We start from the raw sequence: 115,343 nt of genomic DNA, 5'->3' as shown, positions 1-115,343 counted from the left end.
GGCGGCTGATCCTGGGGTGCGGGTCGGTGAGATCGATGTGGTGGGGGAGGTGGAGCGGGGTCGGGTGGTGGAGGAGTGGAATGCCACGGAGGCCGCGCTGTCTGGTGGTTCGGTTGTGGAGCGGTTTGAGGGGTGGGTTGGGGTGGCGCCGGGTGTGGTGGCGGTGCGGTGTGGTGGTGAGTCGGTGTCGTATGGGGAGTTGGATCGGCGGGCGAATCGGTTGGCGCGGTTGTTGAACGCCACCGGTGTCGGTCGGGAGTCGCGGGTTGCGCTGTGTCTGCCACGGTCGGTGGACATGGTGGTGGCGGAGTTGGCGGTGTGGAAGGCCGGTGGTGCGTTCGTTCCGTTGGATCCGGAGTATCCGGCGGATCGGCTGGGGTTTGTGATCGCGGACAGTGGCGCGGAGGTGGTCCTGGGTGCGTCGGAGAGTTTGGCCGAGGTGCCGGTCGGTGGTGCCCGTGTTGTGCGTATGGAGGAGGCGAGCGGCTTCTCCGCTGAGCCGCTGGGGACGGTCATTGTGCCGGGTCAGTTGGCGTATGTGATCTATACGTCGGGTTCGACGGGGCGGCCGAAGGGTGTGGCCGTCGCGCATGGCGGTGTGGTGAATCTGGCGGAGGCGATGCGTCCGGTGTTGGGGATGGACGCGGGTGTGGTGGCGTTGCAGTTCGCGTCGTTCAGTTTCGACGCCGCTGTTCTCGATGTCGTCGTCACCCTTGCGGCCGGCGGAACTCTCGCGGTGGCGAGTGCGGAGGAGCGTAAGGATCCGCGGGCGCTGTCGGAGATGGTCGGTCGGTGTGGGGTGCGGGTGGCGAGTGTGGTGCCGTCGCTGCTGGGGGTGCTGGATCCGGATGCTGTGCCGGGTGTGAGTAATTGGGTGTTGGGTGCGGAGCGGTTGAGTGCGGAGCTGGCTGGTCGGTGGTCGGCGGGTGCGCGGGTGTGGAACACCTACGGTCCGACCGAGGCCACCGTCATCACCACGGCCACCGCCATGCCCCTCGATTCCGGGCTGGGTACGGCACCACCGATAGGCCGCCCTCTGCCCAACAGCAAGGTGTTCGTGCTGGACGCCTTCCTCAGGCCGGTCCCCGTAGGCGTCACGGGCGAGGTCTATATCGCCGGTGCCGGTCTGGCCCGGGGCTATATCGGTCGGCCGGGGCTCTCCGCGGAGCGTTTCGTCGCGTGCCCGTTCGCTGTCCCGGGTGGGCGGATGTATCGCAGTGGTGACCTGGCGAAGTGGACCGCCGAGGGTGATCTGGTCTTCGCGGGGCGGGTCGATGAGCAGGTCAAGGTCCGTGGTTTCCGTGTCGAGCCCGGTGAGATCGAGGCGGTGATAGCCGCCTGTGAGGGTGTGGGGCAGGTTGCGGTGGTGGTCCGCGAGGACGGGCCGGGGGACAAGAAGCTGGTCGCGTACGTGGTCCCCCACGGCGAACTGGACGTGGCGGCCGTGCGGGAGTTCGCCGCTGGGCGGTTGCCGGAGTACATGGTCCCGGCGGTCGTCGTGCTGGACGCGCTGCCGCTGACGGTCAACGGCAAGCTGGACCGTGCCGCGCTCCCCGCCCCCGATGCCACAGCCACCGTGGCGGGCCGGGGTCCGGCCACCCCGACCGAAGAGATCCTCTGTGGGCTCTTCGCCGAGGTGCTCGGCCTCGATGAGGTGAGTGCCGACGCGTCGTTCTTCGAGCTCGGCGGTGACTCGATCATGTCGATGCTGCTGGTGTCGAGGGCGCGTAAGGCCGGTCTGGTGGTGAGCGCCCGGCAGGTGTTCGAGCGACGGACCCCGGCGGACCTCGCAGCGGTGGCCCGTGATGTGGCCACCGCTGATGACCTGGAGGGGAGCGGCGATCCGGGCACCGGCGAGGTGCCGTTGACCCCGGTGATGCATGAGTTGCTGCACCGGGCCGGAGCAGAGCGCATAGCCGGCGTGTTCCAGTCGACCGTGGTGATGGTTCCGGCGGGGATGCGGCTGGAGACGCTGACCGCTGCCGTTCAGGCGGTGGTCGATCACCACGACATTCTGCGGGCCCGACTGGACACCGAGCCCGAGCCCCGCCTCCTCGTCCCCCTGACCGTATCCGTGGCCCCGTGGGTGCACCGGGTCGACGCGAGCGGGGCCGGGGCCGACCTCGCGAGCCTGATCGCCGAGCAGTCGCGGGCGGCAGCGGATCGGCTCGACCCGCAGGCCGGGGTGATGGCGCAGGTGGTCTGGTTCGACCTCGGCCCGGGTACCCCAGGGCGGCTCCTGTTCATCGTCCACCACCTCGCCGTGGACACGCTCTCCCTCCGCGTCCTCATCCCGGACCTCGCCCAGGCATACGCGGACCTGGCCGCCGGCCGTGAGGTCGTGCTGGAGCCCGTGCCCACCTCCTTCCGGCACTGGGCCCGCGCACTGGAGACCGAAGCCACCGGTCAACCGCGGCTCGCCGAACTCCCCGCCTGGACCCGACTGCTGCGCGGCTCCGACGTGCCACTCGGTGAGCGCCCCCTGGACCCGGCCCGTGACGTGGGTGCCACGCTGCGGCGGGTCTCCGTGACGGCCTCGGCGGAGCTCACCGCCACCCTGCTGACGGCGGTCCCGGCGGCCTTCCACGCCGGGATCGACGATGTGCTGCTCACCGCCCTCGCCTCCGCCGTCGCGGAGTGGCGGCGGCATCGCGGGCAGGGCGCGGAGGGCGGGGTCCTCGTGGACGTGGAAGGCCACGGCCGGACGTCCGGAGGTCTCGACCTGGCCCGTACGGTGGGCTGGTTCACCAGCACGTACCCCGTACGGCTCGACCCCGGGACGGTGGACTTCGCCGGGTTGCGCGGCGGCGGGCCGGTGGCGGGACGGGCCGTCAAGCACATCAAGGAACAGCTCCGTGCCGTCCCGGGCGATGGCCTCGGCCACGGCCTGCTCCGCTATCTCAACCCCGCGACCGCGCCCACCCTCGCCGCGCTGCCCACCGCCCAGATCGGCTTCACCTACCTGGGCCGCCTCGCCGACGGGACGGCGGAGCGGACGACTGCCGCCTGGTCCGCCGCCCCCGAAGGCGGTCTCGGCGGCGGAGTGGGCGACGAGGTCCCGCTGGCGCACGCCCTGGAGGCCGTCGGCCTGGTCCGCGACCTGCCGGACGGCCCGCTGCTCACGTTGACACTCGCCTGGCCCCAGCACCTCCACCACACCGACGACATGCGACGACTCGCCGATGGCTGGCTGGCGATGCTCACCGGCCTCGCCACCCACACCACCGGCTCCGGCGGCGGCCACACACCGTCGGACTTCTCACTCATCACGCTCGACCAGAGCCAGATCGACGCGCTCGAAGCGGAACTCGCGGACAAGGGGGGAGCACGATGACTCAGATGCGAGTCCAGGACGTCTGGCCGCTGTCGCCGCTGCAGGAGGGCCTGCTCTTCCACGCGGTGTACGACGAGCGGGGCATTGACGTCTATGTCGAGCAGCTCGTGCTGGACCTGGAGGGCAAGCTGGACCCCGTAGTGCTGCGGGACGCCTGGCTGGCGCTGCTCGACCGGCACGAGAGCCTGCGCGCGGGCTTTCGGCAACTGGCCGGGGTTGCGCAGCCGGTGCAGGTCATCGCCCGGGGCGTGACCCTGCCGTGGCGGGAGGAGGACCTGTCCGGGCTGGACGCGGCAGTGGCCCGGGCGGAGTCGGAGCGGCTGGGGATCGAGGAGCGGGAGCGGCGTTTCGATCTGGCGGTGCCGCCGCTGCTGAAGGTGTTGCTGGTCAGGGTCGGGCCGGATGAGTACCGGATGATGGTGACGCTGCATCACATCCTGTTGGACGGCTGGTCGCTGCCGGTGCTGATGCGGGAGTTGTGGACGTGTTACGAGGCCGGGGGCAGCGCTCGTGGTCTGCCGCCCGTCACCCCGTACCGCGACTACCTCGCCTGGCTCGCCCGCCAGAACAAGGAAGCCGCGCGGGATGCGTGGCGACGGGAGCTGGCGGGCGCGGACGAGCCGACGCTGGTGGCACCGGCCGGACAGCCCACTGTCCCGGTGGCCTCCGGCAAGGCGGCCACCGACGCCGGGGCGGAGCTCGCCGGCCGGCTGCGGGATCTCGCCCGCCGCAACGGCCTGACCCTGAACACCGTGATCCAGGCGGCCTGGGCCGTCGTGCTCGGTCGGCTCACCGGCCGCCGAGATGTGGTGTTCGGAGCGACGGTGGCGGGGCGCCCCGCCGACCTGCCCGGCATGGAGAGCATGCTGGGGCTCTTCATCAACACACTGCCCGTACGCGTGCGCCTGGACCCGGCATGTACGGTCGCCGAGCTGCTCACGGAGGTGCAGGACCGGCAGTCGGCACTGCTGGACCACCAGCATCTGAGCCTCACCGAGATCCAGCGGCAGGCCGGGCCCGGCGCGACCTTCGACACCATCATGGCGTTCGAGAACCACCCCATCGGGGCGCAGGACTCCACGGCGGCGGCCGCTGGGCTGCGGATCACCGGCACGGCCATGCGCGAGTCCACCAACTTCCCGCTGTCGCTGGGCGTCCACCCGACGGAGGAGCTGCGGCTGCGGCTGGACTACCGCCCGGACCTGTTCGACCCCGAGGCCGCTCAGGGGCTCCTGGACCGCTTGGTGCGGGTGCTGGGGCAGATGGCGGCCGATCCGGAGACGCTGGTCGGTCGGCTGGATGTGCTCGGCGAGGCGGAGTGGTCGCGGGTGGTGGCGGAGTGGAATGCCACCGAGACCACACTGCCCGGCGGTTCGATCGTGGAGCGCATCGAGGCGCGGGTTGCGGCGGCGCCGGATGTGATGGCGGTGCGATGCGGCGAACAGGAGGTCTCGTACGGCGAGTTGGACCGACGGGCGAATCGCTTGGCGCGGCTTTTGACCGAAGTCGGCATCGGTCCGGAGTCGCGGGTCGCGCTGTGTCTGCCACGGTCGGTGGACATGGTGGTGGCGGAGCTGGCGGTGTGGAAGGCCGGTGGGGCGTTCGTTCCGCTGGACCCGGAGTACCCGGCCGACCGGTTGGGCTTCGTGATCGCGGACAGTGGCGCCGAAGTGGTCCTCGGTACGGCCGACTGCCTCACCGATATCCCCCTCGGTGACGCCCGCGCCATCCTTTTCGAGGGCGCCGACGCCTTCTCGGCGGAGCCGCTGGGGACGGTCATTGTGCCGGACCAGTTGGCGTATGTGATCTATACGTCGGGTTCGACGGGGCGGCCGAAGGGTGTGGCCGTGGCCCATGGTGGGGTGGTGAATCTGGCTGAGGCGATGCGTCCGGTGCTGGGGATGGACGCGGGTGTGGTGGCGTTGCAGTTCGCGTCGTTCAGCTTCGACGCCGCCGTCCTCGACGTCGCCGTCACCCTCGCCGCCGGTGGCACCCTGGCCGTCGCCACCTCCGCCGAGCGCAACGATCCGCGGGCGCTGGCGGAGATGGTCGGTCGGTGTGGGGTGCGGGTGGCGAGTGTGGTGCCGTCGCTGCTGGGGGTGCTGGATCCGGATGCTGTGCCGGGTGTGAGTAATTGGGTGTTGGGTGCGGAGCGGTTGAGTGCGGAGCTGGCTGGTCGGTGGTCGGCGGGTGCGCGGGTGTGGAACACCTACGGGCCGACCGAGGCCACCGTCATCACCACGGCCACCGCCACTCCGCTGGACGCCACGCTGGAGGAGGCCCCGCCGATCGGCCGTCCCCTCCCCAACGCCCGCGTGTATGTGCTTGACGCGTTCCTCAGGCCGGTGCCTGTGGGTGTCACGGGCGAGGTGTACATCGCCGGTGCCGGTCTGGCCCGGGGCTATATCGGTCGGCCGGGGCTCTCCGCGGAGCGTTTCGTCGCGTGCCCGTTCGCTGCCCCGGGTGGGCGGATGTATCGCAGTGGTGACCTGGCGAAGTGGACGGCCGATGGTGATCTGGTCTTCGCGGGGCGGGTCGATGAGCAGGTCAAGGTCCGTGGTTTCCGTGTCGAGCCCGGCGAGATCGAGGCCGTCCTCAGCGGCCACCCGGCCGTGGCCCAGGCCGCCGTGGTCATCCGCGAGGACCGCCCCGGGGACCGGCGCCTCGTCGCCTATGTGGTGCCCGCCGGTGAGCTCGACCCGGCGGCCCTGCGCCGCCTCGCCGCCGACCGGCTGCCCGAGTACATGATCCCGGCCATCATGCCCCTCGACGCGCTCCCGCTCACCGTCAACGGCAAGCTGGACCGCGCCGCCCTCCCCGCCCCCGACACCGCCGGCACCCCCGAGGGCCGCGCGCCCGCCACCCCCACCGAGGAGATCCTCTGCGGGCTCTTCGCCGAAGTCCTCGGGCTGAACCAGGTGGGCGCCGACACCTCCTTCTTCGAGCTCGGTGGCGACTCCCTCCTCGCCATGCGGCTCATCGCCCGCATCCGCCCCGTCCTCGACAGCGAACTGCGCATCGCCGACCTGTTCGCCACCCCGACCGTCGCCGACACCGCCCGCCGGATCGACGCCGAGCACGGCGACGCGCGGCCACCGCTGGAGCCACAGCCGCGCCCCGAGCACCTGCCGCTGTCGTACGGGCAGCAGCGGATGTGGTTCCTCAACCGGCTCGCGACCACCGGCCAGGGCGCAGGGGACGCCGAAGGCGCCGAGGGGGCAAAGGGCGCCGAGAGGGCAGAGAGGGCAGAGGCCGGTGGGGGCGCCGCGGGCGTCTACAACATGCCCCTCGCGCTACGCCTCTCCGGCCACCTCGACACCGGCGCGCTGGAAGCCGCCCTCGCCGACGTCGCCGACCGCCACGAGAGCCTGCGTACGGTCTTCCCGGAGACCGACGGCGTTCCGCGACAGCGGGTGCTGGACGGCCCCGCGGCGCATCCGCCACTCGTGGTCGTCGACCTCCCCGCGGACCAGGTCGAATCGGAGCTGAGCGCGCACGCCGGCCGCGGCTTCGAGCTCAGCACCGAACTGCCCTGGCGAGCACGGCTGTTGGTCACCGGACCCACCGAGTACGTGCTGCTCATCGTGGCGCATCACATCGCGGCCGACGGCTGGTCGATGGGTGTCCTCGCACGGGACCTCAGCACGGCCTACGCCGCCCGTCGGCAGGGCCGGGCGCCGGTGTGGGAGCCGCTGCCGGTGCGGTACGCCGACTTCGCCCTCTGGCAGCGGCGGCTGCTGGGGGAGCGGGGCGACGCGGACAGCCTGCTGAGCGATCAGCTCACCTACTGGCACGACGCCCTCGCCGACGCGCCGCAGGAGCTGGCGCTTCCGGCCGACCGGCCGCGTCCGGCGGTGTCCTCGTACGCGGGCGGCCTGGTCCCCGTCCGCATCGACGCGGCCACTCACGCCCGTCTGGTCGGGCTCGCGCAGCGTGGCGGGGCCACGGTGTTCATGGTCGTGCACGCCGCGCTGGCGGCGCTCCTCGCCCGGATGGGCGCGGGCACGGACATCCCCATCGGCACGGCCACCGCGGGCCGTGGCGACGCCGCGCTGGACGGGCTGACCGGCTTCTTCGTCAACACGCTCGTGCTGCGCACCGACCTGAGCGGCGACCCCGCCTTCACCGAACTCCTGGCCCGGGTGCGGGAGACCGACCTGGCCGCGTACGCCCACCAGGACGTGCCCTTCGAGCACCTCGTCGAGGACCTCGCGCCGTCGCGCTCGCTGTCCCGCAACCCGCTGTTCCAGGTCATGCTGTCGCTGCGGAACGTCCCGCCCGCGCGGTGGGACCTGCCCGGCCTCCAGGTCCGGCCCACCCCGCCCGGCTCCCTCGCCGCCCGCTTCGACCTGTCCGTCGACCTGTCCGAACACCGCGAGGAGGACGGCAGTCCGGCCGGAATCGGCGGCGACATCTTCTACGCCACCGAGCTGTTCGACGAGGCCACCGTCCAGGCCCTGGCCCGGCGGCTGGCGGCGGTGCTGGAGCAGATCGCCGCCGACCCCACCGTGCCCCTCAGCCGGCTGCGGATCCTCGACCCGGCCGAGCGGCGCACCGTCGTCCAGGACTGGAACCACACGGCCCGGACCGTGCCGGAGGGCACGCTGGCCGAGCTGTTCGAGGCACAGGTGCGGCGGACCCCCGACGCCCTGGCCGTCGTCGGGGCGGAGCACGGCCTGACGTACGCAGAGCTGGAGGAGCGCGGCAACCGGCTGGCACACGAGCTGATCGCTCGTGGCATCGGCCCCGAGGACCTGGTCGGCGTGGCCATGGAGCGGTCCGTCGAGCTGATGGCCGTGCTGCTGGCCGTGGTCAAGGCGGGCGCGGGCTATCTGCCCATAGACCCCCGGTATCCGGCGCGGCGGATCGCGTTCATGCTGGCCGACGCCCGGCCGAAGCTGGTGCTGTGCACGGGAGGGACCGAGGCCGTGCTGGGCGCCGACACGCCGCCCCGCCTGGTCCTCGACGCCCCGGAGGTGACCGCCGCGCTGGCGACACGCCCGGCCACCGCCCCCGGCGACGCCGACCGCGTCCGGCCGCAGCGGCTGGCACACCCCGCGTATGTCATCTACACCTCCGGCTCCACCGGCACCCCGAAGGGCGTCGTGGTCACCCACGGCGGAGTGGGCAGCCTGGCGGCGAGCCACATCGCCCGGTTCGGGTCCGGGCCCGGCGCACGCGTCCTGCAGTTCGCCTCGCCCAGCTTCGACGCCGCGTTCGCCGAGTTCTGCACCGCCCTGCCCGCCGGGGCCACCCTCGTCATGCCGGACCGGGACATGCTGCCGCCGTACGGTTCGCTGGCCGACGTCGCCGCCGAGTTCGGCGTGACACACCTGACCGCGCCGCCGTCCGTGCTCGCCGTCGCCGACGAACTGCCCGCCACCGTGACCACCGTCGCGGCCGCGGGCGAGGTGTGCCCGCCCGCGCTGGTGGCGCGGCTGGCGCCGGGACGGCGGATGCTGAACGCGTACGGCCCCACCGAGGCCACCGTCTGCGTCACCCTGAGCGACCCGCTCACCCCGGCAGCCCACGCCGACGCCCCGGTGCCGATCGGACGGCCGCTCGAGAACGGGCAGACGTATGTCCTGGACGAGTTCCTGCAGCCCGTCCCCGCCGGTGTCACCGGAGAGCTCTACCTCGCCGGCCCCGGCCTGGCCCGCGGCTATCTCGGCCGCTCGGCGCTGACCGCCCAGCGCTTCGTGGCCTGCCCGTTCACCGCCGCCGACGAACCCGGCGCCCCCGGCGGGCGGATGTACCGCACCGGGGACCTGGCCCACTGGACCCCCGACGGCCAACTCGTGGTCGTCGGAAGGGCCGACACCCAGATCAAGATCCGCGGCTTCCGGGTGGAGCCCGGCGAGATCGAGGCAGTCCTCGCCACCCACCCGGCCGTCCGCCGGTCCGCCGTCGTGGTCCGCGAGGACCGCCCCGGGGGCCGCGAAGACCGCCCCGGGGACCGCCGGCTCGTCGCCTACGTCGTCCCCGGCGAGGATGCGGACACGGCCGGACTGCGGGAGTACGTGGCCGAGCGGCTGCCGGACCACATGGTCCCCGCCGCGGTCGTCACCCTGGACGCCCTCCCGGTCACCGTCAACGGCAAGCTGGACCGCGACGCCCTGCCCGCCCCCGACTACGCGGGCCTGACCGGCCGCCGCGCCCCCGCCACCCCCATCGAAGAGGCGCTGTGCGGGCTGTTCGCCGACATCCTCGGCCTCGACCAGGTCGGCGTCGACGCCTCGTTCTTCGCGCTGGGCGGCGACTCCCTGCAGGCCATGCGGCTGATCGCCCGGATCCGCGCCGTCCTGGACGCCGAGCTGAGCATCCGGCAGCTTTTCGCCGAGCCGACCGTTGCCGGAGTCGCCCGGCAGCTCACCGGCGGGGGCGGTGTGCGGCCCCCGCTCACGCCGCGGCCCCGGCCGGACGTCGTACCGCTGTCGTTCGGGCAGCGGCGGATGTGGTTCGTCAACCAGATGGAGGAGGCCCAAGAGGGCGGTGAGGCCGCGTACAACCTGCCGCTGCGCTACCGCGTCTCCGGCGACCTCAGCCTGCCCGCGCTCGAAACCGCCCTGGGCGACCTCGCCGACCGGCACGAGAGCCTGCGCACGGTCTACCCCGCGACGGACGGCGTGCCGCGCCAGCACGTCCTCGAACCCTCGGCCGGACGCCCGCGCATGGTCGTCCTCGACACCCCCGCCGACCGGGTCGAGCAGGTGCTCGCCGAGCAGACCGAGGAGCGCTTCGACCTCAGCGCCGACCTGCCGTGGCGGATCCGGCTGCTGAAGACCGGCCCCGCGGAGTACGTCCTGCTGATCGTGGCACACCACATCGCGGTGGACGGCTGGACGATGGACCTGCTGCTCAAGGACCTGGAAGTGGCGTACGCCGCCCGCCGCCAGGGCCGGGCGCCGGTGTGGGAACCGCTGCCGGTGCAGTACGCCGACTACGCGCTCTGGCAGCGCCGTCTGCTCGGCGACCTGGACACCCCCGACAGCCTGATCTCCGCCCAGTTGGACCACTGGCGGCGGGCCCTGGCCGACGCGCCCCAGGAGCTGACACTTCCGGCCGACCGCTCCCGGCCCGCCGTGTCCTCGCACCGTGGCGGGGCGGCCGGGATACGGATCGACGTGCCCACCCATGCCCGGCTCGTGGAACTCGCCCGACGCGGCGACGCCACGATGTTCATGGTCATACACGCCGCGCTGGCGCTGCTGCTGTCGCGGATGGGCGCGGGGAAGGACCTTCCGATCGGCACGGCGGTCGCGGGGCGTGGCGACGCGGCCCTGGACGGGCTGGCCGGTTTCTTCGTCAACACGCTGGTCCTGCGGACCGATGTGAGCGGTGACCCGACCTTCGCGGAGCTGCTGTCCCGGGTCCGGGAGACCGACCTGACCGCCTACGCCCACCAGGACCTGCCCTTCGAGCACCTCGTCGAGGAACTCAACCCCACCCGCTCACTGGCCCGGCATCCTCTGTTCCAGGTCATGCTCTCCGTGCAGACGATGCCGCCCCAGGAGTGGACACTGCCGGGCGTCCAGGTGCGCCCGATGACACCCGGGGCCGCGGCGGCCCGGGTCGACCTGTCGCTGACCCTGGCGGAACACCGAGACGGCGAGGGCAACCCGGCGGGGATCGACGGCGATCTGCTGTATGCCACGGACCTCTTCGACGAGACCACCGCGCACGCGATGGCGGAGCGGCTGGTGCGGGTGCTGGAGCAGGTCGCCTCGGACCCGGTGGCTCGGGTGAGCGAGGTCGAGGTGCTGGGGTCTGGGGACCGGGCGCGGGTGGTGGAGGAGTGGAACGCCACTGATCGGGTTGTGCCGGTGGGGCCGTTGGGTGAGCTCTTCGACGCGCGGGTGGCTGTCTCTCCGGATGCGGTGGCGGTGGTGGGTGTGGGTGGTGAGGAGTGGTCGTACGCGGAGTTGGGGGAGCGGTCGGATGGGGTGGCGGGTGTGTTGGCCGCGCGGGGTGTGGGGCGGGGTGACGTGGTTGCGGTGGTGTTGGAGCGGTCGGTCGAGGTGGTGGCGGTGTTGTTGGGGGTGGTGAAGGCGGGGGCGGGGTTCGTTCCGGTGGATCCGGCGTATCCGGTGGAGCGGATCGGGTGGATGGTCGGGGATGCGGGGGCGGTGCTGGTGGTGTGCTCGGAGGGGACTCGGGGGTTGGTTCCGGCTGGGGTGGAGTGTGTGGTGTGGGGTTCGTCGGATGTGGTGGCGGAGTGTGTGCCTGGGGTGTCGGTGGGTGTTGATGATGTGGCGTATGTGATTTATACGTCGGGTTCGACGGGGCGTCCGAAGGGTGTGGTGGTGACGCATCGTGGCCTGGGGAATCTGGCGGCTGCGCAGATCGAGCGGTTCGCGGTGGGTGCTGATGCGCGGGTGTTGCAGTTGGCGTCGTTGAGTTTCGACGCGGCGGTGTCCGAGATGTGTATGGCGTTGTTGTCGGGTGCTGCGCTGGTGGTGGTGGGTGCGGACTGGTTGCCGCCGGAGCGGTCGTTGGGTGAGGTGGTGGCGGAGTTCGGCGTTACACACGCGACCGTCCCGCCGTCGGTGTTGGCGGCGGTGGAGGAGTTGCCGGAGAGTCTGGGGACGCTGGTGGTGGCGGGTGAGGTGTGTCCGCCGGGGCTGGTGGAGCGGTGGGCCCCTGGACGGCGGATGATCAATGCGTACGGCCCGACCGAGGTCACCGTATGCGCCACGATGAGCGCGCCGCTGGAGCCGTCCGGCCCGGCGCCGATCGGCCGTCCGATCGCCAACTCCGCTGTCTACGTACTGGACGAGCATCTGCGGCCGGTCCCCGTGGGTGTGCTGGGCGAGCTGTATGTGGCAGGGCCGGGGCTCGCGCGTGGCTATCTCGGCCGTCCCGGGCTGACCGCGGAACGCTTCGTAGCCTGCCCGTTCATGCACGGGCGGATGTATCGCACCGGCGACCTCGCCAAGTGGACCGGAGACGGCCAACTCGTCTTCGGCGGGCGTGCGGACGACCAGGTCAAGGTGCGTGGCTTCCGTGTCGAGCCGGGCGAGATCGAGGCCGTTCTCGCTGGACACCGGAGTGTCGGCCAGGCGGCCGTCGTCGTACGGGAGGACCGCCCCGGCGACAAGCGGCTCGTGGCGTACGTCGTCCCCGACGGGGACGCGGACGTGGACACCGCCGGGCTGCGGGAGTACGTGGCCGAGCGGCTGCCGGACCACATGGTCCCCGCCGCGGTCGTCACCCTGGACGCCCTCCCGGTCACCGTCAACGGCAAGCTGGACCGCGCCGCCCTCCCCGCCCCCGACTTCACGGACGTCGCCGAGGGGCGCGGCCCGGCCACACCCACCGAGGAGATCCTCAGCAGCCTCTACGGCGAGGTCCTCGGCCTGGAGTGGGTCGGCGCCGACGCCTCCTTCTTCGAGCTGGGCGGCGACTCCCTGCTCGCCATGCGGCTCATCGCCCGCATCCGCGCCGTCCTCGACGCAGAGGTCAGCATCGGCGACCTGTTCGCCACACCCACCGTCGCCGGCGTAGCCCAACTGGTGGGCGAACTGGGCGGCGAGTCCCGCGCGCCGCTGACGCCGCGGCCGCGGCCCGAGGCGCTGCCGCTGTCGTTCGAGCAGCAGCGGATGTGGTTCCTCAACCGGCTCGAAACCACCGGCGAGGGGGCCGCGTACAACCTCCCCCTGGCCCTGCGACTCTCCGGCGACCTCGACATCCCCGCGCTGGAAGCCGCCCTCGGCGATGTCGCCGACCGGCACGAGAGCCTGCGCACGGTCTTCCCGGAGACCTCGGGCGTCCCCCGCCAGCAGGTTCTGCACGGTGCGGCGGGCCGACCCTCGCTGACGGTGGTGCACACCGCCGCGGACGAGGTGTCCGGGCAGCTCGCGGCGTACGCGAACCAGCCGTTCGACGTCCGTAGCGAACTCCCTTGGCGGGTACGGCTCTTGGTGACCGGCCCCGCCGAGTACGTCCTCATGGGCGCCGTCCACCACATCGCCGCCGACGGCTGGTCGATGGGCGTCCTCGCGGGCGACATCGGCACCGCCTACGCGGCCCGGCGCGCGGGCCGACTGCCCGGGTGGGAGCCCCTGCCGGTGCAGTACGGGGACTACGCCCTGTGGCAGCGCGAGGTGCTCGGCGACCTCGGCGATCCGCAGAGTGTCATCAGCGGGCAACTGGACTACTGGCGGCGGACGCTCGCCGGTGCGCCGCAGGAGCTGGACCTGCCGACCGACCGGCCCCGACCCGCGGTGTCCTCCTTCACCGGTGGCGAAATGCCGTTCGAGGTGAACGCGGAGACCCACGCTAGGCTGGTGGAGCTCGCCCAACGCGGCCGGGCGACGATGTTCATGGTGATGCACACGGCGCTGGCGGTTGTGCTGTCGCGGATGGGTGCGGGTACGGACATTCCCATCGGCACGGCGACCGCGGGGCGCGGTGACGCGGCGCTGGACGGGCTGGCCGGTTTCTTCATCAACACCCTGGTGCTGCGCACCGACCTGAGCGGCGACCCGTCGGTCACCGAACTGCTGGCCCGGGTGCGGGATACCGATCTGGCCGCGTACGCGCATCAGGATGTGCCGTTCGAGCGGCTGGTCGAAGACCTCAATCCCACCCGGTCGCTGGGCCGGCACCCGCTGTTCCAGGTGTCGCTCACCATGCAGAACCTGCCGCAGGGCCGTCGGCCGTGGGAGCTGGCCGGGCTGGAGGTGAGCGGTCTTCCGGCCGTCTCTCCGGCGGCCCGGTTCGATCTGTCGGCGACGGTGGCCGAGCGCCGCGACGAGGAGGGGGCGCCGACGGGGCTGATGGGCTCGCTGCTCTACGCGACGGATCTGTTTGACGAGGGCACGGTGCGGTTGTTGGCGGGGCGGTTGGTGGGGGTGTTGGAGCAGGTGGCGGCTGATCCTGGGGTGCGGGTCAGTGGGATTGATGTGTTGGGGGAGGGTGAGCGTTCGCGGGTGGTGGGGGAGTGGAATGCCACTGAGCGGTCGGTGCCCGGGGTGTCGCTGGTGGAGTTGTTCGCCGCGCGAGCGGCTGCCTGCCCGGACGCGGTGGCGGTGGTCGGCGCCGGCGGCGAGGAGTGGTCGTACGCGGAACTCGGTGAGTGGTCGGATCGGGTGGCGGGTGCGTTGGTGGGGCGGGGTGTGGGTCGGGGTGATCTGGTGGGTGTGGTGATGGAGCGGTCGGTTGAGTTGGTGGTGGTGTGGCTGGGTGTGGCGAAGGTGGGGGCGGGGTTTGTGCCGGTGGATGTGGGGTGGCCGGTGGCGCGGCGGGGGTTGGTGTTGGGGCAGGTGGGTTTGGTGGTGGCGGATCGGGGGTTGGGTGTGCCGGGTGCGGTGGTGGTGGATGAGTTGTTCGGTGGGTTGGATGGGGCGCCGGGTGTGGTGGTTTCGGCGGAGGACGTGGCGTATGTGATGTTCACGTCGGGTTCGACGGGTGTGCCGAAGGGTGTGGTGGTCAGTCATGGTGCGGTGGCCGCGTTGGTGGGGGATGGGTGTTGGAGTGCGGCGGCGCGGGGTCGGGTGTTGATGCATGCGCCGCATGCGTTTGATGTGGCGGTGTTTGAGGTGTGGGTGCCGTTGGTCAGTGGTGGGCGGGTGGTGGTGGCGCCGCCGGGCCGGCTGGATGCGGCGGTGTTGGCGGGTTTGGTGGAGGCGCATGGGCTGACGGCTGTGCATGTGACGGCTGGGTTGTTCGGTGTGCTGGCGGAGGAGTCGCCGGAGTGTTTGTCGGGGCTGGCGGAGGTGTTGACCGGTGGGGATGTGGTGCCCGCGGGTGCGGTGGCTCAGGTGAAGGCCGCTTGCCCGGGGATCGAGGTCCGGCATTTGTACGGTCCGACCGAGGCCACTTTGTGTGCTACGACGTATGCGGTGGCTCCTGAGGTGGTGGCTCCGGCGGTGTTGCCGATCGGTCGGCCGCGGGACAACACCAAGGCGTTCGTCCTCGACGAGCACCTCAACCCCGTACCCGTCGGGGTGAGGGGCGAGCTCTATCTGGCCGGAGCAGGACTCGCCCGTGGATACCTGGGACACCCTCGCCTCACGGCGGAGCGCTTCGTAGCGTGCCCGTTCACGGGTGGGCGGATGTATCGCACGGGCGACCTGGCGCGGTGGACGGCTGACGGTGAGTTGGTGTTCGCGGGTCGGGTGGATGAGCAGGTGAAGATCCGTGGTTTCCGGGTGGAGCCGGGTGAGATCGAGGCCGTGCTCGCCGCGCACGAGAGTGTGGGTCAGGTCGCGGTCATCGTCCGTGAGGACCGGCAGGGCGACAAGCGCCTCGTGGCCTACGTCGTAGGCAGCGGCGACGGCGAGAGTGATCTGACCGGGCTGCGGGAGTACGTGGCCGAGCGGCTGCCCGAGTACATGGTCCCGGCGGCCGTGATGGCCATGGACACTCTCCCGGTCACCGCCAACGGCAAGCTGGACCGCGCCGCCCTCCCCACCCCCGAGTTCGGTGGCGCCACCGGGCGTGGCCCCGCCACTCCCGTCGAGGAGATCGTCGCCGGGGTCTTCGGCGAGGTGCTCGGGCTGGACCGGGTGGACGCGGAGGCGTCCTTCTTCGAGCTGGGCGGCGACTCCCTGCTCGCCATGCGGCTCATCGCCCGTATCCGCGCCGTCCTCGGGGCGGAGCTCACCATCGGGGAGCTCTTCGCAGCCTCCTCGGCCGCCGGCGTGGCCCGGCTGGTCGACGCGGCAACCGGCCAGACGCACGCTGCGCTGACGTCGCGGCCCCGGCCGGAGGTGCTGCCGCTCTCGTACGAGCAGCAGCGCATGTGGTTCCTCAACCAGCTCGAAGGCGCCGGCGAGGGCGCGGCGTACAACCTCCCCCTGGCCCTGCGGATGTCCGGGGAGCTGGACCTCGCGGCGCTGGAGGCCGCGCTGGGCGACGTCGCCGACCGGCACGAGAGCCTGCGCACGATCTACCCGGCGAGCGAAGGTGTCCCGCGTCAGCAGGTGCTCGAAGGCGCCGCGGGCAGGCCGCCGCTGGTCGTGGTGGACACCACCGAGGACGAGATCGACGACGCCCTCACCACTCACGTGGGCCGCGGCTTCGATGTCAGCGTCGATCTGCCCTGGCGGATCCGGCTACTCAGGACCGGCCCCACGGACTACATCCTGCTGATCGTGGCGCACCACATCGCGGTGGACGGCTGGTCGATGGGCGTCCTCGCGGGCGACATCGGCACCGCCTACGCGGCCCGGCGCGCGGGCCGACTCCCGGGCTGGGAGCCCCTGCCGGTGCAGTACGCGGACTACGCGCTCTGGCAGCGCGAGGTGCTCGGCGACCTCGGCGATCCGCAGAGTGTCATCAGCGGACAGCTTGACCACTGGCGGCGGACGCTCGCCGGCGCACCGGAGGAGCTGGACCTGCCGACCGACCGGCCCCGACCGGCCGCGCCGACGTTCCGCGGACGCACCCTGCCGGTGGAGGTGGACGCGGAGACCCACGCCCGGCTGGTGGAGCTGGCACGGCGTGGCCGGGCGACGATGTTCATGGTCGTACACGCGGCGCTGGGGGTTCTGCTGTCGCGGATGGGTGCGGGTACGGACATTCCCATCGGCACGGCGACCGCGGGCCGTGGTGACGCGGCGCTGGACGGGCTGGCCGGTTTCTTCGTCAACACGCTGGTGCTGCGCACCGATCTGAGCGATGACCCGGGCTTCGATGAGCTGCTGGCCCGGGTGCGGGAGGCCGATCTGGCCGCGTACGCGCATCAGGATGTGCCGTTCGAGCGGCTGGTCGAGGACCTCAACCCGACTCGATCGCTCGCCCGAAACCCGCTGTTCCAGATCATGCTCGTCCTCCAGAACCTGCCCGCCTCCCAGGGCCGGTGGAATCTGCCCGGGTTGCGAGTCGGACCAGTGGAGGCCACCTCGCAGGAGTCCACCGCGAAGTTCGACCTGTCGCTGACCCTGGCCGAACGGCGCGACGGCGAAGGCGATCCGGCCGGGCTCGTGGGTGGGCTGTTGTATGCGACGGATCTGTTTGACGAGGGCACGGTGCGGTTGTTGGCGGGGCGGTTGGTGGGGGTGTTGGAGCAGGTGGCGGCTGATCCTGGGGTGCGGGTCAGTGGGATTGATGTGTTGGGGGAGGGTGAGCGTTCGCGGGTGGTGGGGGAGTGGAATGCCACTGAGGGTTCGGTGTCCGGGGTGTCGTTGGTGGAGTTGTTCGCGGCGCGAGCGGCTGCCTGCCCGGACGCGGTGGCGGTGGTCGGCGCCGGCGGCGAGGAGTGGTCGTACGCGGAACTCGGTGAGTGGTCGGATCGGGTGGCGGGTGCGTTGGTGGGGCGGGGTGTGGGTCGGGGTGATCTGGTGGGTGTGGTGATGGAGCGGTCGGTTGAGTTGGTGGTGGTGTGGCTGGGTGTGGCGAAGGTGGGGGCGGGGTTTGTGCCGGTGGATGTGGGGTGGCCGGTGGCGCGGCGGGGGTTGGTGTTGGGGCAGGTGGGTTTGGTGGTGGCGGATCGGGGGTTGGGTGTGCCGGGTGCGGTGGTGGTGGATGAGTTGTTCGGTGGGTTGGATGGGGCGCCGGGTGTGGTGGTTTCGGCGGAGGACGTGGCGTATGTGATGTTCACGTCGGGTTCGACGGGTGTGCCGAAGGGTGTGGTGGTCAGTCATGGTGCGGTGGCCGCGTTGGTGGTGGATGGGTGTTGGAGTGCGGCGGCTCGGGGTCGGGTGTTGATGCATGCGCCGCATGCGTTTGATGTGGCGGTGTTTGAGGTGTGGGTGCCGTTGGTCAGTGGTGGGCGGGTGGTGGTGGCGCCGCCGGGTCGGCTGGATGCGGCGGTGTTGGCGGGTTTGGTGAGGGTGCATGGGCTGACGGCTGTGCATGTGACGGCTGGTTTGTTCGGTGTGCTGGCGGAGGAGTCGCCGGAGTGTTTGTCGGGGCTGGCGGAGGTGCTGACCGGTGGGGATGTGGTGCCCGCGGGTGCGGTTGCTCAGGTGAAGGCTGCTTGCCCGGGGATCGAGGTCCGGCATTTGTACGGTCCGACCGAGGCCACTTTGTGCGCGACGACGTATGCGGTGGCTCCTGAGGTGGTGGCTCCGGCGGTGTTGCCGATCGGTCGGCCGCGGGACAACACCAAGGCGTTCGTCCTCGACGAGCACCTCAACCCCGTACCCCCGGGCGTCAAGGGCGAGCTCTATCTCGCGGGCTCCGGGCTGGCTCACGGCTACCTCGGTCGGCCGGGGCTGTCGGCGGAGCGCTTCGTAGCGTGCCCGTTCACGGATGGGCGGATGTATCGCACCGGCGACCTGGCGCGGTGGACGGCCGAGGGTGAGTTGGTGTTCGCGGGGCGGGTGGATGAGCAGGTGAAGATCCGTGGTTTCCGGGTGGAGCCGGGTGAGATCGAGGCCGTGCTCGCCGCGCACGAGAGTGTGGGTCAGGTGGCGGTCATCGTCCGTGAGGACCGGCAGGGCGACAAGCGCCTCGTGGCCTACGTCGTAGGCAGCGGCGACGGCGAGAGTGGCCTGACCGGGCTGCGGGAGTACGTGGCCGAGCGGCTGCCCGAGTACATGGTCCCGGCGGCCGTGATGGCCATGGACACTCTCCCGGTCACCGCCAACGGCAAGCTGGACCGCGCCGCCCTCCCCGCTCCCGACTTCGCCACTACCACCTCCGGCCGGGGCCCGGCGACGCCGACCGAGGAGATCCTCTGCGGGCTCTTCGCCGAGGTGCTGGGTCTGGAGCGGGTCGGCGCGGAGGACTCGTTCTTCGCACTCGGCGGCGACTCCCTGCTCGCCATGCGGCTCATCGCCCGCATCCGGTCGGTGTTGGACACCGACCTCGGGATCGGCAAGCTGTTCACGGCGCCGACCGTGGCCGAGGTCGCCCGGTTGCTCGACGCCCGCGCGGACGGCACCGCCCGGACCGCGCTGACGCCGCGGCCGCGCCCGGAGGTGCTGCCGCTCTCGTACGCCCAGCAACGGATGTGGTTCCTCAACCGGCTCGAAGGCGTCGGCGAAGGTGCGGGCTACAACCTCCCCCTGGCGCTGCGAATATCGGGAGACCTGGACATCGCCGCCCTGGAGGCCGCGCTGGGCGACGTCGCCGACCGGCACGAGAGCCTGCGCACGATCTACCCCGAGACGGACGGCGAGCCACGGCAGCAGGTGCTGGAGGGCGCGGCGGGTCGGCCGCCACTGATCGTCGTGGGGACCACACCGGACGAGCTCGGCGCGACACTCGCGGCGCACTCCGGGCGTGGCTTCGAGCTGAGCGCCGATCTGCCGTGGCGCATCCGGCTGTTGGCGACGGGGCCCATGGAGTACGTGCTGCTGATCGTGGCCCATCACATCGCGGTGGACGGCTGGTCGATGGGCGTGCTCGCCCGGGACATCGGCGTGGCGTACGCCGCCCGTCGGGCGGGCGGCGCGCCGGGGTGGGAGCCGCTGCCGGTGCAGTACGCGGACTACGCGCTGTGGCAGCGCGAGGTGCTGGGCGATATCGAGGACCCCGACAGCGTGATCAGCGGCCAGCTGGACTACTGGCGCGCGGCCCTGGCCGACGCACCCCAGGAGCTGACGCTGCCGACCGACCGGCCGCGCCCGCCCGCGTCCTCATTCCGGGGCGGCACGGTGCCCCTGCACGTGGACGCCGAGACCCACGCCCGGCTGGTGGCGGCCGCCCAGCAGGGCAACGCCACCATGTTCATGGTCGCCCAGGCCGCACTGGCCGTGCTGCTGACGCGGCTGGGCGCGGGCACGGACATCCCCATCGGCACCGCGATCGCCGGCCGCGGTGACGAGGCCATGGACGCCCTGGCCGGGTTCTTCGTCAACACGCTGGTCTTGCGGACGGACGTCAGCGCCGACCCGACCTTCAGCGAGGTGCTGGCGCGGGTGCGGGAGACCGATCTGGCCGCGTACGCGCATCAGGACGTGCCGTTCGAGCGGCTGGTGGATGTGCTGAGCCCGGAGCGGTCGCTGGCGCGCAACCCGCTGTTCCAGGTCATGCTGGCGCTGCAGAGCGCCGCGCCGGAGAAGTGGGAGCTGCCCGGCCTGGAGGTCGACACGCTTCCGTCGACCGCGGACCCGGTGGCCCGCTTCGATCTGTCGGTGACGCTGATCGAGCACCGTGATGGTGCGGGGGTGCCGGCGGGGTTGGGTGGGGCGTTGCTGTTTGCGGTGGATTTGTTTGATGAGGGTACGGCGCGGGGGTTGGTGGAGCGGTTGGTGCGGGTGTTGGAGGCGGTGGCGGCGGATCCGGGGGTGCGGGTCAGTGAGATCGATGTGGTGGGGGAGGTGGAGCGGGTTCGGGTGGTGGAGGAGTGGAATGCCACGGAGGCCGCACTGTCTGGTGGTTCGGTTGTGGAGCGGTTTGAGGGGTGGGTTGCGGCGGCGCCGGATGTGGTGGCGGTGCGGTGTGGTGGTGAGGCGTTGTCGTATGGGGAGTTGGATCGGCGGGCGAATCGGTTGGCGCGGCTTCTGGCCGATGTCGGTGTCGGTCGGGAGTCGCGGGTTGCGCTGTGTCTGCCGCGGTCGGTGGACATGGTGGTGGCGGAGTTGGCGGTGTGGAAGGCCGGTGGGGCGTTCGTTCCGTTGGATCCGGAGTATCCGGCGGATCGGCTGGGGTTTGTGATCGCGGACAGTGGCGCCGAGGTGGTCCTGGGTACGGTCGACTGCCTTGATGGCGTCCCGCTCGGCGGTGCGCGCGTGGTCCTTCTCGAGGGTGCCGATGCCTTCTCGGCGGAGCCGCTGGGGACGGTCATTGTGCAGGGTCAGTTGGCGTATGTGATCTATACGTCGGGTTCGACGGGGCGGCCGAAGGGTGTGGCCGTCGCGCATGGCGGTGTGGTGAATCTGGCTGAGGCGATGCGTCCGGTGTTGGGGATGGGCGCGGGTGTGGTGGCGTTGCAGTTCGCGTCGTTCAGTTTCGATGCGGCTGTTCTCGATGTCGTTGTCACGCTCGCGGCTGGTGGGACTTTGGCGGTGGCGAGTGCGGAGGAGCGTAGGGATCCGCGGGCGCTGGCGGAGATGGTTGGTCGGTGTGGGGTGCGGGTGGCGAGTGTGGTGCCGTCGCTGCTGGGGGTGCTGGATCCGGATGCTGTGCCGGGTGTGAGTAATTGGGTGTTGGGTGCGGAGCGGTTGAGTGCGGAGCTGGCTGGTCGGTGGTCGGCGGGTGCGCGGGTGTGGAACACCTACGGTCCGACCGAGGCCACCGTCATCACCACGGCCACCGCCACTCCGCTGGACGCCACGCTGGAGGAGGCCCCGCCGATCGGCCGTCCCCTCCCCAACGCCCGCGTGTATGTGCTTGACGCGTTCCTCAAACCGGTGCCTGTGGGTGTCACGGGCGAGGTCTATATCGCCGGTGCCGGTCTGGCCCGGGGCTATATCGGTCGGCCGGGGCTCTCCGCGGAGCGTTTCGTCGCGTGCCCGTTCGCTGCCCCGGGTGGGCGGATGTATCGCAGTGGTGACCTGGCGAAGTGGACGGCCGATGGTGATCTGGTCTTCGCGGGGCGGGTCGATGAGCAGGTCAAGGTCCGTGGTTTCCGTGTCGAGCCCGGTGAGATCGAGGCGGTGATAGCCGCCTGTGAGGGTGTGGGGCAGGTTGCGGTGGTGGTCCGCGAGGACGGGCCGGGGGACAAGAAGCTGGTCGCGTACGTGGTCCCCCACGGCGAACTGGACGTGGCGGCCGTGCGGGAGTTCGCCGCTGGGCGGCTGCCGGAGTACATGGTCCCGGCGGTCGTCGTGCTGGACGCGCTGCCGCTGACGGTCAACGGCAAGCTGGACCGTGCCGCGCTCCCCGCCCCCGATGCCACAGCCACCGTGGCGGGCCGGGGTCCGGCCACCCCGACCGAAGAGATCCTCTGTGGGCTCTTCGCCGAGGTGCTCGGCCTCGATGAGGTGAGTGCCGACGCGTCGTTCTTCGAGCTCGGCGGTGACTCGATCATGTCGATGCTGCTGGTGTCGAGGGCGCGTAAGGCCGGTCTGGTGGTGAGCGCCCGGCAGGTGTTCGAGCGACGGACCCCGGCAGAGCTGGCGCTCGTGGCCGGTGATGCTTCTGCTCCCGGTGGCCTGGAGGGGAGTGGCGACCCGGGCACGGGTGAGGTGCCGTTGACGCCGGTCATGCATGAGCTGCTGGAGCGGGCCGGAGCAGAGCGTATAGGCGCGGTGTTCCAGTCCACGGTGGTGGTGGCCCCGGCGGGGACGCGGCTGGAGACGCTGACCGCTGCCGTTCAGGCGGTGGTCGATCACCACGACATTCTGCGGGCGCGGCTGGAGACCGAGCCCGCCGCCCGCCTCCTCGTCCCCCCGACCGCGTCCGTGGCACCTTGGGTGCACCGGGTCGATGCGAGTGGGGCGGGGGTTGACCTCGAGCGCCTGATCGCCGAGCAGTCGCGGGCGGCAGCGGATCGGCTCGACCCGCGAGCGGGGGTGATGGCGCAGGTGGTCTGGTTCGACCTCGGCCCGGACACCCCCGGACGGCTGCTGATCCTCCTCAACCACCTCGTGGTGGACGGCGTCTCCTGGCGCGTTCTCGTGCCCGATCTGGCCGAGGCGTACACCGAGCTGGCCGCCGGCCGTGAGGTCGTGCTGGAGCCCGTGCCCACCTCCTTCCGGCACTGGGCCCGCGCACTGGAGACCGAAGCCACGGGCCGGCAACGGCTCGCCGAACTCCCCGCCTGGACCCGGCTACTTGACGGCCACGACCCCCTCCTCACCTCGCGGCCGGTGGACCCGGAGCGGGACCTCGGCGCCACCGTCCGGCAGCTGTCGGTGAAGGTGTCCACGGAGGTCACATCGGCGCTGCTGACCAGCGTGCCGACGGCGTTCCACGCGGGCGTTGACGACGTACTGCTGACCGGCCTGACCGCGGCGTTGGCCGAGTGGCGCCGCGGCCAGGGGCAGGACACGGCCGGGGTCCTGCTGGACCTCGAGGGCCACGGCCGGGCCCCGCTGGCGGAGGGCGTGGACCTGACGCGCACGGTCGGCTGGTTCACCAGCAGCTACCCGGTGCGGCTCGACGTCGGCTTCATCGACGTCATGGAGCTGCGCTCCGGCGGGGCCGCGGCGGGACGGGCCATCAAGCGCGTCAAGGAACAGCTCCGTGCCGTCCCCGCCGATGGGCTCGGCTACGGGATGCTCCGTCATCTCAACCCCGAGACCGCGCCCGCCATTGCCGCGCTGCCCACCGCCCAGATCGGCTTCAACTACCTGGGCAGGTTCCCGGGCCAGCAGAACCAGAGCAAACAGGGTCAGCAGCCCGCCGAGCAACATGCCTGGCAGACCGCCGGCGACGGTGGCCGGGGCGGCGGTGCCAACGACCGGATCCCGGTCATGCACGCCCTGGAGGTCATGGGCGTCGTCCACGACCTGCCCGACGGCCCCCAGCTCACCCTCATCGTGTCCTGGCCGTCCGGGCTGCTGGCGGAGTCGGCCGCCAGGAGCCTGCTGGACGGCTGGGCCGCGATGCTCACCGGACTGGCCACGCACACCACGGATGTCGGAGCCGACACCGGTATCGGTGGCCACACCCCCTCCGACTTCCCGCTGGTGGACATCAGCCAGAGCGAGTTGGACGAGTTCGAAGCGACAGCGCAGCAGATGGACGAAGGAGCTTGAGATGACCGACTCCGCTCTGGTGGGGGTATGGCCGCTGTCGCCGCTGCAGGAGGGCCTGCTGTTCCACGCGGTGTACGACGAGGAGGGCATCGACGTTTACGTCGAGCAGATGATCACCGGCCTGGAGGGCAAGCTGGACCCCGGGGTGCTGCGGGCGTCCTGGCAGGCGCTGCTCGACCGCCACGAGAGCCTGCGCGCGGGATTCCAGCGGCGCGCCTCCGGAGCGCCGGTCCAGCTCATCATGCGCCGGGTGACCCTGCCGTGGCGGGAGGAGGACCTGTCCGGGCTGGACACGGAAGCGGCACGGGCGGAGTCGGAGCGACTGGGGATCGAGGAGCGGGAGCGGCGTTTCGATCTGGCGGTGCCGCCGTTGCTGAAGGTGCTGTTGGTCAGGGTCGGGCCGGATGAGTACCGGATGATGGTGACGCTGCATCACATTCTGTTGGACGGCTGGTCGCTGCCGGTGCTGATGCGGGAGTTGTGGACGTGTTACGAGGCCGGGGGCAGCCCACACGGTCTGCCGCCCGTCACCCCGTACCGCGACTACCTCGCCTGGCTCGCCCGCCAGAACAAGGAAGAAGCCATGGCGGCCTGGCGGAAGACGCTGGCCGGGGCGGATGAGCCGACGCTGGTGGCCCCGGCCGAGTACAACGGGGCGCCGGCGCACTCCGCCATGGTGTCCGGCAGGGCGAGCAAGGAGCTGGACCAGGCGCTGCGCGACCTGACGCGCCGCTTCCACGGCCTCACCCTGAACACCGTCGTGCAGGCTGCCTGGGCTCTCGTCGTCGGCAAGCTGACCGGCCGACGGGATGTGGTGTTCGGCGCCAGCGTGGCCGGACGGCCGCTGGACCTGCCGGGCATGGAGAGCATGCTGGGGCTCTTCATCAACACCGTGCCCGTACGCGTCCGCTTCGACCCGGCGCAGTCGGTGGCTGAGCTGCTGACGGAGCTGCAGGCCGAGCAGGCGGCGCTGGTGGATTACCAGTACCTGAGCCTCAGCGATATTCAGCGGCAGGCCGGGCCCGGAGCGACGTTCGACACCATCATGGCGTTCGAGAGCTTCCCCTCGGGTACGAACGCCCGGAAGTCGTCGGGCGACAAGCCGACGGGCGAGGGGGCAGATCGACGCGGACCAGGTGGGCTGAAGTTCACCGAGCACGGACTCCGGGAGTCGATCAATTACCCGCTCGGCCTGGTGGTCGGCCCGAGCGGTGGCCTGGGCATGCGGCTGAGCTACCGGCCGGACCTGTTCGACGCGGAGACGGCCCAGGGGCTGGTCGATCAGGTGCTCCGGGTGCTGGGGCAGATGGCGGCCGATCCGGAGACGTTGGTCGGTCGGCTGGATGTGGTGGGGGAGGTGGAGCGGGGTCGGGTGGTGGAGGAGTGGAATGCCACGGAGGCCGCGCTGTCTGGTGGTTCGGTTGTGGAGCGGTTTGAGGGGTGGGTTGGGGTGGCGCCGGGTGTGGTGGCGGTGCGGTGTGGTGGTGAGTCGGTGTCGTATGGGGAGTTGGAGGAGCGGGCGAATCGGTTGGCGCGGTTGTTGAACGCCACCGGTGTCGGTCGGGAGTCGCGGGTTGCGCTGTGTCTGCCACGGTCGGTGGACATGGTGGTGGCGGAGTTGGCGGTGTGGAAGGCCGGTGGTGCGTTCGTTCCGCTGGATCCGGAGTACCCGGCGGATCGGTTGGGGTTTGTGATCGCGGACAGTGGCGCCGAGGTGGTCCTGGGTACGTCGGAGAGTTTGGCCGAGGTGCCGGTCGGTGGTGCCCGTGTTGTGCGTATGGAGGAGGTGAGCGGCTTCTCCGCTGAGCCGCTGGGGACGGTCATTGTGCCGGATCAGTTGGCGTATGTGATCTATACGTCGGGTTCGACGGGGCGGCCGAAGGGTGTGGCCGTCGCGCATGGCGGTGTGGTGAATCTGGCTGAGGCGATGCGTCCGGTGTTGGGGATGGACGCGGGTGTGGTGGCGTTGCAGTTCGCGTCGTTCAGTTTCGACGCCGCTGTTCTCGATGTCGTCGTCACCCTTGCGGCCGGCGGAACTCTCGCGGTGGCGAGTGCGGAGGAGCGTAGGGATCCGCGGGCGCTGGCGGAGATGGTTGGTCGGTGTGGGGTGCGGGTGGCGAGTGTGGTGCCGTCGCTGCTGGGGGTGCTGGATCCGGATGCTGTGCCGGGTGTGAGTAATTGGGTGTTGGGTGCGGAGCGGTTGAGTGCGGAGCTGGCTGGTCGGTGGTCGGCGGGTGCGCGGGTGTGGAACACCTACGGGCCGACCGAGGCCACCGTCATCACCACCGCCACCGCGACCGCACTGAAGACCGGGTTGGAGGCGGCGCCCCCTATCGGTCGGCCTCTGCCCAACAGCAAGGTGTTTGTGCTGGATCCGTTCCTTCGGCCGGTGCCTGTGGGCGTGATCGGTGAGGTCTATATCGCCGGTGCCGGTCTGGCTCGGGGCTATATCGGTCGGCCGGGCCTGTCCGGGGAGCGTTTCGTCGCCTGCCCGTTCGCTGCCCCGGGTGGGCGGATGTATCGCAGTGGTGACGTGGCGAAGTGGACCGCCGAGGGTGATCTGGTCTTCGCGGGGCGGGTCGATGAGCAGGTCAAGGTCCGTGGTTTCCGTGTCGAGCCCGGTGAGATCGAGGCGGTGATAGCCGCCTGTGAGGGTGTGGGGCAGGTTGTGGTGGTGGTCCGCGAGGACGGGCCGGGGGACAAGCAACTGGTCGCCTACGTGGTCCCCCACGGGGAACTGGACGTGGCGGCGGTACGCGCGTTCGCCGCTGGGCGGCTGCCGGAGTACATGGTCCCCACCGTCGTCGTGCTGGACGCGCTGCCACTGACGGTCAATGGCAAGCTGGACCGTGCCGCGCTCCCCGCCCCCGATGCCACAGCCACCGTGGCGGGCCGGGGTCCGGCCACCCCGACCGAAGAGATCCTCTGTGGGCTCTTCGCCGAGGTGCTCGGCGTGGAGCGGGTCAGCGCTGATGCCTCGTTCTTCGAGCTCGGCGGTGACTCACTCCTGGCGATGCGGCTCATTGCCAGGGTCCGGGCGGTGCTCGACACCCGGATCACCATCCGTGAGCTCTTCACCGCCACCACGGTCGCCCTCCTCTCCCGCCGTATCGAGGAAGAAGGCAACGCGGACGGCCGGACCCGCCCCGCGCTGGTGCCGTGCCCCCGGCCGGACTCCGTACCCCTGTCGTACGCCCAGCGCCGGATGTGGTTCCTCAACCGCCTCGAGGGCGTGGGGGAAGGCGCGGGCTACAACCTGCCGCTGGCGCTTCGCCTTTCGGGCGAGCTGGACAGGGTTGCTCTGGAGGCGGCGCTCGGGGATGTCGCCGACCGGCACGAGAGTTTGCGTACGGTCTTTCCCGAGACCGATGGCGAACCGCGTCAGCACGTGCTGGCGGGTGGCGCCGGCCGACCGTCGCTCGTGGTCGTGGAAACGACGGAGCAGGAACTGCCGCAGGCCCTGGCGGCGCACTCTGCCCGGGGCTTTGATCTGAGCGTTGATCTGCCGTGGCGGGCGCGGCTGTTGAAGACGGGCGGGTCGGAGTATGTGTTGTTGATCGTGGCGCATCACATCGCGGTTGATGGTTGGTCGATGGGTGTGCTGGGGCGGGAGATCGGGGTGGCGTATGCGGCGCGGCGGGTGGGCCGTGTGCCGGGCTGGGAGCCGTTGCCGGTGCAGTACGCGGACTATGCGCTGTGGCAGCGTGAGGTGCTGGGCGACCTGGAGGACCCGGGCAGTGTGATCAGTGGCCAGCTCGGCTACTGGCGCGAGGCACTGGCCGGTGCGCCGGAGGAGCTCGCCCTGCCCGCCGACCGGCCCCGGCCCGCTGTCTCCTCCTTCCGTGGCCGATCCGTGCCGATCCGGGTGAGCCCGCAGGTCCACGCCCGGCTGGTGGCGCTCGCCCAGCGCGGGCGGGCCACGATGTTCATGGTCGTCCAGGCGGCGCTGGCGCTGCTGCTGTCGCGGATGGGTGCGGGGAAGGACATTCCGGTCGGTACGGCGGTGGCGGGGCGTGGGGATGCGGCCTTGGACGGGCTGGTGGGGTTCTTTGTGAACACGCTGGTGCTGCGGACCGATGTGAGTGGCGACCCGACCTTTGTGGAGTTGCTGTCCCGGGTGCGGGAGGCGGATCTGGACGCGTATGCGCATCAGGATGTGCCGTTCGAGCGGTTGGTGGAGGATCTCAATCCCGCGCGGTCGTTGGGGCGTAATCCGCTGTTCCAGGTGTCGTTGGGGCTTCAGGGGGCGCCTTCGGGTGAGGGGCGGTTGTGGGATCTGCCGCGGTTGCGGGTGCGTCCGTTGGAGTCGGGGACGGAGGCTTCGGCACGGGTGGACCTTGCCCTGGATATGGCCGAGCACCGCGATGACGACGGCAATCCGGGCGGGATTCGTGGCGCGTTCCTCTACGCCACCGACCTCTTTGACGAAGCGACGGTGAAGGTGCTCGCCGAGCGGCTGGTGCGGGTGCTGGAGCAGGTCGCCTCGGATCCTGCGGCTCGGGTGAGTGAGGTCGCCGTGCTGGTCCCGGGTGAGCGGGCGCGGGTGCTGGAGGAGTGGAACGCCACCGAGCGGGAGGTTCCCGTGCGGCCGTTGGGTGAGCTCTTCGACGAGCGCGCGGCCGCCTCCTCGAATGCGGTGGCGGTGGTCGGCGCGGGTGGTGAGGAGTGGTCGTACGCGGAGTTGAGGGATCGGTCGGACCGGGTGGCCGGTGTGCTGGCCGCGCGGGGTGTGGGACGCGGTGACCTGGTCGCTGTGGTGTTGGAGCGGTCGGCGGATGTGGTGGCGGTGCTGCTGGGGATCGCCAAGGCGGGGGCGGGGTTTGTGCCGGTGGATCCGGCGTATCCGGTGGAGCGGATCGGGTGGATGGTCGAGGACTCGGCGCCTGCGCTGGTCCTCTGCTCCGAGGGGACACGGGGGCTGGTTCCGGCCGGAGTGGAGTGCCTGGTCCGGGATCCGTCGGATGGTGTGGTGGCGGAGCCCGCGCCTGCGGTTTCGGTGGATGTCGACGATGTGGCGTATGTGATTTATACGTCGGGCTCGACGGGCCGTCCCAAGGGCGTGGCGGTCACGCATCGCGGCATCGGGAACCTCGCCAGTGCCCAGATCGAGCGGTTCGAGGTGGGCGCTGATGCGCGGGTGTTGCAGTTGGCGTCGCTGAGCTTCGACGCTTCGGTGTGGGAGATGTTCATGGCGCTGCTCTCCGGCGCAGCTCTCGTGATGGCGGACCCGGACACGCTCCCGCCCAACGGTTCGCTGGGCGCGACGGCCACGGCGCTGGGCGTCACGCATGTGACGGTGTCGCCGTCGGTGCTGGCCACGGTGGAGGAGTTGCCCGAGGGCCTGGGCACGGTGGTGGTGGCCAGCGAGGTGTGCCCGCCGGAGCTGGTGGAGCGGTGGGCGCCGGGGCGTCGGATGGTCAACGCGTACGGGCCGACCGAGACGACCGTGTGCGCGACGATGAGCGTGCCTTTGGCGGCGTCCCGCTCGGGCCCGGTGCCCATCGGGCGTCCGATCTCGAATACCGCCGCCTATGTGCTGGATGAGCGTCTCCACCCGGTCCCCGTGGGCGTGCTGGGTGAGCTGTATGTCGCGGGGCCGGGGCTTGCGCGTGGCTACCTCGGTCGCCCCGGCCTGACCGCGGAACGGTTCGTGGCGTGCCCGTTCACGGGCGGGCGGATGTATCGCACGGGCGACCTCGCCAAGTGGACCGCGGACGGCCAACTCGTCTTCGGCGGCCGCGCCGATGACCAGGTCAAGGTGCGTGGCTTCCGGGTCGAGCCCGGTGAGGTCGAGACCGCCCTCGCCGCCCACCCGAGCGTCGGCCAGGTGGCGGTCATCGCCCGGGAGGACCGTGCCGGGGACAAGCGGCTGGTCGCTTACGTCGTGGCGGACGACGGGGTGGATGCGCCCCGATTGCGGAAGTTCCTCGCCGACCGGCTGCCCGACTACATGATCCCGGCCGCGTTCGTGGCGCTTGACGCGCTGCCCATCACGGTGAACGGCAAGCTGGACCGCGCCGCCCTCCCCGCTCCCGACGTCACCGGTGCGGCAACGGCAGGACGCGGTCCGGAGACGCCCACCGAGGAGCGCCTGTGTGCGCTGTTCGCCGAGGTGCTCGGTCTGGAGGAGGTGGGTGCCGAGGCGTCGTTCTTCGAGCTCGGTGGCGACTCGATCCTGGTGATGAAGCTGATCGCCCAGATCCGCGCCGCCTTCGGCTCCGAGGTCAGCATCCGTGCGCTGTTCACCGCTCCGACGGTGGCCGACGTGGCCCGGCTGCTCGACGGTGCGGAGAACGGCACTGCCCAGCAGGCACTGACCGCTCGGCCGCGCCCGGAGCTGCTGCCGCTGTCGTACGCCCAGCAGCGGATGTGGTTCCTCAACCGCCTCGAAGGCGTCGGCGACGGCGCGGTGTACAACCTCCCGCTGGCGCTCCGGCTCTCCGGCGAGTTGGACAGGGTTGCTCTGGAGGCGGCGCTCGGGGATGTCGCCGACCGGCACGAGAGCCTGCGCACGGTCTTTCCCGAGACCGATGGTGAACCGCACCAGCATGTGCTGACGGGCGAGGCGGGTCGGCCGCCGCTGATCGTGGTGGAGACCGCGGCGGAACATCTGCGGGAGGTGCTCGGCGGCTATGCCGCCCGGGGCTTTGATCTGAGCGTTGATCTGCCGTGGCGGGCGCGGCTGTTGAAGACGGGTGCGTCGGAGTATGTGTTGTTGATCGTGGCGCATCACATCGCGGTTGATGGTTGGTCGATGGGTGTGCTGGGGCGGGAGATCGGGGTGGCGTATGCGGCGCGGCGGGTGGGCCGTGTGCCGGGCTGGGAGCCGTTGCCGGTGCAGTACGCGGACTATGCGCTGTGGCAGCGTGAGGTGCTGGGCGACCTGGAGGACCCGGGCAGTGTGATCAGTGGCCAGCTCGGCTACTGGCGCGAGGCACTGGCCGGTGCGCCGGAGGAGCTCGCCCTGCCGACCGACCGGCCCCGCCCGGCGGTGTCGTCCTTCCGCGGTGGCGAAGTGCCGGTCGCCATCACCGCGGAAACCCATGCCCGGCTCACGGAGCTCGCCCAGCGGGGCGGGGCGACGATGTTCATGGTGGTGCACGCCGCCATCTCCGCACTGCTGTCGCGGATGGGCGCCGGGAAGGACATCCCGATCGGTACGGCGGTGGCGGGGCGTGGGGATGCGGCCTTGGACGGGCTGGTGGGGTTCTTCGTGAACATGCTGGTGCTGCGGACCGATGTGAGTGGCGACCCGACCTTTGTGGAGTTGCTGTCCCGGGTGCGGGAGGTGGATCTGGACGCGTATGCGCATCAGGATGTGCCGTTCGAGCGGTTGGTGGAGGATCTCAATCCCGCGCGGTCGTTGGGGCGTAATCCGCTGTTCCAGGTGTCGTTGGGGCTTCAGGGGGCGCCTTCGGGTGAGGGGCGGTTGTGGGATCTGCCGGGGTTGCGGGTGCGTCCGTTGGAGTCGGGGACGGAGGCTTCGGCACGGGTGGACCTTGCCCTGGATATGGCCGAGCACCGCGATGACGACGGCAATCCGGGCGGGATTCGTGGCGCATTCCTCTACGCCACCGACCTCTTTGACGAGTCGACGGTGGAGGCGCTGGCCCAGCGGCTGGTGCGGTTGCTGGATCAGGTGGCGGCCGACCCTTCGGTCAGGATGAGCGAGTTCCAGGTACTCGGCGGCGCGGAACGAGCGCGGGTGCTGGAGGGATGGAACGCCACCGAGCGGGACGTTCCCGTGCGGCCGTTGGCGGAGTTGTTCGACGCACGGGCCGAGCTGTCGCCGAATGCGGTGGCGGTGGTCGGCGCGGGTGGTGAGGAGTGGTCGTACGCGGAGTTGAGGGATCGGTCGGACCGGGTGGCCGGTGTGCTGGCCGCGCGGGGTGTGGGGCGAGGTGATCTCGTCGCTGTGGTGTTGGAGCGGTCGGCGGATGTGGTGGCGGTGCTGCTGGGGATCGCCAAGGCGGGGGCGGGGTTTGTGCCGGTGGATCCGGCGTATCCGGTGGAGCGGATCGGGTGGATGGTCGAGGACTCGGCGCCTGCGCTGGTCCTCTGCTCCGAGGGGACACGGGGGCTGGTTCCGGCCGGGGTGGAGTGCCTGGTGTGGGATCCGTCCGTGGTGGCGGAGGCGCCTCCGGCGCCGGTGGTCTCCGTGAGCGCGGACGACGTGGCGTACGTGATCTACACGTCGGGCTCGACGGGCCGTCCCAAGGGCGTGGCGGTCACGCATCGCGGCATCGGGAACCTCGCCAGTGCGCAGATCGAGCGGTTCGAGGTGGGCGCTGATGCGCGGGTGTTGCAGTTGGCGTCCCTGAGCTTCGACGCTTCGGTGTGGGAGATGTTCATGGCGCTGCTCTCCGGCGCCGCCCTGGTCATGGCGGACCCGGACACGCTCCCGCCCAACGGTTCGCTGGGCGCGACGGCCACGGCGCTGGGCGTCACGCATGTGACGGTGTCGCCGTCGGTGCTGGCCACGGTGGAGGAGTTGCCCGAGAGCCTGGGCACGGTGGTGGTGGCCAGCGAGGTGTGCCCGCCGGAGCTGGTGGAGCGGTGGGCGCCGGGGCGTCGGATGGTCAACGCGTACGGGCCGACCGAGACGACCGTGTGCGCGACGATGAGCGTGCCTTTGGCGGCGTCCCGCTCGGGCCCGGTGCCCATCGGGCGGCCCATCACCAACACCCGGGCATTCGTCCTCGATGAGCGTCTCCATCCGGTCCCCCCAGGTGTGCTGGGTGAGCTGTATGTCGCGGGGCTGGGCCTCGCACGTGGCTACCTCGGCCGCCCCGGCCTGACCGCGGAGCGCTTCGTGGCGTGCCCCTTCACGGGCGGGCGGATGTATCGCACGGGCGACCTCGCCAAGTGGACCGCGGACGGCCAACTCGTCTTCGGCGGCCGCGCGGACGACCAGGTCAAGGTGCGTGGCTTCCGGGTCGAGCCCGGTGAGATCGAGACCGCCCTCGCCGCCCACCCGAGCGTCGGCCAGGTGGCGGTCATCGCCCGGGAGGACCGTGCCGGGGACAAGCGGCTGGTCGCTTACGTCGTGGCGGACGACGGGGTGGATGCGCCCCGATTGCGGAAGTTCCTCGCCGACCGGCTGCCCGACTACATGATCCCGGCCGCGTTCGTGGCGCTTGACGCGCTGCCCATCACGGTGAACGGCAAGCTGGACCGCGCCGCCCTCCCCGCTCCCGACGTCACCGGTGCGGCAACGGCAGGACGCGGTCCGGAGACGCCCACCGAGGAGCGCCTGTGTGCGCTGTTCGCCGAGGTGCTCGGTCTGGAGGAGGTGGGTGCCGAGGCGTCGTTCTTCGAGCTCGGTGGCGACTCGATCCTGGTGATGAAGCTGATCGCCCAGATCCGTGCCGTTCTCGGCGCCGAGGTGAGCATCCGTGCGCTGTTCACCGCTCCGACGGTGGCCGACGTGGCCCGGCTGCTCGACGGCACGGAGGACGACACCGCCCACACCGACTCCGACGACACCGGCCTGTTGCTGCCGCTCCGGACCGAAGGCGACCGGCCGCCCCTGTTCTGCGTCCACCCGAGCACCGGCCTGGGGCGCTGCTACGCGGAACTCACCGACCACCTGCCGCCGGACCACCCGGTCTACGCGTTGCAGGCCCGTGGCTTCGGCACGGATGAGTCACTGCCGCGGACGGTCGAGGAGATGGCCGCGGACTACGTGGCGCGGATCCGGACCGTGCAGCCGGCCGGGCCCTATCACCTCCTCGGCTGGTCGTTCGGTGGCACCGTGGCCCACGCGATGGCGGCGCTGCTGCAGCAGCAGGGCGAAACGGTGGACCTCCTGGTCAGCCTCGATGGCTACCCCGGCGGAGACGAGGCGGAGCCGACCGGCGAGCCCGCCGAAGGGCCCCGCGGCGGGCGGCGCGGGCAGGTGCGGATGCTCTCCGAGATCCAGCGGGTCAACGCGAACAACAACCGACTCCTCCGGCACCACACGCCCGGCGTCTTCCGCGGAGAACTGCTGCTCTTCGTCGCCACGGAGGGCCGTCCCGCGTCGGCCCCCGCGCCGCTGGCTCCGGACGGCTGGGCGCCGTACGTCGACGGGCACGTCGAACCGGTCCGGATTGCCTCCGATCACGACGGGATGCTCACCGGAGAGCCCCTCGAAACGATCGGCCGGCTCATTTCCGCGCAGCTGCTGACGAAGAATTAGGGAAAGGGTGGAGAGAGAGTATGGACGAGAAGGAGAACACGGCCGCGGGTGAGCCGCCCGAGGGCGCGCGCCGACACGGCAGATTAGGCATTCTGCTCGTTTCGCTGGGCGCCGCCCTGGCGATTGCCATGGTGGCGGGCGGATTGGGTTTCGCGCTCGGCTCCGACGATTCCCCGAAGTCCTCCGGCAGCGCCGGGGCGGGGGACAAGAGGGCCAAAAGCATGGCCTTCGTCGAATGCCTCCGGGACAATGGCGTGCCGGACTTTCCCGATCCCGCCGCGGACGGCTCGATCCTGCTCGACCCGAGCAGCGGCATAGACGTCAAGGGCGACGCGTACAAGAAGGCGGAGAAAGCCTGCGAGCGTCTGATGCCCGAAGGGCGCCGGGCCTCACCGCCGCCCGGTGGGATGCCCGATCTGACGAAGTACGTGGACTGCATGCGGAAGAACGGTGTGCCCGACTTCCCCGCCCCGAAGGGCGGCGGCTTCGCCCCCGAGGAGGCCGGGATCGACGTCAAGTCGTCCGAGTTCCGGAACGCCCACAAGGCTTGCCGGCAGCACCTGCCCGCAGGGGCGCCGGGGCCGGCGTAACCCCGCGCGGTGCCCTGCCGGGTGCCGCCGCTGCCCCGGGCCGCCGGACCACCCGTCCGGCGGCCCGGGGCTTCCGCATGCCCGGCGGGCCGGGACCCGCGCGGCTCGGGCCGTAACCCCCACTGAAACCTCGGCGAAACCGCCCCCTCGCTAAAACAGGAGGTACAGGAAATCCCGAAGGAATGGGGACAGTGGCATGGTGGTTATCACGGAGCGGCCGTCGGATGGCAGTGCCGCACCCAAGAAGAGGCTGCGGCGCACCACCGCACTGGCGGCGCTGCTGACCGGGGTCGCCTTGCTCGCCACTGCCTGTGGCGACAACGACGAACCGGACAAGAGCGTGGCCAGCGTGGGCTCCGGGAAGAACTCGCAGTCCAAGAAGCCCGAGGCCGGTACACAAGCGGACGGGCTGAAATTCGCGGAGTGCATGCGGAAGAATGGTCTGCCCGATTTCAAGGACCCGAAGCCCGGCGAGGGCATGGGCGCCGGAATCGACCCGCAGTCGTCGGAGTTCCAGAAGGCCGAGAAAGCCTGCAAGCAGTTCATGCCGGCGCCGCCCCCGCAGGAGGGTGGCGGTGGTCCGGGCGATGTGTGGCCGACCGAGGACAAGCTCAAGTACGCCAAGTGCATGCGGAAGAACGGTGTGCCCAGCTTCCCCGACCCGGACGAGAGCGGCGGCTTCAAGCTGGAGGTCGACCCGACCACTCCGCAGTTCAAGAAGGCGGAGGACGCCTGCAAGCAGTACCAGCCCGAGTCCCTGCGCAACATGGAGCCCAACAAGCCCGGTGGGGGCTCGGCGTGAGTGCGACCCAGACCCCGACCGAGGACGAGGAAGCGAGCCCCCCGGAGCGGCAGAGCGCGCCGCCACCGGAGCGGCGCAAGCGGCGCGGGCTGACCGCGATCGTCGTCGTGGCGATCGTGGTCGCGGCGGGCGCGGGCGTCGTCGTGACCGATCCGTTCAAGAAGTCCGAGAAGGACTCGTCGACCAGGACCAGCGCCCCCACCGGGCTGGCGAAGGTCACCCAGGGCTCCCTGTCGGCCCGTACCCTGGAGAACGGGACGCTCGGCTACGCCGGTTCCTACGACGTCGTCAACAACGCCAAGGGCACCATCACCAAGCTGCCCGCCGTGGGCGATGTGATCAGCCAGGGCAAGGTGCTCTACCGCGTGAACGGCAAACCGGTGGTGATGCTCCAGGGGGCCGCCGAACCGGTGTACCGCGATCTGGCCTACGGCGCCGAGGGCGCCGATGTGCGGCAGCTCAACGCCGCGCTCGTCAGCCTCAAGTACGCCACCAAGGCGCAGATCGACCCCGACTCGGACTTCTTCAGCATGCGGACCTTCTACGCCCTCAAGGAGCTCCAGGAGGACGTCGGCCTGAAGGAGACGGGTGAACTGTCGCTCGGGCAGGCCGTGTTCCTGCCCGCCGAGGAGGTCCGGGTCATCAAGTCCGGGGCCGTACGCGGCGGTCCGGCCGGGCAGGGGCAGAACGTGCTGCAGGTCTCCTCGACCAAGCGGCAGGTCACCGTCGAGCTCAACGCCAGCCAGCAGACCGGAGTGGCGGTCGGCGACAAGGTGACCATCACCCTTCCCAACGGCAAGTCGACCGACGGCGAGGTGTCATCGGTGGGGAAGGTGGCGAAGCAGGTCGACGACAAGACCACCATCGAGGTGCAGATCAAGCCGAAGGACCCGAAGGCCACCGGCGGGCTCGACCAGGCGCCCGTCCAGGTGGCCATCGTCTCCGACACGGTGAAGGACGTGCTGTCGGTGCCCGTGAACGCGCTGCTGGCGCTCGGCGGAGGCGGTTACGCCGTCGAGGTCGTCGACGCGGGCGGCAAGCACAAGCTGATCCCGGTGCGCACCGGGATCTTCGACGACAGCGAGGGCAAAGTGGAAGTCAGCGGCGCCGGGCTCGAGGTCGGCCAGAAGATCGCGGTGCCCGCCTCATGACCGGCGTGGAGACCGAGACGCGGCCGGTCGATGTCCGCACCACCGGCGAGGCGGTGCTGCAACTGGAGGAGGTGACCAAGGTCTACCCGGGCGCCTCCCCGGTCGTGGCGCTGGACGGAGCCGGATTCACCATCCACCGGGGCGATTTGGTGGCCATCGTGGGCCCCTCCGGCTCCGGCAAGTCGACCCTGCTGCAGGTCATGGGCACCTTGGACCGGCCGACCTCCGGCACGGTACGGGTCGTGGGGGAGGACGTGGCCGCGATGTCCGACCGGGCGCTGGCCGGGCTGCGCGCCACCCGGATCGGCTTTGTCTTCCAGCAGTTCTTCCTGGCCGAACACGCCACGGCGCTGGAGAACGTGGCCGACGGGATGCTGTACTCCGGTGTCCGGCGCCCGGCGCGGCTGTCGGCGGCCGCCGTGGCCCTGGACCGGGTCGGTCTCAGCCACCGGATCCACCACCGGCCGTCGCAGCTGTCGGGTGGTGAGCGGCAGCGGGTCGCGATCGCCCGCGCCCTGGCCGGTGACCCGGCGATCGTGCTGGCCGACGAGCCCACCGGCAACCTCGACAGTGTCGCGGGCGCCGCGATCTTCAAGCTGTTCAAGGAGCTCAACGCCGAGGGCACCACCATCGTCATGATCACCCACGATCGGGAGCTGGCCGCCCGGCTGCCACGCCGGATCGAGGTGCTCGACGGCCACATCGTCGCGGACGTCATGTCGGCGGAGGACCCGCTGGACACCGAGAGGCGGCTGCCATGACCTCCACGGCCACCGCCCCCGGCCGGCTCCACCCCGCCGACCTGGGCCGGACCGCCAGCGTGGGACTGCGCACCCGCCGGATGCGGGCCGCGCTGTCGGCGCTGGGCATCGCCATCGGCGTCGCCGCGATGGTGGCGGTGCTCGGGCTGTCGTCCTCCTCGCAGGCCGGGCTGCTCGCCGAGATCGACAAGCTGGGCACCAATCTGCTGAAGGTCACTCCGGGCCAGTCGCTGGGCGGCGGGGACGCCAAACTCCCCATCGAGGCGCCGGGCATGATCTCCCGGATCGGCCCGGTCGAGGCGGTGCAGAGCACCGGCAAGACCGACGCCGAGGCGTACCGCAGCCCGCACATCCCGAGCCTCAACACCAACTCCCTCTCGGTGAACGCCGCCAGCCTGCGCCTCCCGGCCGCGGTGCGCACCTCGATGGCCCAGGGCAGATACCTCAACGCCGCCACCGCGCGGCAACCGGTGGCCGTCCTCGGCTGGGACGCCGCCAGCCGGCTGGGCATCTCCCGGATCCACCCGGGCATGCGCATCTGGGTCGGCGGCCAGTGGTTCTATGTGTCCGGGGTGCTCAAGCCCGCGAAGCTGACACCGGAAATCGACTCGGCGGTGCTGGTGGGCTACGAGGCCGCGAAGAAGTACCTGGACTTCGACGGCCACCCCTCCACGGTGTACGTACGGTCGGACACCGACCAGGTCAAGGAGGTCCGCAACGTCCTGGCCGCCACGGCCAACCCGCAGAACCCCAGCGAGGTCAGCGTCACCCAGCCGTCGGCCGCGCTCGAGGCGCGGGCCGCCGCGCGGTCGGCGCTGGACGGACTCTTCCTCGGGCTGGGCGCGGTGGCCCTGCTCGTCGGGGGCATCGGCGTCGCCAACACCATGGTGATCTCCGTGCTCGAACGCCGCTCGGAGATCGGTCTGCGGCGGGCGCTCGGCGCCACCCGGGGCACCATCCGGCTGCAGTTCCTCTCCGAGGCGATCCTGCTCGCCATGCTCGGTGGCGCGGTCGGGGTGGTGCTGGGCACGCTGGCGACGTTCGTCTACGCGGGCGTCAAGGGCTGGGAGACCGTCGTTCCGGTGCTCGCCTGGGCGGGTGGACTCGGCGCGGCCGTGGCCATCGGCGCCATCGCCGGGCTGCTGCCCGCCCTGCGGGCGGCCCGGATGCCACCCACGGAGGCGCTGCGAACGGTCTGAACCGAGCCGCCCGGCACCGTGGTGAATCCCCCGTCCCGGTGCCGGGCTCCGGGCTGCCCGATACGGGGGGCGGTGGACGCGTACGCACACGGCCGCCGTGGTGGCACGTGGTTGGCGGGCCACCGCGTCCAGGCGTCCAAGTGCGCATTTCCGTACCCGAGTTGGCTCCCCGAGACTGGGCGGAACCGGTGACGGGGGAGGGCCATGGCCATGAGTGGCAGTGCGCTGGAAGAGACCATCCGTGATGTGCTGATCGGCCTCGCCGTGGTCGTACCCGCGGCCGTCGTCTGCGGGCGGATCGCCCAGCGGCTGCGGCAGCCGGCGGTGCTGGGGGAAATCGCCGCGGGCCTGATGCTGGGGCCCAGTCTGCTGGGGCTGCTGCCCGGGAATCCGACCGCGGTCCTGTTCCCCGACCAGGCCCGCCCCTTCCTCCAGCTACTGGCCCAACTGGGCCTGGTGCTCTTCATGTTCGGGGTGGGATACCACCTCGATGTGGCGCAACTGCGCGGCCGGGGACGTCAGGTGGTGTCGGTCTCGCTCAGCTCCGTCGCCCTGCCGTTCGCCCTGGGCACGGGCCTGGCCGTCGCCTTCGCGTCCTGGGGCCTCACCGAGCGAGGGCGGACGGGGCTGCTCGGCCCGGCGCTGTTCCTGGGCGCGGCCATGTCCATCACGGCCTTCCCGGTGCTCGCCCGCATCCTGACCGACCACGGTCTGGCCCGGGAGCGCATCGGCACCATGGCGCTCGCCTGCGCCGCCCTGCAGGACCTGCTGGCGTGGGGCATCCTCGCCGTCGTGGTCGTCGTGGTGAACGCCGACGGCTCCTGGCCGCTCGCCCGGATGGCGCTGCTGTCCGCCCTCTTCATCCTCGGCATGCTGTACGTGGTCAAGCCCGCGCTGCGCCGGCTGCTGGCGCCCGAGCGGCCCTGGAACCGGGACAGCACCCTGGTCCAGGGCGTGGTCTTCAGCGGCCTGCTGCTGTCGGCCTGGGCCACCGACGCGATGGGACTGCACACCGTGTTCGGCGCCTTCGCCTTCGGCGCCGTCGTACCGCGCCGCCGGCTCGACACCCACGCTCCGGAGGTGCCCGCGCGCATCGAGCAGTCGAGCCTGCTGCTGCTCCCGGTCTTCTTCACCGTCACCGGGCTGTCCGTCGACTTCCAGGGACTCGGCGGCCAGGGCCTGGCCATGCTGCTCGCCGTGCTCGTCGTGGCCTGCGCGGGCAAGTTCCTCGGCGCCGCGGCCGCCGCCCGGATCACCGGGGCCACTCCACGGCAGGCCGTCACCCTCGGCGTGCTGATGAACGCGCGCGGGCTCACCGAACTCGTCCTGCTCAACGTGGGCCTGGGCCTCGGCGTCATCGACGGCCGCGTCTTCACCGTGATGGTGGCCATGGCCGTGGTCACCACGATGATGGCCGGCCCGCTGCTGCAGCGCCTGTTGCCGGCGCCCCCGTCGCGCACCGCCTACCGCGGTGGCGAACACGGGGGCGCCGGTGGCGCGGCGGACACTCGGACGGGCCCGCGGCCGCTGCCGCGCGACGCGGCCGGAAGCGGTCAGCCGGATACGGCGCTCAGGGAGCCGTGACGACCGCGCCGCCACCCGCCCCGGCGGTGATCCTGCCGGGGCACAGCCCGCGTGCCGCGAGCCCACTGAGGATCTGCGGCACGGCGCCGACGGTGGTCTGGTACCCGCCGTCGTGCATGAGGATGATGCTGCCCGCCCGCATGGTGGCGGCGGCCTGGACGATGTGCTGCGTGCTGGCCCCGTTCCAGTCCTGGGAGTCCACGCTCCACAGCACCTCGGTCAGCCCGAGACGGGCCTCATCGGCCCTGACCTGCGCGTTGGTCTCCCCGTAGGGCGGCCGGAACAGGGTGGGTGTCTGTCCGGTGATGCGCCGGACGGTGTTCTGGGCGCCCGCGATCTCGTTGTACGCCGCGGGTTCGCCGATCTGGGTGAGATGGGGGTGCGAGGTGGTGTGATTGGCGATCCACATGCCCGCCGCCTGTTCGGCCCTGAGCAGGTCCGGATACTGGTCGGCGTGCTGCCCCCAGATGAAGAAGGTGGCCTTCGCGCCGCCCGCCCGCAGGGCGTTGAGCAGCGCCTGGGTCGACGCCGGATTCGGCCCGTCGTCGTACGTCAGACCCACGTATCCATTGGGGCAGTCGGCCCAGGCCCTCTCGGTGTGCGCCGCGCCGTGCGTGGCCGCGGGGGACGGGGCGGCGGAGAACCCCGCCAGGGCGGCCGTGGCCGCGGCGACGAGTGCGAACCGCCGCGCTCTCCCGGTGCTTCTTGTGCCCAGGCGTCTTGCCGCGGCCTTTCCGCGTCCGGTCATGGTCCCTCCTGAAGTGTGGGTGTGGTCCCCTGCCGGTCGGCTACGGGTGTCCGGCGGACCACACGGCGGAGCCGCATATGGTCCCTCCCCCTAGGAGGCGGTGCACGAGCCGATGGTGGGGGCCGACCAGTCCCCGTTCGCCATGACCGTGAAGCCGAAGCTGGTGGCCGCTGCGGCGCCCAGGTTGCCGTTGCCGCTGGGCCTCATCGTCATGACCTTGCCGCTGCTGTCCCAGCTGGGACTTCCGCTCCAGGCGGTGGAGACGCTCTGCGCGGAACGCACGGTCACCGTCACCGTCCAGTCGCTGATGGCGGAGTCTCCGGCGGTCACCGTCACCTTGCCGTTGAAACGGTCGCCCCACCGCTGCGTCTCGGAGTACGACGCGGTGCACGACTTGCCGCCGCCTCCGCCACCACCGCTGGTGCCGCCCAGCGCGGTGAGCACCGCGGAGTAAGCGGGCTTCTTGGCGTAGTTGTTGTCGAACAGCAGCGGGGTGCCACTGGCGCGCCACGAATACTTGTCGGTGACACCCCATACGGTGATGCCGGTGCAGCGGGACACGGCCAGACACGCCTGGGTGACACGGCGGTAGCTGTCGGCCTGGGCCGAGCCGGAGCCCTCGATGTCCAGCTCGGTGATCTGCACATCGACGCCGAGGTCGGCGAAGCGCTGGAGGTTCTGCTGGTAGTCACCGGGGACCGGGGACTGGCTGTTGAAGTGCGACTGGAAGCCGACGCAGTCGATCGGCACACCGCGCGCCTTGAAGTCCTTCACCATGTTGTAGACGGCGTTGCTCTTCGCGTTCTGACCGTCGGTGTTGTAGTCGTTGTAGCAGAGCTTGGCGCCGGGGTCGGCCGCACGCGCGGTGCGGAACGCCTCCTCGATGAAGCCGTCGCCGAGCTTGTCCTGGAACGGCGAACGGCGCCGCGCACCGCTGTTGCCGTCCTGGAACGCCTCGTTGACCACGTCCCAGGCGTAGATCTTGCCCTGGTAGTGCTGCATCACCTTGGTGATGTGGTTGTTCATCGCCGAGCGCAGCTCGTTGGCGCTCAAACCGCCGACCCAGCCCGGCAGTTGGGAGTGCCATACCAGGGTGTGGCCGCGGATCTTCATGCCCTTGCCCTGGGCGTGGCCGACGATCTGGTCGGCGCTGCCGAAGTTGAACGAGTTCCGGGAGCTTTCGACGGCGTCCCACTTCATCTCGTTCTCGGGTGTGACGGCGTTGAACTCGGTGTCCAGCGTGGTGGCGTACGGGGCTTCGCCGAGGTGGTTGGCGGCCACGGCGGCACCGAAGTAGCGGCCCTTGGCCGCCGCCGCGCCGCCGAGGGTGCTCGCGGCGCTGGCGGGACCGGACAGGGTCAGGACACCGGCCGCGGTGAGGAGGCCGACGACACCGAGGCTGAACGCCCTTCGGACGCGTAACCGAGCATGGCGATTTCCGGACTCCTGACGGGCCTGACGGGAATCGATGACCATTGCTGTCCCTTCTCCGGGGTGCGGGTGGCAGTGGTGTGCCGATGGGCAACGATCGATGCGGAGTATGCTGCGCGGCCGATGCAACGTCAACGCATCTTCCGGAATGATTCCGGTAGAAACTCTCGCCGGTGCTGGTGCCGCTTCTCCCCTGATCTGTGGCTCTTCGGTGCCTGTGCACGGTCATCGACAGCGCAAAGGATCTCGTCCCACCAGTCTCCGAAAAATTTCGGTGCCGTGATGACGTGTTATCGGTCGCGCTGCCCGCCTCAAGGGCTTGACCAGAGGCGAAGTGGCTCCTACATTCCTCCCACCCTCGAGGTAGATCGATTAACCACTCGTTAACCGCCTGGTTGGAGACCCCCGCAGTGCACTCACCGCTGACTCGGCGCGGCTTCCTCGCCGCCGGTTCCGGCCTCGCCGCCGCGACCGTCCTGCCCGGCCTTTCCGCCTGCTCCGCACTCACCGGGGCGGACTCCGATCCCGATACGCTCGTCGTGCACAGTCAGCTGGGCACCACCGCCCCGGGATCGCCCACCTACCTCGCGGCCCTCGACCGGTTCCGCGAGGAGAATCCGGGACTCAAGGTCAAGAACCTCATCAACGGCGACGACCTCGCGCAGGTCTACGAGACCTCGCGGCTGGCCCGCAAGGAGCCGGACGTCGTCATGGTCAACCTCTACGACAAGACGCTGGCCTGGACGGACGTCGGCGCCACGGTCGACGTCAAGGGCTACCTGGACGACTGGGGGCTGCGCCGGCGCGTGCTCCCGCAGGCGCTCGCCGAGTGGACGGACGCCAAGGGCCGGGTGCGCGCCTTCCCCTACTTCGCCACCAACTGGCCGATCGCCTACAACCGGGCCCTGCTGGACCGGGCGGGCGTCGACGCGATACCCACCACGGGCGACGAGCTGATCGCCGCGGCCCGCAAGCTGCGCGCCAAGGGGATAGCGCCCGTGACCGTCGGTGGCAACGACTGGACCGGGCAGAAGCTGCTCGCCCAGATCATCCAGACCTTCCTCACCGAGGACGAGGCCCGGCACGCCTACTCCACGGGGGACTTCGGCGGCAAGGGCGCCCGGGAGGGCATCGAGTACTTCGTGACACTGCGCGACGCGGGTGTCTTCGCCGACAAGGCCCAGGGCCTCACCTCGGACTCGATGACCACGCAGTTCAACACGCAGGCCGCGGCGATCGAGTCGGCGATGTCCTCGGCGCTGGCCAAGGTGCCGCCGAAGGTGGCCCGGCACACCGAGGTCGGCGGGTGGCCGCTGGCGGACGGCGCCGCGCACGACAAGCCCACCATCCTGCGCACCTACACCCTGATCGGGTTCTGGATCAGCCCGAACGGCACCAAGAAGATCGACGCCGTTGAGAAGTTCCTGCGCTTCATGTACCGGCCCGACACCGTCGCCCGGTTCATCAAGGAGAGCGGCCGCGACATGGCGCTGCGCTCCGGCACCGTCAGCACCGATTTCCCGCTGGTCGCCGCGGCCCAGCGGCTGGGCTCGACGGTGAGCCAGGCGCTGCTGCCCGATGTGTATGTCCCGCCCGCCGCCGCCCAGCCGCTGATCACCGCGACCAGCACCTCCTTCACCCGCGGCACCAGCGCCGCGAAGGTCCGCGCCGCGCTCGAGACCGCGTACCGCTCCGCGTGAACCGCCCGCCCGTTCGCTCATATCCCGAGCCCGACTCCACGGGAGCCACCTCATGACGACGCTGACGTCGCCCCCGGGCGGGGCCGCGATCCGCCACCCCGCACCGCCCGCCACCCCAGGCCGCTCGCGCACACCCCGGCAGGGCGGCACGATCCTCGCCGTCCCGGCGCTGGTCTGGTACGCGGTCTTCATGATCGGCCCGGTGATCGCCATCTTCGTGATCGCCGCCCTGCACTGGCCGGGCATGCTCCAGCCGGTGTCGTTCGCCGGGCTCGGCAACGTCCGTACGGTCCTGGACGACCCCGTCTTCTGGGACGCGGTGCGCAACACCGCCGTCCAGCTTGCGGTCGCGCTGCCGATCATGATCGTGTGCGCCTACATGCTGGGCTACTACGTGGCGCAGAAGCCACCCGGACACCGGGTGATCCGCTATCTGCTGTTCATCCCCGGCCTGATCTCGACGCCCGCCAAGGCCATGGTGTTCTACGCGGCGCTGTCCCCGGACGGGCTGGCCAACGGCGCGCTCCAGTCGGTGGGGCTCGGTTCGCTCACCGACGCCTGGCTCGCCTCGCCGTCCACGGCGCTGGCCTGTCTCATCGCCCTGGACGTGTGGAGCGGGATCGGCTTCACCGCCGTGCTGTTCGCCGCCCGCCTCGACAGCGTCCCCGACGACCTCGGCGAGGCGGCGCAACTGGACGGGGCCGGGCACTGGCGGACCATGTGGCGCATCCACTTCCCGGTGATCCGCGACTATGTCGGCGTCGTCACCATGCTGCAGTTCCTGTGGACCCTCTTCGGCTCGGCGCAGCACGTGCTGCTGCTCACCCAGGGCGGTCCCGGCAGCTCGTCCACGACGCTGTCGTTCCTCGTCTACCAGAAGGCGTTCATCGCGGCCGACCTGGGCTACAGCCAGACCGTCGGCGTCATCCTCTTCCTGGCCGGGCTCGTCGGGCTGCTCGCCATCCGCCGCGCGTTCCGCCAGAACTACTGATCGTAAGGCGGCTCACCATGAAACTAGGCAAGCGCTGGCTGCCCGCACACATCCTGGTGTGGACCTACGCGGTACTGCTGATCGTGCCGCTCTACTACTTCCTCGCCTCCGCGTTCAAGAGCAACGAGGAGATCTTCGCCCATCCCTTCGCGCTGCCCGAGTCGTTCGGCTTCGGCAACTTCCGCACCGCCTACGACAGCGCCGACCTGGGCACGGCCGTCGTCAACTCCGCCCTGGTGACGGTCCTCGCCCTGGCGCTGACCCTGCTGCTGGCGCTGCCCGCGGCGTTCGCGCTCGCCCGCTCCACGGGACGGCTCGCCTCGGCGATGGAGAAGGTCTTCTCGCTGGGCTTCCTGGTCCCCACGTTCGCGGCGCTCTTCCCCACCTTCCTGCTCGCCGCCGCCACCGGGCTGTTCCACACCCGGCTGTTCATGGTCTTCTTCCTGCCCGCGACGGCGATGCCGCTGTCGGTGGTGATCCTGGTGCAGTTCATGCGGACCATCCCCCGGGAGATGGAGGAGGCCGCCCGGATGGACGGGGCGTCCACCTACACGGTGCTGCGCCACATCTACATACCGATGTGCCTGCCCGGTATCGCCACCGTGCTCCTGCTGAACTTCCTCACCTTCTGGAACGAGTACCTGTACTCGCTGGTCATCATCGGCCCCGACCCCGAACAGCGCACCGTGCAGGTGGCCCTGCCCACCCTCAAGGCGATCACCGGCACCGACTACGGTGTCCTCACCGCCGGTACCGTCCTGACCCTGATCCCCGTCTGGGTCGTCTACACGGTGCTCCAGAAGCGCATGCAGCAGGCGCTCATCAACGGGGCGGTCAAGGCGTGAGCACGACCGCCGGTGAAGATATGAGTACGACCGCCGGTCAAGGCGTGAGCACGACCACCGCGAAGCCGGGACGGCGCCCCACCATCAAACAGGTGGCGGCCGCCGCCGGGGTGTCCACCGCGGCCGTGTCCCAGGCGTTCAACGACAAGGGCCGGCTGTCGGAGGCCACCCGGCGGCGCATCCTGGACACCGCGACGGAGCTCGGCTGGTCGCCGAGCGCGTCCGCCGCCGCCCTGCGCAGCGCCCGCACCCGCACCCTCGCGCTCGTCGTGCGGCGTCCCACCGATGTGCTCGGCGCGGACCCGCACTTCAGCGAGCTGATCACCGGCATCGAGGGCGAACTGGCGCCCCGCGGCTACGGTCTGCTGCTGCACCTGGTGGCCGGGGCCCAGGAGGAGAACGCCCTCTACAAGCGGCTCGCGGCCGAGGGCCGCGTCGACGGCGCCGTCCTGACCGACGCCCGCACCGACGACCCGCGCCCCGCCCTGCTGGCCCGCCTCGGCCTGCCCGCCGTGCTGCTCGGTCCCCCCGACCGGGCCGCCACCGTGCCACGCGTCGGCCTCGGCCACCAGGACGCCGCCGTCGAGGAGGTCGTCCGCCACCTGCTCGGGCTCGGACACCGGCGGATCGCCTATGTGGCGGGCCCCGCCGACCTGAAGCACACCCGGCTGCGCGGCGGTGTCTTCGAAACCGCCCTCCGGCAGGCGGGGCTGCGGCCCTACGCGGTGCTGCACACCGATTTCACCGAAGTGTCCGCCGTCGCCGCCACCCAGGCCCTGCTGGACGCCGCCGACCGTGCCACCGCGATCGTTTACGCCAACGACTCGATGGCCATGTGCGGTATCGGCGCGGCCCAGCGCGCCGGGCTGCGCGTCCCCGACGATCTGTCGGTCGTCGGCTACGACAACCTGCCGCTCGGCCGCTGGCTGCACCCCCGGCTGACCACGGTCGACCAGCAGGTGCAGCGGGTCGGCGCGGCCGCCGCCCGGCTGCTCCTCGCGCGCTGCGGCGAGGACGTCGAGGAGACGGCCCTCGACGACCGGCCGCGGCTGGTCGTCCGCGAGTCCACCGGACCCGCCCCCGGCTGACGGCCCGAACCCCGGCCCGACGACCTCGGCCGACACCCGAACCCCGGCCCCGACCCCGGCCCCGCGCCGGGCCACCCCCCACCCCGTACCACCGACATCCGAGAAGGACCATGCGACGCCACAGCGCCCAGCTCACCCACCACCCCGCCGTCCTGCCCTGGCTCGGCGCCAACTTCTGGTCCCGCACCGGCGGGCCCCTGATGTGGCGCGACTACGACCCGACGACGGTCCGCGCGGAACTGCGGGTGCTGCGCGAGCACGGCCTGACGATGACCCGGTCGTTCTTCTACTGGCCCGACTTCCACCCGCAGCCCCACCGCGTCGACGAGACGCTGTGCGAACGCTTCCGCGACTTCCTCGACGCCCACACCGAGACGGGCATGGGCACGGTGCCCACCTTCATCGTCGGCCACATGTCGGGCGAGAACTGGGACCCCGCCTGGCGCGGCGGCCGCGACCTCTACGAGGACGTGTGGATGGTCGGCCGCCAGGCGTGGTTCGTGTCCCAGATGACCCGCCGCTTCAAGGACCACCCGGCGGTCACCGGCTGGCTCATCACCAATGAGATGCCCGGCTACGGCCGCGTCTACCAGGTGGATCCGCCCTCCTCCGATGTGGTGACCGCCTGGGCGCAGGCCATGTGCAACGCCGTACGGGCGGCCGGCGGCACCCAGCCCGTCTCCCTCGGCGACGGTGCGTGGGGCATCGAGGTCACCGGCCGCGACAACGGCTTCTCGCTGCGCGAGACCGCCGAGTACGTGGACTTCGTGGGACCGCACGTCTACCGCTCGGACACCGACCGGCCGCGTCAGCACCTGCGCGCCGCCTTCGAGTGCGAACTGGCGTCGGTCACCGGACAGCCCGTCGTCCTGGAGGAGTTCGGCCTCTCCACGGACACCGTGTCCGAGGAGAACGCGGCGGTCTACTACCGGCAGACCCTGCACAACTCGCTGCTCGGCGGGGCCACGGGCTGGATCGCCTGGAACAACACCGACTACGACGACCTGTGGGACCGCTCGCCGTACGACCACCACCCCTTCGAGATGCACTTCGGCATCACCGACCACACCGGCGCCCCCAAGGCCCCGCTGCGCGAACTCGCGGCGTTCGCCGAGGTGTTGGAGGCCGTGGACTTCGCACACTGCCGACGCGCCGACGCGGACGCGGCCCTGGTCGTGCCCGCCTTCCTGGAGCGCGGCTACCCCTACAGCAGGCCCGCCGACCGGCCGCTGATCTTCACATCCCTGCACCAGAGCTATGTGGCCACCCGCGCCGCCGACCTGCCGGTGGGCTTCACCCGCGAGGCCGACGGCCTGCCCGGCGACGCGGCCCTGTATCTGCTCCCCGCCACCCGCCAGCTCACCACGCGCACCCGGCGTGAGCTCGAACGCCGCGCCCACGCGGGCGCCACCGTCTACCTCTCGTTCTGCTCCGGTGAGCACCCCGGGACCCGCGGCCCGTGGTTCGACGACCTGGACGGGCTGTTCGGCGTCGAACTGCAGCTCTCCTACGGCGTGGCCGAGCCCATCGAGGACGACGTCCTGGAGATGACGTTCACCGAGGACTTCGGCGGGCTGACGGCCGGGACCTCGCTGCGCTTCCCGGTCGCGGGCAACGAGGACAGCCGGGCGTATCTGCCGGTCGTTCCGCGTGACGCCCGGGTGGTGGCCGTCGACGCCCACGGTCGGCCCGCCCTCCTGGTGCGCGACACCGGGCGCGGCCGCACCGTCCTGGCCACCTACCCCCTGGAGCACATGGCCGCCCGCACCGCCCGCGCCAACCCCGAGGAGACCCACCGGCTGTACGCGGCGCTCGCCGACGTCGCCGGGGTCCACCGCCCGGTGACGGTCGACAGCCCCCACGTCGGCGCGGACCTCCTCGTCCACGACGACGGGCGCCGCTTCGTATGGCTGGTCAGCCAGAGCCCCGAGGAGGTCACCGTCCGCCCCGCCGCCGAGGGCACCCTGCACCACCTGGCGGGCGCGGCGACGGCGGATGTGACACTCGGCCCGTACGGTGTGCGCGTCCTGGAGCTGACGTGACCGACCAGCTCTACCGCGACCCGACCGCGCCCGTGGCGGAGCGGGTCCGCGATCTGCTGGGGCGCATGACGCTCACCGAGAAGGTCGGCCAGGTCAACCAGCGCATGTACGGCTGGCACGCCTACGAGCGCACCGACAGCGGCCACCGGCTCACCGACGCCTTCCGCGCCGAGGTCGCCGCGTACGACGGGATGGGAGCCCTGTACGGGCTGCAGCGGGCCGACGCCTGGTCCGGCGTCGGCTTCGCCGACGGCATCACGGCGGCGGACGGGGCGCGGGTCGCCGATGCCGTACAGCGGCACGTCGTGGAGAACACCCGTCTTGGCATACCCGTGCTGCTCGTCGAGGAGGTTCCACACGGCCACCAGGCCCTGGACGGAACCGTGCTGCCCGTCAACCTCGCCGTGGGCGCCACCTGGGACCCCGGGCTCTACGAGGCCGCGGCGGCCGCGGTCGGCGCGGAGGTGCGGGCACGCGGTGGCCATGTGGCGCTGGTCTCCGCCCTCGACCTGGTGCGCGACCCGCGCTGGGGCCGCGCGGAGGAGTGCTTCGGCGAGGACCCGTATCTGGCGGCCCGGCTCACCGAGGCGCTGGTGCGGGGGATGCGCACGGCCGACGTGGCCGTGGTGCTCAAGCACTTCGCCGGACAGGGGGCCACCGTCGGCGGACGCAACAGCGCGGCCACCGACCTGGGCGCCCGCGAACTGCACGAGATCCATCTGGCGGCGGCCCGGGCCGGGATACGCGCCGGTGCGGCCGGGGTGATGGCGGCCTACAACGAATTCGACGGCATGCCCTGCGTCGCCAGCCGGCCGCTGCTGACCGAACTCCTCCGGGAGCGGCTGGAGTTCGACGGCATCGTGATGGCGGACGGTGGCGCCATCGACCGTCTGGTCCGGCTCACGGGCGACCCGGTGGCCGCGGGCGCCCTGGCCCTCAACGCCGGATGCGACCTCAGCCTCTGGGACGCCTGCTTTCCGCGGCTCGCCGAGGCGGTGGCCCAGGGGCTCGTCGCGGAGCGGACCCTGGACACCGCCGTGGCCCGGGTGCTGGCGCTGAAGTTCCGCCTGGGGCTCTTCGAGCAGCCCTACGCGCCTGCCGTGGAACAGCCCTCTGAGCCTCGGCCCTCCGGCCCCGGCGAGCTGAGCGAACGCATCGCCCGCGCGTCCATCACCCTGCTCGCCCACGACGGGGGAGTCCTGCCGCTGGCCCCCTCGACCCGCCGGATCGCCGTCCTCGGCCCGAACGCCGACTCCATCGCCCAGCAGATCGGCGACTACACCGCGCCACAGCGCCCCGGCCCCCACCACGTCACGGTCCTGGACGGCATCCGCTCGGCCGCCCCGCCGGACACCGAGGTCACCTATGCGCCCGGGTGCGAGCTGGTCGGCGGCGACCTCTCCGGTGTCCCGGAGGCGGTCGCGCCGGCGGCAGCGGCGGACATCGCGGTGCTCGTCCTGGGCGGGTCCAGCGCCCGGTCCGGCGACACCACCTTCGACACCAACGGCGCGGCCGTCGTGACCTCCGCCAACCCCGCCGGTATGACCTGCGGTGAAGGCGTGGACCTGGCAGAACTGCGCCTGCCAGACGGGCAGTTGGCGCTCCTGGACGCGGTGGCGGCCACGGGTGTGCCGGTCGTCGTGGTCCTCGTCCAGGGCCGTCCGCACGCCCTGCCCGACCTCTCCGGCACGGCCGCGGCGGTGCTGAGCGCCTGGTACCCGGGTCCGTGGGGTGGACGGGCCGTCGCCGACGTACTGTTCGGCGCGGCCGAGCCCGAGGGGCGGCTGCCGGTGTCCATCCCCAGGTCGGCCGCGCAGCTGCCGGTGTTCTACAACGCCAAGGACCACCGGTACCGCGGCTATGTGGACCAGCCCGCCACCGCCCGCTACGCCTTCGGCCACGGACTGTCGTACACCACGGTCGCCTACGCGCCGCCACGACTCTCGCGTGCCCGTGTGACCCCGGACGACCCCACGCTCATCTGCCGGGTCACCGTGCGCAACACGGGTGAGCGGCCGGTGCGCGAGACGGTGCAGCTCTACGTGCGCCGGCTGTCGGGAGGCTCCTCGTGGCCCCGCATACGCGAACTCCGCGGCTTCGCCCGCCTCGACCTGCGCCCGGGGGAGGAGAGGGACGCCGTGTTCGCGATCGACGCCGACACCCTCGCCTCCGTCACCCGGGACCTCGGCCTCGCCGTCGAACCGGGCGAACTCCTGCTGGAGACCGGGCCCTCCGCCACCGAAACCCAGGGCGCACGGCTGGTGGTCGAGCCGCCGGGCTGATCGCACGCTGTCTGGACGGTGATGTGAGGGGCCGTCAGTATGGTGCCCGGGGCGCGCCGGGTCCGGCGGAGCCGCGTTCGGGCACCATTCGCTCATCCACGGGAAGGCCGCATGCCGACCAGGAGAACACTCGGGTACCTGACGGGAATCGCGTCGATCCTCGCCCTGCTGGCCACGGCGCCGGGACCGGTCGCCACCGCACAACAGCCCGCCGCGCCGGCGGCCCCCGCCACCTCCGACACGGCCACCTCCGACACGGCCACCTCCGTCACGGCCACCTCCGACACGGCCACCTCCGTCACGGCCACCTCCGCCACCGCGCCCACGGCCGACACCTGGCAGCCGCCGCTGTCGACCCGCGGCCGGTACATCGTGGACGCCAAGGGCGACCGCTTCCGGCTCAAGTCGGCCAACTGGGATGGCGCGCAGGGCTCGTGGACGGGGAGCGGCGGTGTCGACGACCCCGCCAACCACCACTCCGGCCAGAACTCCTCCGGCATCCCCCTCGGCCTGGACCGGGTCCCCCTGCCGACGCTGCTCGCCGACTTCCATCGGCTCGGCATCAACAGCATCCGGCTGCCGTTCTCCAACGAGATGATCCACGGCACTGCGCCCGTCCCGGACAGGGCGGTAGCCGCCAACGCCCAGCTGCGCGGAAAGACACCGCTGCAGATCTTCGACGCCGTGGTGTCCGCTCTCAGCCGGGACGGGTTCGCCGTCATCCTCAACAACCACACCAACACCACCCGGTGGTGCTGCGGCATCGACGGCAACGAGCGGTGGAACAGCGGCCAGTCCACGCGAGCGTGGATCGACGACTGGGTCTTCATGGCCCGCCGTTACGCCGACGAACCACGCGTGGTGGGCGCCGACCTCTACAACGAGGTGCGCCGCGATGTCCTGGACGACCCCAACTGGGGCCTCGGCGACGAGCACGACTGGTACACCGCCGCGCAGCGCGCCGCCGACCGCATCCTCACCGAGGCCGACCCCGACCTCCTCATCGTGATCGAGGGCATCAACTGGACCGGGATTCCGGTGGACGGGCTGCCCCACGAGCGCCCCACCCTGGCCCCCGCGCGCACCCTCTCGCATACCCTCGTCAATGCCCACAAGCTGGTGTACTCCGCCCACTTCTACGGATACACCGGTCCTCGCCACAGCGGTGCCACCGGCGTCGGCGAGACACATGACCCCCGGTACCAGGACCTCAGCCGCGATGAGCTGTATCGAACCCTCACCGACCAGGCGTTCTTCGTCGCAGAGGACAGCGGGAAGCACTACACGGCACCTGTGTGGGTCAGCGAGTTCGGCATCGGATCGGCCGAGACGGGCGCCGCGCCGCGCGCCTGGTTCACGAACATCACCGACTACTTCGCCGACCGTGACGCCGACTTCGCCTACTGGCCACTCGTGGGATGGGAAGGCCACGACGACTGGGCGCTGCTGCGCTACGACTCCGCGGGCCGCGGATACGGAATCCTCGACCAGGGCGACTGGCGCGGTACGGCGTGGCAGCGGCTGATGAGCGCGCCCGAACGCACCGGCCCCGTCGACCGCGTCCCGACCTGGCCCATGCTCGTCACCGACCACGGCGACCATGTGCAGTCGCTGATCGAGCGGGGCCGGGGCGACTGGGATCCGGGCGCCTACAAGGCAGCCTGCCCCGATGGGCTGCGGCTGATCGGCCTCAGCCACACCTCCGGGCGCGGGCTGTGCACCGACACCGGCGCCGACGACCCGCGCGCCCCCGGCACCGCCCATACGGTCGTCACGGACGAACGGTACGTACCCGCCGGTGGCGACTGGGCCTCCGGCTACACCAAGTTCCAGTGCCCCTCGGACCAGTTCCTCATCGGCTACAGCCGCCGTGGCGGCCGGGTGTCCGCCGCGCTGTGCGCCCCGGCCCGCGCCCCGTTGGGCACCACGGGACGTACGGTCTGGTTCGACCGGTCCGACAACCGGCCCGCCGACGCCGCCGGTGGCGATTTCGCCCACGGCGCCTACAAGGGCCAGTGCGCGGACGGCGAGTACGCCGCCGGTATCGCCTTCACCACGCGGGTGGGCAGCTCCGGCAGCCCGGACGCGCTGCTGTGTCGCCGCCTGTCCTGAGCGGTCGTCCGTCCTGAGCCGTCGCTGCCCCCGAGTTGCCAGTCCCGCCGCCACCCTTGCCCGAATCTGACGCCCCGTCATATCGTAAAGCGGTGCGCGCAGCCGTTGTCGCACGACACCCGCTCGACCGGATCAGGAGTTACGGGGTGGAGCCGCACACCACACCCGGGGCCGCGCCGAAAATACGTGCCCGCGCGGTGACCCGCACCTTCGGGCACGGCACCCGGCAGGTGCACGCCCTCGGACCACTCGATATGGACATTCGGCACGGGGAGTTCTGCTGCATCGTCGGCCCGTCCGGCTGCGGCAAGTCCACGTTCCTGCGCATCGTCGCCGGACTCGTCCGCCCCAGCGGTGGCGAGGTCGAGATCCGCGCGCGTCGCCGGCACCCGGCCGCGATGATCCCGCAGGACTACGGCATCTACGACTGGAAGACCGTACTGGCCAATGTCCGCTTCGGGCTCGATGTGTGGCGTGTGCCGCGCAAGGCCGCCGACGCGCGGGCCAGGGACTGGCTGCACCGGCTCGGTCTCTCCGACTTCGCCGACGCCTACCCGGCCACCTTGTCGGGCGGGATGCGGCAGCGGGTGGCGATCGCCCGCGCGCTAGCGGTGGAGCCGGAGGTGCTGCTCCTGGACGAACCGTTCGCCGCGCTCGACGCCCAGTTGCGCACCATCCTCCAGGACGAGCTGCTCGCGGTGTGCCAGGCGACCCGCACCACCGCGCTGTTCGTCACTCACAGCCTGGAGGAGGCGATCGTGCTCGGGGACCGGGTGGTGGTGATGTCGGCCAGACCCGGCAGGGTGATCGCCGAACGGCGTCCGCCGTTCGAACGCCCGCGCACCGGGGCGATGCGCCGCACTCCGCAGTTCGCCGCGTTGCGGTCCGAGCTGTGGGAACTCCTGCGCGACGAGGTCCAGCGGGCCGGTGCCGCCGCCCCGGCGGACACGGTGGGGAGTCCCTCATGAAGAGCGAGAACACGGCGGCCTCGGTCCCGGCCGCGCGGTCCGGTGAACACCCCGGTGGAGGTGAACAGGACGGCGGGTCCGCTGAGACGACGCTGCTGGTGCGGCGCCCCGGACCGGGGGAGCGCGATCCGGTCCGCGCCCACCGGCGCCGCCGCGCCCTCGAACTCTCCCTCGCCCTCGCCGTGCCCGCAGCGCTGATCCTGCTGTGGCAGCTCGCCGCGGATCAGCGCTGGATCGACTCGCGTATCTACCCCGCGCCGTCCACGATCGCGGCGGACGGCTGGCAGCGCGCCGCCGATGGCAAGCTGTGGCCGGACGTATGGGCCACGCTCAAGCGGGTGCTCGCCGGTTACGCGCTCGGCACCGCCGCGGGCTATCTCTTCGGGCTGCTGATGGGCGCGCTGCGGATGGTCCGCGCGGCGCTGGAACCGTTACTCGACGCCCTGTACGTCGTGCCCAAGCTCGCGCTGCTCCCCGTGTTCCTCAACATGTTCGGCCTCGGCGAGGGACCCCAGATCGCGCTCGTCGCGACCACCGTCTTCTTCTTCGTGTGGATCTCCACGATGGCCGCCGTGATGGGCGTCGCCGAGGGCCACCGGGAGGCCGGACAGGTTTTCGGTGCCGGTCCCTGGCAGATGTTCCGCCATGTCCTGCTGCCCGCCTCGCTGCCACAGGTCCTCGTCGGCATGCGGGTCGCGGCCGGAGTGGCGGTCCTGGTCATCGTCGCCTCCGAGCAGATCGCCGCGAACGACGGCCTCGGCCACCTGATCTTCGACTCGCGGACGCTGTTCCAGAACGACGTGATGTTCGTCGGCATCGTCTGCGTGGCCGTGCTCGGCGTGGTCTTCTCCGAACTCGTCCGGTTCATCGGCCGCCGGCTCACCCCCTGGGCGCCGCGGGACCGCGGCCGGCCCCAGTCCTGACCCCCACCTCGGCTCCGACCCCCGGCCCCCGGAAGGCGGCACCCATGGCACGGACACCCTCCCTCGCCCGCGCCCTGCTCACGGGCGTGACCCTGCTGGGCGTCCTCGGCTCCCTCGCCGCCTGCGACGCGCGGACCTCGGACTCGGCGCGCCCGGGCACGCGGGACAAGCCCCGTCCGATCACCCCCGTCGCGGGCTGCGCCAAGGGCTGGACCGACCCCTCCGACCTGTCCGCCGCCCGCAGGCCCGCCCGTTGCGCGCCCGGCGCGCCCGCGCCCAAGCCGCTGAAGAAGAAGACGAAGATCGTCGTCTCCGCGTCCACGCTGACCGCCGAGTATCTGGCGCCCCTGCGGATCGGCGTGGCGAAAGGCGAATTCAGCAAGGAGAAGCTCGATGTCGACGTGAAGCTGCTGCCCACCCCGGACGCGCTTCCGCTGCTCGCCAAGGGCGATATCGACGTCCAGTACGCGGCGCCGGAGGCCGCCGTGCTCAACGGCATCCGGCAGGGGTTCGACATCCGCTGGGTCGCCGGCAACTTCACGCCCGCGCCCGGCTCCAGGAGTGGATTCTGGGCCAGGCTGCGGCCGGGGGAGACGGCGGGCGGGGTCAGCCTCAAGGACCGTACGGTCGGCACCCTCATCGGCAAGGGCTCGGTCATCACGTACCCGATGGAGAAGGTGCTCTCCGCGCACAAGGCCGATGTGGACAGCGTCCGCTTCCAGCAGCTCGGCCCGGCCGAGGTCCTCGCCTCGCTGAAGAACGGCGGAGTCGACGCGGCCTGGCTGCTCGACCCGGTGTGGCGGCAGGTGGACGGCGACGAGGGCTACGCCTTCCTCGGCGGTCAGCCGCGCGGCGAACCGCTCGGCGGGCTCCTGTTCGGACCCGATCTGCTGACCGAGGACCCGGACGCGGGGGTGGCGTTCCTGCGCGCCTACATCCGCACCGTCAACACCTACTTCGCCGGGGACTACAAGAAGGACAAGGCATCCCTGGACGACCTCGGCGATGTGCTCAAGACCGAGCCGGACACGCTGGCCGCCGTGCCGTCGCTGCGCATGGACTGGGAGATCCGCGCGGGCACCGTGGACCGCCTGCAGAAGGCGTACGCCACCGCCGGGGTGGTCGAGGGCGACCCTCTGCCCGAGGACCGGGTCGTGGACCGCTCCTTCTACGCGGAGGCGGTCGGCCACAAGCCCTAGGGTCCTTCTGACGGACCTGACGCCTGTGGCGGGCTGCTCCCCTCCCGGCAGCGCGCCACATGCTCTGGATCACGGCGCTGTTCAGCCCGCCGAACGGCCGCTAATGTGGCCTGCGCCGTAGCGGGCCGACTCTCGCTCCGTGCCGCGCGTCAGATGCCGTGTGGCTTCCCCCACACGGACCTCGCGGCCCGGTCGGAATGGCCCAGCTGTCGACTTGAGGACTTCGATCATGCACTTCCCCCCTTCCGAGCCGTCCGAGCTGGCGTCCCTGGCGGTCGAGCCGCTGATGACACGGGACTTCGAGACCCGGCCCGCCTCGGTCTACGCACGCCTGCGGGCCCGGTACGGGCCGGTGGCGCCCGTCGATCTGCACGGGGTCCCGGTCTGGCTGGTGCTCGGCTACCGCGAGGTGCGGGAGGTGCTGCGCGACGAGAGCACATGGAAGAAGGACGTCCAGCACTGGCGGTGGCTGCGCGAGGGCCGGGTGCCGTCCGACTGGCCACATCTGCCCGGCTACCAGGTCAGCCATCTGCTGGTCCAGGACGACCAGCGGCACAAGGCGACACGCGCCGCCGTGGAGGAGGCGCTCGCCCCCTTCCAGGACACCGACGCGCCCCAGTCCTGGGAGCTGGCGAACGCCGTCTCCCGGCACGCCGACGAGCTGATCACCTTCTTCGCCGACGGCAGCGACAGCGGATGGGTCGACCTCGGCGCGCAGTTCGCCCGCGCGCTGCCGCTGATGGCCGTCAACCGGCTGTTCGGCTTCCCGGTCGACCAGGGCGACGACGTGTTCATGGACTCGTGGCGCATGGTGGACGGCGGCCCGGACGCCGCCGCGGCCGTGGGCCGGCTGGTGGCCGCGACCACCGAACTCGCGGCGTACAAGAGGCAGAACCCCGGTGACGACCTGACCACCCGGCTGCTCGCCGTCGAGCCCCCGCTGACGGTGGAGCAGATCGGCCTGGAGCTGTACGCGATCATCGTCATCATGTCGGAGCTGGTCAGCCACGCCATCACCAACAGCGTGCTGGAGGTGCTGGCCGGGGAGGCCGGGACGCGGGCCGGACTGATGGCGGGGCCGGTCGAGGAGCTGGTCAACCGCGTGCACATCGCCTCGCCGCCGTGGGTCAACCTCACCTTCCGCTTCCCCGCGGTCGACACCGACCTGGGGGACTTCCGGCTCGCCGCGGGCGATGTGGTGGTGCCCTCGATCGCCGCCGCGCACGGCGACCCGATGTTCGCCACGCCCGGCAGCCAGGACGCGTCGGTGAGTTCGCGCGCCCATCTGGCCTGGGGCGCGGGGCCGCACCAGTGCCCGGGCCGGGGGCTGGCCGACATGATCGTCACCACGGCGGTGGGCAAGCTGTTCGAACGGTGCGACTTCGAACTGGGCCTGCCCGTCGACCAGTTGCCCTGGCGCTCGTCCACGCATGTACGCGGTCTGAAGTCCTTCCCGGTCCGGTACCGGATGCGGACGCGGCAGGCCCCGATGCCCCCGGCCGCCGGAACCGCGGCGCCCGCCCCGCTGCCGGAGCCCACGGCGCCCGCCCCCGCCGAGCCGGAACGGCCCCGGTCCGCGCTCTGGCGCTTCCTGGCGAGCCTGCGCCGAGGCTAGGGGTGTCCGCCGACGGACCGTGACGCCTGCGGCGGCTGTTCCCCTCCCCGCCCCTTCCCGCAACCGGGGCTCCGCCCCAGCCCCCGCAACCGGGGCTCCGTCTCAGCCCCCGGCCCGGGGCTCCGTCTCAGGCCCCGGGCTGGGGTTCCGCCCCAGATCCGGGGCTGGGGTTCTGCTTCAGGCCCCGGGCTGGGGTTCCGTCTCAGACTCCGGGCTGGGGTTCCGTCTCAGACTCCGGGCCGGGGTTCCGCCTCAGACTCCGGGCCGGGGCTTTGCCCCAGACCCGGGGTCCCGGGGCGGAGCCCTTGGTATCGGGAAGGGGCGGGGAGGGGACAAATCCGCCGGACACCCCCGTAGACGTCTAGGACCCGTTCTGAGTTCTGATCATGTGACTGTTCGGAGGCAGCGGATGCAGATGATGGCGCCCCGTAAGCGCAGTCCGGCTTGGTAGCTTTCGGGGCGACCGATCTTGCGGTGGCCGTCTCGGGTCCCGCCGCCAGCGAGGCACTCCCATTGGCGCGTCAGGCACCGAAGGCGGCCCGCACGACCGTCTCATCGCCTTCAATGTCGACGATCCCACGGACATCTTCGAGGGCGAGTACGCCAGCCGCCAGGCCGAGAATGATCGCGGCGTCAGCGCGGAGGACTGCGTCGAGCTCTCGGCCATCATGCGGGCTGACCTCTACGCCCGAGCTTGTCGCCCGCACTTGAAACAGCCGGCCGTCGACTCCAACCCCCATTGTCGATGACGAGTCTGCGGCCATCCTGTTGCCGAGCAGGGCGGGGAGGGCGACGACGAACCACTCGGTGCGGAAACTGTCACCGCCGGGCCCACGCACCATGAGCGGCGTGGACCAACGGATAAGCCCCTCGATTGGCTCCCGCAGTTCGGCGCCCCAGTGGGTGAGGGCGTACACAACGACATTGCCCTTCTCGGCCAACCGCCGCTCGACCACGCCGGCGGCCTCAAGATCGCGGAGCCGGTCGGAGAGCAGGTTGGTGGCCACGCCGGGAAGCCCGTCCAGCAGCTCGCGGTAGCGGGCGGGAGCCGTGAGGAGCTGGCGCACGATGAGCAGATTCCAACGGTCGCCCACGACATCGAGCGCTCGGGCAAGGCCGCAGTACTGGCCGTAGCTTCGACTCATCTCACCTACTTGACTTTCTCAAGTGTGCCTGACTAAATCAAGTCGAGTCTAGCCGTCGGATTGAGGTGTAGTCATGGCTGTCGCGGAAAGACCTGCCTGGATCGACGACGGACTGTTCCCGTTCGAGAGCCGCTTCGTCGCCATCGACGGGCACACCATCCACTATGTCGACGAAGGCTCGGGCCCCACGCTGCTGTTGCTGCACGGCAACCCAACCTGGTCATTCGTGTATCGCGACGTCATTCGCGCCCTGCGAGACGAGTTCCGCTGCATCGCGCTCGACTATCCCGGCTTCGGGCTGTCATCGGCCCGCCCGGGCTACCGGTATCTGCCCGAGGAACACGCCCAGGTCGTCACCGCTTTCGTCGACGCCCTGGGCTTGAGCGGGGTCACCCTCGTGGCCCACGACTGGGGTGGCCCCATCGGCCTCGCCACCGCGGAACAGCGGCCCGCCGCCTTCGAGGCGCTGGTGCTGACCAACACCTGGGGCTGGCCGATCACCGGCGCGCCCCACGTCGACATCGCTTCCCACCTGATGGGTGGGCCTCTGGGGCGCTTGCTGATCCGGCAGTTCAACCTCTTCGTCAATGCGATGATCCCTGCCGGGCACCGGCTGCAGAAGCCGACCGCCGACGAGATGGCCCACTACCGGAACGCTCTCGCCACCCACGACCGGCGTGAGGCAACGGCTGTCCTCCCTCGGCGTATCACCGCCGGCCGCGCCTTCCTCGCGGATGTGGAAGCCGGACTCCCCGACCTCGCGTCGCTCCCGACGCTCATCATCTGGGGCGACGCCGACTTGGCCTTCCGCAGCAAAGAGCGACAGCGGTGGGAGCAAACCTTCGCCGATCACCACACCGTGATTCTCGAAGGCGCCGGCCATTTCGTGCAGTCCGACGCGCCAGACCGGTTCGCGGCAGCGATCCGAGACTGGCGCACGCCCCCAACGACCCGTGGCGCCCGGCGCGCAGTGCCAACAGAGCCCTAGGGTCTGTGCGGGATCGGATCACTGGATCGGTGATTCCCGCTCCGGGAGGGTGTCGGCTGCGGTAGATCGGGCGCGTGACGCGTGGCGATCTCCAGGCGCTCATGGAGGCGGTGATCGCCGAGGCGGCGGCCTGCGGTGATGCCGATCTCGGCCTGGTCAGCGTGGATTCCACAGTCGCCCGCGCGCATCACCACGCGGCCGGGATGGTGGTCGACGCGGAGCTCCTCGACGAGTTGGAGAGGGCCCTGGCGGGGGAAAAGGGGCTCCACCAAAGGGGGCAAAACGACCTGGTAGGTGAGGTCTTCGACAAGCCGGCGGAAGCCGAGCGGGAACGGCGTCGTGCCCTGCGTCGACGCCACATTGCACGACTGCGGGCTGCCGCACTGGGCCGCTCCCGGGGCGGGCTGACCAGTAAGGTCCACCTCGCCGCCGACCGACACTGCCGCCCGCTGTCCATCATCCTCACCCCCGCACAGTCCCTAGGCCCGAGCTCGGCGCGTAAGCCCCTTGCGCCGGGCCGTCGGCCTGTAGTCCGCTGACCCCCATGAGGAGCATGAGGGCCATGAGCGCCATGAGGAAGCCGAGCCTTGCCACGCTGGTCGCCGCCCTGGTGGTGGGCTCCCTCTGCGCGGGCGCACCACAACCGCGGGCCGAGGCCGCCGAAGCGGCCGGCGGCACTCCGCCGACGTCGGCCGCTTCCCCCGCTGGGCTCGGCGTCGATCTCGACACGGTGACGATCCCGGAACTCCAGGCGCGGATGGCGAACGGTTCACTGACCTCCTCGGCCCTGACCGCCGCCTATCTGCGGCGGATCAAGGCCATCGATCCCACGATCCACGCGGTGCTGCGCACCGACCCCACCGCCCTGCGGCAGTCGGCCGCCAGCGACGCCAGGCACCGCCACGGCCACACCCGTGGCCCGCTCGACGGCATCCCCGTCCTCCTCAAGGACAACGTGAACACCCGCGACCTGCCCACGACGGCCGGGTCGCTGGCCCTGGCCGGAAGCCCGCCGGACACGGACGCCGCCCTGGTGACACGGCTGCGCGACGCGGGGGCGGTGATCCTCGGCAAGACCAACCTCTCCGAGTGGGCCAACTTCCGGGCCGCGAAGCCGACGTCGGGGTGGTCGGCGGTCGGCGGGCAGACCAACAACCCCTACGTACTGGACCGCAATCCCTGCGGGTCATCCGCCGGTTCGGGCGCAGCGCTCGCCGCGTCGCTGGCGCAGGTGGCGATCGGCACCGAGACCGACGGCTCCATCGTGTGCCCGGCCGGGATGAACGGGGTGGTCGGCCACAAGCCCAGCCTCGGCCTCGTCAGCCAGTCCGGAGTGGTCCCGATCTCCGCCGAGCAGGACACCGCGGGTCCCATGGCGCGCAATGTGATCGACACCGCGCTCACCTTCTCGGTGCTCAGCGACACCGCACTCCCCGGCGATCCCGCCGCCCTCCCGAAGGCACCCGGTCTGCGCGGCAAGCGCATCGGCCTGTGGCGGCTGCCCTCGCTCGGGCCCGAGGTGGACGCCGTGATGACCCGTACCGCGAAGCGACTGCGCACCGCGGGGGCCGAGGTCGTCGAGGTGACACCGCCGTACCAGGACCGGCTGGCCGAGCTCGAATTCCCCGCGCTGCTGAGCGAGTTCCACCGGGACATCGACGCCTACCTGGCCACCCGCAAGGGCCCACGCGACCTCGCCGGGCTGATCGAATTCAACCGTGCCCACCCGGCGGAGCGGACCTGCTTCGAAGGCCAGGAGCTGTTCGAGCGGGCGCTTGCCGCACCTCCCACCACCGACCCCGCATACCGGGCCATGCGCGCCGAGTTGAAGGACCTCTCGCGGCGTTCCCTCGACGAGACCATGGCCGCCCACCACCTGGACGCGATCGCCTCGCCGACGAACCCGCCCGCCTGGACCACCGACTGCGCACGCGGCGACAACGATGTGATCCCGTCCTCGACCCCCGCGGCCGTGGCCGGGTATCCGTCCTTGTCGGTGCCCGCCGGGTTCGTGGACGGGCTGCCCGTGGGCGTGCTCCTGATGGCAGGTGACCACGAGGACACCGAACTGCTGTCGCTGGGCGCCGCGGTGGAGCGCCGGCTGCACGCCTGGCGAGCGCCGCGCTACCTGCCGTCCACGGGAACCGACGCCTCCCGGTGAACGGCCCATCGGAACGTCTGGCTCAAAAGCCACAGATACTCGCGCTAGTGTGCGCGCGTGAACCTTCATGTCGTTATAGGATTCGGGCCCGCGGGGGCGGCCACTGCTCGGCTGCTCGCCGAAAGGGGCCATACGGTACGCGTCATCACCAGGTCGGGGCGCAGCCCGGAGCCGGGTATCGAGCACCTCGCGCTGGACGCGACGGACAGCGAGCGACTGACCGAGGCCGTGCGGGGCGCGGCCGCCCTCTACAGCTGTGGCGCACCGCCCTACCACCGCTGGGCGAGTGAATGGCCGCCCCTGGCCTCGTCGCTCCGCGCGACCGCCGAGGCCACCGGGGCGGTCCTGGTCATGCTGGGCAACCTCTACGGGTACGGCCCGGTGGACGGCCCCATGACCGAGGAGCTGCCGCTCGCCGCCACCGGCCCCAAGGGGCGGGTGCGCGCCGCCGGGTGGGAGCAGGCGCGCGACCTCCATGAGCAGGGCCGTATCAAGGCGGTCGAGGTGCGGGCGTCGGACTTCTTCGGGCCCGGCGTGACCGACGGCGGGCACCTGGCCGCGCGGGTCATGCCACGTGTGCTGCGCGGCAAGCCGGTCTCCTCGCTCGGGGACCCGGACACCCCGCACAGCTGGAGCTACATCCCCGACGTGGCCGCCGCCCTGGCCGAGGTGGCGGGCGAGGAGCGGGCCTGGGGGCGCGCCTGGCACGTACCGACGGCGCCCGCGCTGTCCACCCGCGAGATGGTCGACCGCCTCGCCACCGAGGCGGAGACCGGGCCGGTCGCGGTGCGCAGGCTGCCCTCGGCCGTGCTGGGACTCGCGTCGCTGGTCTCCCCGCTGCTCCGCGAGCTGAAGGAGGTCCGGTACCAGTTCGACCGGCCCTTCGTCATGGATGCGAGCGCCTACGAAGCCCAGTTCGCGGTGCGCGCCACCCCCGTCGACGAGCAGGTCAAGGCGACGGTGGCGTGGTGGCGCGAGCGACTGGCCACCGCCGGGTGACGGCCGTGACAGCGAAGGAATCCACAGTGGGCGCAAGCGGAACGCGGCGCGATGACGTCGCGATCGTGGGCATGGCCTGCCGGTTCCCGGGGGCGCGGAACGTCAACCAGTACTGGCGGCTCCTCAACGAACCGCGGGCGCAGTTCACCACCGTCCCGGACTCGAGATGGCGCACCGCCACCTTCCTCAGCGACAACTTACGCGACACATCCTCGACCTATACGGACACCATGGCGCTGCTGCCGGACGTGGGCCACTTCGACGCGGCGCACTACGGCATCCCGCCACGCCGGGCCAGATCGATGGATCCGCAAGGGCGGCTGCTGATCGACCTGACCCGTGAGGCCATCCAGGACGCCGGATGGGAGGCCGAGGGCTTCGACCGCGAGGAGACCTCGGTGATCACGGCGCTCACCGAGAGCGGCTATCGCGAGATCACCACCATGCGCATCCGGATGCGCCAGCTGACCGGCGGTGAGTTCGGGGCGCGGGCCACCGATCCCGGGTGGCCGGAGACGGTCCGCGCGGTGGACGGGCTGCACGGCTCGTCCGTGGCCGGGCTGCTGCTCAACATGGGACCGAACACCATCAGTTCGGTCTTCGATCTGCACGGCGAGAGCTATGCACTGGACTCGGCGTGCTCCGGTGGCCTCATGGCCGTGGCCAACGCCGTGTTCGCCCTGCGCGCGGGCCGCTGCCGGATCGCCCTCGCGGGCGGCGCCCAGCTGATCCTCGCCCCCGACCTGCTGGTGGGGCTGTGCCGGATCGGCGCCATCTCGCGCAGCGGCAGATGCCTGCCGTTCGGCGCGGAGGCCGATGGCTTCGTCCTGGGGGAGGGCGCCGGGGTCCTGGTGCTGCGCCCCCTGGCCGACGCGCTGGCCGCGGGCGACCGGGTCTACGCGGTGATACGGGGCGTGGGAACGGCCAACGACGGGACCGTACAGGGCGGAATGCACCCCCAGGCGGCCGGTCAGCTCAGGGCCCTGCGCCGGGCCTACCGCGACGCCGATCTCACCCCGGACACGGTGGGCTACCTCGAGGCGCACGGCACCGGGACCACCGTCGGCGATCCGGTCGAGGTCGGTGTCCTGCGCGAACTGCGGGGCGAGCGGGGCGCGCCCGCCTTCCTCGGCGCGGTGAAGGCGGTGGTCGGGCACGCGCTCAACGCCGCGGGGATCGCCGGGCTCGTCAAGACCGTCCTGGCCGTGCACCGGGGAGTGATACCGCCACAGCCGGAGTTCGACCTCGCCGACCGCTCCGGGCTCGACGCCGCGCGGCTGATCGTCCCGACCAAGCCCACCGTATGGCCGGGGTCCGGGCAGCCGCGCCGGGCCGGGGTGAGCGCCTTCGGCTTCGGCGGCACCGGTGTCCATCTGGTGGTCGAGGAGTGCGCCACCGCACCGGCCCGTCCCGCACCGGACGAGGGGCCGCGGCTGCTGGTGGTCAGCGCCCGCGACCGGGCCGGGCTGGTCCGCTACGCCCGGGAGCTGGCCGACACCCTCGCCGAGGACCGGCCGCCGCTGGCCGGGGTGGCGGACACCCTGGCCCGCCGGGCTCCGCTCGCCGAACGCCTCGCCCTGGTGGCCGAGGACACCGCCGACGCCGTCACCAAACTGACCGCCGCCGCCGAGGCCGTGGCGGCCGGCCGCACCGGGCGGCTCGGGCCGGGGCAGATGGCCGGTACGGTGCCACCCGGTGCGGAGCCGGAGGCCGCCGTGCCCGCGCCCGGCTCGCTGTCCGCCGAGGAACGCTCGGCCGCGCTGGCCGGGCTCGCCGAGCGGGCGGTCACCGGCGCGGGGCTCCGCCCCGCGCTGGAGCACATACCCCCCTGCACCCTGCCACCGAGCCCGCTCGCCCCGCGCCACCACTGGGCGGTGGACGCCTCGGCGCGCGCCCCCGAGGAGGCTCCGCCCGCCCTCGCGGCAGCGGGGGAGGGCCGGACCGGGCCGGTGGACGCGCGGGCCGGGGGAGGTTCCGCCGCGTCCATCGTGCTCGAAGAGCTGTCGCGGACCGGAGTCTTTCCGCTCGCCGATCTGACCGAGCGGATGGAGCTGGTGGCCGACCTCGGCTTCGACTCCCTGATGCTCCAGGAACTGGAGGTCAACATCGGCAAGCGGATACCGGGATTCCGCACCGAGGAGATCTTCTCGCCCGACCTCACCGTGGAACGGCTGGTCGGGCTGGTCGATCCGCATCTCACCGGGGAGCCCGCCCTCGGTGGGGCACCGCCCCGGGAGACACGGGCGGACGCGGACTGGGACGCGGCGACCGCGTGCGCCGATGACTTCCCCGAGGTGCGTCAGTTCGAGGAGCGCCTGAGCACGATCACGGGCAGCGGCGCGGACTTCCCGTACTTCCGCGTCCACCAGGGCACCATCCGCGATACGACCATGATCGACGACAGGCCGTACCTGTCCTTCGGCAGTTACAACTACCTGGGGCTCTCCGGCCATCCGGCGGTCAACGAGGCCGTGCACCAGGCGGTGGACCGGTACGGGACCTCGGTCTCCGCGAGCCGGGTGCTCTCCGGCGAACGGGACCTGACCGTACGGCTGGAGCGGGCGCTCGCCGACTTCCTCGGCGTCGCGGACTGCCTGGCGCTGGTGAGCGGCCACGCCACCAACGTCACCGCGATCGGGCACCTCGTCGGCGCGCGGGACCTCGTGGTGCACGACGCGCTCGCCCACGACAGCATCCTCCAGGGCTGCGCCCTGTCCGGGGCGGCGCGGCGCCCGTTCGCCCACAACGACATCGGCGCGCTGGAGGACACACTGCGGCGCAACCGGTCCCGGTTCCGCCGGGTGCTGATCGTCGTGGAGGGCGCCTACAGCATGGACGGCGACCTGGTGGACCTGCCCGCCGTGATCGAGCTGAAGCGGGCTTACGGCGCCCTGCTGATGGTCGACGAGGCGCACAGCATCGGCACCGTGGGCGCACGCGGCCGTGGCGTCGGCGAGTTCTTCGGCGTCGACCGGACCGACGTGGACCTGTGGATGGGCACCCTGTCCAAGACGTTCGCGAGCTGCGGGGGCTATCTCGGCGGCTCGGCCCGGATGGTGCGGTGGCTGCGGCATACGCTGCCGGGCTTCGTCTACAGCGTCGGCCTGACCCCGGCCAACGCGGCCGCGGCGCTGGCCGCCACCGAGCTGATCGTCGCCGAACCCCACCGGGTGCGCGCCCTGCGGCGCAACGCGGAGCTCTTCCTCGGCCTGGCCACCTCGGCCGGTCTGGCGACGGGCACCAGCGCCCACACCCCGATCGTGCCGTGTCTCCTCGGCGACTCGGCGAGGACCCTGCACATCGCGGACCGGCTGTTCGACCGCGGTGTCATCGCCGATCCGATCTTCCACCCCGCCGTGGAGGAGGGGCTCGCCAGGCTGCGGTTCTTCGTCACCAGCGAGCACCGTGAGGACGACATCCGGCGCACCGTGGCGATCCTGGCCGAGGAGGTGGCGGCCACCGGGGGATGAGTGAGGCACCGTCGGATCAACCTCAGATCAGGGTGCGTTCGATCCGGCTGAGCATGGCGTCCTTCCCGGATGCCCCGGCGTCCCCGGCCGTGGGCGCGCCATGCCGCTCCTCGGTGCCGCCCACCCGCTGGGAGAGCAGATAGGCGATGATCTCCGCTTCCTGCTCCTGGACGTCGTCGTAGGTCGCGCGCAGGAGCATGTCACGCACGAGGTCGGGGTCGAGGTTGGGGAAGAGGAGGCGGGCGCTCGCCTCGTCCAGCCAACCCGCCCCGCGATGGCAGCAGATGATGTGGCCCAGCTCGTGCAAGATGATGTGCTCCTGATGCGCGCTGGTCGTGTTGGCGTCGTAGAAGATGAGGTCCTCGTCGCGGGCGGCGACCCACATGCCGCAGGGGTGCGTCGCCGGCATCGGCATCGGGACCAGCGTGATCGGACGGCCGCGGACCTCGCCGAGATGGCGGCAGAGCTCGGCCACATCGGCCACCTCCGGCAGGTCGAGGTCGGCGATCCGCCGCGCACCGGCCTTCCGGAGCTTCTTGAGCTGACTGCGGCGGTCGTGATCGGCCGGCCGTCCCCTGTTGGCGCCCCTCACCCAGCCGCACCCTTCATTCCGAGTCCGAGGGGTCGGTGACCGGCGGAAGACCCTGGAGCTGCCGGTACTGATCCATGATGGTCGTGATGGCCTCGAGGTTCTCCTTCCGCATCCCCGCCGCGCGCATCGCCACGGCACGGACCCCGGCCTGGCGCAGCGCCTCGATGGCGGCGATCTCACTGAGCACCGACTCGGCGACCTGGTCGTCGAAGAAGTAGGCCACCGACACGCCGAAGAAGCGTGCCAGGGCGGCCAGCAGGTCCGGTGAGGGATTGGAGCGCTTGCCCGTCCGCAACTGCGACAGATACACACCCCCGACCTTCAATTCGGGGTTGGCCCGCTTGAGTTCCTCCGCCACCTCGGCGTTGGTCCAGTGCTTGCCCTTGGGACGAACCGTCTTGAAGAGGTTGTCCAGACGCACTGCCAGCATGGGCCGGTCATCAGTATCGGACATGCGAATCTCCCTCCCTCACCTCCTCGGCTTTGCCCCCGGCTAATCGTCAGTTTCGCAGATTAGCCGTCAGTTGACAATCGGGCGCAACTCCGCCACCGTGGACCTCGTCGATAGCTGCCAGCTAACTCCGCTCACGGGGGTGGCCGAGTTGGTTGCCAGCCCTATCGGCCTGGTTCGGCCCGGCCTTCCGGGCCGGGCCCGGGCCGGACCGAGTGGGGCCACCCACTCGGCTCGGAAGAAGGAAACGGGGGACACGGGGGAAACGGGGGAAGTCCCGCTCGGCCTGACGGGGGCAGACCGGGCGGGATCCTCCCTTGGTGCGAGCGCGCCCGCGGTCCCTCAGCGCGCCTTGCCGAGCCGCCGGTAGGCGGAGGCCACCTTGGTGAGCCAGACGACCTCGGCGGTGAAGTTGTCCGTGTCGCGGTCCTCGAAGTCGCCGGTGTCCGCGTTGTCGTCGGGAATGGTGCCGGTGCGCTTGGCGTGCAGGGCCTGTCTGATCTGCGCCGCCTCGGCGAACGCCTGCCGGGACTCCTCGCTCGCCCTGGGGCCCGGCCCGCCGTCGCCGTTCGCGGTGCGGTCGATGTAGGGGCGCAACTCCCGCCATCCGTCCCGTATTTCGATGACCCGCCGGTGCAGCCGGTAGTTGAGGTCGGAGACCGCGGCCCCGGGCGGCTCCAGGACGATGTCCGGCGAGGACTCGTACAGATCCCGCCACAGCGGATACAGGGCCCGGTAGGACCGGTAGCCGCGCGCCCACTCCACCAGCTTGGTGGCCGACGGCCCCCAGGAGGAGATCGTCAGGGCGAGCGAGAGGGTGACGATGCCCAGCGCGCTGAAGACGGAGGCGGCCAGGGTCCAGGCGCCGATGTCGAGCCCGCACGCGGCCGTGAGGACGTTGACCACCCGGGCCAGGCAGTAGAGGAAGAGGATCACCGCGGCGACGGAGAGCAGCCGCAGGGCCTGCCGCAGCGAGGTCTTGCTCGCCATACGGGCGTAGGGCCCGCACTGGCGCAGGATGGTGACGCACGGAACCGCCTGGGAGACCATGAAGACCAGGAGGTAGGTGAGGACCAGCGGCTGCCCGCTGCCGGTGTTGAAGTCCTCGGCCGGCCGGCCGGGGCCGTCGGCGATGAAGAAGAGCGCCGTAAGAAGCGCGTTGAGGGCGATGCCGGTGATCAGCCAGTAGCGGGCCTTGCGGCCCGACTCCTCGGCGTCGGTCGCCCAGCGCAGCAGGATGATCTGGGCGCTGACGCAGAAGGCGACCGCCGACAGGTGCATCACCAGGATCGCGAGGTTGCCGACGCCCAGGAAGCGCTCGCTCCCCATGGCGACGGCGCCCATCGTGAAGGTGAGGCACTGCAGCAGCAGGGTGATCAGCAGCGTGCGGTAGGCGCTGTCCCGCCAGCCCCGTCTGACCTGGAACAGCCGGTAGACGAGCGCGGTGTACGACGACAGCGCCGCGATGGCGAAGCAGAGAGTCTTGATGGTGTTCACGGCCCTTTCCCCCACAGGTGCCGCGCACGCGGCGAACGGTTCAGTCGGTGTTCTCGCCCAAGGGAACCACGAGTCCGATCCCTTCGGCCGCGACGGCGACGGCGTAGTCGAAGAACGCGGCCTCGTCCCGGACGCTGTCATGGGTGCGGCTGAAGACCTGGAACACCAGGAGCCCGATCAGGCTGCTCCACAGCACGATGCCGCGCTCGATGATGTCCGAGAACGGGGCCTCGGGCACCCCGCCGAAGAGCTGCACCGCCTCCGGCAGCAGCAGCGGCGGGCCCGGCACCTCCCGCCGGGGCGCAGTGAGTTCACCGGCCTCCAGCGCCGACCGCACGATGCCGGCCAGCACCGCGGGGGTGCGCGAGGCGGGCGGGACGGTCTCCTGCGGGGCGTGGTAATCCGGCACGGGCGAGCCGTAGACCAGCGTGAACTCGCCGGGGTTGGCGAAGGACCACCGGCGCAGCGCCCGCGTGACCGCGAGCAGCCGCGCGCCCGCCGACGCGCCCGCGTCCCGGGCGGCCAGGTCGGCCTGCTCCATCGCGGCGCCGGAGTCGTTGTAGGCGTCGATGAGCAGCGCGGTCAGCAGATCGTCCCGGTGCGGGAAGAAGGCTTCCACCTCGCTGACCGAAAGACCGCTCTCATGGGCGACGGCGGCCGGGGACAGCCCTCCGGCGCCCAGTTTCCCCAGAAGCTGGCGCGCGGTGGTCGTGATGGCCGCCCGAGCCCCTGAGTTGTCATCGGCGGAACGTGTTCCGGAAACATCCATGGGCCAAACCGTACCGGTGCCACGGCACTTCGCGCTCCGCGGACCCTGACCTGAACCCTGACCCCGGAGGGGTCTTCGCGGTTATGGTGAGCGGGATGTGAGCGGTTGTACGGGGCTCGGCGGGGGACGCGCGCCGACGCCGCGAGGGAGGGGCTGCTGTGGACGGCGGCACGGTGGGGCTGCGGATCGCGTCGGCAGTGGTCGTGCCGGTGATCAAACGACTGCTGCTGCCACCCGCGAGCGCGCCCGGCGCGGAGTACGGCGAACGGCCCGTACCGATCCGCCGGCTCGTCTCCTTCGCCAAGGAGCACCGCACCCTCACCGAGGACGATCTGCACAAGCTCGCCCGCGAGCTGGTCCGCCGCGCCGTGCGGGCCGCCGGGCCGCACGACCCGCCGATCGGCGCCGATGAGCACGACTCCGTCGGGCAGGCGCTGACCCGTACCCTGCACGCGCTCGGCGATCTCGACATGGACGACGTGCACGCCTTCGCGCTCGGACCGGAGCGGCTGGCCGCCGAGCTGTCCCGGCGCGCGGGCCCCGACACCCGCAGGCTCCTCAGCGACGACGCCGCCCGCTTCCACGACCGGCTCCTGGAGACGGCCTGCGTCCACCTCATGCGCTTCTTCAGCCAGCGGCCCGGCTTCGCGGCCCGAGCCCAGATCGAGCAGAGCCGCGAGATCCGGGAGCAGAGCGAGAAATTGGACGCCATCCTGCGGCGGCTGCCCGACATCAGCCGCCAGGACACAGAGTTCGAGGAGGAGTACGCGGCTTACGTCGTCGAGTGCCACGGCAGGCTCACCATCTACGGCGTGGACCTGCGCGAACCGGACGGCCAGGACTGGCCGCTGGAGACCGCGTACCTGAGCCTCCAGGCCAGGCCGTACCGCGATGGCACCGACCGGGTGCCGGTGGTGAACGGCGAGCCCGGCGCCGACCGGGACACCGAGGCCGAGCGGGCCCCGGGCCCGGCCGAGGCGGTCTTCGCCGGCCATGAGCGCGTCCTGCTGCGCGGGGTCGCCGGCACCGGCAAGACCACCCTCGTCCAGTGGCTGGCCCTCTCCACGGCGCAGCAGGACCGGGTGCCGGGCGGGCTGTCCCAGCTCTTCGGGCGGGTCCCCTTCGTGCTGCCGCTGCGCACCCTGGCGCGCAAGGACTCCGAGCTGCCGATGCCCGACGACTTCCTGCGCTGGATCGGCTGCCCGCTGGTGGGCACCGAGCCCGACGGCTGGGCCGCGCGGGTGCTGCGGCACGGGCGCGGAGTGCTCCTGATCGACGGGGCCGACGAGATCCCGAAGGACGACCGGGCCCGGGTGCGGGCCTGGCTGAAGAAGCTGCTCGCCGTCTTCCCCGGCAATCTGTGGCTGCTCACCTCCCGCCCCGCCGCCCTCGAACGGGGCTGGCTGGCCCGCGAGGGCTTCCAGGAGTTCGCGCTCGCCGCGATGCGGCCCGCCGACATGAAGCAGTTCATCCGGCGCTGGCACACGGCCGCGGGGGCCTCGCAGGAGCTCGGCGATTCGCTCACCCAGTCGCTGCGCAGCAGCCCCGAGCTGAGCCGTCTGGCGACCAATCCGCTGATGTGCGGCCTGATCTGCGCCCTGCACCGGGAGCGGCGCGGCTTCCTGCCCCAGGGCCGCGCCTCCCTGTACGAGGCGGCCCTGTCCATGCTCCTGGAGCGGCGCGACCTGGAGCGCGAGGTCTACGGCCGCAGCCGTAAGCCCGTCCTGGACCAGAAGTCGGCCACGGAGCCGCTCCAGAGGCTCGCGTACTGGCTGATCCGCAACGAGCGGACCCAGTTGGACCGCCCGGACGCGGTGAACGTGGTGCGGCGGCTGCAGCCGTCCGTGCCTCGCCTCGCCGAAGTCGGAACGGCGGAGGAGGCCCTGCAGCACCTGCTGGAGCGCTCCGGTCTGCTGCGCGAACCCGCCCCGGGCGCGGTCAACTTCATCCACCGCACCTTCCAGGACTTCCTGGGCGCCAGGGCCGTGCTGGAAGAGCGCGATATGGGCATGCTGGTGAACAACGCACACCTGGACCAGTGGGAGGACGTGGTGCAGATGGCCGTCGCACAGGCTCGACACCAAGAGCGTGCCGACCTGCTGACCCGTTTGCGCGAGCGGGGTGACCGGGAGCAGGACGCGACGGTCCAGGCGCGGTTACGGCTCCTCGCGCTCGCCTCCCTCGAACAGGCCACCCGCCTGGAGCCCACGGTCCGCGAGGCCATCGAGGACCGGGCCGCGCGGCTGCTTCCGCCGCGGAGTCTGCGGGAGGCCAGGTCACTGGCGCAGACCGGCCCGCTGCTGCTGGGCCTGCTGCCCGACGCCAAGGACCTGGAGGGCGACGAGGAGCTGGCCACCGTCCACGCGATCTGCCAGATCGGCGGGGACGCCGCCATCCCCAGGCTCCGGGAGTTCCTGGGCACCGGCCAGCCCGCGGTGCGCGCTCAACTGCTCGCCCACTGGGACCGGTTCGACACCAAGGTGTACGCCGAGGAGATCGTACGGCCGCTCCTCGACACCGCACCCGAGGAGATCGTCACGGTGCGCTCGCACGCCGAGCTGGAGGCCCTGCGCACCATGTCCGGCTATCAACGCGTCGGCCTGCACGGCGACTTCGCCCCCGAGGCGATCCGCGCCGCGCTCGACCCGCGCCACCTGCGCGAGCTGCGCCTGCGCAACACCCTCCAGCTGGAGGACCTCGATCTGCTCTCCGCCTACCCCGAGTTGGAGACCCTCGCCCTCCAGGGCTGCCGGAACGTGAAGGACCCCGTGCCGCTGACCCGGCTGCCCCGACTGCGGCGGCTGGAGCTGCGGGACCTGCCCCAGTTCGAGCCACTGCTGAAGCTGGCGGACTGCCCCCGTCTCGAGGGGCTCCTCATCGGACGGGAGGTGCCCTGGCGCGGCCTGTCCGACCTTCCGCGCCCCGCCGAGCTGCGGCTGCTCTCACTGCCGTCGTCGGCGGCGCAGCTCGCGGGGATCGTGGAGTGCCGGGGGCTGGAGGAGCTGCGGCTCCAGGACGCCAGCGAGCGGCTGACGCCGGACGAATGGGGTTCCCTCATCGCCGAGTTGCCCGAGCTGCGCAGGCTGACGCTCTCCCCGCAGCAGCTGAGCATGCTGCTGTTCGCCCCCCGCACCGAGATACCCCAGGTCACCCACCTGGATGTGTGGGCCAGGGCCGGCGTCGCGGTTCCGCTGCGGCGGATCGCCCGGCGGCTTCCGGGACTTGAGGAGATCCATCTGTCGCAGGTGGCGGAGCTCGATCTCGCCTCCCTCGCCGGACTGCGCCGGCTGCGCCGGGTGCGGCTGGTCTATCCGGGCGAGATTCGCGGCGCGGACTCGCTCCCCGAGAGCGTCGATCTCGACATATATCCGCACCCCTGACCGGCACTGTCTCCGATGGTGCCGCGTTCACCTGGTGGGATGTTTACCCAAGGGGTAAATTCAAGATTGTAGGCGTAGTTGGTACGGATGTCAGCGGCTGATGTCTCGGGGGAGCGGTGCCGCCCGTCTCCGAGGTCACGGCTGCCGGGCAGCAGAGGACGACTGAGGCGGGTCGCAACGGGATGCGCGTATCGGAAGGGTCACCGCTCTATGGCCGGGACCCGGTGCTGCGCTCGCTCGTTCCCCGGCTGACCGGCCTGGCCTACGACGAGCGGTCCCGGGTCGGCCGGGAGCACCAGGGCGACCTGCCCGTGGTGCTGCTGACGGGGTACCACGGCATGGGGCGCAGCGCCGTCCTCGAGGAACTCGCGGCGCGCTACCGGGACCGGCTGCCGCTGGCCCACGTCCGGGCCGTGGCCGCCGAATCCGCCCCCTTCCCGCCCGCGCCCGCCGACGGCGGTGCCCCCACCGCCGCCACCCTGGTGGAGATCCTCGCGGAGCTGGTGTGCGGGCTCGCCCCCGCGTTGCGCCGTCGCTTCCCCGTCCTGGTGCCCGGCCTGTTCGCCGTCTCCGGCTGGTACCACGGCAACGGCGAGCAGCGGGACGCCGCGTGTCTGAGGTTCGCCCGGCTGCTGCTCGCCTGCCGCCTCGCCGGCGGGGAGGAGAACGCGCTGAGACACGCCTGGGCCACCGCCGTCGAAGGCCGTCTGGAGACCATCGACGCGGAGGCCGACGCGGAGTGGGGCCGGGACGCGGTCACCGCCGCCGTGGTGGCCGAGTACACCGACCGGCACCAGCCGGCCGCGGCACAGGAGTGGTACCGGCGGCGCTTTCCGCGGGGTGCGGACGGCCAGGATCCGCTGGTGCTGCTCGGGGAGTGGTTCCAGCGGGGCGGCGACTACCGGCACGCGGCCGAGCAGAGCCTGATGGCCGCCTTCCTCCACGATGTCGCCTCCTCCTACGGCAGGCTCCAGCGGTGGAACCGCGAACCGTGGCCGCTCATCCTGCTCGACGACGCCCACTGCCCGCCCGGACAGGACTTCCTCGACCTGCTCCTCGAACACCGCGCGCTGCCCGAGCGCCCCGACCACGAGGAAATCGTCGTCGTGGCCACCCGCCTCGGCGGTTTACCCGAGGACGCGTCCGACGCCGTCCGCCGCGACCTGCCCGACCTGGTGAAGTCCTCCGGCTGGCAGCGCCGCGGCCTGACCCCGTCCGCCGGACTGCTCGCCGTCCCGCTCACCCCGCTGAGCCGGGACGACATCCTGCCCCTCCTGGTGCCGGGCTGGCCCACCCGGCCGCTCCATCCCTATCTGGCCTCCGCCGTGCACTCCCTGACCGGCGGGCACCCCGCGGTGACCACCGTGCTGTGCGCGGCGGTCCTGGACGCCACCAAGCGGGGCCGCGGGGTGGACCCGCGGGACCTCCTCGAACTGAACGCGAAGGACGGCCGCCCGGTCACCGAGGCGCTCCTGGAGCGGCTGCTCCCGGACCGGCGCCAGCGCGACCGGCTGACCCTGCTCTCGCTCGCCCGCGACAGCACCGCGGCCGAGGCGCTGGCCGAGCATCTGCGGCTGCAGGGCCCGGACCAGCTCCCCGCCAACTCCGCCACCGACTACCTCGAAGAGCAGCAGTGGCAGCAGCTCACCCCGCCCGACCAGCCGTTGGTCACCGACGCGCTGCTGCGCACCCTGCTGGTGCACGAGGCGCGCCGCACCTCCTCGCGGGCCGAGGACGGCCGTAGCTGGCAGGACATCCACCGCTTCCTGCGGATGCACCACGCCCAGCGCGGCGAGAGCGGCGAGGCCGACGCCCTGCGGCACACGCTCGCGGCCGGGAACGCCGAGACGGTGGTGGCCATGCTGACGGAGGAGTTCCAGTCGGAGAAGGACGCGCACGCCGCCGCGCACTGGCTGCTGTGCCTCCAGTACGCCGCCACCGCGCCCACCCCACCGGCCGAAGAGTGGACCGACGAACGGATGCAGATCGCCCTCGGCGCGCACGACGGCCGGTACGCCGAACTGCACGAGATCGAGCGCTGCGTCAACCGGCTGCTGCACGCCCTGTGGCATGTCTCCGAGCCGCACGCCGAGCCGGACCCCGATATGTGCAAGGCGGTCGGCGAGGAGCTGGCCTATCTCTCACCGCGCCATCCGTCCTGGCACGCCGTCCTGGGCCAGGCGGCCCGCAACTGGCCCGCGGCGGCGCGGAAGAAGCGCCCCTTCCCTATCTCCGGTCAGTGAGGAAGCATGCTGCTCCGTCTGTTCCGCCGTCATCCTCGCGAGTGGGGGCCGCTCGAATGGCTGGCCGTCGTCGGAATCGGCGTCCTGGTCGCCGCCGCGATCACCGTCGCCGTCAACCTCGCCCAGGGCCCCGGCAGGTGCGGTGACGACCTGCGGGACATCGACGGGGACTGCGTGGGCGTCACCGAGGAAGCCTTCGAGGCGGACCCGGGCGTCGAAAGCCTCATCGGGGCGGTGGCGGACGAGAACGCCCGGGTGAAGCGGGGCTGGGAGGACCCGCCGAGCGGGCCCAGGATCCCGTACGTGCGGATCGCGCTGATGATGCCCTTCACCGCGGACGACCACAGCGCCATGACGGCGGACATGATCCGCCGTGGCATCGCGGGCGCCCTGGCCGCGCAGCGGCAGGCCAACCGCTTCGGTGGACCGCACTACCAGCTGCTGCTCGCCCCCGACGGCCGCAACCTCGACCAATGGGAGCCCGTGGTCGACCGTCTCGCCGAGCTGACCAAGGACACCCGGGCGCCGCTGGTCGGCGTGACCGGCATTCCCAGCAGCACTCCGGAGACCCGTAAGGCGATCGCCGCGCTCAGCAAGCACAGCATCCCCACCGTCGGCCCGGTCATCACCGCGGCCAACATGAACTCCCCGTACTTCTTCAAGACCTCGCCCAACAACGACCAGTTCGCCCGCGCCCTCAAGCTCTACCTGGACCGTAAACCGGCGCGGCACAGAGGCTTCCTGGTCTGGGACAACCGCAGCGAGGACGTCTACTCCCAGAACCTGCGCAGCGTCTTCGAACGGCACTTCGGCACCGCGTACGACCTGACCAACCACAACTCGAACTTCACCGGCACCTCCGGCACCGACAAGGGCATCCCCCAGCGGTTCACCGACGCCGTCCAGAAGATCTGCAACGATAAGTCCGACACGGTCTTCTTCGCGGGCCGCGACCAGGACCTCCCCGCCTTCATGGAGCGCATGGCGCAGGAGGGCAGCTGCGGGCGCACCACGACGCTGCGCATCCTGAAGGTCGGCATCGGCCTGGAGCCCACGCTCACCGGCGACGCGCCCGCCCGATGGCTGGACGAGGCCCGGGCCACGATCGTCGACGCCTCCGCCGTCGACCCCGCCTGGTGGGCGGGGAAGGCCAAGCCCAAGAAGGCGCTCGGCCGCTTCCTGGACCGCTTCGAGGAGATCCGGACCCGGCACAAGCTGGGCGACAAGCCGCTCGACGACGGCTACGCCGTGATGTACCACGACGCCTTCACGCTGCTCGCGGGCGCCGTGGACCGCACCTTCGCCGAGATCAACGAGGGCGGCGGGAAGGCGCCCGAGGCGTTGAGCATCCCGACGAAGGACGATGTGTACAACACCCTCATCATCCCGAGCATCGCCGGTGACGGGTGCAGCTCCTGCCTGGTCGGCGCCGGAGGGACCTACGGGTTCGAGGGGCCGGGCAAGAACGACCAATGGGCCGTGTGCAAACCCGTGCCCGTGGTCGAGTTCCCGTCCAGCGCCCGCTCCGGGGATCCGGGCGCGCCGGGCCTCTACCGCACCTACCGGAACGGCTCCAAGAACACCTGCCCCTCCTGACGCCACGGCAGGCGGTGATGGCTTCCCGTCGTTGACGTTTCACGGATGTCATCATAACGTTCCGATTCGGATCGGAACGTTATGATGAAGGAGAGCAGCCCATGAAGGCCGTGATCGTCAGGTCGCCGGAGGATCTCGCGGTGGTCGACGCGCCGGAACCGGTTCCCGGGCCGGGCCAGGTGCTGGTCGACATCGACGCGATCGGCGTCGGCTATGTGGATGTGATGGCCCGCCGGGGCGAGTACGCCTACTTTCCGGGTGTGGGTTCGGTGCCGGGGCTGGAAGTCGTCGGCCGCGTGACGACGGTCGGGCGGAACGCGCCCGAAGCGCTGGCCGGGCAGCGGGTTCTCGCCCTGCCGGCCTTCGGCGGTTACGCCGAGAAGGTTGTCGCCGACGCCGACCGGGTCCTTCCGGTTCCGCCGGGCGCCGACGCGGCCGACGTGGTCGCGCTGGGGGTGAACGCGCTGGTCGCCGAGGGCGCGCTGCACCGGGCGGGAGCGGCCGCGGGCGAACGTGTGCTCGTCCGCGGCGCCGGCGGCGGGATCGGCGTGCTCGCCACGCAGATCGCCCACGCTCGCGGAGCCGAGGTCACCGTCGTCACCTCGTCCCCGTCCCGCGGCGAACGCCTGCGGGCGCTGGGTGCCGCACGGGTCGTCGACCGGACCGCGTCCGCTCTGCCCGACGAGACCTACGACGTCGTCGTGGACACGGTCGCCGGCCCGGATCTGGGGAAGCATCTCGAACTCCTGCGGCCCAACGGGCGTTACGTCCTCTGCGGCGGCGCGGGCGGATCTCCCGGAACCGAAGCGTTCGCACCGCTGCTGAGCCACTTCCACGCATCGCCGACGCTGTTCGCGCTCAGCCTGAACTCGGTGTCCCCCGAGGACCTCCGGTCCTCCTGGGCGAGGATCGCGACACTCCTGGAGGAAGGCCGGCTCTCCGCCGTACTCGACCGCAGTCTCCCGCTCGCCGAGGCCGATGCCGCACTCCGGCTGGTGGAGGGCGGAAGGCCGTTCGGCAAGGTCGTCCTGGTTCCCCGGTAGGCTGGCCGGACAACAGGGTTTCGGGTGGTTCCAGGAGAGTTCGATGGCACGTCGGCGGGACGAGCGGATCGACCACGCCGTGCTGGCCGCGGTGACCGAACTCGTACGGGAGGTCGGTTACCCGGCCCTGACCATGGAAGCCATCGCGCAGCGGGCGGGCACCACCAAACCCGCCATCCGCCGGCGCTGGAAGAGCCAGAAACACCTGGTCGTCGAGGCCATGGCGCGGGACCGTGCCGGTGTCGTGAAGATGGACACCGGATGCACGCACTGCGACATCGTCGGGCATCTCGAAGCGCTCCGGGCCGCCATGAGCGATCCGGCCCTCGGCCATGTGCTCCCGGCACTCGTGGCCGACCTCGCGGACGATCCGGAGCTGCGGGACACCTTCCTCACCGCGGTCTGGGCACCTCGCCGGGAAGCGTGCGCGGTGTCCCTGAGGAAGGGGATCGCACGCGGCGACCTGCGCCCCGGCTTCGACGTCGACCTCATGATGGATCTGTTCTCCGCTCCCATCGTCTTCCGGGCGCTCTTCGGCCACTCCGCGCTCGGACCGGAGTTCCCGGAGGACGTCACGCGCGCCCTGCTCTCCGGGGTGGGAACCGGCGACGGACACCGCTGCGCGAAGAGCGGCTGACACCGGCCGGTGCCGAGCCGCGCGCGGGCGGCTCCGCCCGCGGAGGCGGTGGTTCAGCCGGTCGTGAGCGCCACGCCGCCGTAGTAGCCGATCTCCCCGGGCCCGGTCGGCGGCCGGACGTCCGGGCGCCAGAGCGGGACCTCGACCAGACCGGGCTCGACCAGGTCGAAGCCGTCGAAGAACCGCTCGATCCGGTCACGGGACCGCAGGTTCAAGGTGGCGGTGGCATCGTCGTAGACGGCCGAGGCCGCGCTGCGGTCGGCGAAGTCGTCCGTGGCGTGGGAGAGCACCAGGAAGCTCCCGGCCGGCAGCGCGTCGCGCAGGGTGGCCAGGACTCGCTCGGGCTCGTCCGCCTCCGTGAGGAAGTGGACGATGGCGATGAGGAGCACCGCGACCGGCTGGTCGAAGTCGATGACCCGGCGGACCTCGGGGTGGTCCAGGATGGCCCGCGGGTCGCGCAGATCGGCTAGCGCGATGCTGGTCGAGGCCGAGCCGCGCAGGAGCACATTGGCGTAGGTATTGACGATCGGGTCGTTGTCGACGTACGCGACGCGCACGTCCGGCGCCAGCTCCCTGGCGATCTCGTGCACATTGGGGGAGCTGGGCAGCCCGGTGCCGATGTCGAGGATCTGCCGGATGCCGCTGTCGACCACATAGCGCACGGCGCGCCGCAGGAAGTCGCGGTTGGCCCGTACGCCGCTCCACACCTCGGGCGCCGCGGCGGCGAGCCGGTCACCGGCGTCGCGGTCCACCTCGTAGTTGTTCTTGCCCCCCAGCAGGTAGTCGTAGATCCGGGCGGGGTGCGGCCTGCTGGTATCGATCTCCTCGGCGCGGAAGCCGTTCTCCGTCAACGCTGTGCTCCTCTCGACGACCGTCACGGCCCCCGCCCGCGTTCGACCGTCGAACAGCTTCCCATACCAACCTCGGTGCCGGGCGCCGGAGTTCCCCCTCGGCCGGCATTCCGGTGCCAGAGGGCCGGTCAGGCCCCGGCCGCCGCGGCCGGCGTGTCCGCCGTCGGCTCCGCCTTCGCCTCCGCTTCCGCAGCCGCGGCTGCCGCGGCGGCGGCGCGCTCCTGGCCCTTGCGGCGCGACCGCTTGCCGTAAAGGGCCGTCCACGTGCCGAGGGAGCCCAGCACGGCGTAGATCAGGACCGGGCTCAGGACCACCATGGTGTCGGTTCTGAGGGTGTAGGACAGCACGACCCGGACGGCGGACTCGATGCAGTAGGCCACGCCCCAGACGGTCGTCATCGTCATCATGGCCTTGCGGAAGCCATCGACGTGCCACAGGCCGTTCCACCAGGCGGTGCTCGCCTCGGTGCCGTCGGTGGCGAACTTGCGCCCCAGGTAGAACATCAGGGGGCGCGGCGCCAGCAGCGTCGCCAGGCAGAGCACCCCGAACAGCCCGGTGACGCACGAGTCCTTGATCAGCAGCGCGCGGGCCGAGTGCGCGCCGACCGTCGACACCACGGCCGTGATCACGATGAACACCAGGGTGACGATGGCGAGTTCATCGAGGCGGCGGCGCCAGGCGAGGTGGACGGCGCCGTCGACCACCGGCCAGGCGCTGCTGATCAGCAGCGCGGCGAATTCGCTGAAGCCGTGGTCGCGCAGTGCGTTGTACGTGGTGATCGGTGCGACGACGTTGAGGCTGAGTGTGACGGCCCAGCCGAGAATGGCGGCCCTCTTGGACCGGGCGGGCGCTTTGGGCCGCTCGCCGGTCTGTGGCGCCTCCGTATCCGATGCGGTCGAGGCGCCTTGCGTGGTCGAGTCCTGAGTGAGCACGGTTCCCCTGTAAGTGTGCCTGGTGGTGCTGTGCGTGGTGCTGCGAGAAAAGAGAAACGTAAAGCAGTCATGTCGTAAGAGGACAGTGCCGGGACGCCAAATGTTGGGAAGTCGACGTCCATTGCGCTGAGTGGCCCTGAGAAAAACCCTTTGCGAACACCATCCGGTTAACAGCGGTTTCCGGTGTGTGCGGTGCGCTGGAAAATCCGGCCGCTCCCCCTGATAGCGGGTCATTGCGGGGCTTCTCCGCACTCCAGGCTGTAGCGTCCCGGCGTCCAGGCAGCTCATCGGGCGACCGCCCCGACGAGGTCGGCGGTCGCGTCCCACAGCCGACCGGCCATGGCCGAGTCGAGGCCGTCCTTGCCCTGCCGGCGGTTGCGGCTCGCTGGTGGCGTGCACCACGCAACCGTACGAGCAGCCCGCCGGCGCCCTCGACCAGCACCAGATCGTGCTCGGTGGCCAGCTTCCCGGCCGCGTCGGCCACCTCGTGCGGCCGCACCGGCGGCCGTCCGGCGCGGCGGGCGGCGCGGCGGGCGGCGGTGGCGGGGGCCAGCGGCTCGGCGTTCTTGCTCTTGCGGTCATTCTTGATCATGTCCGCCGCGGGCTGGCCGGACGGAAAGGCGAAGATTCCGTGGGGATGAGGGCCGAATTCACCGTGGCCGCTCCACGGGGGTGGCGGGAGGGGGAGGAGAGGTGACGGGCGCTCGGTTAACGCCTCAGAGCGGCGCTTCTCGGCCAGCTTTGGTCCGTACCTGTAAGTGATCTCTTCCGGGGGCGAACCTGTGGGACGTCAATGTGCTTGATCCCCGTCACGGAAGGATCTGCTGCCTCATGTGGTACCGACGGATCAGACGGACCGCGGCGCGCGGAACCGGAGCGCGCGGCGCCCGCGCCCTCGCGACCGGCTGCGTCCTCGCCGCCCTCGGGCTGGCGGCCGGCCCCGCTCCCGGGGCCCTGGCCGCCCCCGCGGAGCGCACCCCAACCGCCGCGGCCTCCCCGGCTCCTGACGCCACGGCGCACACCGTCACCCTGGTCACCGGCGAGCGCGTCACGCTCGGCGCGGACGGGAGCGTCGTCGTGGCGCCGCGGCCGGGGGCCGCGGCGGACTATGTCACCCGCCGCTTGGACAACGATGTCTTCGTCATTCCGCTGACCGCGCTGCCGTATCTGGGCCGCACCCTGGACCCCGCGCTGTTCAACGTCTCCGCCCTCGCCGAGGCCGGGCTGACCACCACCCCGGTACGGGTCGAGGCCGAGGGCGGCGCCACGGCGCCGCCCTCGGGTCCCGCCTTCGGCGCGGCGCTGGCGCGGCAGGTCGGTGCCGAGGCGGGGGAGGGGGCCGTCGGCGACGGCCCGCTGTTCGGTGGCGTCACCGCCGTCGTACCGGCGGTCGCCACGGCCGGTGGACGGGCCGCCCCGCGCCCGCCCGCGCGGGCGGACCACACGGTGGCGGACCAAGCGCGAGCGGACCACACGCGGGCGGACCACATGCGGGCAGACCGTACGCGGCGGGACCACACGCGGGCGGATCACCCGGTGAAGGTCACCGTGCTCGGTACGGACGGCAAGCCCCTCCCGGGCGCCACGCCGTTCGCCCTGGCCAACGTCGACGACGCCACCCTCTACCGGGAGCCGGCCCTCCAGGCCGTCGACGGCGAGGCGAAGGCCGAGGTCCCCGCGGGCCGCTACAGCGCCATGGTCTCCGCCCCGACCTTCGACGGCGCGGGCGAGTCGACCGGCATCCGCATGGCCACCGCCGAGTTCACCGTCCCGGACGGCGCCACCGCGACCGATGTCGTGCTCGACCTGCGCAAGGCCACCGAGCGGGTCACCTTCTCGACCCCGCGGCCGGCCGAGGAGCACCAGCTGATCCTCCACTACCTGCGCGACGACACCAAGGGTGAGGTCGCGGTCAACGGCGGCGTCGGCGTCTCCAGCGGCGCGCCCGTCTACGTACAGCCCTCCGGCCGCCCCGTCACCACCGGCGATCTGCGCTTCAACGTCTACACCCACCGCAAGGCGCCCGCGGACGCGGCCACGCCCTACTCCTACGACCTCAAGCTGGCCAACCCCGCCGGCGTGATCGCGAAGAACCAGCACTACAAGGTCACCGGACGCCAACTGGCCACGGTGCGGACCAACTACCACAGCGATACGCCGGGCCGCGCCCAAGAGGTCGCACGCCTGATGTATCTGCCGTACGAGAGCAGCGGTGAGGCGCTGTCCGAGCCGTTCAAGACACCGGCCCGGCGGATCGAGTACGTGGGCGGCTCGGCAGGAGCCTCCTACCACGACTGGCTCAAGGCCGGGGAGCGGCGCTTCGTGTCCGAGAAGCAGACCCTCCGGCCCGGCCGGACCACCACGGTCGACTGGCTGCGCGGCCCGCTCGCCCCGGGCTTCACCGAGCCCGCGCGGGGCGCCGCCGCGGACGAGACGTGGTACTGCGCGGCGTGCCGTAAGGGCGATGCCCTCACCTTCTCCCTGACCACGGTCATGGACTCCGCCGGGCATCACGCCCTCGCGCTCCCGTCCGACGTCACCTCCTCGCACTTCGCGGTGGTCTCCGGCGATACGACCCTGTACGAGGGCGACGGCGTCTCCGGTGGCGTCCTGACCGTGCCGCCGCGGAAGGCTCCGTACACGGTGGTGTACGACCAGACCCGGACGAACGGCGAGTTCCGCCAGTCGCTGACCACGCACACCGAGTGGACCTTCTCCTCGGGTCATTCGGGCGCCCAGACCGTGCCGGACAACTGGACGTGCGTGTCCGGGGCGGGCGAGTACGACGGGCCCGCCGAGTGCTCGGCGCTGCCGGTCGTCGTCCCGCACTACCGGCTCGACGCCGCGCCGGACGGCACCAGCCCGGCCGGTGACGACCATCTCGTCGTCGGCTTCGGGCACGTACCGGGCGTGGCGGCCGCGCCCGCGGTCACCAAGGCGAGGGTCGAGGTGTCCTTCGACGGCGGCGAGCGGTGGACGGCGGCGGCCATCACCGCGCTCGGCAAGGGCCGGTTCCGCGCGGACTGGACCACCCCGGACGCCGCGGCGGGTCGGGACGCGTCGCTGCGTGTCACCGGGACGGACGCGGATGGCAACGCCGTGACGCAGACGGTGAAGAGCGCGTTCACGGTGGCCGCGGCCCGCGGTTAGGGCGTGTCCGGCGGGCCTGGACGCCTGCGGCGGGCTACTCCCCTCCCCGCCCCTTCCCGAAACCGGGGCTCTGCCCCAGTCCCCGGTCCGGGGCTGCGCCCCAGACCCCGGTCCGGGGCTGCGCCCCCCAGTCCCCGGTCCGGGGCTGCGCCCCCCAGTCCCCGGTCCGCGGCTCTGCCCCAGTCCCCGGTCCGCGGCTCTGCCCCAGTCCCCGGTCCGCGGCTTCGCCCCAGCCCCCGGTCCGGGGCTGCGCCCCAGATCCCGGCTCGGGGCTCTGCTCAGACTCCGGGGCGGGGCTGCGCTCCAGACTCCGGGGCGGGGTTCCGTCCCAGTCCCCGGGGCGGGGCTGCGTTGGAGGCCCTGGGCCGGGGCTCTGCCCCAGATCCCGGGGCGGGGCTGCGCTCCAGGCCCGAAACCGCGGCTGTGCCCCAGTCCCCGGCCCGCGGCTCCGCCCCAGTCCCCGGTCCGGGGCTTCGCCCCTTCCCGCGGCATTGATATGCGGCTCCGCCGCGTGGCGGGGCTCCGCCGCGTGGCGGAGCTCGGCCGCGGGTCTTGGGGTCCAGGGGCGGAGCCCCTGGTATCGGGAAGGGGCGGGGAGGGGCAAGGTCCGCCGGGCCCCGTACCCCGGGGCGTCCTCCGCCCACCGGGCGCGGTCTTCGTGTGGAAGGGCCGGAAACCCCTAGCCCGCGTCGTCCTTCGCCCACCGCGCGGTCACCGTGCCGATGGCCGCCACCGCGCGCCGGATCCGGGTGTCGCTCGCGCGCACCGACCGCGCGAACTCGATGTGCAGGAACGGCACACGTTCGGTGGCGGCCCTGCGGCCCTGGACGTTGTCGCGCCCCTCCAGGGGGCAGCTACGGACCCAGGCGCGGCAGACGGAGAAGTGCCGCGAGGTCAGGGCGGCGGCGAGGCGGCGGGCGTCCGGGCGGCCCGCCCGGCCCTTGCCGGTGGAGGCGACGACGTCCCGGCCCGGTGCGGAGTCGTCGGCGAACCCGTGGATCTGGACACCGGGCAGACCGCGCCGGGCGAGCTCGTCGCAGACCGCGTCGAAGACCGAGTCCGTGCGGTGGGCGGCGTCGGCGGCATCGCCGTCCCCGGCCCTGCGGTGGGCGCCCGCGAGCACCAGGACGCCGCCGGGGGAGTCCAGGAGCACGCGCGCGCCGAGCCGTTCGGTGTCCGCGTCGGAGACCGGGTGCGGCACCTGGACCGACCAGCGGGCGGGGGCGGAGAGGTCCACATAGACCCGGGCCCAGCCACGCGGGTCGGGCCCGTCCCCGGTGCGGTCGGCCAGCTCGGCGTAGCGGCGGCCGGTGCCGGTGTCGGTGAGGGTACGGAGCCGGAAGCCGACGTCGGCGAGGAGCGGGCGGGCGCGGTCCGGGCGTCCGTCGAGGTGTCCGTCGAGGATCAGGCCCACCGCGTGGGCGACGGCCCGGCGTTCGGCGCGGCGCGGCTCCTGGTAGTCGGCGTCGGGATCGAGCCCGGCCGTGAAGTCGGTGATCCTGCGCTCCAGCCGGACCTCGGAGGCCCGCGCGCCGTCCGACGTACGGCCGTTGTCGTCTCCGGACGACCGGGCGATCGTATAGGTACTCAATGCTGCCACGAGCAGGCCGAACGCGACCGTGACGGCCGCCACGGTGATCGCCTTCGCTCGTATCTCCGTCATGACCGCCTCATCGTAACCACCCGCTTTACAGGGGCATATCGGGATGAGACGGGCGAAGAACGACCTTCGGGTGAACGACCGGCAACGAATGCAAGACCGTCGTTTGCCCAGCCTTGGTTGGGACCAAACAGGTTTTCTCGTTTTTTCTTTAAGATGTGCAACCCTTTGATCCGTCTGGCTGTCTGACGGTCCGGATCGCACTCGAGTGCGCTCTGTGTGGTGTGAGTTGCATGAGAGGAGCCCATCCGTGGCCGCTTCGCGTTCGAAGCGGCGGCACAAGGTCCGCCGAAGGGCCGACATGTCGCTTGTGGGGGGCATTCGTCCACCCATAGCCGTGTTGTCGGTTCTGCTTCTCTCCCTCGCGGGAATCACCGCCCTCACCCTGGGCAAACCGGACAACGCCCTGGTCCCCAAGGCGGTCCTGACCTCGCAGCAGTACGTCGCCGAGGACGGCGCCATCGCGCTGCGGGCGTCGCTCGACGAGTCGGTCACCGACCTCACCGGCACCGCGACCCTGTTCAACGAGGGCAAGCCGGTCTCCGCCGACACCGTCCTGGACAAGGTCGGCACCGTCTACCAGAAGTGGCGTGGCACCGCCGTCATCGAGATCAAGTCGGGCAAGATGCTCGCCGCCCGCGGCGAGAACGTCCCGCTGACCGCGATCGATCTCAGCAAGCTCTCCCGCGGCGACGGACTCTCCCCGCGCATGGTGCGCCTGGAGAACGGCCAGACCCGGCTGATCATCCTCGCCCTGCTGTCCTGGAAGGGCCAGCCCCAGCAGCTGCTCGTGGCCTCCAGCACCCTCAGCTTCCCCGGCGTCGACCTCGGCCCGGGCCGCGCCATCGGCGTCGTCGACTCCACCGGCCGGCTGCTCTCCAGCCACGGCGCCCTGGACAGCGAGCGGGCCAAGAAGCAGCTCGCCTCCTTCGCCAAGACCGCCGCCCGCAAGGGCCGGCAGCACCCCATCAAGGCCAAGGAGCCCGGCGCGGGCGGCTACACCGGCGTCAGCGGCCACCTCACCGGGGGCGCCGCCGAGGACGTCCGCACCGTCGGCGGCTACGCCACGCTCACCCCGCCCCAGCCCGGTGAGCCCACCACCGCCAGCAGCCTCGGCCTGACCGTCGTCACCGAGGTCGACGTCTCCGCCAAGGTCTCCCAGATCACCCGCCCCGCCTTCGGCGTGGCCGCCGCCGGTGCCCTGCTGCTCATCGGCGGGCTCGCGGTGATGGTGCTGCTGGGCACCGTGCAGCGCCCGCTGATCCGGCTGTTCCTGGAGAGCCGCCGCCTGACCCGCGGCGACCTCGCCCGCCCGGTGAGCGTGCCCAGGGCCGGCGAGGCCGCCCGGGTGGGCGTCGCCCTCGAGCGGCTGCGCCGGCAGCTCCAGGGCGAGCCCGCCGACGCCCCGGGCCCGGCCGTGCGCAAGGGCCTGGGCGCCCGCGCCCTGCTCGCCGTCTGCGCCGTCCTGCTGCTCGTCTGGTCGGTCCCGCTGATGCTGGTGCTCAACCGCGCCGACTCCTCCGTCAAGGTCCCGGCCCAGATCGTCCACGACCAGAAGTCCCGCACCGTGACCCTCAGCGACCGGGTCCGCCGCGCGCTCAACGAGGGCCACGCCGACCTCTCCGCGGTCGCCGCCCTGATCGGGGACCGCACCACGCCCGAGGACATGAAGAAGGTCCTGGAGCGCACCATGCAGGAGCACGACCGCTACCAGTCGATGTACGTCCTCGGCGCCGACGGCGAGATCCTCGCCCGGGCCGGTGACGGCCCCCACCACGAGGACGGAGAGGCCCCCTCGAAGCAGGCCATCGAGGTGACCGGCGAGGGCGGCAAGAAGCCCGTGGTCACCGCCACCGCCCAGGCACCCGGCCGGGGCGGCGCCGCCGTCGTCGGCGAGTTCCGCATCGAGTTCGTCAACGCGCTGCTGGGCCGCCAGGGCATGGGCGAGGTCCGCGTCGTGGACGCCAAGGGCCGGGTCATCGGCGGCGACTCCGGCTACATCGCCTTCGAGAAGGCGCCCTCGTACATGACCTCGCTGCTCGCCGCCAAGCAGGCGAACGCCACCGTCCAGCGCGGCGGCACGGTACGGGTCGCGGCCGCCGCGCCGTTCAGCGGCGGCGGCGCGGCCAAGTCGCTCCAGTGGAGCCTGGCCAGCTGGCAGCCCGCCTCGGGCCTGGCGATCCCCGAGTACAGCCTGCAGAACCGGACCGTGCTGGCCGGACTGCTGGGGCTGACCGCCGCGGCCGCCTGTCTGGGCTGGCTGCACATCGTCGTCGTACGGCCCCTGCGCGCCCTGGCCGGACAGGCCGAGGCGCTCGCCGCGGGCGACCGCAAGACCGTGCTGTTCCCGCGCCACCACGACGAGGTCGGCGCTGTGGTCCGCAGCCTGGAGCTGATCCGGCAGCAGCTCCAGGGGCAGCCCCGCAAACGGGACGGCGGCAGCCGGACCCCCGCCGGCGTCGGAAGGAACTGAGGCCCCACCGTGCTCTTCCTCTACACCGTGCTCGTGGTGTGCGAGGCCGTCCTGCTGATCGCCGGCATCGTCGAACAGCGGCGGCACCAGACCAACCTCGACACCATCCCCACCCGGGTCCTGGTCAACGGCATCCGCGGCAAGTCCTCCATCACCCGGCTGTGCGCGGGCGCCCTGCGCGGCGGCGGGCTGACCACCGTGGCCAAGACCACCGGTACGGCGGCCCGCTTCATCCACCCCGACGCCACCGAGGAGCCCGTCTACCGCAAGTTCGGCATCGCCAACGTGGTCGAGCAGATCGGCATCGTGCGCCGCGCCGCCGCCTACAGCCCGGACGCGCTCGTCATCGAGTGCATGGCGGTCATGCCGGCGCTCCAGGAGATCAACCAGTCCAAGCTGATCCGCTCCACCATCGGCGTGCTGTGCAACGTCCGCGAGGACCACCTGGCCGAGATGGGCCCCACGCTGGACGACGTGGCGCGCTCGCTGTGCCGGTCCATGCCGGAGAACGGCATCTGCGTCACCGCCGAGCAGGACCGCTTCCACATCCTCCAGGAGGAGGCGGACGCCCGGAACTGCCAGTTGATCTACGCCGACCCCACGACGGTCAGCGACGAGGAACTGCGCGGCTTCAGCTGGTTCACCTTCAAGGAGAACGTGGCCATCGCGCTCACCGTCGCCGAGCTGGTGGGCGTCGACCGCGCGACCGCCCTCCAGGGCATGTACGACGCCCCGCCGGACCCCGGTGTGCTCTCCGTCGAGCGGTACGCCACCGAGGACGGCAAGAAGCTCCGCTTCGCCAACGTCTTCGCGGCCAACGACCCCGAGTCGACGCTGATGAACATCAACCAGCTGCTCGACCTCGGCGCCATCCACCGACCGCTCAACGTGGTCATCAACTGCCGCCCCGACCGGGTCGAGCGCAACGGCCAGATGGGCGAGATCATCCCCGATCTCGACCCCGAGCAGGTCTTCGTCATCGGCCACCCGGCCAAGTCCGCCATCGACGCCATCCCGGCCCAGTACCGGGACCGCGCGGTCGACCTCGGCGGCGACCGCCGGGATCCCGAGGAGTTCATGGCCGAGCTGCTCGGCCACCTGGGCCCCGACTCCTCCCTGGTCGCCATCGGCAACATCCACGGCCAGGGCGAACTCCTCCTGGAGCACCTCGCCGAGCTGCCGCCCGACGAGAGCGCCGATGACACACCGGCGGCACCCACCGCACCGGCGGGCGGCGAGCGCCATGTCGAGCACGTGGACACGGTCCAGCTCTACGCGCCCCGCCTGGACCCCTACCAGGGCTACCCGGAGGCGTACGAGACCCGGTACGCGCCCCAGGCGCGCGTACCCGCTCAGCGCACCCCCGAGCTGCCGTACCCGCGGACGGCACCCGACCAGGGCTCCCGGGAGCCGTGGCCCGCCGTCGTACCGGCCTCCGACTCCTCGCAGCCCCGCGGCCTGTTCGAGCCGCGCGTCCCGCCCACCCCGCCCGCCGACGACTCCCAGCAGTGGCAGAACCCAGGAGAGCAGCACCGTTGATCCCCTCCGTCCTCACCCCTGAGATCGCCGCCATCGGCATCGCGATCGGGCTGCTCTTCTCGCTGGTCTGCTACCTGACCACCAACCTCTCGCCCGGCGGCATGATCACCCCCGGCTGGCTGGCGCTGACCCTCGTCGAGGATCTCCAGCGGGCCGCGATGGTGGTCGGCGTCACCGTGCTCACCTACGTGGGCACGCTGCTGATGCAGAAGTACGTGATCCTCTACGGCAAGCGGCTCTTCGCCGCGGTCGTCCTGCTCGGCGTGACCCTCCAGGCGACCGTGATGATCATCCTGTCGCTCGAGTTCCCGCTGATGTACGCGAACCAGACCCTCGGCTTCATCGTCCCCGGCCTGATCGCCTACCAGCTGGTCCGCCAGCCCCGGGGGGCCACCCTGCTGTCCACCGGGTCGGTGACGCTGATGGCCTATGTCGTCCTCACCGCCGGAATCCTCCTCGGCGTCATGCCGTCCGCCTGACCCACCACCGGAGCCGATCCCATGCCACTGAAGAAGAAACGCCCCGTACTGCACGCCGTCACCGTGCTCGCGCTGCTCGGCGCCAGCGGCTATCTGACCGTGGAGCTCAGGAAGGACGAGCAGGACAAGACGCCGGCCACCCAGGCCGTCATCGACGAGCCGAACCTGGAGAACGGCACCGGCCAGCAGCGCGGCAAGCAGACCTGGGAGCGGCTGAAGAACCCCGCCCGCACCATCCTGCGCGGCGACAACGGCCAGATCCTCGCCACCTTCACCGACCACGCCCGCACCGCCACCCTGCGCGGCCCCTCCCGCACCTTCAGCGAGCCCGCCAACACCAAGTCCAAGGTGATCACCGAGGACTGGGTGCGGCTGATGCCGGAGCCGTGGGCCGAGGGCGCCGAGAAGGAGCAGTGGTTCAAGGACTGGTTCAAGGAGAACTACGGCAGCAAGAAGGAGGACATCTTCGCGATCGCCTTCCAGTACGTGACGGGCGCGCCGGTCAAGAAGGACGCCCAGGGGATTCCGTACGCGGGCGACGCGGTCTTCGGGCCGTTCAAACCGGACGGCGTGGACCGGCTGGAGCAGAACGACTTCTACGACTACCTCGGCATCTCCTACACCTTCCGCGACGGCACCACGCTGGCCGCGCGCAAGGAGCGCTACCGGGCGCTGGACTGCTCCGGCTTCATCCGCATGGTGCTGGGCTACCGCTCCCGCTACCCCCTGATGGCGACCAACGTCCTCGGCGACGGCCTGCCGCGCACCGCCAACGGCATGGCCCGCTCCAAGGTCGGCGTCGATGTCATCAAGATCCAGGGAGCCGGCCCCTGGTACACCCGGCCCACCAACATCGATGTCCTCCAACCCGGTGACCTGCTGTTCTTCAAGATGGATCACCGCACCGGCGACCATATGGACCATGTCGCCCTGTACCTGGGGCTGGACACCGACGGCCACCGCGTGTTCGTCTCCAGCCGCAAGGAGCAGAACGGCCCCACCATCGGCGACAACGGCGGTGTCTCCCGCATCGACGGCAACGGCTTCTACGCCGGGCTCTTCCGCAGCGCCAAGCGCCTCTGAGAACTCGGCGGGAAAGTCATACTGAATCGGGACAAAACTTTTCTGCGCGGCGCTAGACTTTAACGGCTCGTTTCCTTGTAGCGTTCGCCTTTGTGCGGGTAGGTTCTGCGCCATGACCGCATCCCAGACTCCGACCACTGCCGAGGAGCTGCGCGGTGCCGGCCTGCGGGTGACGGCCGCCCGGGTCGCCTTGCTGGAGACCGTCCGGGACGGTGATCACCTCGGGGTCGAGGCGATCGCCTCCGGGGTACGCGACCGCGTCGGCCACATCTCCCTCCAGGCTGTGTACGAGGCCCTTCACGCACTGACCGCGGCGGGCCTCGTACGCCGCATCGAACCGGCCGGCAACCCCGCCCGGTTCGAAGGACGCGTCGGGGACAACCACCACCACGTCGTATGCCGGTCGTGTGGTGCCGTCGCCGATGTCGACTGCGCCGCCGGTGAGGCGCCCTGCCTGACCGCGTCCGATGACCACGGCTTCTCGATCGTCGAGGCCGAGGTCATCTACTGGGGCCAGTGCCCCGACTGTTCCACCGCCACCAGTTCCTGAGCACCATGATCCGCCCTAGTGTGGAAGGATTTCCATGTCCGAGAACCATGAGGCAATCGTCGTAGACCCGAAGACAGAGGAAGCGGGGGGCTGCCCGGTCGCGCACGGGCGTGCTCCCCACCCCACGCAGGGCGGCGGCAACCGCCAGTGGTGGCCGGAGCGGCTCAACCTGAAGATCCTCGCCAAGAACCCCCCGGCGGCCAACCCGCTGGGTGAGGAGTTCGACTACGCCGAGGCGTTCCAGGCCCTGGACCTCGCGGCGGTGAAGCGGGACATCGCCGAGGTGCTGACCACCTCGCAGGACTGGTGGCCCGCCGACTTCGGCAACTACGGCCCGCTGATGATCCGTATGGCCTGGCACAGCGCCGGCACCTACCGCATCAGCGACGGCCGCGGCGGCGCCGGTGCCGGTCAGCAGCGCTTCGCCCCGCTCAACAGCTGGCCGGACAACGCCAGCCTCGACAAGGCCCGCCGTCTGCTGTGGCCGGTCAAGAAGAAGTACGGCCAGAGCATCTCCTGGGCCGACCTCATGGTCCTCACCGGCAATGTCGCCCTGGAGACGATGGGCTTCGAGACCTTCGGCTTCGGCGGTGGCCGTGAGGACGTCTGGGAGGCCGAGGAGGACGTCTACTGGGGCCCGGAGACCACCTGGCTCGGCGACGAGCGCTACTCCGGCGACCGCGAGCTGGAGAACCCGCTCGGCGCGGTCCAGATGGGTCTGATCTACGTCAACCCGGAGGGCCCCAACGGCAACCCGGACCCGATCGCCGCGGCCCGCGACATCCGCGAGACCTTCCGCCGGATGGCGATGAACGACGAGGAGACCGTCGCCCTCATCGCCGGTGGCCACACCTTCGGCAAGACCCACGGCGCGGGCCCCGCGGACGCCGTCGGCCCGGACCCGGAGGCCGCCCCGATGGAGCAGCTCGGCCTCGGCTGGAAGAGCACGCACGGCACGGGCGCGGGCAAGGACGCCATCACCAGTGGCCTCGAGGTCACCTGGACCACCACCCCGACCCAGTGGAGCAACGGGTTCTTCAAGAACCTCTTCGAGTACGAGTACGAGCTCACCAAGAGCCCGGCCGGCGCCAACCAGTGGGTGGCCAAGGACGCCCCGGAGATCGTCCCGGACGCCTTCGACCCGAACAAGAAGCAGCGCCCGACGATGCTCACCACGGACCTCTCGCTGAAGCTCGACCCGATCTACGGGCCGATCTCCCGCCGGTTCTACGAGAACCCGGAGGAGTTCGCGGACGCCTTCGCCCGCGCCTGGTACAAGCTGACCCACCGCGACATGGGCCCGAAGTCGCTGTACCTCGGCCCGGAGGTCCCGGAGGAGACCCTGCTGTGGCAGGACCCGCTGCCCGAGGCCGAGGGTGAGGCCATCGACGCCGCCGACGTCACGGCGCTCAAGGCCAAGATCCTCGACTCCGGTCTGACCGTCTCGCAGCTGGTCGGCACCGCGTGGGCGTCCGCCGCCAGCTTCCGCGGCAGCGACAAGCGCGGTGGCGCCAACGGCGCCCGGATCCGCCTGGAGCCGCAGCGCGGCTGGGAGGTCAACAACCCGGACGAGCTCGCGCAGGTCCTGCGCACCCTGGAGACCATCCAGGGCGAGTTCAACTCCGGCGCCAAGAAGGTCTCCCTGGCCGACCTGATCGTCCTCGGTGGCTCCGCCGCCGTGGAGAAGGCCGCGAAGGACGCCGGTGTCGATGTCGAGGTGCCCTTCGCCCCGGGCCGTGTCGACGCGACCGATGAGCACACCGACACCGAGTCGTTCGCCGCGCTGGAGCCGACGTACGACGGGTTCCGCAACTACGTCGGCAAGGGCAACCGCCTGCCGGCCGAGTACCTGCTGCTGGACCGGGCGAACCTGCTCACCCTGAGCGCCCCCGAGATGACCGTCCTGGTCGGTGGTCTGCGCGTGCTGGGCGCGAACCACAACGGGTCCAAGCACGGCGTCCTCACCGAGACCCCGGGCAAGCTCACCAACGACTTCTTCGTCAACCTGCTCGACCTGGGCACGACCTGGAAGTCCACGTCCGAGGACCAGACCACGTTCGAGGGCCGTGACGCCTCGGGCGCGGTCAAGTGGACCGGCACCCGTGCCGACCTCGTCTTCGGCTCCAACTCCGAGCTGCGCGCCCTCGCGGAGGTCTACGCGAGCGACGACGCCAAGGAGAAGTTCGTGCACGACTTCGTCGCGGCGTGGGTCAAGGTCATGAACCTGGACCGGTTCGACCTCGTCTGATCCGCTCCGAGCACGCCGTCCAGGCCGGTCCACACGGACCGGCCTGGACGTTTTTTCGGCCCCGGTGCCGGCCACGGCAGGGCTGACGGACACGCTTTGCCATCTCTTTACAACGCGCCGCGCCGCTGCCTCGTCTCTCCGCTCGATCCGTAACCCAGCCCGCCGAACCGCCGGGCGGACCGACGAAAGAGAGCGATTCCATGCGCCGCACTGTCCTCAGCGCGATGACACTCGCGTGCACCGCCGTACTGGCGACCACCGTGCCCGCGTTCGCCGACGACGCGACCCCCGCCCCCCGCACCCCCTCGGCCTCCGTCAGCCCGGTCCCGAGCGAGGCGCCGACCCGCACACCCACCTCCGCCGCCCCGGCCCCGCGGGACGAACCGGCCAAGAAGCGGGACCGCGGCCAGGTCGCCGTCGTGCCGAAGGGCGCGCCGAACACTGGAGTGACGGACGGGTCCTCCGGGTCGTCCGGGACCGAGGGCGCGCTGATCGGCGGGGGCGCCGCCGTGGTGCTCGCCGCGGGCGGCGCGGCGGTCCTCGTCGTCCGCCGCCGGCGGGCGACCGGGGCATGACCCCGTTCTCCAGGCGCGCCTTCGCCACCGCGGCGATGGCCTCGCTGCTCGCGGGCTGCGGCGGTCACCCGGCGCGGCGGACCACGGCCGCACCGCGCTCCGGGAGGAGGCCACCGCCGACCCCGGTGAAGGCGGCGCGTCCCCTTGGGCGTTCGGTCCCGGTCGGGCTCCGGATCCCGGCCATCGGTGTCGACACCCCGGTCATCCGGCTGGGGCTGGCGCCGGACGGGAGCGTGGCGGTCCCGCCGGTCACGGCCCACGACCGCGCGGGCTGGTACCGGCACTCGCCGACACCCGGGCAGCTCGGCCCGTCGGTCATCCTCGGCCATGTCACGGTCGGCGCCTACGGTGACGGGGTCTTCCGTCACCTGGCGCGGCTGCGCCGCGGCGAGGGGATCGTGGCGCGCCTGGAGAACGGCACGGCGGCCCAGTTCGCCGTCAGCGCCGTACGGACCGTCGCCAAGGCGGACTTCCCGGCGGACGAGGTCTACGGGAACGTGGACCGCCCGGAGTTGCGGCTGATCACCTGTGGCGGCCCCCGCTCCGGCGACGGCTACCTCGACAACGTGATCGTCTTCGCCGCGCTGACGTCCGCCGGCCCCTGACCCGCCCCCGGATCCCGGGCCCGTGGAACCCCCACCGGCGGCCCGGGATCCTCCCCTTCGAAGTGCCCTCACGGCCGAGTGCCGTCACGACCATGGAGTGCGTTGAAACGGTCCCGTGACAGGGCGGCGTCCGAGCTGTTCGCCGCCCTCTACCCGCGCCTGGCCGGCTGGTGCCGCCGTCTCGTCGACGACGACGAGACGGCCCATGAGATCGCCTCCGAGGCGTTCACCCGGCTCTGGGCCCGCTGGACGTCCGTGGAGGAGCCCCGCGGCTTCCTCTACGTCACCGCGGCCAATCTCGTCCGGGACCACTGGCGCAAGGTGGAGCGCGAGCGCAGGGCCATGCGCCGCGCCACCACGGAAGCCGCCGTCCGCCCCCACACCGAACAGTCCGACCCGTCGGTGCGCCTGCTCGTGCAGTCGCTGCCGGAGCGGCTGCGCGTCCCGATCCTGCTGCACTACTACGCTGACATGCCCATCCGGGAGGTGTCCGTACTGACCGGGCGCAAGGAAGGAACCGTCAAGGCCGACCTCCACGCGGCCCGGGAACTGCTCCGCGTCCACCTGAGGAGAAGCCTTGACCCCACGCTGTGACGACGGACCGGAGCACATCGGCCCCGAGCGGGAGCCCGACGACCCCCTCGCGGTGATCCTGCGGCCCCCCTCCGACTACCTCGGCCCGCCCCCCGGCCGGTACGAGGCGATCCGCCGCGCCGCGGCCCGCCGCAAGCTGCTCCGCACCGCGGCCGGGGTCGGTGTCTCCTGCGCCGTGGCCGCCCTCATCGCGCTGCCGCTCCGCGCGGCGGCACCCGAGCCACCCGCCCGCCCGACGGTCCCGCTCGCCCCGCCGCCCGCGACCGGCCGTACGACGCCCCCGCTTCCGTCGGCGCCCGCCAGTCCCTCGGCGTCGCCCGCCCCGTCGGTCCCGTCCGAGTCCGCGGGGAAGCGCCCCAGCGGCGGGCCCCGGAGCGAGACGTCCGGCCCCCGGGACGGTGCGGAGGTCCCCACCCCCGGACGGCCGGCGGATTCCAACTCCCCGGCGCGCATCGTGCCGTCGGAGAGCCGGAGGGAATCTGCCACCACCCCCGGAACGAGCCGTCGGCCGTAGGCGGCCCCGGCCGCCTACGGCCCTGTCGGCTTATGCCTTCGAACCGATGCCGGTCAGCGACCGCACTTCCATCTCCGCCTGCTTCTTGGGGTCCGCGGGCTCCTTGCTGAAGACCGTGCCGAGGAAGCCGCAGAGGAAGGAGAGCGGAATCGACACCAGGCCGGGGTTGGTGAGGGGGAACCAGTGGAAGTCCACGCCCTTGATGATCGACGTGGAGCTGCCCGAGATGGCCGGGGAGAAGATGATGAGCACCAGGCCGGACACCAGACCGCCGTAGATGCTCCACAGCGTCCCGGTCGTGTTGAAACGCTTCCAGAACAGTGTGTAGAGGATCGTCGGCAGATTGGCGGACGCGGCGAGCGCCAGGGCCAGCGACACCAGGAACGCGACGTTCTGGCCGTTGGTGAGGATGCCGCCGAGGATGGCCAGGAAACCGATCACGAGCGCCGTCAGACGGGCGACCCGGATCTCGGACCGCGGATCGGCCTTTCCGTTCCGGATCACATTGGCGTACACGTCATGGGCGAACGAGGCCGAGGCGGCCAGGGTCAGCCCGGCCACCACCGCCAGGATCGTCGCGAAGGCCACCGCGGAGACGATGCCCAGGAGCATCGCGCCGCCGATCTCGAAGGCGAGCAGGGGAGCCGCGGAGTTCTCGCCGCCGGGCGCGTTCACGATCTTGTCCGAACCGACCAGCGCGGTGGCGCCGTACCCGACGAGCAGGATCGACAGATAGAAGATGAACATCGACCAGGAGCACCACACCACCGAGCGCCGGGCCTCCTTGGCGTCCGGCACGGTGTAGAAGCGCATCAGCACGTGCGGCAGGCTGGAGATGCCGAGGACCAGCGCCAGGGAGAGCGAGACGAAGTCGAGCTGGTCCATCGCGTTCTTGCCGTACCAGCCACCGGGGTTGAGCAGTTCCGCGCCCAGCGGGCTGTTCTGCGACGCCTGGTCGAGGATCGCCGAGAGGCTGAACCCGAACTTGCCGAGCAGGAACACGCTCATGAAGGTCACGCAGATCAGCAGCAGGCCCGCCTTGATGATCTGCACCCAGGTGGTGCCCTTCATGCCGCCCACCAGGACGTAGAAGACCATGACGAGGCCGACGCCGGTGATGATGAGGGCCTGCCCGCCCTTGCTCTGCACATTGAGCAGCAGGGCGATCAGACCACCCGCGCCGGCCATCTGGGCGAGCATGTAGAAGAACGTGATCACCAGCGTGGCGTTGGCCGCCGCCGCGCGCACCGGGCGCTGCTTCATGCGGAAGGCCATCACATCGCCGACCGTGAACCGCCCGGTGTTGCGCAGCCGTTCACCGACGAGCAGCAGGGCGACCAGCCAGGCCACGAGCCACCCCACGGAGTAGAGGAAGCCGTCGTAGCCGTGGACGGCGATCGCCCCCGAAATGCCGAGGAAGGAGGCCGCGGAGAGGAAGTCACCGGAGAGGGCGATGCCGTTCTGGACGCCGCTGAAGGCGCTGCCCGCGGCGTAGTAGTCGGAGGTGGTCGAGTCTCTGTTGGTGGCCTTGTAGACGACGAACAGCGTGATGACGACGAAAGCGAAGAAGACGCTCAGGTTGATTATCGGGCTGCCGGTCGTGCGGGCTGCGATCTGCACTGTCATTCCTTGCCGACTCCCGCCAGCTCGTGGATCGTGTCCACCTGGGGATCAAGTTTCTTGTGCGCGAAGCGCCGGTATGTCAGGACGATCGCCATGGTCGTCACGAACTGCAGCAGACCGAAAACGGTGCCGGTGTTGACCGCGCCGAACAGCTTGCGGCTCATGAAGTCGTGGTCGTAGGCCGAGAAGAGAACGAACGTCATGTACCAGCACAAGAAGAACGCACTCATCGGGAAGATGAACCAGAGCAGTCTCTTGCGCAGGAGTTTGAACTCCGGGCTCTGTTGGATCGCTTCGAAGTCGGGCTCCCCGATGTCGTCACCGCGATCGGCGAACCCCGTTCCGGCGGCCCGCTCGGATGGCAAGGAAGCGGGCGGTCGCACCGATTTATTCATGGTTTGCTCCGGGGTTTTTCTGACGAAAACGTCGGTTCGGGGGCGCCCGCGTTCGGGCGTCAGGGGAGGGCAACCGGCGGGCCCTTGACGCGGCAAGTGTAGTAAGGCGCCGGACGCAGTCAACGTGGCACCCTGCCCCTCACCGGTGCAGGTGGGCACATGTCGGGGTGTGGATCCGGCTTCGGTGCCATCTCGAATATGGCGGGAGAGGTCGCTGAACCAATACTTTGTCTCACCTTTCCGTGTTGTCCATTTTGACGTGGTGTCAGCTTGACGGTGGCCGCTCAAGGTTGCGCCTTGAGGACATTTCGGGACCCGGCGTTGTGTCCCAAGTGTCGCCACTGGTAGAACCTCACCTCGGGTAGAACGTCCCATCGTGCGCGAGCATGAGTGCGGTGAGCATGCCGCTGGGCAGCGCGTCTGCCGTTGGCATATGACGGCAGCTCCCGGCTCGCCACTCCCTCCCCCGGGGTGTTTGGATAGGTCAAGGAATGCAGTCTGCGGGGGTGTTCCCAAGAAGCCGGAGGTAGGTTGATCTGTGGGTTTCCTCGACCGCTCTCGCATCGTCGCAGGCGCGGGCTGGAATCGTTGGCTGATTCCTCCGGCGGCGCTCGCGATCCACTTCTCCATAGGCCAGGCGTACGCCTGGAGCGTCTTTAAGATACCCCTGGAAGATTCCCTAGACATCTCCGGAACGGCTAGCGCCCTCCCGTTCCAGATCGGCATTCTGGTGCTCGGGCTCTCTGCCGCGTTCGGGGGAACGCTGGTGGAGCGAAAAGGGCCGCGATGGGCCATGTTCGTGTCGCTCGTGACCTTCTCGACCGGCTTTCTGGTCGCCGCGCTCGGCGTTGCCACGCGCAATTACTGGCTGGTCGTTCTCGGCTACGGCGGCATCGGCGGAGTCGGCCTCGGCATCGGATACATCGCGCCGGTGTCCACCTTGATGAAGTGGTTTCCGGACCGGCCGGGCATGGCCACCGGTACGGCGATCATGGGTTTCGGCGGTGGCGCGCTGATCGCCTCTCCCTGGTCGACGGAGATGCTCAAGGCGTTCGGCAGTGATACCGACGGCATCGCCAAGACGTTCCTGGTGCACGGCCTGGCCTACGCCGTCTTCATGTCGCTGGGCGTGGTGCTGGTGAGGGTGCCGCCCGAGGGCTGGCGGCCGGCCGGCTGGACGCCCCGCGTCGACGCGGGCAAGCGGCTCGTCACCACCCGACACGTTTCGGCCAGGAACGCGGTCCGGACACCGCAGTTCTGGCTGCTCTGGGTCGTGCTGTGCATGAACGTTACTGCTGGTATCGGGATCCTGGAGAAGGCCGCCCCGATGATCCAGGACTTCTTCCACGACACGGCGAGTCCGGTGAGCGCGAGCGCCGCCACCGGGTTCGTCGCGCTGCTGTCCCTGGCCAACATGGCCGGTCGCTTCGTGTGGTCCTCGGTCTCCGACGTGGTCGGCCGGAAGAACATCTACCGGCTGTACCTGGGCGCCGGTGCCCTGCTCTACCTCACCCTCATGCTCGAGAAGGACAGCAGCACCGCGCTGTTCGTCGCCTCGACGATGGCGATCCTGTCGTTCTACGGCGGTGGATTCGCCACCGTTCCGGCCTACCTCAAGGACCTGTTCGGCACCTACCAGGTCGGCGCGATCCACGGCCGGCTGCTGACCGCGTGGTCGGTCGCCGGAGTGGCCGGACCGCTCATCGTGGATTCCATCGCGGATTCCGCGCATGAGGACGGGCGCTCCGGCCCGGCTCTCTACACCTTCTCGTTCTCGCTCATGATGGGGCTGCTCGTCATCGGCTTCATCGCGAACGAGCTGGTCCGTCCGGTGAATCCGAAGTTCCATGAGCCGGAGCCGGCGGCCCGGGAGGAGTCGGCACCCCCGGAGGAAACCCCCGATCCCCTTCCGGCAGAGAGGCGGTAAACCGGTGACTGACACAGACGGCCCTTCGTCGAACGCGGCCAAGACGGGTTCCCCCGTGGTGATGGTCGTGGCATGGCTGTGGGTGGCGGTGCCGTTTCTGTACGGCCTCTATCAACTGGCGGAGAAAAGCAGCAAGTTGTTCGAGTAAAGGCAGGCGCGCCGGCGCATCGCCGAAGCGGTGGGCCGGCGCGCCTGCCGGGCGTTCGACTTTCCCCATCCGGGGAAATCCCAGGAGAAACGGCATCGTGATACATCCCTGTGGGCAAGCCGGTCCGAGCGCGGAGCGCGCCTCATGACCCCGGGCAGGCATGCGGCCGCGCGCGATCGCTCACCGTCGTGGTGGGCCGGCGTCGTGGAGTGGCGCAACTGGCGGCTGCCGGTGAAGCTGGGTGCCGTTCTGGTGGTGCCCGCTCTGCTCGCGGTGGCCTTGGGCGTCGTGCAGATCCAGCGTGACGTCGAGCGCGCCAACACGTACGCGGAGGTGCAGCGGCTGGTCAAGCTGCGCGGTGGACTCCGGCCGTTGATCGGCGATCTGCAGATGGAGCGCACCCTGTCGGCCGAGCGGCTGGGCGACGGTGGGTCCGCCGATCCGGCCATGCTCCGCCGGCAGGCCCAGCGCGTGGACCGCGCCCAGGCCGCCGTCACCCGCACCACGAAGCGGATCCAGGAGCTGAAGGGGGTCTCGGCCAACCGCTACCGCGACGCGTCCAAGCTCCTGGACGGGCTGCCCGACCTGCGCGAGCGGGTGACGTCCAAGGACTTGGGCGCATGGACCGCGGTGACCGAGTACAGCAAGATCATCAACAGTCTGCTCGACCTGGACCAGGCGCTGGGCAGCGGGTTCGGTGACGCTGAGCTGTCCGGACCGGCCAGCGCGCTGTACGACCTGGAGATGGTCCGGGAGCAGGTCCACCTCCAGCATGTGATCGTCATGGCGGCGCCCGAGCCCGGCACACTGAAGGACCCGAAGCTCATCAGGGCGCTCCAGGAGTCCGACATCCGCATGCGGGACAAGCTGAGCGACTTCCGCGCCGTGGCCACCGCGGGGGACCAGCGCGCCTACGACCGAACGGTGACCGGCCCGGAGGTCGATCGGCGCGCCAAGCTGCTGGACGCCGTGCTGTCCCGGGCGGGCTCGCTGAACGCGGGGCAGAACGCCGCCGGCGCTCCGCCGTTCTCCGACCGCACCTGGCACCGCAGTTCGGAGGCGACCGGAAGCCTCATCAACACGGTGGAGAAGCGGCTCGCCGACCGGCTCCGGGTGACCTCCGCCAAGCTCCAGGACGAGACCAGCGACCGGGCCGGTGCGGAGTCCGTGCTGCTCTTCGCCGTGCTCCTGCTCGCCTTCGCCATCGGCATCGCCATCGCCCGGCATCTGCTGCGGTCGCTGACCGTGCTGCGCTCCACCGCGCTCGACGTGGCCGAGCGCCGGCTCCCGGAGGCGGTGTCCAGCATCCGCGAGGGCGAGGTGTCCAGCACCTCGATCAGCGCCGTGCCGGTCCACACCACCGAGGAGTTCGGACAGCTCGCGAGGGCGTTCGACGCGGTGCACGGCCAGGCCGTGCGGCTGGCCGCCGAACAGGCCGCGCTCCGCGGCGACCTGCGCGACACCCTGGTCAACCTCTCCCGGCGCAGCCAGACCCTGGTGGACCGGCTGCTGCGCCTGATGGAGCAGCTCGAGTCGCACGAAGAGGACCCGGACCAGCTGGCCAGCCTCTTCAAGCTGGACCACCTGGCGACCCGGATGCGCCGCAACAACGAGAACCTGATGGTCCTGTGCGGTAGCACCCCGGTCCGTCCCTCCGAGCAGCGGGTGCAACTGGACAGTGTGCTGCGCGCCGCGGTCTCCGAGATCGAGCACTACCGGCGGGTGGTCGTGGAGCCCGTTCCCACCGCCGAGGTGATCGGGTACGCTGCCGGTGACCTGGCGCGAATGATCGCTGAGCTGCTCGACAACGCCACCGCGTTCTCCCCGCCGGAGACCCAGGTGACCGTCAGCAATACACTACGGCTGGACGGTTCCGCACTGATCGAGGTCCGCGACGAGGGATTTGGGATGAGCGGTGCCGAATTGGCCAAGGCTCATCGGCGCGTAGCGGGGGACGCATCCGTGGAGGTACCTACGTCCCGGCAGATGGGCTTGACCGTCGTCGGTCGGCTGGCCCGTCGCCACGGCGTCACCGTGGAGCTGGTCTCGGAACGGGACACCGGCGGCGGACTGCGCGCGGGTGTGCTGGTGCCGGCCAGGCTGATGCTCGGGGACAAGCCCGCCATCGCGGGCCGGGAGAGCTCGCTGCCCATCCGGAAGACCTCGGCCAAGACGTCCGAGCCGGCGCGGCCGCACCGTGAGCTCGGCGGTGCCCCGGCGGCACCCCTGCCGCGCCGCGTGCCCGACGGCGGCGCCCGCTCGCTACGCGCCGGTGACGCCCCGGCCGGGTCCGAGCACACGGGCCGCTCCCTGCCGACCCGCCCCGGCTCGTCGCGGGCGTTCACGGATCCCCAGCAGACCGGCGGGCTGCCGCGCCGGACCCCGGCCAAACCCGGCCACCCGGCCAAACCCGGCGACCCGGCCACGCCCGGTCACCCCGCCAAGCCGGGCCATCCCGCCCCGGTCGGCGAGGGCGCACCGGTCGGCGACGGCGCACCGGAGAGGACCGGGCCCCTGTCCGGCGACGCCGGAACGCCCGCGGACCGCCGTACCGCACAGCCGCCGGGGCAGCCGGCGGTGCCACCGCGGCGTCCGCGTCCCGCCACCCCGGACGGCGCCGCCTCGCCATGGTTCGCGTCGCCCGAGAAGGCACCCGCGGGCTCCCACGGCGAGGAACCGCCCGACGACCGGAAGCCGATGGGCCTCCCGGCGGCCGCCGCCTCCCGGCGGCCCGGCCCCGCTCCGTCCGGACCCCCCGACGAGAGCCGGCCGGACCCCGCGGACGAGCCCGGCCGGATCGTCCACGAGCGGCCCGGCGCCGCGGAGGCGGGCGGCGTCACCCAGGCCGGGCTGCCCCGGCGGGTGCCGCGTCAGGGCCGGGCGGCGGACCGGGCCAAGCCGCGCGCCACCGGGGAGCGGCCCGCGCCGCGCGCCGCCGCGGACGAGGCCGCCGCGCGGCGGAACGCCGGCCGCACCCATTCGTTCCTCAGCAATTACCAGTCGGGCATTCGCCGGGCTCAGCCCGACGGACGCGACGAGACATAAGGTCTCAGCGAAGATGGACAGGAAGAACCCATGACCTCACCCCAGCTTCGGGAGGTGAGCCAGTTCGGATGGCTGGTCACCAACTTCACCGAGCGTGTGCCCAATGTGGCGCACGCCGTGGTGGTCTCGGCCGACGGGCTGTTGCTCACCGCGTCGGACGGGCTGGCGGCCGATCGGGCCGAGCAGGTCGCCACCATTGCCGCCGGGGCCATCAGCCTGATCCAGGGCGCTGCCCAGTGCCTGGATACCGGTGATGTGCGGTCCTCCGTGATCCAGATGGAGCTCGGGAACATGCTCCTGATGTCGATCAAGGACGGCTCGTGCCTCGTGGTGCTGGCGGCGCCGGACTGCGAGATCGGTCAGGTGGCGTACGAGATGACGGTACTGGTCGACCAGGTCGGCGAGATGCTGACCCCGGAACTCCGCGCCGAACTGCAGGAATTGAACCTGCGGGGCGTGAAGCGGACAGCAGCCCAATAGGCCGGACGGGGAGATGATGAGCACCGGTGAAGGCCCTTCCGGGCAGGGACCTGGGAGAGAACAGGGGGCGGAGGACGAACAGACCTTCGCCGACGTGCTCAACGCCTTCAGCTTCGGCAAAGGGCGACGCGGGCGGAAGCCGCAAAGGTCCGACGGGGCGCCGGAGGGCGCCCGGTCCCGCCGCCGGGGCGGGGAGGCCCGGCCCGAGGAGCCCGGGGAACCCTTCCCGCGGGGGTCGTCGGAGCCGGAGCGGTCGGCCGTCTGGGACCAGGAGCGCGACGGGAGCCAGGGCCCGGCCTCGCTGGTGCGCGCCTACTCGTGGACGCGCGGCCGGACCAGGTCCGACCATCACTTCGAGGTCGAGACCCTGGTGACCACCACCGAGCTGGGCCACCGCTCGATGGACACCCTGCAGGCGGACCACCGCCCGGTGATCGCGCTGTGCCAGGAGCCGCGGTCGGTGGCCGAGGTGGCGGCCATGCTCCCGGTGCCGCTGGGGGTGGCCAAGGTCCTGCTCGGCGACATGGCCGAGCACGGGCTGATCACCGTTCACCGGACGGCTTCCACGGAGGGCGACGTACCGGACGTCGCCCTGATGGAGCGCGTGCTGGTGGGGCTTCGGCGGATCTAGCGCCTTCGCCGCGCGGGAACCGACGGGTTCCCGCGCGGCGGTATGCCCGTTTCTGGGCGCGATGCCCATCGAAGAGCATCCACTCGCTGATTGCTTGTGCGCGTTCAAAGCCAACACTGAGCAGTTTCACGCTCTTGACGTGACTCGATCTGATCGGTTTACTCCCTGGCACGCCGATGTCCCATCCTCGGCGGCAGAGGTACGCCCAGCCGGTATGCGGCTTTGCCGCGAGTCCGGCCCGAGTCGCCAGGTCGCTGTCCGTGACCGAGGCGGGGCCGTGCCCCCGGATCATGGAGCTCTCAGCGATGAGCCTGAACCGTTCGCGTATCCCTCCCCCTGTGCGCGGCGGTCCGTCCCGGCGTGGGGTGCTGCGTGGCGGCGGAGCCATGGCGCTCACCGGCGCCATGGGTGCCGCCGTGGCGGGATGCGGGACGGGCCTGGGGGTGGATTCCCACGGGACCGTGCACATCGAGGTGTGGCACGGGCAGACCAGCACCGCCCTGCGAGCGGTCAAGCGGCTCGTGGCCGAATTCCACCGTAGCCACCCGACGATACGGATCGACCTGAGCGGCGGCGTCCTGGCGGACGACATGCTGCAGAAGGTGATGGCCGGTCTCGTCGCCGGATCCCCGCCCGATGTCGCCTACATCTTCGGCTCCGACCTGGCCAGCGTCGCCAGAAGCCCCCAACTGGCGGATCTGACGACGGTCGTGGAATCCGGGCAGGTGCCGTGGAAGCAGTACTGGCCCGCCGCCCGGGAGGGCGTCACCGTCGACGGTGTGGTCCGTGCGGTGCCCGCGGTGCTGGACTCGCTCGCCGTGGTGTGCAACAAGACCCTCTTCCGCCGGGCGGGTCTTGAGCTGCCCGGCCCGGGCTGGACCTGGCCGGACTTCATCGAGACGGCCAGGAAGCTGACCGACCGCGGCAAGGGCACGTTCGGCACCGGGTGGCCCGCCGCGGGCGACGAGGACACGGTGTGGCGGATGTGGCCCATGATCTGGGATCTGGGCGGCGAGGTCATCGCCGAGGGCAAGCGCGAGATCGGGTTCGCCGGTGAACCCGGGGTCCGGTCCCTCGAGGTGCTCGCGGCGCTCGCCAAGGACAGGAGCGTCTACGTCGATCCCAAACCCGGTGGCGAGCAGATGTACCAGGCGTTCGCCGCCGGCCGGCTGGGCATGGTCGCCACCGGCCCCTGGCAGCTGCCCGACATCCGCCAGGCGAAGATCGACTATGCGGTCGTCCCCCTGCCCGGCTTCAGCGGCCGGTCGGTGACGATCTCCGGCCCCGACACCTGGAGCGTGTTCGACAACGGCTCGGCGCGGCTGAAGGCCGCCCGTACGTTCGTCGGCTGGCTGATGGAGCCCGGGCAGGCGTATCTCTGGGACACCCAGGTGGGCAGTCTGCCGCAGAGCCGGCCGGCCGAGCGCCGTCCGCAGTGGCGGGCGTACGCGGCCGGGGTGCCCGGTCTGCCGGTGTTCACCGAGGTGCTGGAGACCGCCCGGGTACGCCCCGTCGACCGGGCCTACCCCAAGATCTCCATGCCGTTCGGCGAGGCCATCACCGCCGTCCTGCTCGGCAAGAGCACACCGGCAAAGGCCCTGCGGCGGTGCGCCGACGAGGCCAACGCGGCCATCGCGAAGGTGCGTTGAGGAGCTCCCCATGTCCCGTCTGCCCACCCCCATCACCCGCCCGGCGCCCCGCACACCGGCCCGTCCCGCACGCCGCACAGGCCGCCGGGAGGCCGCGACCGCCTGGGCGTTCGTCCTGCCCTCCGTCCTGGTCATCCTGGGCCTGAGCGTCGTCCCCGTCCTGTGGTCCCTGCTGTTGTCGTTCCAGTACAGCGACCTCCTCACCCCGAGCGTCTGGGTGGGCTGGGACAACTACCGCCAGCTGGCCGACGATCCGCAGTTCGCCCAGGCCGTGCGCAACACCCTGGAGTACACGGCGCTGTACGTACCGCTGAGCATCGGTCTGGGGCTGGCGCTCGCGCTGGTCCTCAACCGCCGCATACGGTTCGCCGGTCTGTACCGGACCCTGCTCTTCGTGCCGTTCGTGGTCTCGGCCGCCGCCCAGGGCGTGCTGTTCTCCTTCATCCTCGACCCGGAGTTCGGCGCCGCCAACTCGCTGCTGCACCGTCTCGGAGTCTCCCCGCAGGGGTTCCTGTCCGACCCGGGTCAGGCGCTGCTGGTCCTGGTGGGCATCTCGCTGTGGAGCGGCACCGGGTTCTGTGTCGTGATCTACCTCGCGGCCCTCCAGGACGTGCCCCGCGAACTCATCGAGGCCGCCACCCTGGACGGCGCGGAACGCCGTCATGTGCTGCGCCATGTCACCTTGCCCACCATCGCGCCGGTCAGCGTGTTCCTGCTGCTCTGGCAGACGATCAGCGCCCTGCAGGTCTTCGACCTGGTGTACGTGACGACGAAGGGCGGGCCGCTCGGATCCACCACCGTGATCGTCTACTTCGTCTGGGAGCAGGCGTTCCGGAACTTCACCGCCGGTTACGGGGCCGCCGCGGCCTACGTCCTCGGCGTCGCCCTGCTCGTGGCCGCCGCCGCGCTGCGGCTGGTCCGGCGCCGCGGCGACCGCCGTATCGAGGGAGCCACGTCATGACGGACCCGTCCCCACGGCGGCGGCAGCGGCTGCCGTTCAACCCCTGGCATCTGCTGCTCGCGCCGCTGGCGCTGCTCTTCGCCGTGCCCCTGATCTGGCTGGGGCTCAGCTCGGTGATGAGCGACGCGGAGATCAACCGCTTCCCGCCCGCGCTCTGGCCCTCCGGGATCCACCTGGGCGGCTACCGCTTCGTGCTCGGCAACGCGATGTTCCCGCGCTGGTTCGCCAACTCCCTGATCGTCTCGGCCGTCGCGGTCGTGTCCAATCTGCTGCTGGGGACGCTGGGCGGATACGCCTTCGCCCGGATGCGGTTCGGCGGGTCCCGGGTGCTGCTGGTGCTGATGCTGGCCACCATGGCCATCCCGTTCCAGCTGACGATGATCCCGACCTTCCTGGTGATGCGGAAGCTGGGGCTCGTCGACACCCTCGGGGCGCTGATCGTGCCCTCGCTGGTGACGCCGTTCGCGGTGTTCCTGCTGCGGCAGTTCTTCCTCTCCCTGCCCAGGGAGCTGGAGGAGGCCGCCTGGATCGACGGGTGTTCGCGGCTGCGGGTGCTGTTCCAGATCGTCGTCCCGCTGTCCCGCCCGGCGCTGAGCACGGTCGCCGTCCTGACCTTCCTCACCACCTGGAACGACCTGTCGTGGCCGCTCATCGCGCTGAACCACGACGCCAACTACACCCTCCAGCTGGGCCTGACCACCTTCCGCGGACAGCACCACACCCAGTGGTCGGCCGTGATGGCGGGGAACGTCATCACGGTCCTGCCGGTGCTGCTCGCGTTCCTCGCCGCCCAGAAGACCTTCGTCCGGTCGATCACCTCCACCGGCCTCAAGGGCTGACCGGCACCGCCCAGCCTCTCCCTCTCCCTTCAGGAACCCGTATGCCACCCACCTTCGACCTGCTCGTCATCGGGGACGCCAACCCGGACGTCATCGTCGGACCGCTCGACACCCCGCTCGCCTTCGGACAGCGCGAACAACTCGTCGACAGCGGCGCGCTCACCCTCGGCGGATCCGCCGCGATCACCGCGTGCGGCGCCGCCCGGCTGGGGCTGCGCGTGGCCTTCGCCGGACGTGTCGGGGACGACGGCGCCGGACACTACATGCGCGACCGGCTCGCGGCGCACGGCGTCGACGTCCAGGGACTGCACCTGGACGGCAGCCTGCCGACACCGCTCACGGTCATCGTGACCCGCGGGGACGACCGGGCCATCCTCACCTCCCCGGGCACACTCGCCGCCACCTCGGGCCGCGACATCCCCCCACACCTGCTGACCTCGGCCCGGCACCTCCACGCCGCGTCCTTCTTCCTCATGCCGGGGCTCGCCGCCGATCTGCCGGACCTCTTCGACACCGCCCGCGCGGCGGGCGCCACCACCTCGCTGGACACCAACGACGACCCCTCGGGCCGATGGGACCCCGCGGCGCTGGCGCCCGTCCTCGCCCGGACCGACCTCCTGCTGCCCAACGCCGCCGAGGCACACCGGCTGGCCGGCACCGACGGCACGTCCGTCGCGGCGGCCGCCGAACTCCTCGCGCGGCAGGTCCCGCTGGTGGCCGTCAAGAACGGGGCGGACGGCGCCCTCTGCCACGACGGCCGGACCCTGCTCACCACCGCCGGGATCCGTGTCACACCCCAGGACGCCGTCGGCGCGGGCGACAGCTTCAACGCGGGCTTCCTCGCCGGACGGCTGACGGGCCGGCCCATCGCCGAGGCGCTCGACCTCGCCGCCGCCTGCGGTGCGCTGTCCACCCGCGCCGCGGGCGGTACCACCGCCCAGCCCACCTGGGACGAAGCCCTCACCCACCTCACCGCCAACGGAGACATCCCGTCATGATCAACCCCAAGATCGTGCTGATCGGCGCGGGAAGCGTCGTCTTCACCCAGGGCCTGCTGGCGGATCTCTTCGCCTTCCCCGAGCTGAAGACCGCGCGGATCGCCCTGCACGACATCGACCCGGAACGCCTGGCCACCGCCGAGGCCGCCGCGCGGTACATCGCCGAACGGCGGGGCGCCGCCGCGCACATCACCGCACACGCCGACCGGCGCGAGGCGCTCGACGGCGCCGACTTCGTCATCAACCTCGTCCAGATCGGCATGGGGGAGGCCACCCGGATCGACTTCGAGATCCCCGCGCGTCACGGTGTGCGGCAGACCATCGGCGACACCCTCGGCGTCGGCGGCATCTTCCGCGCCCTGCGCACCTTCCCGTTCCTCAAGGCGCTGGGCGAGGACATCGCCGCCGTATGCCCCGGGGCATGGCTGCTCAACTACACCAACCCGATGGCCATGAACGTGCAGTACCTCGTGGCGGCCACCGGGCTGACCCGGGTGGTCGGCCTCTGCCACTCGGTGCACTGGACCATCCACGACCTGTGCGACCTGCTGAAGGTCCCCTTCGCCGAGGTGACCTACCACGCCGCCGGGGTCAACCACCAGGCGTGGGTGCTCCGTCTGGAGCACGACGGCACCGACCTCTACCCCCGGCTGGACGCGCTGATCGCAGAGAACGAGCAACTGCGGCGGCGGGTCCGCGTCGACATGTACCGGCGGCTCGGCTACTACCCGACCGAGACCAGCGAGCACTCCTCCGAGTACGTGCCCTGGTATCTGCACCACGCCAGTGAGATCGAGCGGCTGCGGCTGCCCGTCGGCGCGTACCTCGGCATCGTGGACGAGAACGTCGCCGCGTACGAACGGACCCGCGAAGCCCTCGCGGCCGGCGCCCCCATCGACGTCGAGGGGACCATGGAGTACGCCCCGCAGATCATCCACTCGATGGTGACCGGCACCCCCAGGACCGTCTACGGCAACGTACCCAACCACGGGCTCATCGAGAACCTTCCGGCCCACGGCGTGGTCGAAGTGCCGTGTCTGGTCGACCGGTCCGGTGTGCGGCCGACCCGTGCCGGTGCGCTGCCCCCGCAGCTCGCCGCGCTCAACCGCACCTACCTCAGCATGAACGACCTCGTGGTGCGCGCCGCCCTGGAGGACGAGCCACGCCACATCCGGCACGCGGCCATGACCGACCCGGCGACCGCCGCCGCCCTGCGCGTCGAGCAGATCTGGGAGCTGTGCGACGAGATGGTGCGCGCACACGGCGAGCGGCTGCAACCGGCGCTGCGCGCGACCCTCGCCATCTGACAATACGAAGAATAGTGTGCCAAGCGGCTGACCCTACGGGTGCGGGCCGGGCGCCCGGACGCGGCTACGCGGATCCGCGCGGGCGCCCGGTCGCGGGTCGGCCCTTCGCGGTGCCGTCGGTCGCCTCGCGGAGCACGTCCCGCACCTGGCCGCGCAGCCACGCGTGGGCGGGGTCGCTGTCGTGCCGGTGATGCCAGGTGAGGACCACCTGGGTCGGTGGCAGCTCCAGCGGGAGCCGCCGGGTGACGAGGCCGAGCCTCGCCGAGGCGGGCCGGCAGACCTGCTCGGCGACGACGGCCACGGCGTCCGAACGGGACACCACGTCCAGCGCGGCGGCGCTCGTGGGCAGGGACGCGATCACCCGTCGGCGCAGGCCGCGTTCGGCGAGCGCGTCGTCGATGGCGTCGTGCAGCCGGCCCCGGCGTGAGACGGTCACGAAGGTCATGCGGATCAGCTTGTCGACGCTGACCCTGCCCTTGGCGAGCGGATGCCCCCGCCGCAGCGCCAGGACTACCCGGTCGGTGCCCACCACTTCGGAGGAGAGCTCCGGGCGGCGCGGCTCGTTCGCGCCGATCTCCAGGTCGACCTGGCCCCGGGTGCGGTCGGGCTGGTCGGCGGACGACTCGGCCAGCAGGCTCAGATGGAGGTGGGGGGCCGTGGCGCCGACCCTGGCGATCAGCGGGGCGGCGAGGGCCGCCAGCAGCGCGTCATGGCCTCGCACGGTGAAGTGCCGGTTCAGTGCGGCCAGGTCGAGTCGGCGTACGGGAGTGAGCACGGCGCCGGCCCGCCGGACCAGGTCGCGGGTCTCCTCGCGCAGTTCGAGGGCGCGCGGGGTCGGGACCATGGTGCGGCCGACGCGCACCAGGATGTCGTCGCCGGTCGCGCGACGGATCCGGGCCAGCGTCCGGCTCATGGCCGGTGGCGAGAGGCTCAGCCGGTCCGCCGCGGCGGTCACGCTGTTCTCCTCCAGCAGGGCGTCCAGCGCCACGAGCAAGTTGAGATCCACATGCGCCACGGTAAGGCAAGCTCCGGCAGGATTGCGCGGGGCGTCATGTCGCCGGCGATGAAGCGTCGGAGGGCCGTGTGCGGCCCCCGCCACCGGGCGGGGGCCGCGGATGTGCCGGGTGTCAGCGGGTGTACACCTCGGCGCGGTCCACGCTCACGAACGAGGCGCCCGACTGGGCGTTGTGCTCGCCGGTCACCCGGATGCGCAGGGTGTGCCGGCCGGAGGGGAGCCGGGGACTGAGGTACTGCAGGGTTTCGCCGGTGCGGATCGCGCCGTAGAAGTCCACGCGTTGCTCGGGGCCGCCGTCGATGCTGAGGGCGGCGATGCCGTTGCCGGTGTCGCGGACCGACAGCAGGGCGATCCGGGTGCCGGTGAAGGAGAAGGCGGCGGTGTTGCCCGCCCGGTCGCTCCAGTGGTCGTCGCTCCAGAAGCACTGGGTGGCGCAGCCGGTCCCCGAGTTCCAGGTGCCCGTGTACGACACGCTTCCGTCGCCGCTGGACCGGCCGTCGTCATTGATCCAGTAGGTGCCCGCCCCCGGGTCGCCGGACGGCAGGTCCTGGGTGGCGCCCATGGCGAGCGGGCGGCCCAGGTTCGGGCTGCCGTCGGCGTTCCAGGTGATCTTCTGGGCGCGGGTGGTGCGGTTGGTGTAGGTGTTCACCGACGTGGTCTTGGCGTGGTAGACGATCCAGTCCTCGGTGCCGTCGGGTGAGCGGAAGAACGCGTGGTGGCCTGGGCCGTAGACGCCGTGGTCGTCGGCGCGGGAGAACACCGGGCCGGAGTGCTGGGTCCAGTTGCCGGGCACGAGCGGGTCGGCGCCGGACGGCAGGGACATCATCCAGACCTGGTAGTCCGGCTTGCCCGTGTCGCAGGTGGAGTACGTCATCCAGGTGCGGCCGTCGCGGTAGAGGAACTCGGGGCCCTCGCGCACCTCCGGGCAGCCGCCGGCCGCGTTGATGGCGACCGCGTTGCCCGAGACGGTGTACGGGTTGGACATCGGGGCGAGGTTGAGGCCGTTGTGCTGGTACTGGTTGATGCCGGAATAGGCGAGGTAGAGGCGCCCGTCGTGCTCGAGGATGCCGGGGTCGATGGCGAAGTCGGCGGCGTGGTTGGGCGGCGTCAGACGGGACTTGAAGTGGTAGGGACCGGCCGGGTCGTCGCGGTCGGACTCCAGCACATAGAGCCGGTGGTGGTCGTCGACCCCGTCGTCGGCGGTGTAGTAGAGGTACCAGCGGTTGCCGAAGCGGTAGAACTCCGGTGCCCAGATGTGCTGGTTGCGGGAGCCGTCGGTGTCCGTCCACACGGTGACGGGGTCGGCGCCGAGCAGGGTGCCCAGGGAGGAGGAGCGCCACATCCGGATGCTGTCGCCCTGTGTGGTGGTGAGGTAGTAGGTGCCGTTCCAGGTGGTCAGAAACGGGTCGGGGCCGGTGTTGAGGGGGTTGCGGAAGGTGCCCGCGGCGGCGTGCGGGGCCGCCGTGGCGGCGGGCGGGGCGGAGACCAGGCCCCACAGGACGGCGAGCAGGGCGGTGAGCAGCGCCGCGTGGCGGCGGGTGGTGCGAGGGCTCATGGGCGCTTCCTTGCGTCGATGCGAGTACGGCTCGTGGGGCGCGGGGTGGCGGTTGGCCGGTTCGTGGGGAGGCGTCACAGGCCGTCCGCGGCCGTCAGCGCGCCGAGGGCACTGGCTTGGGTGCGCCAGTCCACCTGGTTGGGGGTGGTGCCCGCCCAGCGCTGCCCGAGCCGGTTGAGGGGGTCGCGGTCGGTGGCCCAGATCGAGTCGGCCTGCTTCTTGACGTACGCCCGGTAGGCGGCGGATCCGGTGGCGTCCGCGAGGTCGGCGAAGTGGCGCATGAAGATGCCCTTGAACTGCTTCTGGTTGTCGTCGCAGGCGTTGCCGCCGGTGTCGCAGGACTCGGTCAGCACGCCGTCGCGGGTCAGCGCCGCCGAGGTGGTCGCGGCGTCCGCCAGACGGCGGGCGGTGTCCAGGTACCGGGCGTTGCCGGTGGACCGCCACAGTTGGGTGAAGGCACCGATGGCGAGGCCCTGGTTGTAGCTCCACACGGTCTGGGAGTTGTTGCGGCAGTCGGCGGTGAGCCCGTCGTTGACCAGGCCCGCGCTGTTGATCAACCCGCTGTTGAGGTACCAGGTCGCGGCCGTGGCCGCCCGGTCGCCCCACACGGTGTCGCCGGAGATCCGCCGGTGCAGTGACGTGGTCAGCCACAGGTACAGCCCGTTGGTCACGGCGTTCTTGTAGGTGCGCTCCCGGTCCCACCACACACCGCCGCCGCAGGTGCCGGTGTCCCAGTACTGGTGGACGTAGGTGGCGATGGTGACCGCCTCGTCCAGGTAGCGCCGCTCATGGGTGTGGTCGTACGCGGCCAGCCAGGCCACGCCCCACCAGGCCGCGTCGTCGATGGCGCGGCTGATGAAGTGGCCCTCCACCGCGTCGGAGCCGCGCTCACCCGGGGCGAAGGTGCCGCGGTTCTGCTCGAAGGTGCGGGCGATGGCCCAGTCGTAGTCGTGCCGCCCGGTGCGCTCGGCGAAGTCGATGAGCGAGGTGACCGCGACGGCCGAGTTCCACCAACTGCTGCGCCACCAGCCCTCGTACGGGTGGTACGACGCCATCAGCGCGTCCGCCGCGGCGCGCGCCCGGCTCGGCGCGGGCCTGACCCAGGCCGTGCAACTGCCCTCCTGGTGGCTCGCCTCACGGCCGCACGCCCGGACCGCGCCGCCGAACATCAGCCCGCGCGGATCCCGGGTGGCGAACATGGCCGTCCGTGTCGAGGTCTTGCCCGACGCCACGCCCGTACGGCCGAGGGAGGAGCCCTCGGGCCAGGTGGCGCCGGTGTCCCAGGAGCGGTCGAGCCAGATCTCGTCGCCCGTGCCACCGCCTTCGATGACGCCCCACGCCATCGAATTCTTCTGGTCGACATGGAGGCTGATGGTGCGCCCGAACAGGGTGGTGGCGGGCACCGGGCGGTCGTCGCCCGCCGCGGTGGCGGGGTCGGCGCCGTCGCAGAACGCGCCGTCGCACACCTTCGGGTAGACCCAGTCGGTGCAGGTGACACCGGCGGCGTCACCGCAGGCGCGGATCCAGCCGCGGCGGTGGCCCACCGGGTCGGTGAGGTTGTACATCAGCGTGCGGGTGCCGGTCCAGGTGCCCGGGATGCTCGCCTTGCCGAGCAGGCCCTCCCAGGTGGCGCCCCGGTCCCAGGACCGGTCGAGCCAGACCGCGTCGCCCGTCACACCGTTGTCGATGCTGGCCCAGGCCATGGAGTCGGGGTCGGAGACGTGCAACTTCAGGATCCGGCCGCCCAGGTTCACCTTCGGCACGGGGAAGGTGTCGCGCTGCGCCTTCGAGGGGTCGAGGGTGTCGCACGCCAGCGCGCAGACCGGGGTCGCGGCACGGGACGGCGTGGGGAGGGCGACGAGACCGGCCAGGGCGATGGCCAGGGTCAGGAGTCCGTGCAGGACACGGTGGAGCCGCGCTGACATGACGTACCCGCCTTTCCGTGGGGGGCCGTGCGCAGATGCGTGGGGGAGGAGAGAAGGGCGGCCGCCCGCGCGGGGGCGGCCGCCGGAGGGTGCGGGCCGTCGGTCAGGGCCCGCGGCGGTCGGTCAGGGAGCCCAGGGCGGCTCGATCGCCCAGGTGGTGTCCTCGGTGAAGCCGGCCGGGTTGTCCCAGGCGTGGGCGCCGCCGGACTGGGCCAGCCACAGCTCGGCGTTGATGTGCCGCAGATACTGCCCGGGGAAGTTGGCGGCCGACATCCGGATGCCACCGCTGCCCTGGGTCGGGCACCAGGTGGCGTCCTCCTTGGAGACGGTGGAGCCGTCGCCCGCCTCGCGCCGGACGCGGAAGTCGCGGTGGCGCAGATACTCACCGGGGTAGTTGCGGGACTCGAAGGAGTAGCAGAGCTTGTTGGCAAGCCCCTGCCTGACCGTCCAGGTGGCGTCCCGCTTCAGCAGGTCGGCGCCGGCCGCGTTCACCACCTCGGTGAAGCCCAGCCCGTCGTAGTGGCGGATGTAGCGGTCGG

At 71.4% G+C, this 115,343-nt stretch carries 66 protein-coding genes and 1 pseudogene (2 of these 67 only partly in view); 51 read left to right on the top strand and 16 right to left on the bottom strand.

The window, feature by feature from the left end:
* From ACZ6TD_RS09075 to ACZ6TD_RS09035, 9 genes are all read left to right on the top strand, one after another.
* Positions 1-3,334: the end of an amino acid adenylation domain-containing protein gene (locus tag ACZ6TD_RS09075; RefSeq protein ID WP_471352393.1), read on the top strand. Its footprint begins 7,517 nt before the window's first position; 3,334 of the gene's 10,851 nt are visible here — the last part of the coding sequence; its start codon lies beyond the left edge, outside the window; its stop codon occupies positions 3,332-3,334.
* Positions 3,331-23,871 (top strand): non-ribosomal peptide synthase/polyketide synthase, encoded by a 20,541-nt coding sequence (locus tag ACZ6TD_RS09070; RefSeq protein WP_471352392.1) that lies wholly within the window; start codon positions 3,331-3,333, stop codon positions 23,869-23,871. The genes ACZ6TD_RS09075 and ACZ6TD_RS09070 overlap by 4 nt, the downstream gene beginning before the upstream one ends.
* 1 nt (position 23,872) lies before the next feature.
* A complete protein-coding gene (locus tag ACZ6TD_RS09065; RefSeq protein ID WP_471352390.1) occupies positions 23,873-34,051 on the top strand; it encodes a non-ribosomal peptide synthetase in 10,179 nt (3,392 codons plus the stop codon).
* 20 nt (positions 34,052-34,071) lie between these two features.
* Complete coding sequence (locus ACZ6TD_RS09060) at positions 34,072-34,641, top strand: hypothetical protein (protein WP_471352388.1); 570 nt, start codon at positions 34,072-34,074, stop codon at positions 34,639-34,641.
* A gap of 196 nt (positions 34,642-34,837) precedes the next feature.
* Entirely contained in the window at positions 34,838-35,443 is a 606-nt protein-coding gene (locus ACZ6TD_RS09055; protein WP_471352387.1) for a hypothetical protein, read from the top strand.
* A complete protein-coding gene (locus tag ACZ6TD_RS09050) occupies positions 35,440-36,594 on the top strand; it encodes an efflux RND transporter periplasmic adaptor subunit (protein ID WP_471352385.1) in 1,155 nt (384 codons plus the stop codon). Before ACZ6TD_RS09055 ends, ACZ6TD_RS09050 begins: the two co-directional genes overlap by 4 nt.
* Positions 36,591-37,355: an ABC transporter ATP-binding protein gene (locus ACZ6TD_RS09045; protein ID WP_471352383.1), complete on the top strand. Its 765-nt coding sequence runs from the start codon at positions 36,591-36,593 to the stop codon at positions 37,353-37,355. Before ACZ6TD_RS09050 ends, ACZ6TD_RS09045 begins: the two co-directional genes overlap by 4 nt.
* Positions 37,352-38,554: an ABC transporter permease gene (locus ACZ6TD_RS09040; RefSeq protein WP_471352381.1), complete on the top strand. Its 1,203-nt coding sequence runs from the start codon at positions 37,352-37,354 to the stop codon at positions 38,552-38,554. The genes ACZ6TD_RS09045 and ACZ6TD_RS09040 overlap by 4 nt, the downstream gene beginning before the upstream one ends.
* Positions 38,555-38,764: 210 nt before the next feature.
* Positions 38,765-40,138: a cation:proton antiporter gene (locus tag ACZ6TD_RS09035; protein ID WP_471352379.1), complete on the top strand. Its 1,374-nt coding sequence runs from the start codon at positions 38,765-38,767 to the stop codon at positions 40,136-40,138.
* On the opposite strand, the gene ACZ6TD_RS09030 is transcribed toward ACZ6TD_RS09035, so the two are convergent.
* Positions 40,125-40,886: a polysaccharide deacetylase family protein gene (locus tag ACZ6TD_RS09030; protein ID WP_471352377.1), complete on the bottom strand. Its 762-nt coding sequence runs from the start codon at positions 40,884-40,886 to the stop codon at positions 40,125-40,127. The genes ACZ6TD_RS09035 and ACZ6TD_RS09030 overlap by 14 nt on opposite strands.
* A gap of 90 nt (positions 40,887-40,976) precedes the next feature.
* Positions 40,977-42,362 carry a glycoside hydrolase family 10 protein gene (locus ACZ6TD_RS09025; protein WP_471352375.1) on the bottom strand — a complete coding sequence of 462 codons (1,386 nt, stop codon included), beginning with the start codon at positions 42,360-42,362 and terminating at the stop codon, positions 40,977-40,979.
* Between the two features lie 365 nt (positions 42,363-42,727).
* Here ACZ6TD_RS09025 and ACZ6TD_RS09020 point away from each other — a divergent pair, with 365 nt between their 5' ends.
* The 11 genes from ACZ6TD_RS09020 to ACZ6TD_RS08970 all read left to right on the top strand — a co-directional run bounded on the left by ACZ6TD_RS09020 (position 42,728) and on the right by ACZ6TD_RS08970 (position 58,082).
* Entirely contained in the window at positions 42,728-44,017 is a 1,290-nt protein-coding gene (locus ACZ6TD_RS09020) for an ABC transporter substrate-binding protein (RefSeq protein WP_471352373.1), read from the top strand.
* Between the two features lie 52 nt (positions 44,018-44,069).
* Positions 44,070-45,008, top strand: coding sequence for a carbohydrate ABC transporter permease (locus tag ACZ6TD_RS09015; protein WP_471352371.1), 939 nt, complete (start codon positions 44,070-44,072; stop codon positions 45,006-45,008).
* A 17-nt stretch (positions 45,009-45,025) separates the two neighbouring features.
* A complete protein-coding gene (locus tag ACZ6TD_RS09010) occupies positions 45,026-45,853 on the top strand; it encodes a carbohydrate ABC transporter permease (protein ID WP_470015218.1) in 828 nt (275 codons plus the stop codon).
* 44 nt (positions 45,854-45,897) lie between these two features.
* Positions 45,898-46,941: a LacI family DNA-binding transcriptional regulator gene (locus ACZ6TD_RS09005; RefSeq protein WP_471352369.1), complete on the top strand. Its 1,044-nt coding sequence runs from the start codon at positions 45,898-45,900 to the stop codon at positions 46,939-46,941.
* Between the two features lie 110 nt (positions 46,942-47,051).
* Positions 47,052-48,983, top strand: coding sequence for a cellulase family glycosylhydrolase (locus ACZ6TD_RS09000; RefSeq protein WP_471352367.1), 1,932 nt, complete (start codon positions 47,052-47,054; stop codon positions 48,981-48,983).
* A complete protein-coding gene (locus ACZ6TD_RS08995; RefSeq protein WP_471352364.1) occupies positions 48,980-51,265 on the top strand; it encodes a glycoside hydrolase family 3 N-terminal domain-containing protein in 2,286 nt (761 codons plus the stop codon). The genes ACZ6TD_RS09000 and ACZ6TD_RS08995 overlap by 4 nt, the downstream gene beginning before the upstream one ends.
* A gap of 111 nt (positions 51,266-51,376) precedes the next feature.
* Complete coding sequence (locus ACZ6TD_RS08990; protein ID WP_471352362.1) at positions 51,377-53,377, top strand: glycoside hydrolase family 5 protein; 2,001 nt, start codon at positions 51,377-51,379, stop codon at positions 53,375-53,377.
* A gap of 146 nt (positions 53,378-53,523) precedes the next feature.
* Positions 53,524-54,345 carry an ABC transporter ATP-binding protein gene (locus tag ACZ6TD_RS08985; protein WP_471357575.1) on the top strand — a complete coding sequence of 274 codons (822 nt, stop codon included), beginning with the start codon at positions 53,524-53,526 and terminating at the stop codon, positions 54,343-54,345.
* Positions 54,342-55,268: an ABC transporter permease gene (locus tag ACZ6TD_RS08980; protein WP_471352360.1), complete on the top strand. Its 927-nt coding sequence runs from the start codon at positions 54,342-54,344 to the stop codon at positions 55,266-55,268. The genes ACZ6TD_RS08985 and ACZ6TD_RS08980 overlap by 4 nt, the downstream gene beginning before the upstream one ends.
* A 44-nt stretch (positions 55,269-55,312) precedes the next feature.
* On the top strand, positions 55,313-56,467 hold the full coding sequence (locus ACZ6TD_RS08975; RefSeq protein ID WP_471352357.1) for an ABC transporter substrate-binding protein: 1,155 nt from the start codon (positions 55,313-55,315) through the stop codon (positions 56,465-56,467).
* A 229-nt stretch (positions 56,468-56,696) separates the two neighbouring features.
* Positions 56,697-58,082, top strand: a complete 1,386-nt coding sequence (locus tag ACZ6TD_RS08970; protein WP_471352354.1) for a cytochrome P450 — start codon at positions 56,697-56,699, stop codon at positions 58,080-58,082.
* Between the two features lie 521 nt (positions 58,083-58,603).
* On the opposite strand, the gene ACZ6TD_RS08965 is transcribed toward ACZ6TD_RS08970, so the two are convergent.
* Complete coding sequence (locus tag ACZ6TD_RS08965; protein WP_471352352.1) at positions 58,604-59,227, bottom strand: winged helix-turn-helix transcriptional regulator; 624 nt, start codon at positions 59,225-59,227, stop codon at positions 58,604-58,606.
* A gap of 73 nt (positions 59,228-59,300) precedes the next feature.
* Here ACZ6TD_RS08965 and ACZ6TD_RS08960 point away from each other — a divergent pair, with 73 nt between their 5' ends.
* The 5 genes and pseudogenes from ACZ6TD_RS08960 to ACZ6TD_RS08940 all read left to right on the top strand — a co-directional run bounded on the left by ACZ6TD_RS08960 (position 59,301) and on the right by ACZ6TD_RS08940 (position 66,845).
* On the top strand, positions 59,301-60,215 hold the full coding sequence (locus ACZ6TD_RS08960; protein ID WP_471352349.1) for an alpha/beta fold hydrolase: 915 nt from the start codon (positions 59,301-59,303) through the stop codon (positions 60,213-60,215).
* A gap of 155 nt (positions 60,216-60,370) precedes the next feature.
* Positions 60,371-60,694: pseudogene (locus ACZ6TD_RS08955) on the top strand (hypothetical protein); the annotation flags it as partial.
* A gap of 92 nt (positions 60,695-60,786) precedes the next feature.
* Complete coding sequence (locus tag ACZ6TD_RS08950; protein WP_471357572.1) at positions 60,787-62,376, top strand: amidase family protein; 1,590 nt, start codon at positions 60,787-60,789, stop codon at positions 62,374-62,376.
* 57 nt (positions 62,377-62,433) lie between these two features.
* On the top strand, positions 62,434-63,375 hold the full coding sequence (locus ACZ6TD_RS08945) for an NAD-dependent epimerase/dehydratase family protein (protein WP_471352346.1): 942 nt from the start codon (positions 62,434-62,436) through the stop codon (positions 63,373-63,375).
* A gap of 71 nt (positions 63,376-63,446) precedes the next feature.
* Complete coding sequence (locus ACZ6TD_RS08940) at positions 63,447-66,845, top strand: aminotransferase class I/II-fold pyridoxal phosphate-dependent enzyme (protein WP_471357570.1); 3,399 nt, start codon at positions 63,447-63,449, stop codon at positions 66,843-66,845.
* 22 nt (positions 66,846-66,867) lie between these two features.
* Here the strand turns inward: ACZ6TD_RS08940 and ACZ6TD_RS08935 are convergent, their stop codons facing one another.
* The 4 genes from ACZ6TD_RS08935 to ACZ6TD_RS08920 all read right to left on the bottom strand — a co-directional run bounded on the left by ACZ6TD_RS08935 (position 66,868) and on the right by ACZ6TD_RS08920 (position 70,154).
* Positions 66,868-67,437 carry a toxin gene (locus ACZ6TD_RS08935; protein WP_471352344.1) on the bottom strand — a complete coding sequence of 190 codons (570 nt, stop codon included), beginning with the start codon at positions 67,435-67,437 and terminating at the stop codon, positions 66,868-66,870.
* Positions 67,438-67,450: 13 nt separating this feature from the next.
* Entirely contained in the window at positions 67,451-67,891 is a 441-nt protein-coding gene (locus tag ACZ6TD_RS08930) for a helix-turn-helix domain-containing protein (RefSeq protein ID WP_471352342.1), read from the bottom strand.
* Between the two features lie 339 nt (positions 67,892-68,230).
* Positions 68,231-69,385 (bottom strand): MAB_1171c family putative transporter, encoded by a 1,155-nt coding sequence (locus ACZ6TD_RS08925; protein WP_471352339.1) that lies wholly within the window; start codon positions 69,383-69,385, stop codon positions 68,231-68,233.
* Between the two features lie 40 nt (positions 69,386-69,425).
* On the bottom strand, positions 69,426-70,154 hold the full coding sequence (locus tag ACZ6TD_RS08920) for a TetR-like C-terminal domain-containing protein (RefSeq protein ID WP_471352336.1): 729 nt from the start codon (positions 70,152-70,154) through the stop codon (positions 69,426-69,428).
* A gap of 158 nt (positions 70,155-70,312) precedes the next feature.
* Here ACZ6TD_RS08920 and ACZ6TD_RS08915 point away from each other — a divergent pair, with 158 nt between their 5' ends.
* The 5 genes from ACZ6TD_RS08915 to ACZ6TD_RS08895 all read left to right on the top strand — a co-directional run bounded on the left by ACZ6TD_RS08915 (position 70,313) and on the right by ACZ6TD_RS08895 (position 79,053).
* Positions 70,313-73,534, top strand: a complete 3,222-nt coding sequence (locus ACZ6TD_RS08915) for an NACHT domain-containing protein (protein WP_471352334.1) — start codon at positions 70,313-70,315, stop codon at positions 73,532-73,534.
* Between the two features lie 182 nt (positions 73,535-73,716).
* A complete protein-coding gene (locus ACZ6TD_RS08910; RefSeq protein ID WP_471352331.1) occupies positions 73,717-75,777 on the top strand; it encodes an ATP-binding protein in 2,061 nt (686 codons plus the stop codon).
* Positions 75,778-75,783: 6 nt separating this feature from the next.
* Positions 75,784-77,373, top strand: a complete 1,590-nt coding sequence (locus tag ACZ6TD_RS08905; RefSeq protein WP_471352328.1) for an ABC transporter substrate-binding protein — start codon at positions 75,784-75,786, stop codon at positions 77,371-77,373.
* 101 nt (positions 77,374-77,474) lie between these two features.
* Complete coding sequence (locus ACZ6TD_RS08900; protein ID WP_471352325.1) at positions 77,475-78,416, top strand: quinone oxidoreductase family protein; 942 nt, start codon at positions 77,475-77,477, stop codon at positions 78,414-78,416.
* A 43-nt stretch (positions 78,417-78,459) separates the two neighbouring features.
* Positions 78,460-79,053, top strand: a complete 594-nt coding sequence (locus tag ACZ6TD_RS08895; protein WP_471352322.1) for a TetR/AcrR family transcriptional regulator — start codon at positions 78,460-78,462, stop codon at positions 79,051-79,053.
* 53 nt (positions 79,054-79,106) lie between these two features.
* On the opposite strand, the gene ACZ6TD_RS08890 is transcribed toward ACZ6TD_RS08895, so the two are convergent.
* On the bottom strand, positions 79,107-79,904 hold the full coding sequence (locus tag ACZ6TD_RS08890) for an SAM-dependent methyltransferase (RefSeq protein WP_471352320.1): 798 nt from the start codon (positions 79,902-79,904) through the stop codon (positions 79,107-79,109).
* A 128-nt stretch (positions 79,905-80,032) separates the two neighbouring features.
* A complete protein-coding gene (locus ACZ6TD_RS08885; protein WP_471352318.1) occupies positions 80,033-80,836 on the bottom strand; it encodes a VC0807 family protein in 804 nt (267 codons plus the stop codon).
* An 831-nt stretch (positions 80,837-81,667) separates the two neighbouring features.
* Here ACZ6TD_RS08885 and ACZ6TD_RS08880 point away from each other — a divergent pair.
* The gene (locus ACZ6TD_RS08880; RefSeq protein ID WP_471352315.1) at positions 81,668-83,986 is read left to right on the top strand and encodes a hypothetical protein; all 2,319 of its coding nucleotides are present in this window, start codon (positions 81,668-81,670) and stop codon (positions 83,984-83,986) included.
* Positions 83,987-84,665: 679 nt separating this feature from the next.
* Here the strand turns inward: ACZ6TD_RS08880 and ACZ6TD_RS08875 are convergent.
* The gene (locus ACZ6TD_RS08875; RefSeq protein ID WP_471352312.1) at positions 84,666-85,649 is read right to left on the bottom strand and encodes a hypothetical protein; all 984 of its coding nucleotides are present in this window, start codon (positions 85,647-85,649) and stop codon (positions 84,666-84,668) included.
* 298 nt (positions 85,650-85,947) lie between these two features.
* On the opposite strand from ACZ6TD_RS08875, the gene ACZ6TD_RS08870 reads away from it, so the two are divergent.
* The 10 genes from ACZ6TD_RS08870 to ACZ6TD_RS08825 all read left to right on the top strand — a co-directional run bounded on the left by ACZ6TD_RS08870 (position 85,948) and on the right by ACZ6TD_RS08825 (position 96,306).
* Positions 85,948-88,119: a HAMP domain-containing protein gene (locus ACZ6TD_RS08870; RefSeq protein ID WP_471352310.1), complete on the top strand. Its 2,172-nt coding sequence runs from the start codon at positions 85,948-85,950 to the stop codon at positions 88,117-88,119.
* A 9-nt stretch (positions 88,120-88,128) separates the two neighbouring features.
* On the top strand, positions 88,129-89,658 hold the full coding sequence (pgsB, locus tag ACZ6TD_RS08865; protein ID WP_471352307.1) for a poly-gamma-glutamate synthase PgsB: 1,530 nt from the start codon (positions 88,129-88,131) through the stop codon (positions 89,656-89,658).
* Positions 89,655-90,137: a poly-gamma-glutamate biosynthesis protein PgsC/CapC gene (locus ACZ6TD_RS08860; protein ID WP_044568305.1), complete on the top strand. Its 483-nt coding sequence runs from the start codon at positions 89,655-89,657 to the stop codon at positions 90,135-90,137. Before pgsB ends, ACZ6TD_RS08860 begins: the two co-directional genes overlap by 4 nt.
* A gap of 21 nt (positions 90,138-90,158) precedes the next feature.
* Entirely contained in the window at positions 90,159-91,220 is a 1,062-nt protein-coding gene (locus ACZ6TD_RS08855; protein ID WP_471352304.1) for an NlpC/P60 family protein, read from the top strand.
* A 112-nt stretch (positions 91,221-91,332) separates the two neighbouring features.
* Positions 91,333-91,770, top strand: coding sequence for a Fur family transcriptional regulator (locus tag ACZ6TD_RS08850; RefSeq protein WP_471352301.1), 438 nt, complete (start codon positions 91,333-91,335; stop codon positions 91,768-91,770).
* Positions 91,771-91,804: 34 nt separating this feature from the next.
* A complete protein-coding gene (katG, locus tag ACZ6TD_RS08845; protein ID WP_471352298.1) occupies positions 91,805-94,018 on the top strand; it encodes a catalase/peroxidase HPI in 2,214 nt (737 codons plus the stop codon).
* A gap of 200 nt (positions 94,019-94,218) precedes the next feature.
* Positions 94,219-94,593, top strand: a complete 375-nt coding sequence (locus tag ACZ6TD_RS08840) for a sortase-dependent protein (protein WP_471352296.1) — start codon at positions 94,219-94,221, stop codon at positions 94,591-94,593.
* The gene (locus tag ACZ6TD_RS08835; RefSeq protein WP_471352293.1) at positions 94,590-95,198 is read left to right on the top strand and encodes a class F sortase; all 609 of its coding nucleotides are present in this window, start codon (positions 94,590-94,592) and stop codon (positions 95,196-95,198) included. Before ACZ6TD_RS08840 ends, ACZ6TD_RS08835 begins: the two co-directional genes overlap by 4 nt.
* A gap of 102 nt (positions 95,199-95,300) precedes the next feature.
* The gene (locus ACZ6TD_RS08830; protein WP_020866784.1) at positions 95,301-95,792 is read left to right on the top strand and encodes an RNA polymerase sigma factor; all 492 of its coding nucleotides are present in this window, start codon (positions 95,301-95,303) and stop codon (positions 95,790-95,792) included.
* Positions 95,776-96,306 (top strand): hypothetical protein, encoded by a 531-nt coding sequence (locus tag ACZ6TD_RS08825; RefSeq protein WP_471352290.1) that lies wholly within the window; start codon positions 95,776-95,778, stop codon positions 96,304-96,306. Before ACZ6TD_RS08830 ends, ACZ6TD_RS08825 begins: the two co-directional genes overlap by 17 nt.
* Positions 96,307-96,336: 30 nt before the next feature.
* Here the strand turns inward: ACZ6TD_RS08825 and ACZ6TD_RS08820 are convergent, their stop codons facing one another.
* Together ACZ6TD_RS08820 and ACZ6TD_RS08815 are read right to left on the bottom strand one after the other, a co-directional pair.
* Positions 96,337-97,932 (bottom strand): solute symporter family protein, encoded by a 1,596-nt coding sequence (locus ACZ6TD_RS08820; RefSeq protein ID WP_471352287.1) that lies wholly within the window; start codon positions 97,930-97,932, stop codon positions 96,337-96,339.
* Positions 97,929-98,324 carry a DUF485 domain-containing protein gene (locus tag ACZ6TD_RS08815; protein WP_471352284.1) on the bottom strand — a complete coding sequence of 132 codons (396 nt, stop codon included), beginning with the start codon at positions 98,322-98,324 and terminating at the stop codon, positions 97,929-97,931. The genes ACZ6TD_RS08820 and ACZ6TD_RS08815 overlap by 4 nt, the downstream gene beginning before the upstream one ends.
* A 538-nt stretch (positions 98,325-98,862) precedes the next feature.
* Here ACZ6TD_RS08815 and ACZ6TD_RS08810 point away from each other — a divergent pair.
* The 10 genes from ACZ6TD_RS08810 to melA all read left to right on the top strand — a co-directional run bounded on the left by ACZ6TD_RS08810 (position 98,863) and on the right by melA (position 110,309).
* A complete protein-coding gene (locus ACZ6TD_RS08810) occupies positions 98,863-100,251 on the top strand; it encodes an L-lactate MFS transporter (RefSeq protein WP_471352281.1) in 1,389 nt (462 codons plus the stop codon).
* Positions 100,252-100,255: 4 nt separating this feature from the next.
* The gene (locus ACZ6TD_RS08805) at positions 100,256-100,399 is read left to right on the top strand and encodes an MFS transporter small subunit (RefSeq protein ID WP_470010649.1); all 144 of its coding nucleotides are present in this window, start codon (positions 100,256-100,258) and stop codon (positions 100,397-100,399) included.
* A 144-nt stretch (positions 100,400-100,543) separates the two neighbouring features.
* Complete coding sequence (locus ACZ6TD_RS08800; RefSeq protein ID WP_471352278.1) at positions 100,544-103,444, top strand: sensor histidine kinase; 2,901 nt, start codon at positions 100,544-100,546, stop codon at positions 103,442-103,444.
* A 30-nt stretch (positions 103,445-103,474) separates the two neighbouring features.
* Positions 103,475-103,924 (top strand): roadblock/LC7 domain-containing protein, encoded by a 450-nt coding sequence (locus tag ACZ6TD_RS08795; RefSeq protein ID WP_471352275.1) that lies wholly within the window; start codon positions 103,475-103,477, stop codon positions 103,922-103,924.
* A 94-nt stretch (positions 103,925-104,018) separates the two neighbouring features.
* Positions 104,019-104,555, top strand: coding sequence for a DUF742 domain-containing protein (locus ACZ6TD_RS08790; protein WP_471352272.1), 537 nt, complete (start codon positions 104,019-104,021; stop codon positions 104,553-104,555).
* A 305-nt stretch (positions 104,556-104,860) separates the two neighbouring features.
* Positions 104,861-106,204, top strand: coding sequence for an ABC transporter substrate-binding protein (locus tag ACZ6TD_RS08785; RefSeq protein ID WP_471352269.1), 1,344 nt, complete (start codon positions 104,861-104,863; stop codon positions 106,202-106,204).
* A 10-nt stretch (positions 106,205-106,214) separates the two neighbouring features.
* Positions 106,215-107,165 carry a carbohydrate ABC transporter permease gene (locus ACZ6TD_RS08780; protein ID WP_471352267.1) on the top strand — a complete coding sequence of 317 codons (951 nt, stop codon included), beginning with the start codon at positions 106,215-106,217 and terminating at the stop codon, positions 107,163-107,165.
* Positions 107,162-108,004 carry a carbohydrate ABC transporter permease gene (locus ACZ6TD_RS08775; protein ID WP_471352264.1) on the top strand — a complete coding sequence of 281 codons (843 nt, stop codon included), beginning with the start codon at positions 107,162-107,164 and terminating at the stop codon, positions 108,002-108,004. Before ACZ6TD_RS08780 ends, ACZ6TD_RS08775 begins: the two co-directional genes overlap by 4 nt.
* 41 nt (positions 108,005-108,045) lie before the next feature.
* On the top strand, positions 108,046-109,002 hold the full coding sequence (locus tag ACZ6TD_RS08770) for a carbohydrate kinase family protein (RefSeq protein WP_471352262.1): 957 nt from the start codon (positions 108,046-108,048) through the stop codon (positions 109,000-109,002).
* Positions 108,999-110,309 carry an alpha-galactosidase gene (gene melA / locus ACZ6TD_RS08765; protein ID WP_471352259.1) on the top strand — a complete coding sequence of 437 codons (1,311 nt, stop codon included), beginning with the start codon at positions 108,999-109,001 and terminating at the stop codon, positions 110,307-110,309. Before ACZ6TD_RS08770 ends, melA begins: the two co-directional genes overlap by 4 nt.
* A gap of 64 nt (positions 110,310-110,373) precedes the next feature.
* Here the strand turns inward: melA and ACZ6TD_RS08760 are convergent, their stop codons facing one another.
* From ACZ6TD_RS08760 to ACZ6TD_RS08745, 4 genes are all read right to left on the bottom strand, one after another.
* A complete protein-coding gene (locus tag ACZ6TD_RS08760) occupies positions 110,374-111,315 on the bottom strand; it encodes a LysR family transcriptional regulator (protein WP_471352256.1) in 942 nt (313 codons plus the stop codon).
* 121 nt (positions 111,316-111,436) lie between these two features.
* Positions 111,437-112,879, bottom strand: coding sequence for a family 43 glycosylhydrolase (locus ACZ6TD_RS08755; RefSeq protein ID WP_471352253.1), 1,443 nt, complete (start codon positions 112,877-112,879; stop codon positions 111,437-111,439).
* 74 nt (positions 112,880-112,953) lie between these two features.
* On the bottom strand, positions 112,954-114,804 hold the full coding sequence (locus ACZ6TD_RS08750; RefSeq protein ID WP_471352250.1) for a glycoside hydrolase family 76 protein: 1,851 nt from the start codon (positions 114,802-114,804) through the stop codon (positions 112,954-112,956).
* A 123-nt stretch (positions 114,805-114,927) separates the two neighbouring features.
* Positions 114,928-115,343: the 3' end of an AbfB domain-containing protein gene (locus ACZ6TD_RS08745; protein WP_471357567.1), read on the bottom strand. Its footprint extends 1,879 nt past the window's final position; the window shows 416 of its 2,295 coding nt (coding positions 1,880-2,295); its start codon lies off the right edge, out of view; it ends in the stop codon at positions 114,928-114,930.

It is taken from the genome of Streptomyces yongxingensis, assembly GCF_055597465.1.
The sequence above is the reverse complement of the archived record's forward strand: the minus strand, read 5'-3'. Positions and strand labels throughout refer to the sequence as shown.

What these genes read in the sequence shown, in the direction of transcription:
- ACZ6TD_RS09070 (WP_471352392.1), top strand. Translation starts at nt 3,331, where the DNA reads ATGACTCAGATGCGAGTCCAGGACGTCTGGCCGCTGTCGCCGCTGCAG.
- ACZ6TD_RS09065 (WP_471352390.1), top strand. Translation starts at nt 23,873, where the DNA reads ATGACCGACTCCGCTCTGGTGGGGGTATGGCCGCTGTCGCCGCTGCAG.
- ACZ6TD_RS09060 (WP_471352388.1), top strand. Translation starts at nt 34,072, where the DNA reads ATGGACGAGAAGGAGAACACGGCCGCGGGTGAGCCGCCCGAGGGCGCG.
- ACZ6TD_RS09055 (WP_471352387.1), top strand. Translation starts at nt 34,838, where the DNA reads ATGGTGGTTATCACGGAGCGGCCGTCGGATGGCAGTGCCGCACCCAAG.
- ACZ6TD_RS09045 (WP_471352383.1), top strand. Translation starts at nt 36,591, where the DNA reads ATGACCGGCGTGGAGACCGAGACGCGGCCGGTCGATGTCCGCACCACC.
- ACZ6TD_RS09040 (WP_471352381.1), top strand. Translation starts at nt 37,352, where the DNA reads ATGACCTCCACGGCCACCGCCCCCGGCCGGCTCCACCCCGCCGACCTG.
- ACZ6TD_RS09035 (WP_471352379.1), top strand. Translation starts at nt 38,765, where the DNA reads ATGAGTGGCAGTGCGCTGGAAGAGACCATCCGTGATGTGCTGATCGGC.
- ACZ6TD_RS09030 (WP_471352377.1), bottom strand. Translation starts at nt 40,886, where the DNA reads ATGACCGGACGCGGAAAGGCCGCGGCAAGACGCCTGGGCACAAGAAGC.
- ACZ6TD_RS09025 (WP_471352375.1), bottom strand. Translation starts at nt 42,362, where the DNA reads ATGGTCATCGATTCCCGTCAGGCCCGTCAGGAGTCCGGAAATCGCCAT.
- ACZ6TD_RS09015 (WP_471352371.1), top strand. Translation starts at nt 44,070, where the DNA reads ATGACGACGCTGACGTCGCCCCCGGGCGGGGCCGCGATCCGCCACCCC.
- ACZ6TD_RS09010 (WP_470015218.1), top strand. Translation starts at nt 45,026, where the DNA reads ATGAAACTAGGCAAGCGCTGGCTGCCCGCACACATCCTGGTGTGGACC.
- ACZ6TD_RS09000 (WP_471352367.1), top strand. Translation starts at nt 47,052, where the DNA reads ATGCGACGCCACAGCGCCCAGCTCACCCACCACCCCGCCGTCCTGCCC.
- ACZ6TD_RS08990 (WP_471352362.1), top strand. Translation starts at nt 51,377, where the DNA reads ATGCCGACCAGGAGAACACTCGGGTACCTGACGGGAATCGCGTCGATC.
- ACZ6TD_RS08980 (WP_471352360.1), top strand. Translation starts at nt 54,342, where the DNA reads ATGAAGAGCGAGAACACGGCGGCCTCGGTCCCGGCCGCGCGGTCCGGT.
- ACZ6TD_RS08975 (WP_471352357.1), top strand. Translation starts at nt 55,313, where the DNA reads ATGGCACGGACACCCTCCCTCGCCCGCGCCCTGCTCACGGGCGTGACC.
- ACZ6TD_RS08970 (WP_471352354.1), top strand. Translation starts at nt 56,697, where the DNA reads ATGCACTTCCCCCCTTCCGAGCCGTCCGAGCTGGCGTCCCTGGCGGTC.
- ACZ6TD_RS08965 (WP_471352352.1), bottom strand. Translation starts at nt 59,227, where the DNA reads ATGAGTCGAAGCTACGGCCAGTACTGCGGCCTTGCCCGAGCGCTCGAT.
- ACZ6TD_RS08960 (WP_471352349.1), top strand. Translation starts at nt 59,301, where the DNA reads ATGGCTGTCGCGGAAAGACCTGCCTGGATCGACGACGGACTGTTCCCG.
- ACZ6TD_RS08950 (WP_471357572.1), top strand. Translation starts at nt 60,787, where the DNA reads ATGAGGAAGCCGAGCCTTGCCACGCTGGTCGCCGCCCTGGTGGTGGGC.
- ACZ6TD_RS08940 (WP_471357570.1), top strand. Translation starts at nt 63,447, where the DNA reads ATGGCCTGCCGGTTCCCGGGGGCGCGGAACGTCAACCAGTACTGGCGG.
- ACZ6TD_RS08930 (WP_471352342.1), bottom strand. Translation starts at nt 67,891, where the DNA reads ATGTCCGATACTGATGACCGGCCCATGCTGGCAGTGCGTCTGGACAAC.
- ACZ6TD_RS08920 (WP_471352336.1), bottom strand. Translation starts at nt 70,154, where the DNA reads ATGGATGTTTCCGGAACACGTTCCGCCGATGACAACTCAGGGGCTCGG.
- ACZ6TD_RS08910 (WP_471352331.1), top strand. Translation starts at nt 73,717, where the DNA reads ATGCGCGTATCGGAAGGGTCACCGCTCTATGGCCGGGACCCGGTGCTG.
- ACZ6TD_RS08905 (WP_471352328.1), top strand. Translation starts at nt 75,784, where the DNA reads ATGCTGCTCCGTCTGTTCCGCCGTCATCCTCGCGAGTGGGGGCCGCTC.
- ACZ6TD_RS08900 (WP_471352325.1), top strand. Translation starts at nt 77,475, where the DNA reads ATGAAGGCCGTGATCGTCAGGTCGCCGGAGGATCTCGCGGTGGTCGAC.
- ACZ6TD_RS08895 (WP_471352322.1), top strand. Translation starts at nt 78,460, where the DNA reads ATGGCACGTCGGCGGGACGAGCGGATCGACCACGCCGTGCTGGCCGCG.
- ACZ6TD_RS08880 (WP_471352315.1), top strand. Translation starts at nt 81,668, where the DNA reads ATGTGGTACCGACGGATCAGACGGACCGCGGCGCGCGGAACCGGAGCG.
- ACZ6TD_RS08875 (WP_471352312.1), bottom strand. Translation starts at nt 85,649, where the DNA reads ATGACGGAGATACGAGCGAAGGCGATCACCGTGGCGGCCGTCACGGTC.
- ACZ6TD_RS08870 (WP_471352310.1), top strand. Translation starts at nt 85,948, where the DNA reads ATGTCGCTTGTGGGGGGCATTCGTCCACCCATAGCCGTGTTGTCGGTT.
- ACZ6TD_RS08855 (WP_471352304.1), top strand. Translation starts at nt 90,159, where the DNA reads ATGCCACTGAAGAAGAAACGCCCCGTACTGCACGCCGTCACCGTGCTC.
- ACZ6TD_RS08850 (WP_471352301.1), top strand. Translation starts at nt 91,333, where the DNA reads ATGACCGCATCCCAGACTCCGACCACTGCCGAGGAGCTGCGCGGTGCC.
- katG (WP_471352298.1), top strand. Translation starts at nt 91,805, where the DNA reads ATGTCCGAGAACCATGAGGCAATCGTCGTAGACCCGAAGACAGAGGAA.
- ACZ6TD_RS08840 (WP_471352296.1), top strand. Translation starts at nt 94,219, where the DNA reads ATGCGCCGCACTGTCCTCAGCGCGATGACACTCGCGTGCACCGCCGTA.
- ACZ6TD_RS08835 (WP_471352293.1), top strand. Translation starts at nt 94,590, where the DNA reads ATGACCCCGTTCTCCAGGCGCGCCTTCGCCACCGCGGCGATGGCCTCG.
- ACZ6TD_RS08820 (WP_471352287.1), bottom strand. Translation starts at nt 97,932, where the DNA reads ATGACAGTGCAGATCGCAGCCCGCACGACCGGCAGCCCGATAATCAAC.
- ACZ6TD_RS08815 (WP_471352284.1), bottom strand. Translation starts at nt 98,324, where the DNA reads ATGAATAAATCGGTGCGACCGCCCGCTTCCTTGCCATCCGAGCGGGCC.
- ACZ6TD_RS08800 (WP_471352278.1), top strand. Translation starts at nt 100,544, where the DNA reads ATGACCCCGGGCAGGCATGCGGCCGCGCGCGATCGCTCACCGTCGTGG.
- ACZ6TD_RS08795 (WP_471352275.1), top strand. Translation starts at nt 103,475, where the DNA reads ATGACCTCACCCCAGCTTCGGGAGGTGAGCCAGTTCGGATGGCTGGTC.
- ACZ6TD_RS08785 (WP_471352269.1), top strand. Translation starts at nt 104,861, where the DNA reads ATGAGCCTGAACCGTTCGCGTATCCCTCCCCCTGTGCGCGGCGGTCCG.
- ACZ6TD_RS08780 (WP_471352267.1), top strand. Translation starts at nt 106,215, where the DNA reads ATGTCCCGTCTGCCCACCCCCATCACCCGCCCGGCGCCCCGCACACCG.
- ACZ6TD_RS08775 (WP_471352264.1), top strand. Translation starts at nt 107,162, where the DNA reads ATGACGGACCCGTCCCCACGGCGGCGGCAGCGGCTGCCGTTCAACCCC.
- ACZ6TD_RS08770 (WP_471352262.1), top strand. Translation starts at nt 108,046, where the DNA reads ATGCCACCCACCTTCGACCTGCTCGTCATCGGGGACGCCAACCCGGAC.
- melA (WP_471352259.1), top strand. Translation starts at nt 108,999, where the DNA reads ATGATCAACCCCAAGATCGTGCTGATCGGCGCGGGAAGCGTCGTCTTC.
- ACZ6TD_RS08755 (WP_471352253.1), bottom strand. Translation starts at nt 112,879, where the DNA reads ATGAGCCCTCGCACCACCCGCCGCCACGCGGCGCTGCTCACCGCCCTG.
- ACZ6TD_RS08750 (WP_471352250.1), bottom strand. Translation starts at nt 114,804, where the DNA reads ATGTCAGCGCGGCTCCACCGTGTCCTGCACGGACTCCTGACCCTGGCC.